This is a genomic window from Roseovarius autotrophicus, assembly GCF_018069895.1.
GTDB classification, from domain to species: Bacteria; Pseudomonadota; Alphaproteobacteria; order Rhodobacterales; family Rhodobacteraceae; genus Roseovarius; species Roseovarius autotrophicus.
The window spans coordinates 53,381-164,880 of record NZ_JAGQDH010000004.1 but is presented as its reverse complement, the minus strand read 5'-3'; the positions used below and the strand labels follow the sequence as shown (position 1 = coordinate 164,880).

Below are 111,500 nucleotides of genomic sequence, written 5' to 3'. Positions count from 1 at the left end.
CGACTTGAGCCACCTTTGTTTCATCCGCCTCATCCTTCTGATCGTTTGCCCCGTGGGCATTGTTTCGCTTGGGGCAACGATGCACCTGGTTTGCGGCCAAGTTTTGACGAAACCGGGAAAATATCGGGCGGGGCAGGGCCTGTTTTCGCCACAATCGACCGGCTCAGGCCGCGAAACCCGCTTCGCGCATCAGCCGGTTCGAGGCGGTCTCCACCTCCGCCTCCAGCCGCGCCAGAAAGCTTGCCTTGTCCATGCCTGGCGCGATCTCGGGCAGGAACTCGATCACCGCCACCCCTGGCTTGCGATAGATGCCCCGGCGTGGCCAGAACACCCCCACATTGGTCGCCACCGGCACGCAGGTCTGGCCCAATTCCTCATAGAGCACCGCCGCGCCCACCTTGTAGGGCCGCACCGCCCCCGGCGCGACACGCGTGCCCTGGGCAAAGATGATGAGCTGGCCCGGCCGCGCAAGTCCGCGCGCGACATCGGTCACCATCTTCCTGATCGCCGCGCCGCGCTTGCCCCGATCCACCGGCACGCAACCGATGCGCAGCCCGTATTGCCCGACCACAGGCGTCCAGATCAATTCGCGCTTCATGATGAACTTGCCTGCAGGCACGCTGCCAAAGATCATCAGGATGTCGAGAAAACTCTGGTGCTTGGCTGCGATCAGCACCTCGCCGGTGGGCGGCGTGCCGCGCACCTCGGTCTTGAGGCCCACCATCCAGCCGGCGGTCCAGCACACCCAGCGGCAATAGCTCTTGCAGGCGGCGCGTGCGCCGCGCGCGCTCAGCACCGCCCAGGGCAGAAAGCCGATGCCGATCACCGCCAGCATCACATACATCTGCACGACGAAAATCAGCGAGCGCAGCCATTGCACCGCATATCTCATGGCATCTCCTCCAATGTGCGGCGCGCGGCGGCCAGTGTCGCGGCAAAGGCCACCAGCCCGGCAAGCGGCGGAATGGTCAGCGGCCAGAGCCAGTGCCAGCCCTGAAATCCGAGGCCGGTGAGAAACCCGCCCTCGATCTGCGCAGAGGGCAGGCCAAGAATGGCAAGGCAGCCCAGAACCGTGCCCGCCGCCGCCCCCGCAAGACCGCGCGATGCGAACCGGCGCACGAAGGCGCGCGCAATATAGCCATCCTGCGCCCCCACCAGCCGCAAGACGGTGATCACCTGCGTATTGGCCGCCAGCGCCGCCTGCGCCGCCAGCGTGATCATGGCCGCCGTGGCCGCCGCGATAAGGCCAAGCGCCACCAGCCCCAGAAGCCGCAAGCGCTCTGCCGCGCGCACAAGCGGCTGCCGCCAGCGGGTGTGATCGTCGAGCACCGCCCCCGGCACCTCGGCGGCCAGGCGCAGACGCAGGCCCTCGGGGTCGAACCCGGCCTCGGTCTCGATCACCTCGATCAGGCGTGGAATCGGCAATTGATCCACCGGCAGGCCGGGGCCGAACCACGGCTCCAGCAGGGCTGCCTGTTCGGCATCCGAGAGCGCGCGGGCGCGCGCCACGCCGGTCGTCGTCTCCAGCACCCGCAGGGCCGCGGCGGTCTGCGCCTCCATCTGCGCCATCGGGGCCGAGATGCGCACCGTTGCCGTGCGCGCAAGCTCATTACCCCAGCGATCCGCCAGCCGCCCCGTCGCCAGCGACAGCGCCAGCGCGAACACCGCCAGAAATGCCATCGCCCCTGCGCTGAACAGCGTCAGCCGCGCGGTGAATCCGGTGGGCGGCACCACTCGGTCGGCCTGCGCGTCCCCCGCAAGCATCGCCCGCGTTGCGTTCAGGTCGAGCTTCACAGATCCGCCCCCGCGAATTGCAGCCGCCGCGCCGCGATCCGCAGCACCCGCGTCTGCACATGTGCCTTGGCGGCGCGGATGAGCGCCAGATCGTGCGTGGCGATGAGGATGGTCTTGCCCATGCGGTTGAGTTCGATCAGAAGCCGCAACAATCGCTGCGACATCTCCCAATCCACGTTGCCCGTGGGTTCGTCCGCCAGCACCACATCGGGCGACATGATCACCGCCCGCGCCAGCGCCGCGCGCTGTCGTTCACCGCCAGACAGTTCCGGCGGCAGGGCATGCGCACGCTCCTTGAGGCCGACCCAACCCATCAATTCGCGCAGGTTCGGTTCTTCTTCCAGCAGGTCACGCCCCGAAACCGACAGCGGCAGGGCAATATTCTCCGTCACGCTCAGATGGTCGAGAAACTGACAGTCCTGATGCACCACCCCGATGCGTCGCCGTGCCATGGCCACGTCGTCGCGCGTCATCGCACGCCGGTCCTGCCCGAACAGCCGCACCAGGCCCGCGCTCGGCACCAGCGCGCCATAGCAGAGCTTCAGAAGCGTGGTCTTGCCCGAACCTGACGGCCCGGTGAGGAAATGGAACGAACCGGGGCTGAGCGAGAGCGATACATCGCCCAGCAACTCCCCTCCGCCATAGGAATAGGCCACAGACTCAAGCTCGATCACCGCACCGCCCCTTGTGCTTACGCCCCCTTCATGCCCCAGAGGCCACACATGTGCAATCGCTGCGCGCGCGATTCGCTTTGGCCTTTTCGATGGGCGGATAAGTGCTTATGCTCGCATCTGATGCGACGGCTCGAACCGAGACGACTTGCGGCAGGGGATGGTATGAGGCTGACTTGTCCGAATTGCGGGGCGCAATACGAGGTGCCCGACGCGGTGATCCCGGCCTCGGGCCGGGATGTGCAATGCTCCAACTGCGGCAACACCTGGTTTCAGCATTATCCTGACAACACGCCGCCAGATGCCGATCTTGCCGCGCCCGAGGCCGCGTATCAGCCAGAGCCAGAGCCCGAAGCCCGGCCCGATCCGGCCCCCGCAACCCAACGTCGTCTTGATCCCGACGTGGCCGAAATCCTGCGTGAAGAGGCCAAGCGCGAGCGCGCCGCCCGCGCCGTCGAGGCGGGGATGCGGCTCGAAACCCAGCCCGATCTAGGGCTCGACGCACCACGCCCCCTCGACGCAAGCCACCCCGACGAGCGCAGACAGCAGGTGCGCACCCGGCTGGAGCGGCTGCGCGGCGGGGCCGCTCATGCCAAAGCCCCCTCCGCCCCGGCCAGAGACTCCACGCCAGAGGACATCGACCCGCCCTCGCGGCGCAACCTCTTTCCCGACATCGACGAAATCAACTCCTCTCTCAGTGCGACCGACGATTTCGACGCCGCGCAACCCCTCCTGCCGGAAGAGGCGCTGCCCCCGCCACGCAAGAGCGGCTTTCGCACGGGTTTTCGCCTTGCGGTGATCACCTGCGTTCTGGCGCTGATCGTCTATCTGATGGCCCCGCAGATCGCCGCTCTTTCCCCCGGACTCGAGGCGCCGCTTGGTCAGTATGTCGCCACGGTCGATGCGCTGCGGGGGCTTCTGTCACACGCGGTCGCGGGGCTGCTCGGGCTGGGATAACTCCGCCCTCGTTGCCCCCGCCCGGAACGGGTCTTCCAGTCAAACGCGACAGGCTAGAACCGGTCCAGCAACCGCTTGAGATATTCCAGTTCCACATCCGGTCGTTCGCCCTCGCCCGAGCGGCGGCGGATCTCGTCCAGAAGGTCCCGCGCGCGGCGGTAGACATCATCGCCCTGTAGCAGATTGTCCTGCGTGCCGGCCTGGCGGCCCTGACCGCTCTCGCGGCCAAGCGGATCGGCCTGCGCCATGCCCGGCTGGCCGCGCTCGCTGCCCGGACCGCCCGGCTGGCCCTCCTGCGCCATCGCCTCGCCCATGTTGCGCATTCCCTCGCGCAGCGCCTCCATGGCGTCGGCCTGCTCGCCGAGCGCCCCCGCCAGATCGTCGTTGCGCAGCGCCTCCGCCGCGCCGTCCATTGCGCGTTCGGCGCGCTCCAGCGCGTCGCGCGCGGCCTGACCTGCCTCACCGCCCAGTTGCGGCAGCCCGCCGCGCTGGCGCTCCAGCTCCTGCCGCAGCGCCTCCTGCCGGTCGGCAAGCGATCCGCCCTCGGCCTGCTCCTGTCCCTGCCCGCCGGGGCGCGCACCGCCCTCGCCGCCGCCCTGACCCTGCTGGCCATCATGGCTTTCGCCACGCCCGTCGCCGCCCGAACGGCCCTCGTTCTGCTGCGACTGGCCGCGCTGCGCATTGGGGTTGAACTGTTCCTGAAGGTCGCGGAACGCCTGATCCGACAGGCCCTGCTGCTCGCGCAGGGTCTCGGCCAGCCCCTCCATCGCCTGCTGGCCCGCCGACTGGCCCTGCCCTTGCGTGACCTGCATGTTCTCCATCATGCGCTGGAATTCCTCCAGCGCCTGCTGCGCCTCGGCGAAACGGCCCTGCTCCATCAATTCCTGGATGCGGTCCATCATGTCCTGCAGATCCTGACTGTTCATCTGCATCATGTTCTCGGCGCTCTGCTGGCTACCGCCCTGCTCGTCCTCGCGCTGTGCCTCGGCCATCTTCTGGCGCAGATAATCCTGCGTCGCGTCGCGCAGATCCTGCATGAGCCGTGCGATCTCCTCGGGGCTGGCCCCGTTGCGCATCGCCTCGCTCAGCCGCTCCTGCGCCGCGCGCATCCGCTCCAGCGCATCGGCGATGTCGCCATCCTCCAGAAGCAGCGCCAGATCCCACAGCGCCTGCGCGATCTCGTTGCGCCCCGTCTCATCCAGACCGGCGGCGGTCCCCGCCTCCAGTTGCCGCAGGATCACCCGCAGCCGCAGATAGGCTTTCTCCGACCGGAAAAGCCCGTCGCGCGGTTTGTAGGACACCGCCCGCAGCACCTGCGCCACGCGGGTGGCATTGTCGCGCGTCCATAGCAGATCGCGCCGCTGCTCGATCACCGCCGCTGCCAGCGGGTTGAAGAACCGCCGCGCCGGAAGGATCATCGCCACCGGCTCCGACAGCCCCTCCTGACCTGCCGCATCGCTTACCCGCATCCGCAGCGTGACCGGCAGATGCGCCCAGGGATGCTCCGAAAGGTTCTCGATCAGCGTCTCGGTGAACGCGGCCCGGTTGCCACTGAGCGGCATCGGCAGATCGAGCGTGATCGCCTCGCGCGGCTCCGGCTCCGCAGTCAGGCCATGACGGCGCAGCACCCGGTTCATATCGAGGGCGAACACCGCCGCGCCCCCGGTCACACCATAATCGTCGCGCGCCTCGAAGGGCTGGCTCATCTGGCCGTCAAAAGTGGTTCTTGCCTCACCTGCCAGGATCTCCACCGCCGGCGGGGCATCCGGAATCGCCGTCACCAGCCAGCCGCGCCCGCCCGGTCCGGTGATGCGCAGCGCGCCATCCTGCGTGATGGTCAGGCTCTGCTCCGGCGCTGTCTGCGGCTCCGAGACCTGTCCCGACACCGTCTCTTCCAGCCTGAGCGCCCCCACCTCGCCGTAAAAGCGCAGCGTCACACGGCTGCCCACCGGCGCGCGGATCCCTTCGCGCTGATCGGCCAGATAAAGGCTCGGCAGCCCGGTATGGGCCGGCGGCTCGATCCAGCCCTCCCAGGCCGGACCCTGCGCCAGCGCCGCGCCATGGCCCGCCCCCGGCACGATCTGCGCCACCGTGCCCACGCGCCAGACAGAGCCAAAGACCAGCCCCGTCACCAGCACCAGCAGCGCCACATAGCGCATCCCGTAAGGGTCCATGCGCGCCAGCCGCAGATCGGGGGCCACGGCGCGCGCGCCCCGCGCGCGCTCGGCCATACGCGCCTGATGCGCCCGCCAGAGCGCGGCAGAGGCGGCATCATCCGCGCCCACCGCCTGCACATCGCCCAACGCCGCCAGCGGCCGTCCCGGCAGCACCGCATCGACGCGCGTCAGCGCCTCGGCGCGCGTGGGCCAGCGAAAGCGCCGCCAGCCGAGCAAGGCAAAACCGATCACGGCCAGCACGACAATCCCCGCCCCGGCCTGCGCCACACCCGGCACCACCATCTCGTGCAGCCCCAGTAAAAGCGCCGCCGCCCCCGCCGCCAGCACGCTCCAGACCGGCCAGAAGGCACGCGCCAGCCGCTCGGCGATCAGCCCGGCCCACGTCAGCCACAACACCCGGCGCAACCGCGCCAGGATCGGGATCAACAGATCATTCGGTCGGGTCATCGCGCCACCGCTCCTCTCCGGCCCGCGACGCACCCGCGTCAGAGCCATTCGGGGATGGTATCGCGATTCAGCATTTCGTCAAAGCTCGGGCGTGCGCGGATCACGGCAAAGTCACGCCCGTTCACCAGAACCTCCGGGATAAGGGGCCTTGTGTTGTATTCGCTCGCCATCACCGCGCCATAGGCCCCGGCGCTGCGAAACGCCACCAGATCGCCCGCCGCCACCGGGGGCATCTGCCGCGCGCGCGCGAAGGTGTCGCCGCTCTCGCAGACCGGGCCCACCACGTCATAGGGGCGCGGCTCGGCCCCCGGCACAGGCTCGATCACCGGCACGATATCGTGATGGGCGTCATACATGGCGGGGCGGATGAGATCGTTCATCGCCGCGTCGAGAATGAGGAAATCGCGCCCCTCGCCCTCTTTGACGTAGATCACCCCGCTCACCAGAACTCCCGCATTGCCGACGATAAGACGGCCCGGCTCGATCTCGATCTCGCAGCCCAGATGCCCCAGCACCTCGCGGATGAGCGTGCCGTAATCCGTGGGCAGGGGCGGTGCCTCGTTCGACCGGGTATAGGGAATCCCCAAGCCCCCGCCCAGATCGAGACGGCGGATGTCATGGCCATCGGCGCGAAGCACCCCGGTCAACTCGGCCACCTTCTCATAGGCGGCGCGAAACGGGGCCAGATCGGTCAGCTGGCTGCCGATATGCACGTCGATCCCCACCACCTCCAGCCCCGGCAGGCGCGCGGCCTCGGCATAGACGGCGCGCGCCTTCGCGATGGGAATCCCGAACTTGTTCTCGCTCTTTCCGGTGGCGATCTTGGCATGGGTCTTCGCGTCCACGTCCGGGTTCACCCGGATGGTGATCGGCGCGACCTTGCCCAGGCTTGCCGCCACCTCGCTCAGCGCGCGCATCTCCGGCTCGCTCTCGACATTGAACTGCCGGATGCCGCCAAGAAGCGCCACGCGCATCTCCTCGCGCGTCTTGCCGACGCCGGAAAACACGATCCGTTCGCCTGGCACGCCCGCCGCGATCGCGCGCGCGTATTCCCCGCCCGAGACCACATCCATCCCCGCGCCAAGCGCCGCGAGCGTCCGCAGGATCGCCTGATTGCTCGCCGCCTTCATGGCGTAGCAGACCAGATGGTCCATCCCCGCCAGCGCCTCGTCGAACAGGCGGTAATGTCGCGTCAACGTCGCGGTGGAGTAGCAGTAGAACGGCGTGCCCACCGCGGCCGCGATCTCGGGGATCGGCACATCCTCGGCATGAAGCACGCCGCCGCGATAAAGAAAATGATCCACGCCTAGCCCCGCTTCATCGTTCCATAAATACTCATGTCCTCACGCCCGCCGCAGCGTGCGCAGGAAAAGGTAGAGCGGCAGACCGCAACTGACCCCGATGCCGAAGGTCGCCGGAATGGCCACAAGGCCCAGCCACGCCCGCTGCCCGATGCTCTCCACCAGAACCCAGACCGTCAGCGTCACGGCGGCGATGGTCAGATCCCAGACCAGCCCGCTCGTCGCCGCGTTGACATGCCATGCATCGACCATGCCCATCAGGTCAAAGCCGTTCTCCGAGAACCACGCCAGAAACCACGCCATCGGATGCACCGTGCCCCAGAGCGCAAGCGCAAGCCACACCCACCTCACAACGCGACCCCCACGCCGACGCTGACATCCTTTCCGGTGGTGCTGGCGCTGACATTGCCCATCTTCACCCCCACCCCGGCCGAGACATTGCCGCCGCTGCCGGCGGTCACCACGGTGCCGACCTTCGGGCGCACCGGATCGCCCTCCACGCCGCAGCCCGCCAGCACGAGCACGGCCATTACCGTCAGAACCCTCATCCCAGACGCTCCTTCCACCGGGCCACCTGCGCGCGCACCTGTTCGGGCGCCGTGCCGCCATAGCTCATCCGCGAGGCGACCGAATTATGCACGCCCAGCACATCATAGACCGACGCGGTGATTTCGCCATGCACCGCCTGCATCTCCTCCAGGCTGAGATCGGGCAGGTCGCAGCCTTTGGCCTCGGCCTTCGCCACCAGCGCGCCGGTCACATGATGCGCCTCGCGAAACGGCATGCCCGCCACCCGCACCAGCCAATCCGCCAGATCGGTCGCAGTGGAAAAGCCCGAGGCGGCAGCGGCCTCCAGATTGGCGCGCTCCGCCTGCATGTCGCGCACCATGCCTTCCATCGCGGCCAGCGCCAGCATCAGGTTGTCGGCAGCGTCGAAAACCTGCTCCTTGTCCTCCTGCATGTCCTTGGAATAGGCCAGCGGCAGCCCCTTCATCACCATCATCAGCGCCACGTTCGCCCCGAAAATCCGCCCCACCTTGGCCCGGATCAACTCGGCGGCGTCGGGATTCTTCTTTTGCGGCATGATGCTCGATCCGGTCGAGAACCGGTCCGACAGCGCCACGAACCGGAACTGCGCCGAAGACCAGATCACCAACTCCTCCGCGAACCGGCTCAGATGCATCGCGCAGATGCTCGCCACGCCGAGAAACTCCAGCGCGAAATCCCGGTCGCTCACCGCGTCGAGGCTGTTCGCGCAAGGCCGGTCAAACCCGAGATCCCTCGCCGTCATTTCCCGGTCGATCGGAAACGAGGTGCCCGCCAGCGCCGCCGCGCCCAAGGGGCATTCGTTCATCCGCGCCCGTGCGTCGCGCACGCGGCTCAGGTCGCGTCCGAACATCTCGACATAGGCCATCATGTGATGCCCCCATGTCACCGGCTGCGCGGTCTGCAAATGGGTGAACCCCGGCATCACCCAATCCGCACCCGCCTCCGCCTGCGCCAGCAGCGCCCGCATCAACGCCACCAGCGCCTGATCCACCGCGTCAAGCTGATCCCGCACCCAGAGCCGGAAATCCGTGGCCACCTGATCGTTGCGGCTCCGTCCCGTATGCAGCCGCCCGGCCGGTGTGCCGATCACCTCCTTGAGACGTGCCTCGACATTCATGTGAATGTCCTCCAGCGCGGTCGAAAAGGTGAAATCTCCGGCCTCGATCTCTGACAAGACCGTGAGCAGCCCTTCCCGGATCGCCTCGGCATCGCTATCACTAAGGATACCCGTGGCCGCCAACATGGCGGCATGGGCGCGTGATCCGGCGATATCCTGCGCCGCCAGCCGCTTGTCGAACGAGATCGAGGCATTGATGGCCTCCATGATCGCATCCGGCCCGGCGGCAAAGCGGCCGCCCCACATCTGGTTCGAGGTCGTGTCAGTCATCTGCTGCGGCCCTTTGGAGGGAAAATGAAACGTCTTCTCGGGTTCGTCCTTTATATGGCCCTCGCGCTTGGTGCAAACCCCGGCCTTGCCGACACCGCCGCGCTCGAGGCGCTGCGCGCGGGCGACATGCGCAAGCTCATGTTCCACGCCGCGCCCAAACCCGCGCCGCTCACCGAATACGAGCGCGCAGACGGCACGCCCGGCACGCTCGCCGATTATCGCGGGCAGCATGTGGTGCTGAACTTCTGGGCCACATGGTGCGCGCCCTGCCGCGCCGAGATGCCGACGCTTGCCAATCTGCAAACCGAGTTGGGCAATGAGGCGTTTTCCGTTGTCACCGTCGCCACCGGCCGCAACCCGCCCCCCGCGATGAGGAAATTCTTCGACGAGATCGGCGTAACCAACCTGCCGCTGCACCGCGATCCCCGCAGCGCGCTCGCCCGCGAGATGGGCGTGTTTGGCCTGCCGGTCACGATGATCCTCGATCCCGATGGCAATGAGCTTGCCCGCCTCACCGGCGACGCGGATTGGGACTCCGAGAGTGCCAAGGCCATCGTGCGCGCCCTGATCGAAGGGGGCGCGGGCGGCTGAGCGGGCGCAGGAACCGCGCCCCTGCCGCCGGACACGTCAGCAGATTGACGCAGGTGGGAAAATCATCTGGACATGTCGCAAACCACACCCTAAATGCCGCTTATCCGCCGCGAAAGAATGTTTCGCGGCCATCGCACAAGGGGGCGGGACATGCCGGGTTACAATTCAAGGTTCGAGTTGTCGGTCGAGGATATGGACCTGATCGAAAACGCGCTGCTGCGCAGCAAGACCGAGCTTTCGGCGCGCGCCATCGCGACCGGTGCCGCCGCCAACGATGACGCGGCCCCCGCCGAGACGCTGCGCAAGATCCACGATCTTCTGGGCCGCCTGCACAATCAGAAGGTGTTTTACCGTCCGCGTCGCGGGCGCTATATCGGGGGCTGAACCGCCCCTGAATGGCTCGTGTCCGGCCCGAAGCGCCGCCTTGCCGCGTCGGACACGGCAGGGTTCGGCCGTGAACGGACGATCCTTGCAGAACGGCATCCCGGCGGGTTGCCGGCGCTGACGCTGCGTCCCGCGACCCGGGCGCGCTGAAACCGGTTTGCGGGTCCGCGCCACGCGGTGCATGATCGCCCCAAAGCCGGAGGACCCATGGCCGACCCATCCTTTCTTGACACCGACACAGGCCGCCGCCTTGCCTATCACCGCACCGAGGGCGCCGGGCCGGGGGTGGTCTTTCTTGGTGGCTTCAAGTCCGACATGGAGGGCACCAAGGCGCTCTGGCTTCAGGACTGGGCGCGCGCACGGGGCCGCGCCTTTCTTCGCTTCGACTATTCCGGCCATGGTCAATCCTCGGGGGTCTTTACCGAGGGCTGCATCGGCGACTGGGCGGCGGATGCGCGCGCGGTGCTGGAGAGGCTGATGACGGGCCCCCAGATCCTCGTCGGCTCCTCCATGGGCGGCTGGATCGCGCTCTTGCTCGCGCGCGCCATGCCGGGCCGCATCGCGGGGCTTGTGACCATCGCCGCCGCGCCGGATTTCACAGAAGATTCCATGTGGGCCGGGTTCGACGCGGCGCAGCGCGACGAATTGATGACCAAGGGACAGATTGCGCTGCCCTCGGACTATGGCGCCCCCTATGTCATCACCCGCCGCCTGATCGAGGAGGGGCGCGCGAACCTCGTCCTGCGCGCGCCGCTCGACCTGGCGTTTCCGGTGCGGTTCCTGCAAGGCACCGCCGACAAGGATGTGGACATGGCCGTGGCGCTGCGCCTTCTCGACCATGCCGAAGGCCCGGATATCCGCCTTGCTCTGGTCAAGGGGGCCGATCACCGCTTCTCCGATCCCGACTGCCTCGCGCTTGTCGGCGCGGCGGTGGCGGAGGTGAGCGCACGGGCCGTGATCCCATGATGCGCTGGCTTCTGGTCCTTGTGGCCGTCGTCGCAGGGCCGCTCCTGCTTGCCCCGCGCGAGCCGGTCGAAATGCCGCCCCTCTTCGAGTCGCGCCGCCTTGACGAGGGCGTCGGCATCTATCTCGACGCGATGGAATCGCGCCATGACGACATCCGCCCCGACAGCCAGAAGCGTGTGATCTGGGCGGGCGAACCCGAGACGCGCGCGCCCCTGTCGCTTGTCTATTTCCACGGCTTTTCCGCCTCATCCCAGGAAATCCGCCCTGTGCCGGACCTGCTGGCGCAGGCCTTTGGCGCAAACCTTGTCTATACGCGGTTTCGCGGCCACGGGCGCGACGGCGATGCCATGGCCGAGGCGCGGGCCTCGGACTGGCTTGCCGACGCCGCCGAGGCGCTGGCGGTGGCCCGCGCCACGGGCGATCGGGTGGTGATCCTCGCCACCTCCACGGGCGCGACCGTGGCGGCGGTGGCCCTTCAGGATCCGGCCTTGCGCGACCGGGTGGCGGGCGTCATTTTCGTGTCGCCCAATTTCGGGGTCAACAACCGGCTTGCCCCGCTGCTGACATGGCCCGGCGCGCGCCACTGGCTGCCGCTTTTGGCAGGGAAGCGCCGCAGCTTCGAGCCGCGCAGCCCGGAACAGGCCGCCGAGTGGACAACCGACTACCCCAGCACGGCCGTCCTTCCCATGGCGGCGCTGGTGGCCCATGCCCGCAGGCTCGATTACAGCGCCATGACGCTGCCCGCGCTCTTCTACTATTCCGACGCAGACCGGGTCGTTCGTCCTGATCTCACCGACAGGGTGCTGGCGCGATGGGGGGGGGCGGTCACGCGGATCGCGCCGGACCTCGGGGCGCAGGACGATCCTTTTGCCCATGTGATCGCGGGCGATATCCTGTCGCCGGGCAATACGCGCGCTGCGGTTGACAACATGACCGCATGGCTGGCCGGGGTGCTTGCGCGATAGGACTTGCCCCGAGGCGGGGCACGATGCCATGCTGCGGGCAAGGGGGGCGCAGACCCTCGCAGCAAAGGCCACGACAATGAGCAGCGATCCGGTTGTGTTTCTGCCCGGCATGATGTGCGACGCGCGTATCTTCGCGCCGCAGATCGCCAACCTGAGCCGCGACATGGCGGTGACCGTGGCGCCCGTCACGCGCGGCGAGCGGATCGAGGAGATCGCCTCGAACCTGCTTGACCTGCTGCCGATGCGCTTTGCGCTGGCGGGGCTTTCGATGGGCGGGATCGTCGCCATGGAACTGCTGCGCCGCGCGCCCGACCGGGTGACGCGGCTGGCGCTCATGGATACCAACCCGCTTGCGGAAACGCCGCAATCGGCCACCGGATACGAGCCGCTCGTGGCCAAGCTGCGTGCCGGCATGATCGCCGAGGCGGTGCAGATGATGCTTGGCGGGGATGTCCTCGCACCGGGGCCGGAACGGGCCGAGGTGCTGGCGCTGGTGGTGGAGATGGCGCAGGGGCTGGGCGCCGAAACGGTCATCCGGCAGGTGCGCGCGTTGCAGCGGCGGCGTGATTATCAGGCGGTGCTGCGGCGCTGCAAGGTGCCCGCACTGGTCCTGTGCGGGGCCGAGGACAGGCTGACCCCGCCGCGCCGTCACAGTTTCATGGCAGATCTCATTCCCAACGCCACCCTATGCCTCGTGGATGGCGCCGGGCACCTGCCCGTGCTGGAACAGCCCGACACGGTGACGCGGGCGCTGCGGGACTGGCTGGCGCAACCCTATGTCCTACAGAGACGCGTGGACGCCTGAAGGGTCAGGCGCTGGCGGCGTTGCGGTTGGCTGGTTTCGGCGCCAGCGCCTTGGCCGTGTTCGAATCGATGAAATCAAGCACCAGCGGGCGGATGTTGTTCCGCCATGACCGGCCCGCGAAGATCCCGTAATGGCCGGCCTCTGGCTCGATATAGTTGGCCTTCATGTGATCGGGCACGCCGGTGCACAGATCAAGCGCGGCAACGCATTGGCCGGGGGCGGAAATGTCGTCCTTGCCGCCTTCGACGGTCTTGATGGCGACGCGGGTGATCTTGCCCATATCGACCCGGTGACCATTCACGACAAAGCGGTTCTGCGCGATCTCCAGCCCCTTGAAAACGCGCTCGACCGTTGAAAGATAGAATTCGGCGGTCATGTCCATCACCGCGAGATATTCGTCGTAAAAGCGGTTATGCGCGTCGTTGTCACTGGCCTCGCCCCGTCCGACGCGGATGATCTGGTCGGTAAAGGCCTTGGTGTGCCGCTCCGCGTTCATCGACATGAACGAGGCAAGTTGCAACAGACCCGGATAGACCTTGCGCCCGACGCCCTTGTAGGTAAAGCCGACGCGCTGAATCATCATCTCTTCAAGCTGGCCCATGGTTACACGGCGGCCGAAGTCGGTCACGTCGGTGGCGGCCGCATCGGGATTGACCGGGCCGCCGATGAGGGTGAGCGTGCGTGGCTGCGCGTCGGAGTCAAGTTCGGCCAGATAGGCGGTGGCGGCCAGCGTCAGCGGCGCGGGCTGACAGATCGCGATCACGTTGATATCAGGGCCGAGCGCCTTCATGAAATCGACAAGGTAGAGCGTATAGTCCTCGATATCGAACTTGCCCTCGGATACCGGGATATCGCGCGCATTATGCCAGTCGGTGACATAGACCTCGCAGTTCACGATCAGCGATTTGACGGTCGAACGCAGCAGCGTGGCGTAATGGCCCGACATGGGGGCGACCAGCAGGATCTTGCGCGGCTGTTCCTTGCGGCCGGAGACGTTGAAGTGGATCAGATCGCCAAACGGGCGCGAAACGATCGTGTCGATGTTCACCAGGTGGTCGCAGCCGTCCTCGTGGGTAAAGGTGCGGATGCCCCAGTCGGGCTTGGTCACCATGCGCTGAAAGGCGCGTTCCGTCACCTGACCCCAGGCCGACATCCACTGAAAAGCAGGATTTGGCACCATGCTGAAAAGTGGATAGGATGCAAAGGAAAGGGCGGAGGCACCCAACCATTGATTGGCGTTGCGGAAAGATTCCATCAGGTCATAAGTTGCCATCTGGCGCATGATCGTCTCCTTTTGCGGGAGTGGGCGGAAAATTCACCGCGGTCGAGTCTCCGGCAGGAGAACGGTATGCTGCATGGCAGAATTTGTTAAGGGGAAATGTAAAAAATGACAACTCAAGACGATGTCGCAGGTAAAAATGTCGATAAGCTCAATGAGAACCTCGCAAAAGTCGAAGATTTGTCGCAGCGACTCATTCAGGCGCTGGCTTCGCGCAAGCCTGCCAACCCCACGCTGAATGCGCCCTCTCAGGATATTTTTGTCAAGGCGGCGCACTCCTACTGGTCGGAAATGCTCGAGAATCCGGGCCGGATTTACGAAAAGCAACTGGAATACTGGGGCAAGTCGGTTCGCCATTTTCTTGATGCGCAACAGGCGCTGATGCGCGGAACCGCGCCCGAGAGCGAAGAGCCCGATCCGCTCGGGGGCGACAAACGTTTTGCCAACCCGCTGTGGAACAGCCACCCCTATTTCCGCTACATCAAGCAGCAATACGCGCTCAATTCGCAGGCCATCGAGCGCGCGCTCGACGAGATCGACGAGGATCTGCCGCCCAAGGATCGCAAGCGGCTCGACTATTTCGTGCGCCAGATCATCGACATGATGTCGCCCACCAATTTCCTCGGCACGAATCCCGACGCACTCGAACGCGCCGTCGAGACCGAGGGCGAAAGCCTCGTGAAGGGGCTTGAGAACCTGATCGCCGATCTCGAGGCCAACAATGGCGAGTTGGTCGTGCGGCTGGCCGATGACCGCGCCTTCGTGCTGGGCGAGAACATCGCCAGCACGCCCGGAGAAGTCGTGTATCGCAACCACATGATGGAACTGATCCAGTATGCCCCCACGACCGACGAGGTTCACGCCACGCCGATCGTGATCTTTCCGCCCTGGATCAACAAGTTCTACATTCTCGATCTCAAGCCCGAGAACAGCCTGATCAAGTGGATCACCGATCAGGGTTACACGCTTTTCGTGGTCAGCTGGATCAACGCCGATACCAGCCACGCCGATATCGGCATGGAGGATTACATCGAGGACGGGTTTCTCACCGCCATCCGCGAGGTCAAGGCGATCACCGGCCAGAAACAGGTCAATGCCGTGGGCTATTGCATCGCGGGCACCACGCTGCACCTGACGCTGGCGCTTATGGCCAAGCGCGGCGACAAGTCCGTGAAATCGGCCACCTTCTTTACCGCGCTCACCGATTTCTCCGAGCAGGGCGAGTTCACCCCCTTCCTTCAGGACGATTTCATCGACGGGATCGAGGCCGAGGTGGCGGCCCAGGGCGTGCTGCGCTCATTCATCATGGGGCGCACCATGTCTTTCCTGCGCTCGCGCGACCTGATCTATCAGCCCGCCGTGCGCCACTACATGATGGGCGAGGCCCCGCCCGCCTTTGACCTGCTCTACTGGAACGGCGACGGCTCCAACCTGCCGGGCAGGATGACGGTGCAATACCTGCGGGGCCTGTGCCAGCGCAACGAGTTCGTCACCAGCGGTTTCGAGATATGCGGCGAGCGGCTGCACATTTCCGATGTCACGGTGCCGATCATGGCCGTCACCTGCGAGACCGACCATATTGCTGCGTGGAAGGACTGCTATCGCGGTTTTCAGCAGACCGGCGCCAAGGACCGCACCTTCATTGTCTCGGAGTCCGGGCATATCGCCGGAATCGTCAACCCGCCCACCAAGAAGAAATACGGCCATTTCACCAATGACGACCTGAGCGGCGATGCTGATGCCTGGATTGCGGGCGCGACCCGTCACGAGGGCTCGTGGTGGCCCCGCTGGGAGGCGTGGCTTGCCAAGCGCTCGGGCAAGATGGTGCCGGCGCGCGCGCCGGGCGATTCGGATCACAAACCGCTCGCCCCGGCCCCCGGAACCTATGTTCGCAGGAAGGCAACCATCTGAATACAAGGCTTGAATTCCGCCTTCATGACAGTTTTGCTGCAGCGCAGAAAAAACCCTTGAAATGCTGCGGTGCAGCAAGTATATTCCTCTCAGTTGCAAAACACAGCGGATGCCCCCGCTTCAACTGAAAGGACGAAGATCATGACCAAGACCCAGGACTTTACCGCCGTGTTCAAGGATTTCCTCGGCGCGTTCCCGGTTGACACCAAGGCGATGGAAGACGCCTTCAAGAACCAGGCCGCCCTGAACGAGAAGCTGTCGGGCGTTGCCCTCTCGGCCGCCGAGCAATCGGCTGAAATCTCGAACAAGTGGGCCAAGGAAACCCTCTCCAGGCTGAGCGATATCTCCAAGGCCAAGACCGAGCCGGCCGACTATGCCAAGGCGATGACCGATTTCGCGTCGGCAAATGCCGAAGTGGCCGCCGAGAACCTCGCCGCCTTCGCCGAAGTCGCGAAGAAAGTGCAGATGGAAACCGTCGAGCTGCTCCTCGCCGCCGGCAAGACCATTCAGGAAGACGCCGCCAACGTCGTCAAGAAGGCCACTGATGACGTGACGGCCGCGACCAAGAAAGCGACCACCGCCGCCAAGTGATCGGCCACGGTCGGATTTGCCAGGCTGTCCCTTTCCCCTCCCAAGCGGGACAGGCCCTGCGCAGGGCGAGCCTTTACGGCTCGCCCTTTCTTTTTGCTGCGCGCGCGTCTAAGCTGCGGCGCAGCACTGCATACCCTGGGAGGGTTCGCCTTGGCCGATACGAAAAAACCGCTGCTGATCAAACGCTACGCCAGCCGCCGCCTCTACAATACCGAGACATCGGATTACGTCACGCTTGAGGATATCGCCACCTTCATCCGTGAGGGGCGCGAGGTGCAGATCATCGACCTCAAGTCAGGCGATGACCTCACCCGCCAATACCTGCTCCAGATCATCGCCGAACACGAGAGCCGCGGCGAAAGCGTGCTGCCGATCAACGTGCTCAACGATCTGGTGCGCAGCTACACCACGCAGGCCACCAGTATCGTGCCCGAATTCCTCGCCGCCAGTTTCGAGATGCTGCGCGACGGGCAATCGAAACTGCTCGAGAACATGACCAAGGCCAATCCGTTGGCCGCGATGCCCGGAATGGAGGCGATGCGCGCCCAGCAGGAGGCGTTCATGAAGGCGATGACCGGCGGGTTCAGCGGGCTTGCGGGCACTGCACCCCGGAAAGAGTCCGGCGAGGAGGCTGAGGATCTCGACGAGATCCGCAAACAGCTTGCCGAGTTGCAGGCCAAGCTCTCCAGGCTCGGCAAGTAGGCCGCCATGGGCGAGAGCAGGGGGCGGATAACCCTCTGGGGGATCGAGGTGTTCATGGCCGCTGCCGATGAACGCTCGATCTCGGCTGCCGCCCGCCGCCTTGGCGCCAGCCCCTCGGCGGTCAGCCAGCAACTCACCAACCTCGAAGGCGCGGTCGGCGCGACGCTTCTGCAACGCAACGCGCGCCCCATCCGCCTCACGCCCGCGGGCGAGATCATGCACCGCCGCGCCCAGGCGATCCTCGACGAGGCGGCACAGGCGCGGGCCGAACTCGCGATGTCGCATCTCTCGACGCTCACCCGTTTCCGCCTTGGCACGATCGAGGATCTGGAGGCCGATGTGACGCCGCATCTGCTCACCCACATGGCGGACGACCTCAAGGGCTGCCAGTTCCTTCTGGAAACCGGGGCAAGCCATGACCTCTACGACCAGCTTGATGCGCGCACGCTCGACATCATCGTGGCGTCAGAGCTTGGCGAAGGCGATGACTGGACAGAGGTGCACCCCGTCTTGCGCGAATGTTTCGTGGTGGTCGCCCCAAAAGGCGCGATCCGCCCCGAGCGCGAACTTCTGCGCGAGCTGAAGCGCCTGCCACTCATCCAGTATACCCAGCGTCATTACATGGGTCGGCTCATCTCGGCCCATCTGGCGCGCGAAGGTCTCAGCCTGCCCTACCGGTTCGAACTTGACAGCTACCACTCCATTCTCGCGCTGGTCGGGCAGGGCACCGGCTGGTCGATCCTGACGCCGCTCGCGCTCATGCGTGCGCGCCGCTTCGCCGATCAGATCGACGTCATGGAACTGCCGCTTGCGCCGCTCACCCGCACGATCAGCGTGACCGCGCGCAAGGGCATCCTGCAGGACATGCCGGCCAGGATCGCCGCGCGGCTGAAGCCGGTGCTGCAAGAGGCCGTCGTCGCGCCTGCCATTGCGCGCCACCCGTTCCTTGCCTCGGGGCTGACGCTGCTATAACCCGCGCCGCTCGGCAAAGAACCCGCGCAACAGCACCTCGGCCTCACGCGCGGCGATCCCGTCATAGACCTCCGGCACATGGTGGCATTGCGGATGGACAAACACCCGCGCCCCCTGTGCCACCCCGCCCGACTTGGGATCGGCCGCCCCGTAGTAAAGCCGCGCAATCCGCGCCACAGAGATCGCCGCCGCGCACATGGCACAGGGCTCCAGCGTCACATAAAGGTCATGACCGGGCAGCCGCTCCGACCCCGCCGCCGCACAGGCCAGCCGCAGCGCGAGAATTTCCGCATGGGCCGTCGGATCGCTCAACTCCCGCGTCCGGTTGCCCGCCCGCGCCACGATCCGTCCCGTGGGCGCAACCACGACCGCGCCCACGGGCACCTCGCCGCGCCGGGCGGCGGCCTGCGCCTCATCAAGCGCGGCCTGCATGTGGCTGCGAAACCCCATGATCCGCTTGTCGCCCGCGCATCGCCCTTTCGCAAGCCCCGGCTTTGCGCTATGCGCGCCCCCATGAACAGCACATCCCCAGAGGGCGAGCGCATCGCCAAGGTCATCGCCCGCGCCGGACTTGCCAGCCGCCGCGATGCCGAGCGCCTGATTGCCGAGGGCCGCGTCACCGTGAACGGCCAGAAGATCACCTCGCCTGCGCTCAACGTCACCGCCGCCGATCGAATCGTGGTGGATGGCCGCGCGCTCGACGCCCCCGAACCTGCCCGTCTCTGGCTTTATCACAAGCCCAAGGGCCTTGTGACCACCAGCCGCGATGAAAAGGGCCGCCCCACCATCTATGACGACCTGCCCGAGGACATGCCCCGCGTGATGAGCGTGGGCCGACTCGACCTCAACTCCGAGGGGCTCTTGCTGCTCACCAATGATGGCGCGCTCAAAAGGCGGCTGGAACTGCCCTCGACCGGCTGGCTGCGCCGCTACCGCGTGCGCGTGAACGGCACGCCGTCGGACACCACATTCGAGCCGCTGCGCAAGGGGCTGACCGTGGACGGCGAGCGCTTCCAGCCGATGACCGTCACGCTCGACCGGCAAAAGGGGGCCAATGCCTGGATCACGGTGGCGATCCGCGAAGGCAAGAACCGCGAGATCCGCCGCGCGATGGAGGCGATAGGTCTCGTGGTCAACCGCCTCATCCGCCTGTCCTATGGTCCCTTCCAGCTTGGCAAGCTCGTCCCCGGCGCGGTCGAGGAAATCCGCGCCCGCGTGCTGCGCGACCAGCTTGGCCTCACTGCCCCCGATGCCCCCGCGCCGCTCAAGCCCAAGGCCAAACCGCAACGCAGCCGCCGCCCGCGCCCCTGATTTCTTCTGGCTGAAAATATCCCGGGGGTGTGGGGGCTGGCCCCCACTTGAACCTGCGTGTGGGGGCCGTGCCCCCGCTCGGGCCTCAAATCTCGATCGCCGCCATCACCTCCGGCTCGATCACCTTCACCCCCGGCAGCGCCTTGATAAGCGGTGCCGCCGACTGCTCCAGCAGTGGGAAGGTGCGGTAATGACACGGGATCACCACCTTGAAATCAAAGAAGGTTTTCGCCGCATAGGCGGCGCGCGCCATGTCCATTGTGAAATGCCCGCCCGCGCAGAGAATGCCGATATCGGGGTGGTGCAGGTCGTTGAACACGCCCATGTCGGCCATCACATCCGTGTCGCCCGAGACATAGATCACCCGGCCCTCGCCCGCGATCATGTAGCCGCATTCGCTGCCCACCACCTGCGGCCCCTCGGGCGTGGCGATCGAGGTGGAATGGGTGGCGTGTACCATCGTCACCCGGACGCCGCCCAGATCGACCGTGCCACCCTTGTTGAAGCCCGTGGTCTCGATCCCTTCGGCCTCGGCCCAATGGGACATGAGATCGTATTGCCCCACCACCGGCACGCCCAGCTGCTTCGCCAGCGGCAGCACATCGGCCACATGGTCGAAATGCGCGTGCGTCAGCAGGATATGCGTGGCCCCTTCGGTCGCCGCCGCGTGGCTTTCTTCCGCCAGCATCGGGTTGCCGTTGAGCCAGGGGTCGATCAGCAGGACCTGCCTGCCGATCTCGATCCGGAACGAACTGTGGCCAAGCCAGGTGATGCGCATGAGGGGCTCCTTCCCGTGTTTCGCGCTCAGCCTAGCAGACCCGCCGCCGCTGAAAACCCCCGCCCGCTTGCCTCTGCCGCGTCGCGCGGGTAAACGCATCCCGACCCGATCAAGGAGGGCTGCATGTCGATCGATCTCGAGACCGCCGCCAAGGTGGCCAAACTCGCCCGCATCCGCGTGGAAGAGGCCGCGCTGCCTGCGCTTGCGCAGGAATTCAACACCATTCTCGGCTTCATCGAGCAGTTGAATGCGGTCGATGTCGAGGGCGTCGAGCCGATGACCAGTGTCACGCCCATGCGCCTCAAGCGCCGCGCCGATGTGGTGACCGACGGCAACCGGCAGGCCGAAATCCTGTCGAACGCACCCGATGCGCGCGAAGGCTTCTTTGCCGTGCCGAAAGTGGTGGAGTGAACATGACCGACCTCAACACACTGACCATCGCCGAGGCGCGCGACGCGCTGCGCCGGGGCGAGGTGACAAGCCTCGATCTGACCGACGCCTGCCTTGCCGCCATCGAGGGGGCGGGGGCGCTCAATGCCTTTGTCCATCACACTCCCGATCAGGCGCGCGATCAGGCGCAGGCGGCGGATGCGCGGATAGCCAAGGGCGACGCGCCCGCGATGTGCGGGATTCCCCTGGGCATCAAGGATCTGTTCTGCACCAAGGGCGTGCCCTCTCAGGCCGCAAGCCGCATCCTGCAAGGGTTCAAGCCGGAATACGAATCGACCGTGACACAGAACCTGTTTGACGCAGGCGCGGTCATGCTGGGCAAGCTCAACATGGACGAGTTCGCCATGGGGTCGAGCAACGAAACCTCCTGCTATGGCAATGTGATCAACCCGTGGCGACGTGGCAACGACGCCACGCCGCTGACCCCGGGCGGATCTTCCGGCGGTTCCGCGGCGGCGGTGGCTGCCGATCTCTGCCTTGCCGCGACGGGGACGGACACCGGCGGCTCGATCCGCCAGCCCGCCGCCTTCGCCGGCATCACCGGCATCAAGCCCACCTATGGCCGCTGTTCGCGCTGGGGGATCGTGGCCTTTGCCTCGTCGCTCGATCAGGCGGGGCCGATGACAAAGACAGTGCGTGACGCGGCGATCATGTTGGGGGCCATGTGCGGCCATGACCCCAGGGACAGCACCTGCGCCGACCTGCCCGTGCCGGATTTCGAGGCGATGCTGTCGGGCGACATTCGCGGCAAGGTGATCGGGATTCCGCGCGAATACCGCATGGACGGTATGCCCGCCGAGATCGAGAAGCTTTGGGTAGACGGGGCCGCGATGCTGCGCGACGCCGGTGCCGAGATCCGCGACATCAGTCTGCCCCACACCAGATACGCGCTGCCCGCCTATTACGTCATCGCCCCTGCCGAGGCGTCTTCGAACCTCGCGCGCTATGACGGGGTGCGCTATGGCCACCGGGCGAAACTCGCGCAGGGCGACGGCATCACGGAAATGTATGAGAAAACCCGCGCCGAGGGCTTCGGACCAGAGGTGCAGCGCCGCGTGATGGTGGGCACCTATGTTCTGTCTGCAGGGTTCTACGACGCCTATTACAACCGCGCGCGCAAGGTCCGCACCCTCATAAAGCGCGATTTCGAAGAGGTCTTCGCCGCCGGTGTCGATGCGATCCTGACACCCGCCACGCCCTCGGCGGCCTTCGGCCTTGGCGAGATGACCGATGCCGACCCGGTGCAGATGTATCTCAACGATGTGTTCACCGTGACGGTGAACCTTGCGGGCCTGCCGGGAATCGCGCTGCCTGCCGGCCTCGACCGGCAAGGGCTTCCCTTGGGGCTGCAACTCATCGGGCGGCCCTGGGAAGAGGGCGATCTGCTCAATACCGCCTATGCGCTCGAACGCGCGACGGGGTTTGTGGCCAGGCCCGCGAAATGGTGGTAACACTGGCCCGTTAGGCTGGTCTTCAGGATGTACCAAATGCGCGTTACTTCTGTACTTGTTGTCCTCGCGGCACTGACGGCCTGCGCACCGGGGATCCCCGATAGCGGGGCGGGTGTGGGCTTTGGCGACTATAACGAATACCTGCGCCAGAAGGCCGCGCGAGAGGCGGCGCTGACCGGCAATGCGTTGCCGCCACCCAATTCCGTGTCGTCCGAGCCGCTGAGCGCCGGAGCCGCCCCCGCCTCCGAGGCCGAACAGCTTGCCGCCGATACGCGCGCGGCTCTCGGGGTCGATCCCGCCACGGGCCGCGAAGCGGTGCAGGCCAGCCCATCGAACCCGCCCCCGGCGGTGGTAAACGCAGCTGGAATCTCGCGCGAGAACTATTTCGAGGCGGTCGATGCCGAACGCTCGATCGAAGAGGATGCCGCCCGCATCGCGCAGAACCGCGCACAATATCAGGTCATCCAGCCAGAGGCGATCGGTCCCCGACCCGGCGATGTCGGCCCCAATATTGTGGCCTATGCGCTGGGCACCAGCCATACGCGCGGCACACAGATATATCGCCGCATGGGCGTCAACCTGCCGGCCAAGGCTGAACGCGCCTGCCGTGCCTATCCGTCTGCCGACCAGGCGCAACTCGATTTCCTGCGCCGGGGCGGGCCGGAGCGCGACCGCCTCGGGCTTGACCCGGATGGCGACGGCTATGCCTGCGACTGGGATCCAGAGCCCTTCCGCCGGGCGGTGCGGAACCGAGGGTGACGGGGACGGTCCTTTCCTGTCCCTCTCCCAACCATGGTCCGCGCCGAGACGGCGCGCGCCCCGACCTGATCGTGCTGCATCACACTGCCATGACCAGTGCCGAGGCGGCGCTGGAGCGGCTATGCGATCCGGCGGCAGAGGTCTCGGCCCATTACCTTGTCTCGGAACGAGGCGTGATCTGGGGGATGATGCCCGAGGAGTTGCGCGCCTGGCATGCCGGGACCGGGCGTTGGGGCAGGGTAAGCGATGTCAATTCGCACTCCATCGGAATCGAGTTGGCCAATACCGGCGTGCATCCCTATCCCGCGCCGCAGATAGCGGCGCTGCGGTCGCTCATGGCCGGGATCATGGCGCGCTGGTCCATCCCACCCGCCCGGGTTATCGCCCATTCCGACATGGCGCCCGCGCGCAAATCCGATCCGGGGCCGCGCTTTGACTGGCGCGGGCTGGCGCGTGACGGGCTGTCGGTCTGGTCCGACGCGGCAGGGGAGGGGGTGAACTGGGGCGCGTTCCTGCGCGATGCCGGGCGGTTCGGCTACGCCATTGGCGACAATGCGCCCGAGACTGTGCTTGGTGCCTTTCGCCTGCGCTTTCGCCCGCATGCCAGCGGCCCGCTCGACGGCACCGACTGCGCGCGCATGGCCGATCTTGCCGCGCGCTTTCCCGTTGACCGGATGCCACCGAGCGCCTAAGTCGGGCAATGCGCGGAGGGCCGGATGGCCGCGGCATCCCCTCAAGGGGTGACGAGGAAAGTCCGGACTCCACAAGACAACGGTGCCGGGTAACGCCCGGCCGGGGCAACCCGAGGGAAAGCGCCACAGAGAACAGACCGCCCAGCCGGCTCGGCCCTGCCGACGCGGCTGGGCAAGGGTGAAACGGTGGGGTAAGAGCCCACCGCGGGACGGGCAACCGGACCGGCACGGCAAGCCCCACCGGGAGCAATGCCGAATAGGGATCGCGCGCGGGGACCGGTCCCGGACCATGGTCCGGGATACCGCCCGCAGGCCATGTCTTGGCCTGGCGATCCGGGTAGGCAGCCAGAGGCGCGCGGGCAACCGCGTGCCGAGACGAATGGCCATCCAAGGGGGCCTGCCCCCTGGACAAAATCCGGCTTACAGGCCCTCCGCGCGCTCTTTTCATTTCCCGCAGTCAGGCTAGAACTGTCGCCATGCCGTATCACTGGAGCGCTCCGCCACAGGGGGCAGAGAACGAGATCACGCTTACGCTCTGGCCGCACCGCTCCTTGCCGCGCCGGGGCTTTGCCGCTTTTGTTCTGGCAACCTTCGCGCTGATCTGTATTCCGCTCTTGCCGCTTCTGGGCACGGTGGTGCTGTGGGGGATGCTGCCGTTCCTGCTTTTGGCGGTGGGCGGTATCTGGTGGGCGCTCGAAACCACCTATCGCAGCGCGCGCATGAGCGAGGTGCTTACGCTCGGCCCCCAGGAGGTGCACCTGCGGCGGATCGAGGCGAAGGGGGGCGAACGCGACTGGCATTGCAACCGTTATTGGGTACGCGTGCATATGCACGCGACCGGTGGGCCGGTTACGCATTACGTCACGCTCGCGGGCAATGCCCGCGAGGTCGAAATCGGGGCCTTTCTGTCCGAGGACGAGCGAAAGGGGCTTTATGACGATCTGTCGCGCGTCCTGACAGCGGCGCCGCGTGCCGGTTGATGCTCGGACACCGTCCCGTCAGACGTCCCGCGCGGGGGGGGCGGCTGCGGCCCGCGGCCCGGTTTCTTCAAGCTGCGACAGAAGCATGGTCTGCAATTCCGCCTCCAGATCGCGCGCCCGTTTGATATAGGCGGCGTTCTCGAGCGTCGGTATGTTCGGATCCCAGAGCGAGGCCAACTCGCGCACCGATTCGCGGTCATGGCGATAGAAGGTCCGTTCTGCCTCGGCCGCCTCGTATTCGGTCAGTCCCACGTTCTCGAGTACATAGCGCCCCGCACGCAGGGAACTGTCAAAGACCTCGCGCACGATGTCATTGGCCCCGGCCTGATAGAGCCGGAACACATGAGTGCGGTCGCGCGCGCGCGCCACGATATGCAGATCGGGTCGTTCGCGGCGGGCGAAACTGACCAGCCGCACGCAGGCATCCGGATTGTCGAGCGCGGCGACGAGGACGCGCGCCTGTTCAAGACCGGCGGCATGGAGCAGGTCGGGTCGCGTCGGATCGCCGAAAAAGCCCTTGACCCCAAAGCGCCGCATCCGCTGGATCGCACCCAGATCGTGATCAAGCACCACGGTGTCGAACCCGCTTGAGCGCACGAGCCGGTTGACCACCTGCCCGAACCGCCCGATTCCGGCGATGATCACCGGGCCGGTACTGTCGATTTCGTCGGCTTCGGGCGTATCGCCCCCCTCCTGCATGCGTCGCGACAGCCAGTCATAGACGAGAAACAGCAGGGGCGTGATCAGCATGGTCAGTGCGATCACCAGAAGCAGAACCTCGCCCATGCCGCGCGGCAGCACGTTCTGCTGATCGGAAAACGCCACAAGAACAAAGCCGAATTCGCCCGCCTGCGCCAGCGACAGGGTGAACAGCCAAAGGTCGCGCCCGCGCAGCGTAAAAGCCCGACCAAGAATATAGAGGATGACCCCCTTGGCCAGGATTACCGCCCCGGCGATGCCAAGGATCGTGAAAGGCGCGCTTGTGAGCACGGCAAAGTTGATCCCCGCGCCCACGGTGATGAAGAAAAGCCCAAGCAACAGGCCTTTGAAGGGTGCCAGGTCGCTTTCCAGTTCGTGCCGGAATTCGCTGTTGGCCAGAACCACCCCGGCAAGGAACGCGCCAAGCGCGGGCGAAAGCCCCACCAGCATCATCAGAAATGAAATCCCCACCACGATCAGAAGGGCAAGTGCGGTATACATCTCGCGCATCCGCGCGGCATGGATGAAGCGGAATACGGGCCGCGTCAGGTAGATGCCGGCAAGGATGATCGCCGCCACCGCGCCCACGGTGACCAGCGTCGCCCCCCAGCCGGGCAGACCCGCGATAAAGTTCTGTGCCGCCTCGTGGGCGGCGCCGCCCGTCGGGGGCGCGCTTCCCGCACGATCCCGCGTTGCGCTGAACACCTGCTCGACGGTGCGTGGAAGTGTCAGCAGCGGCAAGAGCGCCAGCATCGGGATGACCGCGATATCCTGCGTCAGCAGCACCGAAAAGGCCGAGCGCCCGCCGCCTGTCTGCATCAGCCCCTTCTCGTTCAGCGTCTGGAGCACGATCGCGGTGGACGAGAGCGCAAAGATCATGCCCACGGCAAGCGCCACGGTCCAGACCTGCCCCAACCACATCGCTGTGACCATCACCGCCACCGTGGTCAACCCGATCTGGAGCCCGCCCAGCCCCAGAAGCCGGTGGCGCATGTTCCAAAGCGCGCGCGGCTCAAGCTCCAATCCGATCAGGAACAGCATCATCACCACGCCGAATTCGGCCATGTGCTGCAACTCGGCGGTCTCGTGCCCGCCCACAAGCCCCAAAACCGGGCCGATGACGATGCCCGCTGCGAGATAGCCGAGCACCGAGCCAAAGCCCAGCCGCGCGGCGATCGGCACGGCGATGACCATGGCCATCAGAAACACTGTCGCCTGAAACAGGAACACGTCCATGGGTCGACCTATCCTTGTGCGGGAGAGGACACCGCGCCTCAGCCCTTGGGCATGCGCAGGACAACGTCGCGGCTGCCCTTGCGATAGCGCAATTCATCATTGCCGATTGCCGAGACGCGCCCGCCGTCGATTCTGTCGCCCACCTGCACCTTCTGATAGCGGCCATTGGCAAGGCGCACCAGCGCGCGGCGGTTGGTGGGCGTGCCATAGACCCCGATCAGGTTGACCTGCCGCAGATTGACCGCATTGCGGGAGGTGGCCTGTTGCGCGATCGAGGCCGAGGTGGGGATGCGCGGTGCGGCGGCGGCGGTGCGGGTCAGCTCGGGTTCGCCATCCTCGATATCGGCCTCGGGGGTGGTCTGGCGCGTCGGAGCCGGGGCAGCTGAGGTCCGGGCTGCGACACGCAATTGCTCGGGGCGCAGGCGCGGCTTGAGCGAACTGGCGACGGCCTGTTCCGCGGCCTCGGCAATCGCCGCGTCGATCGCCTCGGTATCCGGGCGCAGCGCGGTGGCCAGCGTGGTGGGCCGCTGCCGCGGGCGCAACACTGCAAGTTCGGTTCGGCTGCGCCCGCCAAGCGCACCGCGTTCCTGCTGTTCGATCAGGTTCTCGGGGCGCGGACGCGGGCGAATGCCCGAAAGCCGCTCGCGCGCGGCAAGCGCCTCGGGCGTCGGCGTCAGGTCCGGGATCGGCACGGCGCGCACCGGCATGGAGGCGGGGCGCAGCGGCGGCGGTCCTGTGCGCACCAGCACGCCGCTTGGGGTCAGTGCCCCCTCGGGCGTCGCAGTGACAAGGCCGCGCGCGTCCAGCGCGAAGCTCTGGCCCGGCAGGGGCGCACGCGCGGGCGCTGGTGGAGGGGCATCGGCGACAAGCTCTCTCGCAGTCGGCAGCGCGACTGCATCGCCAAAGCGCAGCCCCTCGTCGATAGATGTCTGATAGAACGTGTCTAGGGTATCGCTCGGCGGCTCGGCCGGGGGCGCTGGCGCACGGGGCCAGATACCGGTGGCGGCATAGCGCGCAAGGGCCTCCTCGGGCGTGCGCGGCTCGGACCATTGTGGGGCGCGGGGCTGCGGCGCAGGCGCGGGTTGTTGCTCTGGCTCAGCGTCGGGCAGCGTGGCAACCTCCGGAGCGGGCGCGTCGCGCGTTGGCTCGGGGGCGGGTTCTTGCCCCGCCGTGGCGACAAGGGGCGCGGGCGTGGTGGGTTGCGGAAGGGACCGGGCCAGTTCCGGGATATCCGGTGTCACCGCGATCTGCGGTTCGGACCCGCGCAGAAGTCGCCCGAGGCTGCTTTCAGGATATATAGAGGCGAGGGCCGCGACGCCGATCATCAGAAGCACGAGCGCGGCAGTCAGAGCCAGCGCCAGCGAGCGCGATTTACGGGGCGACGGCTGCTTCTGGCTGCGTGCTCCGAAAATGGTCAGGCGCTCGGCCTCGTTCTCGGGAAGCGGAAGGGCGAGCGAGACCACAGGGACCGGGGCGGCTTGGGGCGCAGTTTGCGGTTCAGGGATACGCGGCGCCAGGCTGGCCATGGCAGCGCCGGACAGCGCGCGCACCTCGGCCTCGGGGAGCGGCGGCGCCGGGGTGAAGCGCGCCACGCCGCCCAGCCTTGGCGCGGCGGCGACAGGCGCGCCGCATTCGGCGCGAACGCTGGCGAAGACAAGCGCCCCGTCGTTTGGGTGGTCGGCTTCCGCGAGGGCGGGTGGTGCCATCTCGCGGGCCTCGGCGCTTTCGGCGGGGCCAAAGAACGGCTCACCATCGAACAGACCCGGGTCGGGTCTGGCGACAAAGCCGGTCGGGTTGAACCCGTGTTCAAGCGCAAAAGCCTCGGCCTCCTCAAGGGTTTCGCGTGCGACGGCGGCCACCTGAAGGCGCGTGCCCGATACGTTCCAGTCGAAGGCGAGATCGGCCAGCGCATAGGGCGTGGCCCCATCGAGCGCATCCGCCGCGGCCGCATCATAATCGCCGTGCGGCGCAGAGGCGGCGGGCAGGTCAAGATAGCGGATCTGTTCTTCGGGGATGATCAGCTTGGTCGCCATGCCCGACGGGTCAAGCGCCATAGCCTGCGCGCGCAGCGCCGCAAGATTATCCGACAGGTCTGCGCTGTTCAGCGCCACCTCACCCACTTGTGTCCAGTCCGCATCCCCCGCCCGATGCAGGAGCGCGATGCCGTCAAACGAAAGGCTGAGGGCAAAATTCGGTTTCATCACTGCTTTCTTCGCGCGCACCACTACCAGAGTCGACACTTACGCCGTTCAGTCTAGAGCATGTCGCATTGAATTGGAAATACCTGTGCCGGCCTTGAGCCTGGGCGGGAACAACCCGAAACAGATGCGACACGCTGCAAGGCCAAACATCACGGCCGCGCGTGGTTGCACGCGCGGCGCGGTTCGCGCTCAACCGCCGGCGCGGGCCAGCGCCTGATCGAGGTCGGCGATGATGTCGGCTGCATCCTCGATCCCGATCGAGATGCGCACTACATTGGGCGCGGCGCCGGCGGCTTTCTGCTGCTCGGGCGTGAGTTGTCGATGCGTCGTCGAGGCGGAGTGGATGACTAGACTGCGCGTGTCGCCAAGGTTGGCGACGTGGCTGAAGAGTTCCAGCGAATCGACAAACCGCACGCAGGCGTCATAACCACCCTTGAGCGCCACGGTGAAAAGCCCGCCCGCGCCCTTGGGGCAGATCCGCGCCACCCGGTCATGCCAGGGCGACGACTTGAGCCCGGCATAGGTGACACTCTCGACCGCCGGATGTTGCTCGAGCCAGCCGGCCACGCGTTCGGCATTCTCCACATGGCGCTGCATTCTGAGCGAAAGCGTCTCGATCCCCATCAGCGTGTAGTGCGCCGCCTGCGGGTTGAGCGTCATGCCCAGATCCCGCAGCCCCACCGCGATGCCGTGAAAGGTGAAGGCAAGCGGCCCGAAGGTCTCGTGGAACTTGAGCCCGTGATAGGCTGGTTCAGGTTCCGACAGCGAGGGGAACTTGTCCGAGGCGGACCAGTCGAACTGGCCTGAATCCACCACGCAGCCGCCCGTCACCGTGCCGTTGCCGGTCAGGTATTTGGTCATCGAATGCACGACCAGCGTCGCACCATGCTCGATCGGGCGGCACAGGTAAGGCGTGGCCGAGGTGTTGTCCACGATGAGCGGTAGCCCGGCGCGATCCGCCAGGCCCGCCACCGCGTCGAGATCGGTGATGTAGCCGCCGGGATTGGCGATGGATTCGCAGAACACGGCGCGCGTGTTCTCGTCAATCGCGCCCGAGATGGCGTCAAGATCGTCGAAATCGACGAATTTCGCAGCCCAGCCGAAGCGCCGGATGGTCTGGCTGAACTGCGTCACCGACCCGCCGTAAAGGCGGGTGGACACGACCACGTTGCAGCCCGGCCCCATCAGCGGGAAAAGCGCCATGATCTGCGCCGCGTGCCCCGACGAGCAGCAGACCGCCCCGGCACCGCCTTCGAGCGTGGCCATGCGCTCTTGCAGCACGGATACGGTGGGGTTGGTCAGGCGCGAATAGATATAGCCCACCTCTTGCAGGTTGAAGAGCGCCGCCGCGTGTTCGGCATCGCGAAAGACATAGGCCGTGGTCTGGTAGATCGGGGTTTGCCGTGCGCCGGTCGCTGGATCGGGCCGCGCGCCCGCATGTATCTGCAATGTATCGAAACCATAGGCCATGAGGCGCTCCTCCTTGCGAAATGCTTGTGTTCCGGGTTACGGCATCCGGGCGGACCACGCAACGGTCCGGGGGGGAAGAGACATGCCGAATCCGTTCCATCTGGCGATCAACGTGACTGATCTGGACGCCGCGCGCGCCTTTTATGGTGGGGTGCTGGGGGCGGTCGAGGGGCGTTCGACCGAAACCTGGGTGGATTTCGATTTCTTCGGCCATCAGCTCTCGCTGCATCTGGGCACGCCTTTCGCCACCGAGGCCACCGGCAAGGTGGGCAATCACTTGGTGCCGATGCCGCATTTCGGCGTGGTGCTGCCGCTGCCGCTCTGGCGCGATCTGGCGGCGCGGCTCGAACTGGCGGGTGTGGATTTCGTGATCCCGCCCTCGGTACGCTTCGAGGGAGAGCCGGGCGAGCAATGGACCATGTTCTTTCGTGATCCTTGCGGCAACCCGGTCGAGGTCAAGGGCTTTGCCGATATGGGCGCGGTGTTCGCGGGGTGAGGCGGGCGCAGGCATCACCCGCTTGGCGCCCGTCATCCCCGCGAAGGCGGGGATCTCGCTGCACCAGTAGATCCTCGGGTCAAGCCCGAGGATGACGGGCGCGGGATGTCAGGAGATCCTCCGGTCGAGCCGGAGGATGATATGCATCGACATCGCCCCTCAGCGCATCCAGAACCCGTTGCGTTTGATCGCGTTGCGTATGACCTGTTCGCGCGGCGGCAGGTTGTCGCGATCGAAGAGCGCGCGCACCTTGATCCCCCGCCCCTGATAGATCATTCGCTTGATCGGATCGTAGTCCTTGAGAACCTTCTTGATCCGATGGGGCGCGGTCACGTCCTCCAGCACCTTGACCACATGATCGCTCTCGCGCGCATAAAGCAGCGGCAACGTGCGGTAATGGCAGGTCACGTCGCCATCCAGACGCCCCTTGGGCAGCGTGTCGCGCCCGCCGCCGAGGCCATGGATGACCAGAGGCAGTGCCACCTGGTCGAGCCAGGGATCGAGCGACTGACAGACAAGTTCCGGTGGCGGATCGTCCCGGATCGCCACCGCATAATCCAGAAAGCGCTGCCCGAACACGCGCGGGCAGCGGTAAAAGAAGAAGCCCGCGTTGAAGTAGAGATACCGCTTCCAGTATTCGTCGGGTTGGCTCAGGTCCAGCGAGCTTTCATAATCGAGACCGAACCTGTCATAGAGCGATTTCCAGATCGCGCCGTAGCCGGGGCCGTAAAGCTCGATCTGCGGCCATGTCCCCTCGCGCCGCAGCGACGCGGTGGGGCGCGCGAAATCGAACGGCACCTGCGCAAGATCCCCTGTCACCAGCGTGTCGGTGTCGAAGAACACGAAGGGCGCGCCCTCGGGCAGGGACAAGAGCGCCTCGATCTTGTTGCCATAGGGGTAGGCATGGCCGAAGTGGCGGCTGTCGAAGGGCACGATCTCGGCCCCGAAGCCGTCGAGCAGAGCGCGCGTCCCGTCATCCTTTATGCGCGGATCGTTGGGCCAGAGCGGGCCGGGCTGTGGCTCTGCGACAAGAAGGCGGCCCGCGAACCCTGGTGACATGGCCCGCAGCGAGGCGGCAAAGATCACCGCCTCATATTGCAGCCGCCCGCCCTGCGCGACGATCACGATGTTGAACGCGCCCGGTTTGGCCGGTGTCGCCATGCCTCTGCCCCCGCCTTTTGCGCTGCACTATAGGCGCGGGGGTGGATTGTCAGAAAGGGGGAAAGTGGTGGGCGACCTAGGAATCGAACCTAGCGTGCGTCTCCGCGAGGGAGTTACAGTCCCCTGCCACACCTTGCGGCCTGTCGCCCACGTAACGGGCGTCATAAAATCGGCGCGTCGGGGCGTCAACCGGAAAATCGCTTGCATGACAGGGCGCGCGCGTGTCATTGCCCGCGCCGGACAGGAAAGGGCGCGCGATGAAGAAACCCCGCTGGGTGATCGACAAGGAACAGGCGAAAAAGACCGCCGCCGCCGAGACGGTCTGGCTTTTCGGCCTGCACGCGGTGCGCGACGCGCTGGAAAACCCGCGGCGCGAACGGCTGCGCCTCATCGTCACGCGCAACGCCGCCGACAAGCTGGCAGAGGCCATCGCGGCAAGCGGGATGGCCCCCGAGATCGCCGACCCGCGCCGCTTTTCCGCGCCGCTCGATCCGGCGTCGGTGCATCAGGGCGCGGCGCTAGAGGTCAAGCCGCTCGACTGGGGCAGTCTGGCCGATGTGGCGTTGCGCGACGGCCCCGGCGCGCCGCGTCTGGTGCTGCTCGATCGCGTGACCGACCCGCATAACGTGGGCGCGATCCTGCGCTCGGCCGAGGTGTTCGGCGCACGCGCAGTCATTGCGCCGCGCCACCATTCCACGCCCGAGACCGGGGCGCTCGCCAAGACGGCAAGCGGCGCGCTGGAGCGGCAACCCTATCTGCGGGTGCGCAACCTCGCCGATGCCATCACGGAATTGCAGGGCATGGGCTATCTCGTGCTCGGGCTTGCGGGCGAGGCCGAAACCGATATTGAAACCGCGCTTGAGGGCCGCCGCGACCGGCCTGTGGCTCTGGTTCTTGGCGCCGAGGGGCCGGGGCTGCGCGAGCGGACCCGCGAGAGCGTCGATATGCTGGTGCGGATCGACTTTCCCGGCGCGTTCGGGTCGCTCAACGTCTCGAACGCTGCCGCGGTGGCGCTTTATGCCGTGCGCGGCTGAGGGGCGGTGCGCGCGGGGCGAAGGGACGAAATTGCGGTCACAGCTTCTTTACAGCCCCTTTTTATAGCTGAGATCGGACCTATATCTGTCTTAGAAGCGCCGTAGACGGAACCTCGGTGCTTCGTATCACTGTCCCTCGTTCCGCGACTGGCGCCCAAGCATTGACTTGGGCGCTTTTTTCTTCTCCGGTATCGTGATTGACTGCGCCCCATGAGCGAGACCTACAGCGATTCCTTTCTGCGTGATATCCTCACCCGCACGCGGCGCGTGGCGGTTGTGGGGGTGTCCATGAACCCGGTGCGCCCGTCCTACTATGTGGCGCGTTACCTGTCCCTGAAGAAATTCGACGTGGTGCCGGTCAATCCCGGCCATGCGGGCGAAATGCTCTTCGGGCAAAAGGTGGTGGCGCGGCTGAGCGACATAGAGGGAGGCGTGGACATGATCGACATCTTCCGCCGCTCCGAGCACGTGCCGCCCATCGTCGACGAGGCGCTCGACCGCTTTCCCACGCTGCGCACGGTCTGGATGCAGATCGGGGTGGAACATGAGGCCGCCGCCGAGATGGCGCGGGCGCGCGGCGTCGATGTGGTGATGAACCGCTGCCCCAAGATCGAGTATCAGCGGCTTTTTGGTGAGTTGCGGATGGGGGGCTTCAACACCGGTGTGATCTCGTCGAAGCTCTGAACGGGACATGAGTATTTTTGGAACGATGAAGCCGGGGCTTTTCCAGATTCCCGGCCATAAGAGTTGAAAAGCATGAGCCATATATCCGCCACGCCCGAGTTTCTGGCCGCCCTGCCTCTGCCGCCCGCGGCCCTGCGCGAGGCCGCGCCGTGCTATTTCGAGGAGCCGCGCGGGCGCTGGAAGGGTCAGGGCCTTGTGGTGGCCCCCCAAAGCACCGAGGAGGTGGCGTCGGTGGTGCGTGCCTGTGCGGCCGCGCGCGTGCCGGTGGTGCCCTATGGTGGCGGCACCGGGCTGGTCGGAGGGCAGATTTCGCCGGGCGGCGCGGTGCCCGTGATCCTGAGCCTTGAGCGGATGCGCGCGGTGCGGGGTCTCTGGCCAGAGGAGAACGTGATCGTGGTCGAGGCGGGCGCGATCCTTGAAGAGGTGCACGGCGTGGCGCGCGAGGCCGGGCGGCTGTTTCCGCTGTCCATCGCCGCCAAGGGATCGGCGCGGATCGGCGGGCTGTTGGCCACCAATGCGGGTGGGGTCAACGTGCTGCGCTACGGCAATGCGCGCGATCTGTGCCTTGGGCTGGAGGTGGTGATGCCCGACGGGCAGGTGTGGCATGGGCTGAAGCGGCTGCGCAAGGACAATACCGGCTATGACCTGCGCAACCTGATGATCGGGTCCGAGGGCACGCTGGGGGTGATCACCGCCGCGGCGCTGAGGCTCTCGCCGTTGCCTGCGGGTGAGGGCACGGCGTTTTTCGTGGTCGAGAGCCCGCGCGCGGCGCTCGATCTGCTGAGCCTTGCCCGTGACCACCTTGGCGAGGGGGTGAGCGCCTTCGAGTTGATGCATCGGCAGGGGCTGGAATTTCTTGCCGAGACGCTGCCCGGGATCCGTCAGCCCTTTGCCGAGCGGCCGGAATGGTTCGTGCTGGTCGATGTGGGGCTGGCGCGCGGGCTTGATCCGGCGGCCGCGCTGGAGTCCTTGTTCGAGGCAGGGATGGCGGCGGGTCTGGTCAGCGACGGGCTGATTGCGCAGTCCGAGGCGCAGCGGCGCGAATTCTGGGAGGTGCGCGAGCAGACCCCCGAGGCCAACCGGCGCATCGGTTCGGTCAGCTCGCATGACATCTCGCTGCCGCTTTCGGCGGTCCCGGATTTCATCGCGCGCGGGCGGGCGGTGATCGCCGGAATCGGTGCGTTCCGCATCAACTGTTTCGGGCATCTGGGCGATGGCAACCTGCATTACAACGTCTTTCCCATGCCGGGGCAGAGCCGCGCCGACCACATGGCCGAGCGCGACACCATAAAGCGGATGCTGCACGATCTGGTGCATGAGATGGGTGGATCGGTCAGCGCCGAGCACGGGATCGGGCGGCTCAAGGTGGATGATCTCGAACGTTACAGCGATCCGGTGAAGCTTTCGGCCATGCGTGCGATCAAGGCGGCGCTCGATCCGTCAGGCATCATGAATCCCGGTGCCGTCCTGCGGTCGGAGGATTAGATCTCCACCTCGCCTTCGGGCAGATCGTCCTTCAGCTCCTGCGGGGTCTTGCGGCGGATGATGATGTCGCCATTGGGCAGCACCTCGGGCGGGTGATAGGCGCTCAGATCGCCGATCTTGTCCATCATCTCGCCAAGCGCCGGCCCCATCCGTTCGACAAAATCGCGGATTGCCGGCTCGATCTCGTCCGCGCGTTCGCGCAAGGAGTCGAGGGCGGGGCCCATCTCGCGGCGGATACCTTCCCAGAACAGCCGCGCGCCCTCTTCCATCAGCGAGCGGCCCTCGCCCTCCTGCGCGGGCGCGGGCGCGGCGGGGAGCGTGAGCGCGAGGATGAGGGCAAGCCGTTTCATGGGGGTAAGATAGGGCAGGTGCCGGGCGGTTTTAAGAGGCGCGCGCGGCGCTGATCTCTTCCCAGGCGCGGTTGATATCCTTCAGGCGCTTTTCCGCCAGCAGCACCGCCTCTTTGGGCACGCCGCGCGCCTGCATCCGGTCGGGGTGGCAATCGCGCACCATCTGCCGCCATACGGCGCGGATCTCCTTCATCGGCATATCCGCCGTCACGCCAAGAACCGACCATGGGTCGGGCAAGGCCTCGGGGACGAAACGCGCGCGCAGCGCGCGGAAATGCCGTTGGGGCAGGCCGAAAATCTCGGCCACCCGTTCCAGAAAGGCATCCTCGTTGGGGTGATAGATCCCGTCGGCCATTGCGATGTGGAAAAGACCTTCCATGAGATCGCACAGCGTCTCGGGGGCACCGTCGAACATGCGCGCGATTCGCGCGGCGTAATCCTCGAACCCGGCCACGTCCTGCCGTGCGAGGTTGAAGACGCGGGCGGCGTTTGGTTCTTCCTCGGGTGGAATCTGGAACACCTCGCGAAAGGCGGTCACCTCGTCGCGGGTCACAAGCCCGTCGGCCTTGGCCATCTTGGCCGAGAGCGCGATCACCGCGATGGTGAAGGCGACGCTGCGTTCGGGCGGGGTGCGCAGAAGGTCAAAGACATGGGCAAGGCTCTCGCCATTGGCGAGCGCCTGAAGCGCCTCTGTGATACGGGTCCAGATCGACATGGGCGCAGACTATCGCGGAACGCGGGCGGTGTCAGCGCAAACCGTCAGAAGGTTTTCTGCAAAAGCACGAGATCGAGCCATTGCCCGAATTTTCGCCCGACCTGCGGCAAATGGCCCACGCGGTCAAAGCCGATCGCCCTGTGAAAGGCGATGGCCCCCGGATTGGCCCCGCTCACGGCACCGACAAGGGCGTGAATGCCCTGCCCGCGCGCCGCCTCTTCAAGCCGCGTCATAAGCGCGCGCCCGATGCCCTGCCCGCGTGCCGGCCCGGACAGGATCACCGTGTGCTCGGCGGTATGGGCATAGCCGGGGCCGCCGCGAAACGGGCCGTAGCTGGCAAAGCCAAGGAGCGTGCCGATGCTCTCAGCCACCAGAAAGGCCGGGCCGCGCGCGGCGATGTCGGCGGCGAGTGTTTCGGGCGTCTTCTCGATGGTGGTGAAGGTGATCGACGTGTCCCGGATCAGCGGGTTCCAGATGGCGAGGATCGCCGGGATGTCCGCAGGCGTGGCAGGACGCAGGATCATTCGAGCACACGGCTCCCGTGCGGCGTGGTGATCTCGGCCCGGAGTGCGGGCGTGCCGGGTTCGATCACGACGCGCGGGTCGGCAAGGTCCGATAGAACGTCCCGCAGGGCCACCGCGTCGGGATGGGCGATGACAAGGCGCGTCAGCCGCGCGCCCGAGGGCGCAAGGCGCTGCGCCGGATGCGCCGTGCCCTGCCATTCGATCAGCGCCGGAAAGAGGTTGTCGAAGGGCAGGATGCCGCTTGCGGGCACGGCCATGCGCCAGCGCAGATCGCCGCGTTCAAGCGCAAGCGGCGTTCCGGCATCCGGGTGGCGGGTGAGCGCGGCGTCGAGGTCATCGACGCGGGCGATCCATGTGCGCAGATGCGGAGGGCCTTGCAGCCGGTCCAGATCGAACCAGCGCGCACGATCCGGCGCGGGTGCAGCGGGGTCGATGGCAATGGCCTCCAGATAAAGCCCGTCCTCAAGCCCCAGAAGCCGGTTATGGGTGCCGAAGCGCGCGTGTGCCCCGCCCGCCTGCAAGGGCAGGCCAAGGGCGGCCTCAAGATGGGTCGCCGCCGCCTCAAGGCTCTCGCCCGCGACCGCGAGGTGATCGAGTTGCATGACTGCTCTCCCGCGCCAGTGACGCGGGGATGTTTGCCACGCGCCTCGCGCCCTGTCACGCCCCGTTGCGGATCACCTTGGCGAACTTGTCGAAAATCTTCTCGTTGGCGGCGATCACCTCGCCATCGTCCAGGATATTGCCGCCCGGCGTCAGCGGCTCCACCAGCGCGCCCGCCTCGCGCGCGATGATGACACCGGCGGCCAGATCCCAGGCGTTGAGCCGCCGTTCCCAGAAGCCGTCATAGCGCCCGGCGGCCACATAGGCCATGTCGAGCGCGGCCGAGCCCCAGCGGCGCACACCGGCGCAGGCGGGCAGGAGACGCGCGAGATCCTGAAGCGTCTCGGGCAGGTCGGATCGCCCGCCAAAGGGCAGGCCGGTGGCAAAGATCGCCTCGATCATCTTGTTGCGCCCCGAGACGCGCAGACGCGTCTCGTTCAGCCAGGCCCCCGTGCCCTTTTCGGCAAAGAACGCCTCGTCCTTGACCGGGTCATAGATCACGCCGGCCACCACCTCGCCCTTGTGTTCGAGCGCGATGGAAACGGACCAGTGCGGCAGGCCGTGCAGGAAATTCGTGGTCCCGTCCAGCGGATCGACGATCCAGCGGCGGGTGGGATCGGTGCCCGGCTCCTCGCCACCCTCCTCGGCGGCCCAGCCGTAATTGGGGCGGGCGGAGGTCAGTTCGGATTTTATGATCTTCTCGGCGGCGATGTCGGCGCGGCTCACGAAATCGCCCGCGCCCTTCATCGACACCTGAAGGTTCTCGACCTCGCCGAAATCCTTGACAAGCGAGCGTCCGGCCTTGCGCGCGGCCTTGAGCATCACGTTGAGATTGGCGCTGCCTTGCATGTCGGGCTCCTTTGCGGTCAGGGCGGGGCTATACGCCGGGGCGCGGTCGCGGGCAAGGGGCCAACAGGATTGCATGGCCAGCGGCCCCGCCGGCGTCTGTCCGTGCGTGCGGTCCGGTTCCTGTTGGCATTACCCGCATAAGTGGTCTAAACACCCCATCACACATCCCGGAGAAACTACCCCCTGGCAAAGCAGCGGACGCGACGTGACCAGTTCTTCAAGTGCCCAGACGGTGGACAAGCTTTATCCCCCTCGCCTTGTTGCCGACGATCAGGGGGGCGCGACGCAGACTCCGGCCGATAATGACGAGATCGACCTGGTCGAGTTCGCCGCAACCATATGGCGCGGCAAATGGCTTGTCGCGCTCAGTGCCGCCGTGACGGTATTGATTGGGGCCGTCTATGCCTTTGTCCTGGTGGTGCCGCTCTATACCGCGACCACAACCGTGATCTACGAGGACAATCAGCGCAGCGTTGCCGGTCTCGACAGCTTGATCGGCGGCGGTCAGGTCAGCACGGCGACGATCACGACCGAGATCGAGGTTCTGCGTGCCCGGAGCCTGATGGGCAAGGTCGTTGACCGGCTCGACCTGGCGGCCGATCCGGAGTTCAATCCGGACCTGCGCGCGCCCGGCCCCGTCGCCCGCATCCGGGCGTGGTTTTCCGATGCGGCCTCGCCGGCAACCGAGGCGGCGCAGCTTGTTGACAACCGCGAGCGGAATCAGGCGATCACCGGCCTTCTTGAAAGGGTCAAGATCAGCAGCGTCCGCAACAGCCTTGTCTTCGACATCAACGTGATCACCGAGGATCCCCGCAAATCCGCTAGGATCGCGGATGCCATCGCGGATATCTACATTCGCAACCAGATCGAAGTGAAGTTCGACAAGATGGAGCAAGCGACCGAGTGGCTCAGCGAGCGCGTGATCGAGCTGGAACGCGAGGTCGAGGCCGCCGAGGAGGCCGTATCGCAGTTCAACACGCAGACCGATCTTGTCTCGGTCGAGGTGCTTCGCGGGTTGGAACGTCAGCTCAAGGACACGCGCGAGCGAATCGCTTCGCTTCGGGAGGCGCGCAATGCCTCCCGGCAGAGGCTTGCCGCGCTCGAGGGGGAATCGGGGCGCGCCGAACGCGCCGAGATTGCGGGCGATACGGAGCTGACACGCCTGCTGGCACAGATGGACCAGGGGCGCGCCGATGCCGATCTGCTGTTTGACCGCCAGTTCCAGCGTGTGCTGGAGCGGGCGCGCGTGGATGATCAGCGCAACGCCCAGCAGCTTGCCCTCGTGGAACAGGCCGAACAGGCGTTGTCGCGGCAGATCGAGGCGCAAGGCCGGGATCTGATCCAGTTGCAGCAACTTACCCGCGTGGCCGACGCGACGCGCCTGCTCTACGAGCATTTCCTGACACGCCTCAAGGAGACCTCGGCACAGCAAGGCATCCAGCAAGCCGACAGCCGCGTCCTGTCCGCCGCAGTCGTGCCGGTCTTCCCCTCCTATCCCCGCAAATCCCTGGTTCTGGCGCTGGCTGGTGTCTTGGGCGTCATCTTCGGTGTCGCGCTCGTGCTCCTGCGCGAATTGCGCAGCAACGGATTTCGCACGTCTGGCGAACTCGAACGTCATACCGGGCTGAACGTCATGGGGCAGGTGCCGCGGATCCCTGGCGCGAAACGTCTCGATATCCTTGCCTACATGCGCGACAAACCGACCTCGGCCGCCATGGAGGCGGTGCGCGACCTGCGCACCTCGCTTCTGCTTTCGAGCATCGACAATCCGCCACAGGTCATCGTGTCGACTTCATCCATTCCGGGCGAGGGCAAGACGACAAACGCGCTGGCGCTGGCCGACAATTTTGTCGGTCTCGGCAAGAAGGTGCTGCTGATCGAGGGCGACATCCGTCGCCGCACCCTGAACGAATATTTCAGCGACGCGCCGAAACATGGCATCGTTTCGGTGCTTGCCGGCGATCGCTCCCTTGACGAGGTGGTGTTTCGCCCTGCGGGTTTTGGCGCCGATGTCATTCTCGGCGACAAGAGCGTCGTCAACGCGGCCGACCTGTTCTCCTCCGAGAGGTTCCGGCACTTTCTCGCGGCATTGCGCGAGAGGTATGACGTGATCATCATCGATACGCCGCCAGTTCTTGTCGTGCCCGATGCGCGCATCATCGCAAAGACCGCCGATGCATTGCTCTTCTCGGTCCGCTGGGACAGCACGAGCCGTGCGCAGGTCAGCGAATCCCTGCGCCAGTTGCATGCGTCGCGGATCCAGCCGACCGGTCTCATCCTCAGTCAGATCAACACTGCCGGGATGAAGCGGTATGGCTATGGCGGGCGCTACGGTGCCTATGGTGGATACGGTTCGAAATACTACACGAACTGATGGCGTCCGGCTGCGCGCCGGCTGGCCCGCCCTGGATTGGCCCGCTCAGATCGCCGCCTTGCGGCTTTCCTCAAGGTAGATTTCGCGTAGGCGGGTGGCCACAGGTCCGGGACTGCCCTGTCCAAGCGTCACGCCGTCGATCTCGACCACCGGCATGACAAAGGCGCTGGCAGAGGTCAGGAATGCCTCGTCCGCCACCTTGGCCTCGTCGATGGTGAAGGGGCGTTCCTCAACCTGCATCTGCGCCTCGCGGGCAAAGCGCAGCACGGCGGCGCGGGTGATACCATGCAGGATGTCGTTGGACAGCTGCCGGGTGATGATCCGGTCGCCCTTGACGATATAGGCATTGTTCGAGGTGCCCTCGGTCACATGCCCGTCCTCGATCATCCATGCGTCATCGGCACCGGCCTTCTTCGCCATCATCTTTCCCATGGACGGATAGAGCAGCTGCACGGTCTTGATGTCGCGCCGGCCCCAGCGGATATCCTCGATGCCGATGACCTTGATGCCTCGTTTTGCCGCCGGATTGTCGGCAAGGCCCGGCTTCGACTGGGTGAAAAGCACCACCGTGGGCTCGGTCGTCTCGGGATCGGGAAAGGCGAAATCGCGGTCACCATCGCTGCCGCGCGTGACCTGAAGATAGATCAGCCCGTCGGTGATGTCGTTAAGGCGCACCAACTCGCGGTGGATTTCCAGCAGATCGTCAAAAACCGCCGGTTTCTTCATGTCGAGTTCCGACAGCGACCGTTCCAGGCGCGCGACATGGCCGGGAAAATCAATCAGCTTGCCGCCCAGAACGCTCGTCACCTCATAGACGCCATCGGCCATCAGAAAGCCCCGGTCGAAGATCGACACGGTGGCCTCGGTCTCGGGCAGGTAGGTTCCGTTCACATAGACAGTGCGCATGGCGTCATCCCCACAGGGCCGCCTCGGGCGGATGAACCCCGGCGGCGTCATATCTCAAAGCGTGCGCCCGGTCTTCGGCCAGAAGCAGCGGCCCGTCAAGGTCCGTCACCATCGCACCCTGTGCGACCAATGTCGCAGGGGCCATGGCGAGCGAGCTTCCGATCATGCAGCCCACCATGATGCCGTAACCTTGGTCGCGCGCCGCCTCGCGCACGCTGAGCGCCTCGGTCAGCCCACCGGTCTTGTCGAGCTTGATGTTGACCACATCATATTTGCCGCGCAGCCCCGGCAGGCTGGCGCGGTCATGACACGATTCGTCGGCGCAGAGCGGCACCGGGCGCTCCATCCCAATCAGGGCCTCATCCTCGCCCGCAGGCAGCGGCTGTTCCACCAACGCCACGCCAAGGCGCAGCAGATGCGGTGCGAGATCGGCATAGATCTCCGCGCTCCAGCCCTCATTGGCATCGACGACGATCCGGGCGTCCGGCGCGCCGCGCCGCACCGCTTCGAGCCGGGCCATGTCGTCGGGCGTGCCCAGCTTGATCTTCAGCAGCGGTCGATGCGCATGGCGTGCCGCCTGCGCCTCCATCGCCTCCGCGCTGTCGAGCGAGAGCGTGTAGGCGGTGATCTCCGGCCCCGGCGCGGGTAGCCCCGCCAGTTCCCAGACCCGCCGCCCCGCGCGCTTGGCCGCGAGATCCCACAGCGCGCAATCCACCGCGTTGCGTGCCGCGCCGGGTGGTAGCAGGTCTTGCAAGTCGGCGCGGTCAAACCCTTCGGGCAAGCCCTCGATCTGCGCCGCCACTCTGTCCAGCGTCTCGCCATAGCGGGCATAGGGCACGCATTCGCCACGCCCGGCCGCGCCACCCTCCGAGACCGTCACCGTCAGCACCTGCGCCTCGGTCCGCGAGCCGCGGCTGATGGTAAAGACCTGCGCCAGCCGAAAGCTCTCGCGCGTTACCGTGATCTGCACGCCGCCCCCCGTTTTCACTGTTCCACAAATACTCACTCTCAGATCGCCGCCAGTGCTGCCACCAGTTTTCCCGCACCAAAGCGGAAAGGGTCGGTGGCAGGCAGGCCCAGATCGGCACCGCAGCCCGCCAGGCGCAACTGACCGACCGCGTTCTCGGGCCGCCAGTCGCGGATGCCGATGGCAACCTTGGCGGCGAGCATATCGGGGTCGTCGCCGAGGAAAACGAGATAGGGCGTTTCGATCATTGGGGTGTCTTTCCTGTCCTGCACTTGGGGAAAAGATGACTCATGTGACGCACTATTTCGTTTCTGCTTCAGCGGTCGGGCAGAAATTCACGCAAGATTCTTCAGAATAACGCCGGTTTGCACCACTATTACGCGCTCCGGTCGCGTCCCGTTGCCGCGTTGCGGCAGATGCGGCTTGCGAAACGGAGTGCGATTGCATACCAGAGCCGCGATTCCCGTGCCCCAACCCGGAGGAGATCCCCAGATGAGCTTTCGCATCCAGCCGACCGCGCCCGCCCGCCCCAACCGCTGCCAGCTTTTCGGCCCCGGCTCGAACACGAAACTCTTCGAGAAGATGGCGGCAAGCGATGCCGACGTGATCAATATCGATCTCGAGGATTCGGTTGCCCCCACCGACAAGGATGCGGCGCGCGCCAACACCATTGCCGCCATCAACGAGGTGGATTGGGGCAACAAGTATCTCTCGGTGCGGATCAACGGGCTTGATTCGCCGTTCTGGTATCGTGATGTGGTGGACCTGCTGGAGCAGGCGGGCGAGCGGCTGGATCAGATCATGATCCCCAAGGCAGGCTGTGCGGCCGATATCTACGCGGTCGATGCGTTGGTGACGTCCATCGAGACCGCCAAGGGCCGCAAGAAGCGGATCAGCTTCGAGGCCATCATCGAATCCGCCGCCGGCATCGCCCATGTCGAGGAAATCGCCGCCGCCAGCCCGCGGATGCAGGCGCTCAGCCTCGGCGCGGCCGATTTCGCCGCGTCCATGGGGATGCAGACCACCGGCATCGGCGGCACGCAGGAGAATTACTACATGCTGCGCGAGGGCGCGAAATACTGGTCGGACCCCTGGCACTGGGCGCAGACCGCTATCGTCGCCGCCTGCCGCACGCATGGCCTTTTGCCCGTGGACGGTCCCTTTGGCGATTTCTCGGATGACGAGGGCTTCCGTGCGCAGGCGCGCCGCTCGGCCACACTGGGCATGGTCGGTAAATGGGCGATCCATCCCAAGCAGGTGGCGCTCGCCAACGAGGTCTTCACCCCTTCTGACGAGGCGGTTCAGGAGGCTCGCGAGATCCTGAAGGCGATGGAAGAGGCCAAGGCGCGCGGCGAGGGCGCGACCACCTACAAGGGCCGTCTGGTGGATATCGCCTCGATCAAGCAGGCCGAAGTGATCGTCAAACAGGCCGAGATGATCGCGGCGCAGTAAGCACGACAGGGGCGGTTCAATGGACCGCCCTACTCTGCCGCGACGCGGATCACCGGCTCCATCCGCGCCAGCGCCGCCTCGGACAAGTGGCATTTGACCTGATGCCCCGGTGCGATCTCGCGAACGGGGGGCACCTCGCGCTCGCACAGATCCCCCGGCACCTCCGGCTTCCAGCGGCAGCGGGTCTGGAACGGGCAACCGGGTGGCGGGTTCATGGCCGAGGGCACATCGCCCTCGAGCACGATATGGGTCTTTTCCACCCGCGTGTCCGCGATCGGCACCGCCGACAAGAGCGCCTCGGTATAGGGGTGATAGGGCGGCGCGAACACCTGATCGGTGCTGCCCAGTTCCACCACATGCCCCAGATACATCACCATTACCCGGTCGCTGAGATAGCGCACGATGCCGAGGTCATGGGAAATAAACAGCAAGGTCGTCTTCTGCTTGCGCTGAATCTCCATGAGCAGATCCGTCACAGCCGCCTGCACGCTCACGTCGAGCGCCGAAACCGGCTCGTCCGCCACCACGATCCGGGCACCGCCGGAAAAGGCGCGGGCGATGCCCACCCGCTGTTTCTGCCCGCCTGACAACTGTCGCGGCATCCGTTCGGCAAATTCGCGCGGTAGCTTGACAATATCCAGCAGGCGCAGCATCTCCTCGCGCCTCTCGGCATCGCTTGCCCCGTGGCCAAACACCTCCAGCGCGCGGATGATCTGGCGGCCCACCGTCATTGACGGGTTGAGCGTGTCGAACGGGTTCTGGAACACCATCTGCACATCGGCGATGGTCTGCGTATCGCGCTTTTCGATCGGGGTCTGCTCGATATTGCGGTTATCCAGCAGGATCGCGCCCTCGGTCGCGGTCTCCAGCCCCATCAACACCTTGGCAAAGGTGGATTTGCCACAACCCGACTCGCCGACGATGGCCAGCGTCTCGCTCTCGCGGGCCTCGAAACTCAGGGTCTCGTTGGCCTTGACCACCTTTTTGCCGCGGCTCCCGCCAAACAGCGCGTTGGCCGACACCTCGTAGTATTTCTTGAGGTTCTCTATCTTGAGCACGACCTTGCCGGGAGCGGTCGCTTCATGCTGCGCCATGGCCTCGACCGGCGCGGTCCAGTCGATCTCGGCAAATCGCAGGCAGCGGGTAAAATGCCGGTCATCGCCGGTGATCCCCGCCATGGGAATATCGCCCGTATCGCACAGCCCCGCCTGAAAATAATCGCAGCGCGGCCCGAAATTGCACCCCTCGGGGCGCTCATGCGGCAGCGGGAAATTGCCCGGAATGGCCTTCAAGGGCCGCGTGTTCTTGTCCGCGCCGGGCAGGGGGATAGAGCGAAAGAGAGCCTGCGTATAGGGATGCTGCATCTTGTCGAACACATCCTTGATGCTGCCGGTCTCGACCGCCTCGCCGGAATACATCACGCAAATCCGGTCGCAGGTTTCCAGCACCAGCCCCAGATTGTGACTGATGAACAGCATCGAGGTGCCGTATTTCTTGCCCAGATCCTTGACCAGTTCCACCACCGCCGCCTCGACCGTCACGTCAAGCGCGGTGGTCGGCTCGTCAAGGATCAAGAGCGACGGCTTGGACATCAGCGCCATGGCAATCACGATCCGCTGCTGCTGTCCCCCCGAAAGCTGATGGGGATAGCTTTTCAGGATGCGTTCAGGATCAGGCAGTTTCACATCGCGCACCACCTCCAGCGCCCGCGCCCGCGCCTCGGCCTCGGAAATACCCTCGTGGATCATCGGCACTTCCATAAGCTGTCGGCCCACCCGCATCGCCGGGTTGAGGCTTGCCATCGGCTCCTGATAGATCATCGCGATCTCGCGCCCGCGAATGTCGCGCAATTCGGCGGCGCTTATCTCGCCCAGATCGCGGCCCTTGAACCGCACCGTGCCGCCGACAATGCGCCCGTTCACCCCAAGATCGCGCATCACGCCAAGCGCCACGGTGGATTTGCCGCAACCTGATTCGCCCACCAGCCCCACCGCCTCGCCGGGTTGCACCGTGACGGAGAAATCCATCACCGCCGGGATCTCGCGCAGGCGGGTGAAGAAGGAAATCGACAGGTTCTCGATCTCGAGGATCGGTCCGTCATGTTCTGCCATGTCGCGCTCCTTCACTGTTCCCCAAATACTCAATCCCGCAGGCTCTCCTCGCGCAGACCGTCGGCCAGCAGGTTGAGCCCCAGAACGAGGCTCAGCAGCGCGACAGCGGGCGGCAGGGCGGGATGCAGATACATCGACAGAAGCTTGCGCCCCTCGTTGATCGTGCTGCCCCAATCCGGGCTCTCGGGGCTGAGGCCCAGACCGAAGAAGCCGAGCGTGCCCAGAAGGATCGTGGTATACCCGATGCGCAGGCAGAAATCGACGATCAGCGGGCCGCGCACATTGGGCAGGATCTCCCACAGCATGATATACCACGTCCCCTCGCCCCGCGTCTGCGCGGCGGCCACATAGTCGCGCGTCTTGATGTCCATGGTCAGCCCCCGCACGATGCGGAACACCGTGGGTGCGTTGACAAAGACCACGGCGACGAAAACCACCAGCAGGTTGGGCGGAAAGCTCACCAGCCCCAGCGGGTCGGCATCCCAGGCGATACCCGCATAAAGCCATGCCCCCACCACCAGCGTCACACCGACATAAAGGTTGCGTGCCGCTGGCTGGGTGTGAAAGCGCGAATTCCACAGCAATATGAGAAAGATGATCGGAAAGACGAACAGCACCGCCGCCATGTAGACCGGAATCCCGGTCTGGATGATCTCGGGTGTGACCAGCAGATAGAACAGCAGGATCACCGGAAAGGCGAGGATGAGGTTCGCCAGAAACGACAGGACCGTATCGAGCCGCCCGCCATGATACCCCGCCGGCAGGCCAAGCGTGATCCCCACCATGAAGGCGAACAGGCTGGCGAAGGGCGCGATCTTGATCACCTCCCAAGCCCCCACGACCATGCGGCTGAACACGTCGCGACCCAGATTGTCGCCACCCAGCAGGTAATAGGGATAGGCATTCGGGTCGGGTGTGCCCATCATCTGGCTATAGGGTGTGCCCGGCCCCTTGTTCTTCATCGCGGCGGATTGGTCGAGCACGTCATGGGTGAGGATCAGGTCGAACGCCCCCGCGAAAATCCCGGTATAGGTCCAGAACATGACAAGGCCGAAACCGGCCATGCCGATCGGGCTGTCAAACAGCTTGCCATAGAGGCCAAGTCGCCGCCTGAACGCGACCGACAGCGCGAAGGTCGCCACAAGGGCGATCCAGACGGGGGTAAGTTGCGCGGCGATGCGCAGGAAAATCTCTGTCCAGCTCAGCGGGTCCATGGCAACCTCCCTTGTGGTCCGGCCTGCCGGACCACCCTTTCCACCGTCATGCCCCGGCTCGACCGGGGCATCGCCGGGTCAATCCCGAGAGATTGTCCGGTCAAGCCGGACAATGACGCGGTTCTTGGCGCGAAACGGGCGCTCATGTCACGCTGATCCGGGGGTTCAGGTAGACATAGCCGATATCGGAAATGAGCTGCGTCACCAGCACCACGACCACCGACACGACCGAGACCGCCAGAAGCAACTCGATGTCGTTGTTGCTTGCCGCCTGCACCAGCGTCCAGCCGAAGCCCTTGTAGTTGAAGAGCGTCTCGACGATCACCACCCCGTTCAGAAGCCAGGGAAATTGCAGCATGATCACCGTGAAGGGTGCAATCAGCGCGTTGCGCAGCGCGTGTTTCAGCACGATATTGGGGAAACTCACCCCCTTGAGCCGCGCGGTGCGGATATATTGCGCGGTCATCACCTCGGCCATGGAGGCGCGCGTCATCCGCGCGATGTAGCCCATGCCGTAAAGTGCGATGGTCAGCACCGGCAGAAAGAAGTTCTCGAAATTTGGATTCGTCATCGCGCCCGTGGCCGTGCCCTTGAACCATTGCAGCCCCACGGCGGAGCTTGCGAATATGGCGATGAACAGCACCCCCGAGACATATTCCGGCGTGGCCGTCGTGGTGATGGCAAAGGTCGAGAGCGTGCGATCGGTGCGCGATCCCTCGCGCATCCCCGCCAGCACGCCCAGGATCAGCGCCGAGGGCACCATCAGGAGCATCACCCAGAGCATGAGCCAGCCGGTGAGCGCCAGTTTTTCGGCGATGATCTCATCCACATCCTTGCGGAACACGGTGGAATGTCCCCAATCGCCCTGAAGGATGCCGCAAAAGCGCGGGGCCTCTTCGGGGGGCTGCCCCGGCGCGATGCAGCGCCCGCGCGTGACGCTATCTTCCTCGATCACCCAACCGGGCCAGACTCCCATCCACTGCCCGTATTTCGACAGCATCGGATCGAGATAGCCGTTGCGCGACAGGTAGCTTTCGACCTCCGCATCGGTCATGCGGAAATTGCCTTGCGTCTTGGCCAGTTTTTCGAGGTTGGGATAAAGGTTGGTGAGGAAGAAAACGATGAAGGTCAGGCAAAGCGCCGTCAGAACCATGACGCCGACACGGCGCAGGATGAACGTGACCATTTCTCGCCCCCTGTTGGCGTTTTCCAGCCACGCTAGGCGAGAGGGGCGGCCCGGTCCAGCAAGTTTTGCGACATGACCGGCCCGAAAACGACCCCCGGCCCTGTGAGAGGCCGGGGGGCGTGCTCAGATGAGCGATTTGGGATCGACGGTCTCGATGCCCAGAGCCTCGCCCACAGCGGCATAGGTAAGTTGGCCCGCGTGGACGTTGAGACCGTTCAGCAGGTGCGGATCATCGGCGCAGGCCCGTTTCCAGCCCTTGTTGGCCAGCGCCAGCATGAACGGCATGGTGGCATTGCCCAAGGCCAGCGTCGAGGTGCGCGCCACGGCACCGGGCATGTTGGCCACGCAGTAATGCATGATCCCGTCCACCTCATAGATCGGGTCCTGGTGCGTCGTGGCGCGCGAGGTCTCGAAACAACCGCCCTGATCAATCGCCACATCCACCAGCACCGAACCCGGCTTCATCGTGCCGAACTGATCGCGGCGCACCAGTTTGGGCGCAGCGGCACCGGGGATAAGCACCGCGCCGATCACCATGTCGGCCAGCGGCAGAAGTTCCGCGAGCAAGCCGGCCGAGGAATAGCCGGTCTTGAACGTGCCGCCGAACACATCGTCGAGATAGCGCAGACGCGGCAGCGAGCGATCAAGCACGGTCACATCCGCGCCCATCCCGGCGGCGATCCTGGCCGCGTGGGTGCCGACCACCCCGCCGCCGATCACGATGACGCGCGCAGGCCCCACACCGGGCACGCCACCCATCAGCACGCCGCGCCCGCCGTTGGCCTTCTGCAGCGTCCATGCGCCCACTTGCGGCGCAAGACGCCCCGCCACCTCCGACATCGGCGCCAGCAATGGCAGGCCGCCCGCGCGGTCCGTTACCGTCTCATAGGCAATCGCCGTGCAGCCAGAGGCCAGCAGATCACGGGTCTGCGCCTCGTCCGGCGCGAGGTGCAGATAGGTAAAGAGCACTTGCCCCTCGCGCAGCATCTTGCGCTCGACGGCTTGCGGCTCCTTGACCTTGACGATCATGTCAGCCTCGGCGAACACCTCTTGCGCGGTGGCGATGATGCGCGCACCCGCCGCCTCATAGGCGGCATCGTCGAACCCCGCGCCAAGCCCCGCGCCGGTCTCGACGATGATCTCGTGACCCGCGCTCACCGCCTCCTGCGCGGCAATGGGCGTGATGCCCACGCGAAATTCCTGCGGCTTGATCTCTTTCGGGCAACCGATCTTCATCTGGGTCTCCTCCCCTGTCCATTGTTGACAGAATGCCGCAGATTGCGCGCAAGGCGATTGATATTTCCCTCGCCTGGCACTGGATATTATGAATAAAATCGCGCTTGATCGATGTTTATTCGAAAGGTCTTGCGCGCATGTCCCTGGATCCCACCGACCGCCGTATCCTCCAGGTGCTTCAGCGGCGCGGGCGCATTTCCAATGCCGATCTGGCCGAGGAGGTCAATCTCTCGGCCTCGGCCTGTCACCGCCGCGTGCAAAGGCTCGAGGTGGAGGGGTATATCAAGGGTTATGTGGCGCTGCTTGATGCGCGCAAGCTGCGCGTTCCGGCGGTGATCTTTGTCGAGATCACCCTGACTACCCAGGCCGATGAGGTGCTCGACGCCTTCGAGAGGGCAGTGGCGCGGGTGCCTGACGTGCTCGAATGTCACCTGACGGCTGGGGCGGCGGATTATGTGCTCAAGGTCGTGGCCGAGGATACCGAGGATTTCGCCCGCATCCACCGACAGCACCTCGCCCGCCTGCCCGGTGTCGCCAAGATGCAGTCCAGCTTCGCCCTGCGTACGGTGTTCTCCACCACGGCGCTGCCGATCGACATGTAAAGCGCCCCGCTCCGAATGACGGCGCGGGGCAAGTGGTTAAAGCCGTGAGTGGTGTGTTTGCCTGATTATGAAGCGCCCTGCGCTGAAAGGCCACCTATCCGGGCGCATAGGCCAGTGCGATCACATGCGTTGTGCAGGCATGCGGATGTCGGCGCGCGCGCCAAGCGCCGAACAGAGCGCTGCAAAGCGCGTCTGTGCCACCTCGCCGAAAAGCGGCGCCGTCTCGGGCGAGAGACGCAGTTCCAGCACCTTGCGCTTTGGGTACCAGCGCAGTTCCCCCATATGCGCGTCGTCCTTGAGCCAGAGCATCGCCGCAAAGCGCAGCGCCTTGCCCAGAACCTCGGCCTCGAACCGCTCGCGCTCGGAAATCAGCCCGGCCAGCGCCTCGAACCGCGTGCCCTCGCGCTTGTTGGAATAGCGATAGAGCAGGGCCAGCCCCAGCCAGACCCTCTCGGAATGATTCAGCCCGCCGAGATTGGCGCGGGTGGCGTTGTCGAAACAGTCCTCGGCGCGGTAATCGGGGTGGGCGCGCCAACTGACGTCATGCAGCAGACAGGCCGCCTTGACGATGCGCAGTCGCTCCTCGCCCACGGATTTGAAGATCGGCAGGATGAAATTGTAGAGCACCCGGCCAAAGCCCGGCAGGCGCGCATCCTTGGCCTCGGCAAAGCGGCAGGCCTCGATCAGGGGATCACGGTCGCGCAAGGGCTGTGGCATCTGCTCGTAAAGCAGGCCCTCGCGGATACCGTAGCTGGAAATGGCGATGTCATGGGGGCGGAAAGTGCGCACCACCTCGCGCAGCACCTCCGCCGCATAGGGCACCAGCGCAATCCGCGCCAACGAGACGCCTGATTGTGCGCGCAGCGCATCGGTACCATGCTTTTCGATATGTTTGATCGTGGCGCGAACGTCCGCTGCGCTCATCCGGTATTCGTGCAGCACATGCAGCGGATAGCCGCGCCGCGCCATGTCGATCCGGGCGAAGGCCCGCCACGATCCGCCGACAAGGAAAAGCCGGTTCTTCTGCTCGCCCAGATCGGCGCGCAACTGGTCGAGCGTGGCACGGATATGGGCACGGCGCGCTTTCTTGCCGCCCTTGATATCGCGCAGCTTGAGCGGCCCGAGAGGCGAGGTGACGCGGCGTCCGACGCGGCCGCCATTGATTTCGGCCAGTTCCATCGACCCGCCGCCCATGTCGCAGACCAGACCATAGGCCCCCGGCCAGCCCAGAAGCACGCCCTGCGCCGATAGCCGCGCCTCTTCCGGCCCGTCGATCACGAAAAGCCGTATGCCGGTCTCGCGCAGAACCTCGGCGCGAAACGCCTCGCCATCTTCGGCCTCGCGCACCGCCGCTGTGGCCACGGCAGTCAGCGGGCCGGTGCCCATCCCCTCTGCCAGCAGAGAGAAACGGCGCAGCGCGTCAAGCGCGCGCTTGCGCCCCTCGGGGTTGAGCCGACCCGTAACCGCCAGCCCCGCACCAAGCCCGCACATGATCTTTTCGTTGAAGAAATAGGCCGGGCTGCGCGCCGCGCCGTCGAACACCACAAGCCGCACCGAGTTCGATCCGACATCGACCACCCCGACGCGAGACAGCGCGCGCGCCTCGGGGCTATCGAAGAGCGGACGGCCAAAGGGGCCGTCAGTATGCTCTGCGGGATCGTTCACGCCGTCCATCGCCTGCCTTGCCGGTTTGCACCCCGTCTATGCGTCAGGCATGCCGCTGGGTCAATCGTCGGTATGGGTGAGTTTGGGCACATCCGCCGCCCCCGCCGAGCCCCGGCCCGAAAGCGAGGGGTTTTCCATGAAGAACCGGTGGCAGTTGAAGGCAAACGCGCCCTCAGGAACCGGATCCCGGCGAAAGCTGCCGTCGGGGGCCATGACCCAGCTTTGCGCCACATCTGCCATGTTCGCGGCCATGACCTGAGAGACGATCTGCGCCTTGACGGTGGGGTTGGTGGTCTCGATCAGCGTTTCCACCCGCCTGTTGAGGTTGCGCCCCATCCAGTCGGCCGAAGAGATGAACACCCGCGCCTTTTTCGACGGCAACCCCGCCCCATTGCCGAAACAGACGATGCGCGAATGTTCGAGAAACCGCCCGATGATGGATTTGACCCGGATGTTGGACGACAGCCCCTTGATGCCGGGGCGCAACCCGCAGATGCCGCGCACCACGAGGTCGATCTTCACCCCCGCCTCTGAGGCGGCATAAAGCGCATCGATCACATCCGGCTCGACCAGCGAATTCATCTTGGCCCAGATCGCGGCAGGCTTGCCGGCGCGGGCAAGATCGGCCTCGCGGGCGATCAGCTCGAGCAGGCGCGGCTTGAGCGATTTGGGCGAGATGGAGAGGTTTTCCAGCCCCTCCGGCTCGGCATAGCCCGAGAGATAGTTGAACACCTTGGTGGCGTCCCGGCCAAGGGCGGCATCGCAGGTGAAAAAGCTCAGGTCGGTATAGATGCGCGCGGTGATGGGATGGTAGTTGCCTGTGCCGTAATGGGTATAGGTCACCAGACTGTCACCCTCGCGGCGCACCACGGTTGAAATCTTGGCATGGGTCTTGAGGTCGATAAAGCCGTAGACCACATGCGCGCCCGCGCGCTCTAGCCGCCGCGACTGCCGGATATTGGCGGCCTCGTCGAACCGCGCCTTCAACTCCACCAGCGCGGTGACGGATTTGCCGTCCTCGGCGGCTTCGCACAGCGCCTCGACGATGGGGGAATTGCGCGAGGTGCGATAGAGCGTCTGCTTGATCGCCAGCACATTCGGATCACGCGCCGCCTGTTGCAGGAACCGCACCACCATGTCGAAGGTCTCATACGGGTGGTGCAGCAGCATGTCCTTTTGCTGGATCGCGGCGAACATGTCGCCGCCATGATCCTGCACCCGCTCGGGCACGCGCGGGGTGAAGGGTGGCCACAGAAGATCGGGACGCGCGTCAAGCACCAGTTCCTTGAGATCGGCCAGCCCGATCATGCCTTCCACTTCCACCACCTCGTCGGGGCGGACATGGAGTTCCTCCGTGATCACCTCGCGCAGCGCCTCGGGGGCATTGGCGGTGATCTTCATGCGCACCACCTCGCCCCTGCGGCGACGCTTCAAGGCGACCTCGAATTCGCGCACGAGGTCTTCGGCCTCTTCCTCGACTTCCAGATCGCTGTCGCGCAACACGCGAAAGGCACAGTGGCCGACATAGCGATAGCCGGGAAAGATGCTGTTCAGGTGCAAAAGCAGCAATTCCTCCAGCGGAAGCGCGCGATGCGCGCCCTCGGTGGCGGGCAGGCCAACGAAACGGTCGATCTGCTGGGGAATCGGCAACAGCGCCTGAAGCGCGCGGTGGTCGGCCTTGCGCTCCAGTTGCAGGGCAAGGACAAATCCGAGGTTGGGAATGAAGGGGAACGGGTGCGCCGGATCGATCGCCAGAGGCGACAGCACCGGAAACACCTTGTGAAGGAACACCTTGGCAAGATGGGCGCGGTCGGCCTCGTCGAGCGCCTCATGGGTCAGGATCGAGATCCGCTCGTCCTCCATCTCGGCGCGCAGGGTCTCGAAGGTCGCCTGCTGTGATTCCAGCAGCTTGCGGGCGTTCTCGTTGATCAGCACAAGCTGTTCGGCAGGGCTGAGCCCGTCGGCGGCGGGGGTGGTGTTGCCCGCCTTGGCCAACTCGCGCAGACCAGCCACCCGCACATTGTAGAATTCGTCGAGATTGGTGGCCGATATCGACAGGAAGCGAAGCCGCTCCAGCAGCGGCACGCGGGGGTTCTGCGCCTCTTCCAGCACCCGCCAGTTGAAACCGAGCCAACTGAGTTCGCGGTTGAAGAACCGGCCCGGACCAGTGATGTCAAGATCGGTCAGCTCGACGGGTTCCGGGGCAGGGTGCTTGAGGAAATCGGCTAGGGTCATGACGGCCTTATGGCGACGGCGTGTAACGGTTGCATGACGCCAAAAGTGACCTCAAAGCGCGGGGTTGTCCAGCACCTCGGCCGCGAAGGCACGGGTGATCGCGCGCCCTTCGGCCAGCGCGCGCGCGTCAAGCTCCGCCACCACGCGATGTGCCGCGTCAAAGGCGCGCTCGATCCGCCGCGCCAGATAGGGCACAGTGTCGGGCGAGGGCGAAATCTGCCGATCTGCAAAGAGCTTTGAAAGAACCGCCGCCAGTAGCGCATCATCGGGCGGGCCGAGCCGGGCCATGAGCGTGCCCGCCATCCGGCTTGCCAGATCGGGCAGGCCAAGGCCCCAGAGGGCAGGGGCCTCGCGCGCGGTGATCAAAAGCGAGTAGCCTTCGGCCAGCACGAGGTTGTGGAGGTGGAAAAGCGCCTCCTCGGCGGGGCGGTCGCGGGCGATTGCGTGGGCATCCTCGACCACCACCGGGCCAGCGGCGAGTGCCGGAATATCCGCCTGCACCAGCGCCTCTGCCATCACGATACGCGCGTCCGAAAGCCCGGCCCAGACATGTGCCAGATGGGTCTTGCCCGCACCGCCCGGCCCCGCCAGCATCAGCTTTCGCGCGGGCCAGTCGCGCCAGCCCTCGATCAGCGCCACCGCCTGCGCGTTGACGGGCGAGACGAAGAAATCCTCGCGCCCCAGCGCTGTGCGCACGGGCAGATCAAAGCTCAGTTGTCGTGCGCTCATCGCTTGTCCCGTTCCCCGTCCAGCCCGCGATAGAGGCGGCTCTGCTTGTATTCGGCGATGCCGAACCGCGCGATCACGCCGATGGCCGCGGCCATCGGCACCGCCACCAGAAAGCCCACAAGGCCAAAGAGCGCGCCAAAGACCGACAGGGCGAACAGCACCCAGACCGGATGCAGCCCGACCGACCTTCCGACAAGGCGGGGCGTCATGAAATTGCTCTCGAACATCTGGCCAGCGCCAAAGACGGCGGCAACCAGCCCGACGCTGAGCCAGTCACCCCAGAACTGAAAGAGCGCAAGGCCGATTGCCACGATCCCGCCCAGGATCGCACCCAGATAGGGGATAAAGGTGATCAGCCCCGCGAACACCCCGACCGCCAACCCGAATTGCAACCCCACCGCCATCAGCCCCAGCCCGTAATAGGTGGCCATGATCAGGCAGACCGTGCCCATGCCCCGGATAAAGCCCGCCAGCGTCGCGTCGATCTCACGCGCAAGGCGGCGAATGACGGGGGCATGATCTCGTGGCAACAGATCGTCGATACTGGCCAGCATCCGGTCCCAGTCATAGAGCAGGTAGAACGCGACGACCGGGGCCACGATCAGCAGCACCACGATATTGAGCAGCGACGCCGCCGAGGTAAGCAGCGTCTGGATAAGCTGCGCGCCGCGCTCGCGGATCGTCTCTCCCACACCGGCCAGCGACTGGCGCAGCGCCGAATCCGCCTGATCCAGTTGCGGGAAGTGCTCGAACAGAAAGCCTTGCAGCCGTGCGACAAGCTGGGGCGCGGTGTTGAAGAGGGCGGCCGCCTGCTGCACCAGCATCGGCACCACCAGAAGCGCCAGCACCGTCATCGCCATCAGGCCAAGCACCACGATCACCACCACCGCCCAGAGCCGCCCCAGCCCCATCCGCTCCAGCCGGTCGGCGATGGGATCGAGGAAATAGGCCACCGCCGCGCCGAGCACGAAGGGCAGGATCACATCGCCCAGAACCCACAGCATGGCCAGACCAGCCGCTGCCGTGAGGCTCCAGTACTTCACCTGATCCCGGACCGGCAGGGCCATGCGCACGCTCCTTTTCGCCTTGGCCTATCTCGCCTCTGACGGCGTGGCTTTCAAGGGGAAACGCGTTGTGCGCCCTTGCCGGCAAGCGATGTCGCGCCGCCTTGCCCCGCCTTGCGTTCCCGTCTAGAACCTGCGCGATATTCAGCCCCACGCGAAAGGCCCACCCATGCGTCTGAGCCGCTATTTCCTGCCTGTTCTCAAGGAAACCCCCGCCGAGGCGCAGATCGCGTCGCATCGCCTGATGCTGCGCGCAGGGCTCATCAAGCAGGCGAGCGCCGGGATCTATTCGTGGTTGCCTATGGGCTTCAAGGTGCTTCGCAAGCTGGAAAACATCGTGCACGAGGAGCAGGTGCGCGCGGGCCATATCCCGATGCTCATGCCGACGCTGCAATCGGCCGATCTGTGGCGCGAGAGCGGCCGCTATGACGATTACGGCGCGGAAATGCTGCGGATCAGGGACCGCCACGACCGCGACATGCTTTATGGTCCGACCAATGAGGAACTGATCACCGACATCTTCCGCTCCCATGTCGGCAGCTACCGCGACCTGCCGCTGACGCTCTACCATATCCAGTGGAAGTTCCGCGACGAGGTGCGCCCGCGCTTTGGCGTCATGCGGGGGCGCGAATTCCTGATGAAGGACGGCTACAATTTCGACCTGACCAAGGAGGACGCGCTGCACAGCTACAACCGCCACCTTGTCAGCTACCTGCGCACCTACGAACGGATGGGCCTTCAGGCGATCCCGATGCGCGCGGATTCCGGTCCCATAGGCGGCGATGACACCCATGAATTCCTCGTTCTGGCCGAGACCGGCGAATCTGAGGTGTTTTATGACAGTGCCATCACCGATCTGCGCTTTGGTGACCGCGCCATCGACTATGACGACCCGGTGCAATGCCGGGCGGTGCTGGAAGAGTTCACCTCGCGCTATGCCCGCACCGACGAGACCCATGACGAGGCGCTGTTCAACGCGATCCCCGAAGAGCGCCGGCGCGTCGCGCGCGGCATCGAGGTGGGGCAGATCTTTTATTTTGGCACCAAGTATTCCGAACCGATGGGCGCGACCGTGCAGGGCCCAGACGGCAAGCCGGTGCCCGTCCACATGGGCAGCCACGGCATCGGGGTGAGCCGCCTTGTCGGCGCGATCATCGAGGCCAGCCATGACGAGCGCGGCATCATCTGGCCCGAGGGCGTGACACCTTTTCATGCGGGCATCGTCAATCTCAAGCAGGGCGATGCGCAGGCCGACGCCGCCTGCGAGTCTGTTTACGCGTCGCTTCAGGCGCTTGGGATGGAACCGCTCTACGATGACCGCGACGAACGCGCGGGGGGCAAGTTTGCCACCATGGACCTCATCGGCCTGCCATGGCGGATCACCGTCGGACCGCGCGGCCTGAAGAACGGGGTGGTGGAACTGACCTCGCGGCGGACGGGCGAAAGCGAGGAGATGCCACCCGAACAGGCGGTGGAGCGGCTGGCGCGCGCCTATGCGGGGCATGTGCTGCGCCCCGCGCTCTGAGCGGCGCGGCCATCGCCTCAGCCCGCGCGCAGCGCGAAGCCCAGGATCGCAAGCGCCAGAACCGCGAGGATGAGCGCGACGGCCAGCCGGATACGGTGCCGGGTGGGCAGGGATGAAAACCGGTCAATCATAGACGAACTGCTCCGAGAGGATGCGCCGGGACGGGATGCTGAGCGCGAGCAGCGCGTCCTCGACCGCGCGCATCATCGGCGGTGGACCACACAGGACATACAGCCAGTCGTGCCGCGACGGATCCGCGAACCTTGCCCGCAGCAGATCGGCATCGATCAGTCCGGTTGCCCCGGTCCAGTCCTCGGGCGGTTCGGACAGGACATGGACGATCTCGGTGCCCGCGCGGGCACCGATCCGGTCAAGCTCGTCCCGGGCGACGATCTGGGCCTCGGTCCGGTTGCCGTAAAGCAGCACGCAGGGCCGCGTGTCGCTTGTTGCCTCCATCTCGCGCAGGATACCGATCAGCGGGGCAATGCCCACGCCGCCGGCGATCAGCGCGATTCCGGGGGCGTCGGGGTGGTCCGAATGGGTGAGATGGCCATGCGGCGCCTCGAGCCAGGCGCGTGTGCCGGGGCGGATCTGACCGATGGTGCCCGTGAAATCACCCAGTTCCTTGATGATGAATTCCACCTCCTGCCCTGAGGCGGGGGCAGAACTGACCGAAAACGGGTTCTCGTCGAGCGAGAATACCCCGCGCCCGATATTGACCCAGGCAAACTGTCCGGCCCGGTAATCCAGCCCGCCGTCAAACGCGGGGTCGAGCGTCACCGTCCAAGTGCGCGTGGCGGCGGGGCGGATTGCCGCGACACGCCAGGGCCTGCGCCAGCGGCGCAGCGGCGCCAGCACATAGACCCAGGCCAGTGCCGCCAGCGCCAGCGTGAGCAGCGCCAGCCAGACCCAGCCGAGCACGGGATCGGCGCTGTAGCGTCCGGCGCGTAGCGCGTGGAGAACGCCGAACCCCGCCACCAGCACCGCGCCCAGCCCGTGCAAAAGCCGCCAGACCTCGTATCGCAGGCCGCAGATGTCACGCCCGATGGCCATGGCGACCAGCCCGCCCAAAAGCAGAAGCGCCGCGATTCCGGGCCACAACCCCGTCCAGCCATAGTTGAGCGCGCCTTGCGCGGTCACGTCCCAGACCGGCGGCGGTACCATGGGCGAAACGTAGAGCACCGGGTGCAGCACCACCAGCACCAGGGCCGCCCGTGCCAGAAGTTGATGCGCACGCATCACCACATCCGATCCCGCCCTCCGGGTGATGCTGCGGAACCGGCCCAGCAGGAAGAATTCGGCGAGGATCATCGCCATGGCCACCAGCCCCGCGCCGCTGGCCAGTTCGTCCATCAGATGGCGCGGCGGCAGCCCCTGTGCCCAGGCCAGCCCCAAGGGCAGCAAGGCGAGGAAAAGATAAAGCGGGATCAACAGTGCGGCAGGCATGGCAGCAGACCTCCTTGGGGTCTGTCTAGCAGATTGCGGCGGGGGTCAACAGGCTGTGGAATGCGCCGGTGAATGGCGGTTGAGCTTCCCTCTTGACCTTGCCGCGCAAATTGCGCAAATCAAACGCCATCGGGGCCGTAGCTCAGCTGGGAGAGCGCGTCGTTCGCAATGACGAGGTCAGGGGTTCGATCCCCCTCGGCTCCACCAAATCAACAATCTGGTTGTTGCTGTTAAGACGATTTTTCGGCTCCTGTCGTTTTGTCCCACCGTTTTTCCCACACTCGATTCCAGTGCTGAAACAGGTTGCAGATCGTCACATCCGCTTCGGGCGCGGCTTACTCGATTGCGGGGAAAGGGTCTTATCCTGGACGAGTCGGGACAGCTGGGCGGTGTGTCAGCGGGTTGTGTTCCCTGCCGGGCAAAGCGCCCACAAGGCCTGACAGCGACGAAAAATGGTCGAAGGCAAAACTGTGTGGCAGGTCCTCGACCGGCGTGCTGCGATAGCCGCCGGTATGCAGACCAAAGGGCAGGTCGATGGCGTGGGCGGTCTCGGCATCCACCTCGCTGTCGCCGACATAGAGAAGCGGGGTGGCATCGAGCGCCGCAAAGGCGGCACGGAGCGGGGCGGGGTCGGGCTTTTTCTGCGGCAGGCAGTCGCCGCCGATCACCACCTCGAAGAAGGCCGAGAGGCCGAGCGCGTCAAGCACCTGCACCGAAAGGCCGCGATACTTGTTGGTGCAAACCCCCATGACATGGCCCGTGTCGCGCAGCGCCTCAAGCGCCGCGAACACGCCGGGATAGGGCCGGGTGAGGTCGGCGGGGCGCTCGGTGTAATGCGCGAGCATCCGCGTGGTCATCGCCTTGTGTTGCGCGGGATCGAGCGTCAGGTGCTCGATCACCCGGCCCACGAGGCGAGGAATACCATGGCCGATGAAGGATGTGAGCAGAGGCACCGGAAGGGGCGCGTGATCCATCTCCGAAAGCACGCGATTGGCGGCGGCGGCGATGTCGGGCGCGCTGTCCACCAGCGTGCCGTCGAGATCAAAGACGATGGCGCGGCGCATGGGCTACTCCGTGAAATGAGTGAGATCGGGCAGGATACGAGCCGCCCCTGTGAAATCCTCGCCCGCCGTATAGGCCGAGGGCGTGACGATCACGCCAAGTCCCGCGCCCAAGGCAGACAAAAGCCCGTTGCGGCTGTCCTCGAATGCGATGCAGGCGCCGGGCGCAAGGCCCAGCCGGTCAAGCGCCAGATGGTAGACATCGGGGGCGGGTTTCTTCGCCGCCACCTCGTCACCGGCGGCGATCACGTCGAATACTTGCGCTGCAGGGCGGGCGAAACAGGCAAGGCTTAGCGCCTCGACATTGGGGCGGCTGGTGGTGGTGGCGATGGCAAGGCGCTGGCCCCTGTCGCGCGCGCGCTCGACAAGGGTCGCGACGCCGGGGCGCAGGCGCATTGCGCCTTCGGACATCAATGTGGTGTAACGCACCGTCTTGGCGGCGTGGAGCGCGGGGATATCGACCCCCTCAACACCGATCTCGGCCATGAAGGCGGCAATGCGCTCCTTGCCGCCGGTGGTTCTGAGAAGCCGCGCGTAATCGTCGCGGCTCCAGTGCCAGTCGAGACCCTGCTCGGCAAAGGTCTCGTTGAAGGCGCGGCGGTGCAGTTCCTCGGTCTCGGCCAGCGTGCCGTCCACGTCGAATATCAGCGCTTCAACCACGGGTCGCCGCCTCTGCCGCCGCACGGATGGCGCGGATATTATCGCCATAGGGGCCGGGGTTGGCTACGCTGCCGCCCTTGAACACCGCCGAACCGGCGACCAGCACATCGGCCCCGGCCGCGACGACCAGAGGCGCGGTCGCTGGGGTCACGCCGCCGTCGATCTCGATATGGATGGGGCGGTCGCCGATCATGGCGCGCAAGGCGCGCACCTTGGTGGTCATGTCGATGAAGCTCTGTCCGCCAAAGCCGGGATTGACCGTCATCACGCAAACAAGGTCCACCATGTCGAGAAGATGCGCGATCGCTTCGGCGGGCGTCGCCGGGTTGAGCGCCACCCCCGCCTTCATCCCCGCGCCGCGAATGGCCTGCAAGGTGCGGTGGATATGCGGCCCGGCCTCGACATGGGCGGTAAGAATATCGGCCCCGGCCTGTGCATAGGCGTCGATATAGGGATCGACCGGCGCGATCATCAGGTGCACATCCATCACGGTCGTCACATGGCGGCGAAAAGCGGCGACGGCAGGCGGGCCAAAGGTGAGGTTGGGCACAAAATGTCCGTCCATCACATCGACATGGACCCAATCGGCCCCCTGGGCCTCGATCGCCTGAATCTCGCGCCCGAAATCGGCGAAATCGGCCGACAGGATCGAGGGCGCGATCTTGATGGAACGGTCAGGCATGAGCAGCCTCCATGGCGTGGATGAGGGGGATGAACGTCTCGGATGCGAGCGAGGCGCCGCCGACCAGTGCACCGTCCACGCCCCGCAATGCGAGGATCGCGGCCGCGTTGGCCGGGCCGACCGAACCGCCATAGAGGATCGACAGCGCCGGGTCGGGCAGGCGCGCGCGGATAAAGGCATGCGCGCGCGTGATCTCGTCGGAAGAGGGTGTCAGGCCGGTGCCGATGGCCCAGACCGGCTCATAGGCGATCATAGTGTTGGCGGGCGTGGCCCCTTCGGGCAGCGATCCGGCGATCTGCGCCGCCAGCACGCCGAGCGTCTCGCCCGCGCGATACTGCGCTTCGGTTTCGCCGATGCACAGGATCACGGTCAACCCTGCCTCCCACGCGGCCAGCACCTTGGCGGCAACCTGTGCGTCGATCTCGGCGTGATCCCGGCGGCGCTCGGAATGGCCCAATATCACCCAGCCTGCGCCCGCGTTGCGCAGCATCGGCGCGGAAATGTCACCCGTGTGCGCGCCCTCGGCGCGCGCGTGACAGTCCTGCCCGCCGATCTCCATACCGACAAGGTTGCGTGCCGAACGAATGAGCGTCGCGGGCAGGCAGAGCACCACCTCGCAGGCGGCGGTTTTCGCGGCGGTCGAGATTTCCGCGACTGTGGCCAGATCGGCCACCGTCCCGTTCATCTTCCAGTTTCCCGCCACGATCCTGCGCCGCATCAGAGCGCCCCGTCGGCGTAGCGGCGCGCCATGTCGTCGAGCGGAATGACCTTGATCCTGCTGGCCTGACCGGCGGTGCCGAACCGCTCGAACCGGTCCAGACACAGCGCCTGCATCTCCTCCATCGCGGGAATGGTGAACTTGCGCGGATCGAACTCGGTGGGGTTGGTCATCGCCACCTTGCGGAATTGCCCGGTGATGGCCATGCGGTTGTCGGTGTCGATATTGACCTTCCGCACGCCCGAGCGGATGCCGCGCTCGATCTCCTCTACCGGCACACCATAGGTCTGGGGCATCTCGCCGCCATGCGCGTTGATCAGATCCTGAAGGTATTGCGGCACGGAACTTGATCCGTGCATGACCAGATGCACATGCGGGATCTTGGCGTGGATTGCCTCGATCCGCGAAATGGCCAAGGTCTCGCCGGTGGGTTTCTGGCTGAACTTGTAGGCCCCGTGGCTGGTGCCGCAGGCGATGGCGAGCGCATCCACCTTGGTCAGCCGCACGAACTCCGCCGCCTCGTCTGGATCGGTCAGAAGCTGATCGTGGCTGAGCGTGCCCGCCGCGCCCGATCCGTCCTCTTCCGCCGCCTTGCCGGTCTCCAGACTGCCCAGAACACCCAATTCCCCCTCGACCGATGCGCCCACCCAATGCGCCATGCGCGCCACGCGCTCGGTGATGGCGACGTTGTAGTCCCAGGAGGCCGGGGTTTTCATGTCCTCTTCCAGAGAGCCGTCCATCATCACGGAGGTAAAGCCGTGTCGGATGGCCGAAAGGCAGGTCGCCTCGTTGTTGCCGTGGTCCTGATGCATGCAGATCGGGATGGCGGGATACATCTCGACAAGCGCCGCGATCATGTGGCGCAGCATGATGTCACCCGCATAGGCGCGCGCGCCACGGCTGGCCTGAAGAATCACCGGCGCGTCGCATTTCGCCGCCGCGCGCAGGATGGCAAGGCCCTGTTCCATGTTGTTGATGTTGAAGGCGGGCACGCCATAGCCCTGTTCGGCGGCGTGATCGAGAAGCTGGCGAAGGGTGATGAGTGCCATGGGTCAAACCTTTTCGTCTTGCAGGAGGGCGGCCACGCCCGGCAGGGTGCGGCCTTCGAGCCATTCGAGAAACGCGCCACCGGCGCTGGAAACATAGGTGAAGCGGTCGGCCACTCCGGCCGCGTTGAGCGCGGCCACGGTATCGCCCCCGCCCGCGACACTGACCACAGTGCCGCCGCGCGTCAGCTCTGCGGCGACACGCGCGAGCGCAACGGTGGCGGCGTCAAAGGGCGCAATCTCGAACGCGCCAAGCGGGCCGTTCCACAGGATCGTCCGCGCGCCTTCCAGAACGCGGGTGAAATCGGCCACCGCGTCCGGCCCCGCGTCGAGGATCATCGCATCCTCGGGGCAGGCATTGGCGGGCAGGGTCTGCGCCTCGGCCCCGGCGCGGAACGCGCGCGCTACCACGACATCGACGGGCAGGTGGATGGCGCAGCCTGCCTTTTCGGCCAACGCAATGATCTCGGCCACGGTGCGGATCTGATCCGCCTCATGCAGCGATTTTCCCATGGGTGCGCCCTGCGCGAACAGAAACGTGTTGGCCATGCCGCCGCCGACGATGACGTGATCGAGCTTTTGCACGAGGTTCTTCAGAACGGCGATCTTGGTCGAGACCTTGGCGCCTCCGACGATCGCCACCGAGGGTCGCGTCGGGGCCTCAAGCGCGGTTTGCAGCGCGGTCAGTTCCTCCATCATCAGCGGCCCGGCGGCGGCGGGCAGGAGCCGCGCCAGCGCCTCGGTCGAGGCGTGCGCCCGGTGCGCGCAGGAAAACGCGTCGTTCACATAGAGATCGCCCAACTCGGCAAGGTGACGCGCAAACCCCTCGTCATTGGTTTCCTCGCCCGGATCAAAGCGCAGGTTCTCGACCAGCAGCACCTGACCGGGACCAAGATTGCGCGCCTCGTCGGCGGCGGCCTCGTGTTCGGCAAAGCGCACCGGGCATTGCAGGGCGCAGCTCAGGGCATCGCGGATATGGCGCAGCGAGGCCCCGGCCACCACCCGCCCCTTGGGCCGCCCGAAATGCGACAGCACCACCAGCGCGGCCCCCTTCGCCAGCAGGGGGCGCATCCCTTCGGCAAAACGGGTGATGCGGGTGGCGTCCGACACCCGGCCATCGGCCATCGGCACGTTGAGATCGGCACGCACCACAAGACGCTTGCCCGCGACCTCCATATCACAGACGGCGCGGATCATATCAGCCGCCCCATCGCCACGGCAGTATCCGCCATGCGGTTGGAAAACCCCCATTCGTTGTCATACCAGCTCAGAATGCGGCACATGCGCCCCTCCATTACCTTGGTCTGGTCCATGTGAAAGACCGAAGAGCGGCTGTCATGGTTGAAATCGGACGAGACATTGGGCCGGTCGGTATAGCCCAGAACCCCGTTCATCGCCCCTTGGGCGGCGGCGCGGATCGTCTCGTTGATCTCTTCGGCGTCGGTGTCGCGCGCGGCCTCGAATGTCAGATCGACCACCGAGACATTGGGCGTCGGCACCCGGATCGCAAACCCGTCCAGACGACCCGCAAGCTCAGGCAGAACCAGACCGACGGCCTTGGCCGCGCCGGTCGAGGTCGGGATCATCGAGAGGCCCGCGGCCCGCGCGCGGTAAAGGTCCTTGTGCATGGTGTCGAGCGTCGGTTGATCGCCGGTGTAGCTGTGGATCGTGGTCATGAAGCCGCGCGTGATGCCGATGGCGTCGTTGAGCGCCTTGGCCACGGGGCTAAGGCAATTGGTGGTGCAGGACGCGTTCGAGACGATAAGATCGCCCGCCGTCAGCGCGCCCTCGTTGACGCCAAAAACGATGGTTTTGTCCGCGCCCTCGGCGGGGGCCGAGACCAGCACGCGCTTGGAGCCGTTTTTCAGGTGCAGCGCCGCCTTGTCGCGGGCGGTGAAGATGCCGGTGCATTCCATGGCGATATCCACGTCGCGCCAGGGCAGATCCTCGGGGTTGCGGATGGCGGTGACGCGGATCCGGCCCCGGCCCACGTCGATCCAGTCCTCACCGGTGGTCACTTCACCGGGAAAGCGACCGTGGATGGAATCGTATCGCATCAGGTGGGCGTTGGTCTCGACCGGGCCGAGATCGTTGATCGCCACGACCTCGATATCGGTGCGACCCGATTCCACGATGGCGCGCAGCACGTTGCGGCCGATTCGGCCAAATCCGTTGATGGCTACCTTGGTTGTCATGTGTCCGTCCTCAGATCAGGGTTTTCGCCTTGGCGGCCACCGCCGATGCGGTGATGCCGAAATGGTCATAAAGGGCAGGGGCGGGGGCAGAGGCGCCAAAGCCGGTCATGCCCACAAAACCGTCGTCGTGCCGCAGCACTGCGTCCCAGCCCTGTCGGATCGCCGCCTCGATGCCGACGCGCGGCGCGGTGCCCAGCGTGGCGCGGCGGTAAGCCTCGGGCTGTGCCGTGAAAAGCTCGAAGGACGGGGCCGAGACCACCGCCGCCGCGATGCCGTCAGCGGCCAGCAGATCGGCGGCGTCCATGGCGATCTCCACCTCCGAGCCGGTGGCAATGAGCGTCACCTGCCGGTCATTTCCACCATGCAGCAGATAGCCCCCCCGCGCGGTCAGGTTCTCGTCCGCGCCGTCGCGCAGCACCGGCAGGTTCTGGCGCGAGAGCGCCAGCAGCACCGGACGGTTCGTCGTGGTCATGGCAATCTCCCACGCCTCCGCCGTTTCCACCGCGTCGCAGGGGCGCAGCACGGTGAGGTTCGGGATGGCGCGCAGGCTGGCAAGGATTTCGACCGGCTGATGGGTTGGCCCGTCCTCGCCCAGACCGATGCTGTCATGGGTCATCACGAACATGCTCGGCACACCCATGAGCGCCGCCAGCCGGATCGCCGGGCGGCAATAATCGGCAAAGGCGAGGAAGGTGCCACCATAGGGCCGGAAGAGGCCCGACAGCGCGATGCCGTTCATCGCCGCCGCCATGCCATGCTCGCGGATGCCGTAATGGATGTAGGCGCCGGTGAAATCGCCCGGTTTCACCGAAGCCTGCCCCTTGGAGCGGGTGAGATTAGAGCCAGTGAGATCGGCCGAGCCGCCGACGGTGAAGGGCAGCGCCGCATTGACCACGTTCAGCGCCATCTCGCTGGCCTTGCGGGTGGCGATCTTGGGCCGGTCGGCCAGAAGCTGCGCCTTGTGCGCGGCCATCGCCGCGCCAAGCGGGGCCATGTCCTGCGCCAGATGCGCCTCGAAGGCGGTGCGCACGGGGGCTGCATCGAGGCGCGCCTGCCATGCGGCGCGCGCCTGCGCGCCGCGCGCGGCCACGCGGTGCCACGCGGCATAGACCCCCTCGGGGATCTCGAAGGGCGCATGATCCCAGCCCAGATGGGCGCGCGCGGCGGCGATTTCCTCGACACCGAGCGGCGCGCCGTGCACGTCATGCCCGCCCTGCTTGTTGGGCGCGCCGCAGCCGATCACGGTGCGGCACGCGATCATCGAGGGGCGTGGATTGCGCGCCGCCTCGGCAATCGCATCGGCGATCTCAACCGGGTTATGGCCGTCGCAGGCCAGCACATGCCAACCCGCCGCGCGAAAGCGTGCAAGCTGATCGGTGGACGTGGACAGGTCCGTGTCGCCGTCGATGGTGATGCGGTTGTCGTCCCAGAGCACGATGAGCCGCCCGAGTCCGAGATGCCCGGCGAGGTCGATCGCCTCGTGGCTGATCCCTTCCATCAGGCAGCCGTCGCCGGCGATCACCCAGGTGAAATGCTCGATCAGGTCAGGAAAGCGCGCGTTCCCCAGCCGCTCCGAGAGGGCCATGCCGACAGCGGTGGCGATGCCCTGTCCAAGCGGGCCGGTGGTAACCTCGATGCCCTTGGCATGGCCATATTCCGGGTGCCCCGCCGTGCGCGCGCCCAACTGGCGAAAGGCCCGGATCTGTTCCATGCCCATGTCATCATAGCCCAGCAGGTGATTGATCGCGTAAAGCAGCATCGAGCCATGCCCCGCCGAGAGCACGAAGCGGTCGCGGTTGGGCCACCTGTCATCGGCGGGATCGAGCGTGATGAAGCGGTTGAAGAGCACGGCCGCCACATCGGCCATGCCCATTGGCATACCGGGATGGCCGGAATTGGCGGCCTGCACCGCATCCATGGCCAGCGCGCGAATGGCATTGGCCATCTGGCGCTCGTCGGCGGGTTTGACGGCGGCGTTCATAGGAAAACCTCCTCTCAGCGCAGCTTGCGCGCGGTAGAGACCAGCCGCTCGATGAGCGGGGTCAGGATGAGTTGCATCGCCAGGTCCTGCTTGTTGCCGGGAATGACGATGGAATTGGCGCGCGTCATCCACGAGCCCTGGATCATCGAGGTGAGATAGGGAAAGTCGATGCCGCGCGGGTTCTTGAAGCGGATAACGACAAGGCTTTCGTCGGGGGTGGGGATCCAGCGGGCGATGAACGGGTTCGAGGTGTCGACCACCGGCACGCGCTGAAAGTTGATGTCGGTTTCGGTGAACTGCGGGCAGATGCAGGTCACATAGGCGTGCATCCGGCGCAGGATCGTATCGGTGACGGCCTCGGTGGAATAGCCGCGCGCCTCGCGGTCGCGGTGGATCTTCTGGATCCATTCGAGGTTGATCACCGGCACCACCCCGATCTTGAGATCGGCCAGTGCCGGAAGATTCACCGTGTCATTGACCACACAGCCGTGCAGCCCCTCGTAGAACAGCAGGTCCGCGCCGTCCTCAAAGGGCGTCCAGGCGGTGAATTCGCCCGGCGGCACACCGTGGCGTTCGGCCTCTTCCGCGTCGTGGATGTAGTGGCGCGTGCGGCCTTTGCCGGTTTCGCCGAACTCGCGAAAGACCCGCTCCAGCTCGCCCAACTCGTTGGCTTCATAAGAGAAATGCGAAAACGTCTGATCCCCTTCGGCATAGCGGCGCAGCAATTCCGCCTTCATGTCGGCGCGGTTGTAGCGATGAAAGGCGTCGCCCTCGATCGAGACGGCGCTGACGCCCTCGCGGCGGAAAATATGCTCGAATGTGCTCTTGACGGTCGATGTCCCCGCCCCCGAGGAGCCGACGACGGAAATGATCGGGTAGATATTACTCATGTCGCTCTCTCCAGGGCTTAGCTGCGAAACAGGCCACGGCTGCCAAAAAGCGCCGAGACCTCGGATTCGGGCAGGTCGTGATAGGTGGCTACGCGCGCGACCTTGTTCGCGCTGCCAAAGACGAAGGGCGTGCGCGCGTGCAGGCTCCGGGGCTGGCGGTCGCGGATGGGCAGGGTGCCGTCGCTTGCGCGCCCGCCTGCGCCTTCGATCAGGTGGCCGATGGGGCCGCATTCATAAACCAACCGCAACCGCCCCTGCGCATAGCCTTTTCGGCTGTCGCCAGGGTAGAGAAAGATGCCGCCCCGCGTCAGGACGCGATGTGCTTCGGCCACCAGAGAGGCGATCCAGCGCATGTTGAAATCGTGGCCCAGCGGGCCTTCGGTTCCGGCCACGCGGTCGTCGATATAGGCTCGGATCGGGGCTGGCCAGTGGCGGTAGTTCGAGGCGTTGATCGCGTATTCCGAGGATTCGGTCGGAATGGCGGCGATCTCGCCCAGAGAGCGGAACCGCCCGGTTTCAGGATCGAGGACATATTTCAGGACGCCGCCCTCGCCCACCCGAAGTATCAGGCAGCATTGCGGACCGTAGATCACATAGCCGGCGGCAAGCAACTCGCGCGATGGCCGCAGCACGCTGGCCTCTGGCGTATCGGCGGCGGGGTAGACGCCAAAGATCGTGCCCACCGACACGTTGGTTTCGATGTTGGACGACCCGTCCAGCGGGTCGATCACCAGCGCGAGCGTGCCCGCGCCGAGCGTCACCACCTCTTCCTGTTCCTCCGAGGCCAGATAGCGCACCGCCCCGCCATCGAGTGCGGCGCGCGCCATGTCGTCGGCGATCACGTCGAGTGCTTTTTGCGTGTCGCCATCGGCATTGCTGCCCTGCGCCGTGTCGAGCGCCTCATCAAGCCCGCCGCGCGCGATGCGCCGGGCGAGCGCTACACCGAACCCCGCGAGCCGGTCGAGCGTATCGGCGAGATCGGCAGCGGTGCCCTCGGGCAGGTGGTCGAGAAATTCCGGCATGATGTCTCCTCCCATCATGCCGCCAGAGGTTGCACGAGAGAGGATTTCATGAAATTTAAAGTATATATTAACAAATTAAGAAAAATCTAAAACATGCTGTCTGCCGCCATCACCCTCAAGCAGTTGCGCACGCTTCTAAGCGTGGCCGAACACCGCTCGCTCACGGCTGCCGCCGAGGCGCTCCACCAGACAACCCCCGCGATTCACAGTCAAATTCGCAAGCTGGAGGATCTGGCTGGGCGTCCGCTCCTGATGCGCGAGCGCGACGGGGCGGGCTATGTGCTCACTGCGTCCGGCGAGGCAATCGCGCGCGCCGCACGGCGGATTGACGCCAATTTGTCGCATGCCGCTGACGATCTGCGCGCGATCTCAAGCGGGTTTCAGGGCCATGTGCGACTCAGCACCGTCTCGACCGCGCAGTATTTCGCCCCTCTTCTTGTGCGAATGTTGCGCGACGCGCTGCCCGAGATTGATGTGGGTCTGCATGTGGGCAATCGCCGCGAGGTGATCGCCGAGCTTGATCAGGGGCGCGCGGATCTCGCGGTGATGGGTCGCCCGCCACGCGCGCCGCTGGTGCGCTCCGAGCCTCTGGGCGCGCATCCTCACGGCATCCTTTTGCCGCCGGGCCACGGCCTTGCCGGAAAGGACGGCTTCGACGCGGTTGAGCTTCTGCAGGAAACTTTTCTTGTGCGCGAGGAGGGGTCAGGCACTCGCGCGCTGATGATGCGCTATCTCGACCGGCTGAGCGAGGGGGCGAGCCCGCCAATGATCGAACTCAGCAGCAACGAATCGATCAAGCAGGCGGTGATCGCGGGGCTGGGCATCGCATTCCTGTCGTTGCACACGGCACGCGACGATCTGGTCTCGGGGCGTCTGGTGCTGCTCAGGGGGATGGGCCTGCCGGTGATGCGGCAATGGTATCTGGTGCGCCCCGCAGAGACGATACCCACGGCGGCCTGCGACCAGGTTGCGCGTGCGATCACGGGTTTTGCAGGGGCCTACTTTCCGGCGCTCTCCGGCCTCACCGGGTGAGGGCGGCGTAAAGCGCGGGCAGCCGCTCGGGCAGGCGCTCGACCTTATCCACCACCTGCACGTTCCGCGTGCCGAAGATGCGCTGCGCATAGGCATCCGCGCCGGGATCGAGCGTGAGGCAGAAGAGAGTGATTCCGCGACGCATCGCCTCTTCCACCGCGCGGCGGGCATCGGCGCGCAGATAATGCGGGTCACGCACGTCGATATCGGCTGGCGCGCCATCGGTGATCACCAGCATGAGCCGCCGCGTGGCGCGCACCTGTCCCAGAAGATGCGCGCCATGGCGGATTGCCGCGCCCATCCGGGTCGAGAGCCGCCCCTCGGCCCCCATGATCCGCGCCTTGGCCAGCCCGCCCCAGGGGTCGGAGAAATCCTTGAACCGTTGATAAAAGACCTGCGCGCGCCCGTCCGAGCAGAACCCGTGCACGGCAAAGCTGTCACCCACGCGCGCCACCGCCTCGCCCAGAAGGAGTGTGGCGCTGCGTGTGAGGTCAAGCACGGTCTGCCCGCTCGCCGTGGGATCGTTGGTGGATTCCGACAGGTCGAGCAGCACCAGAACGGCGGTGTCCCGCTGATTGAGCACGCGGCGCATCATGATGCGCTGGTCGGGCTGCTGCCTCAGCCGCGTGTCGATCGCCGCCGCGACGGCCGCGTTGAGGTCGAGATCGTCGCCATCCTCGAGCTTGCGCACCCGCGTCACCCCTTGCGGGCGCATCGCCTCAAGCCGGTGGCGCAGCCGCTCCATCACCGCGCGATGCTCGGTCAGGATCGCCTCGGCGCGCCCCGGATCACCCGCCCGCGCGCGCCGCTCCAGCACCGTGGCCCAGGCGGGGCGCATCATCTGGATGGTGTGGTCGAACTCGTCGTAGAAAACCGGCGGCGCGAGCGGCTCTTTTCCCTCGCGCTCGTTGAAGCTGATGCCGTCATCGTCGAACAACTCATGCGCCTGCACCCAGATTTCCTGCGCGTCCTCGCCTGCGGTCTCAACCTCGACCTCGTTCACCATCTCCATGACCGAGACGTATTTGCGCACCTGCGCGGGCGCGGCGGCGATGGAGTCGAACGCCATCTCCTCATACTCCCACAGCACGCGATTGTCGCAGCGATAGGGACAGGACGGGCGGTCGCGATACACGGAAAACGGCTGCGCGTGCAGCCGGTCGGCCAGCGCAAGGCCCAGCCGGTGCGCGGCGGCCATGTCCGCCGGATCAATGGCGGCAAAGCCGCGCACCGCCCAGCCGGACAATTCGTCCTCGGGTGTGCCGGTCAGCAATGCGCGCGCGATCCTGTCGAAGATCCCGGCGATGCCCGATCCCGTCACGGCGTGAAACGGCGCCCACAACTCGCGCAGGCGCGGCAGGCGGGCGATCGCCAGTGCCTCGGCGCGGGCGTCCTCGATCAGCCCCACGCAGGCCATTTGCAGCGCATTGAGTCCCTCACCCTGATGCGCGCGATCAAGCGCCGCCAGATGCGCCGCAAGATGCGCCAGTTGCGCGCGGTAGAGATCAAGTGCGGCCATCCCCTGCCAGTCGTCGAGCGCGTCGGGCAGATAGAGCGTGTAGCCCTCGATATGGGGTTGCAGCCCGGCGCGGTTGTCGAAATCGCCCGCCGTCGGGGCCATGACGAAATCGCGCCCCCAGAGCGCGCGCAGATACATGCCAAGGCGGCGCTGGACATCGACCAGAAGCGTGCCCTTGCGCTCGCGCTTGAGCACGGCACGCGACTCCTCGGTGGCCAAGGCGAAAAAGCGTTCAAGCTCTGGGTAATCGGTGCGGTGCGCCTCGGCCCCCCAATCGGCCCAGCGTCGCAGGCCGCCAAGCGTGAGCACGTCGAGCAAGGCACCCAGATTGTCGAGCATCGGCCGCATCCCACGCGGCGCGCGGGACAAGAGGTGCTCCAGAAAGCGGAGGTAGCTGCGGAAGAGCGTGACATCGCCCAGGCGGCGCGCGGCGATGGGGGCGGTGGCGATGATGCGGGTGATCACCGCGCCCGAGGTGCGTGAGGCGAACCCGGCGCAATGCCCGGCGAAATCGGCCAGGATATCCTCGCCCAGATCGCGCGCCACCTGCGGCGCGGCCTCGATCCAGGCGAGTGTCACGCTCTCGCCGCGCCCCAGACGGTGCAGCCCGTCCACGCCCCGCAGCCAGGTGTCGAGGCCGCGCGGGCTGAGCCTGCGGCGCGCATCGGGCAGGGCGGCGGCCAGCGCGGGATGGAGTGCAGCGGGCAATTCACCCGCCAGGCCCGTGTGATCGGGCGGCAGGAGTGCTGCGAGGTCAGAACCAGGTGGCGACGGCGGCATCGAGGGCATCGCGCATGTCCGGGTCATCGGTGATGGGACGGCTCAGCGCCATGGCGCAGGCCGCGCGCGGCGACACGCCGCGCACGATCAGCCGTCCGGCATGGATGAGCATCCGTGTGGACAGCCCCTCGTCCAGCCCGTGCCCCTTGAGATTGCGCGCCCGCGCACCGATTTCGACAAGTTTTCCGGCAATTTCGGCCGCAACGCCCGATTCATGCGCAACGATCTCGGTTTCGGTCTCGGCCCCCGGCCAGGTGAAATCGAGCGCGCCAAAGCGTTGCTTGGTCGATTGCTTGAGGTCCTTCATCAGGGACTGGTAGCCAGGGTTATAGCTGATGACGAGCAGGAAATCGGGATGCGCGCGCAACAGTTCGCCCTTCTTTTCCAGGGGCAGAACGCGGCGGTCATCGGTCAAAGGGTGAATCACCACTGTGGTGTCCTGTCGCGCCTCCACCACCTCATCGAGATAGCAGATGCAGCCATGCCGCGCGGCGAAGGTGAGCGGACCGTCCTGCCAGCGCGTGCCGTCGGCGTCGAGCAGGAAGCGGCCCACGAGATCCGAGGCGGTCATGTCCTCGTTGCAGGCCACAGTGACAAGCGGGCGGCCCAGCCGCCAGGCCATGTGCTCGACAAAGCGGGTCTTGCCGCAGCCGGTGGGACCCTTGAGCATCACCGGCATCCGTGCCTCCCACGCGGCGTGGAAGAGCGCCACCTCCTCGCCCACGGGGCGATACCACGGCTCGGTGCCGATGCGGTGCTCGGCGGTCGGGTCGGGCCTGTCCATGTGCTCTGCTCCTCTCGTCTGTCGGCCCGCCCCCATGGGGACGGGCCGTTGCGTATCAGACCGGCGTGCCGCGATAGACGACCATGTTGGCGCCCTGGCTCTGGGTGAAATTATCATATCCCAGCAGGCGCACATGGTTGTCGGGGTTGGCCTCGTGGCAGGCCTTGAGCTCCGCCAGGATGACATCGACATCGGTCTCGCCGAACATCGGCAATTTCCACATATACCAGTAGTTCGAACCCGCGAATTCCGGCTCGGTATGCTCGATGGCCGGGTTCCAGCCGTGTTGCACGATCCAGTCCACCTGCTTGCGGATTTCGTCATCGGTCATCGGCGGCAGGTAGGAGAACGTGCCCATCTTGCGGCTGGCCGGATCGGATAGGCGGGAGGTGTAGTCTTGAACGCTCATGGGATGGCTCCTTGTGATGGCTTGCGGGCCATTGAGTATTTATTGGAACGATGAAGGCTCAGCGGTGCTGCACGTCGAGCTTGTCCACGGTGTCGAACTCGAACTTGATTTCTTTCCACGTCTCCATGGCGATCCTGAGTTCGGGGCTGTGGCTGGCGGCCTTGAGCAGGATCTCCTTGCCCTCCTTCTCAAGCTCGCGGCCCTCGTTGCGGGCCTGAACGCAGGCCTCGAGCGCGACGCGGTTGGCGGCGGCGCCGGCGGCGTTGCCCCAGGGATGCCCCAGCGTGCCGCCGCCGAATTGCAGAACCGAATCGTTGCCGAAGATCGCCACCAGAGCGGGCATGTGCCACACGTGGATGCCGCCTGACGCGACCGGAAACACGCCGGGCATGGAACCCCAGTCCTGATCGAAGAAGATGCCGCGATCGCGGTCCTCGGCGACGAAGCGGTCGCGCATCAGGTCGATCCAGCCGAGCGTGGCGGCGCGGTCGCCCTCGAGCTTGCCCACCACCGTGCCGGAATGCAGGTGATCGCCGCCCAGAAGCCGCAGCATCTTGGCCAGCACACGGAAATTGATGCCGTGATTGGGGTTGCGGTCGATCACCGCGTGCATGGCGCGGTGCACATGCAGCAAGAGGCCGTTGTCGCGGCACCATTTCGACAGCGAGTTATGCGCCGCCCAGCCCAGCGTGAGGTAATCCGACATGATGATCGGCGTGCCCAGTTCGCGGGCGAATTCGGCCCGCTGATAGACCTCTTCCATGGTCGGCGCGGTCACGTTCATGTAGTGGCCCTTGCGCTCGCCGGTCTCGGCCTCGGACTTGTCGATCGCTTCCTGGCAGAACAGGAAGCGGTCGCGCCAGCGCATGAAGGGCTGGGAGTTCACGTTCTCGTCGTCCTTGGTGAAATCGAGCCCGCCGCGCAGGCATTCATAAACGGCGCGGCCGTAGTTCTTGGCCGAAAGCCCCAGCTTGGGCTTGATCGTGCAACCCAGCAGCGGGCGGCCATACTTGTCCATCTTGTCGCGCTCGACATGGATGCCGTGCGGCGGGCCGAAGCAGGTCTTCACGAACCAGATCGGAAAGCGCACATCCTCAAGGCGCAGCGAGCGCACCGCCTTGAAGCCGAAGACATTGCCGACAAGCGAGGTGAAGACGTTGACGACCGAGCCTTCCTCGAAGAGATCCGCCGGGTAGGCGACGAAGGCATAGAATGCGTCATCGTGGCCCGGCACGTCCTCGATCCGATAGGCGCGGCCCTTGTAGAAATCGAGATCGGTCAGAAGGTCGGTCCAAACCGTCGTCCAGGTGCCGGTGGAACTTTCGGCGGCGACGGCGGCGGCGGCCTCCTCGCGCGGCACGCCGGCTTGCGGGATCACCTTGAAACAGGCGAGGATATCGGTCTCTTTCACCGCGTAATCGGGTTCCCAATAGGTGGCGCGGTAGTCCTTGACACCCGCATCATAGGTCTTGCGTGTTTCCTTGTTCATCTCGCGCCCTCCTCCGGCGTGCTGGATGGGCAGAGAATGCGGTATCGTCGGGGTAATCGGAAATCGTTTGTTTTTATTCCGGGAATAGACGATCATCTATTCATGAGGGTTACGCTGCGCCAGCTCCAGGTGTTTTCGGCGGTGGCCGAGCGGCTGTCCTACACAGCGGCCGCAGAGGCGCTGCATCTCACGCAACCGGCGGTCTTTGCGCAGGTGCGCCAGCTTGAGGCGCAGGTCGGCGAGCCGCTTATCGCGCGGGCGGGGCGACGGCTGATGGTGACGGAGGCGGGCGCGCTGGTGCTGCGCAGCGCGGCGGCGATCCTGGCCGAGGCAGACCGGCTAGAGGCCGGCATCGCGGCGCTGCGCGGGCTCTCGGCGGGACGGCTCGACCTGGCGGTGGTCTCGACGGCGAAATACACGCTTCCCTGGCTCATAGGCCCGTTCAGCCGCGCCCATCCTGGCATCGACATCCGCCTGACGGTGGGTAACCGGCGCGAATTGCTGGAGCGCTTCGCCGATCACCGAGACGACCTATACGTTCTGGGCGCGCTGCCCGATGATCTCGACGCCGATCATGTGCCGCTGGCGGAAAACCCCATTGTTGTCGTCGCTGCGCCCGATCATCCGCTGGCAGGCCGGGTGGGGGTCGCGCTGGCCGATCTTGCCGCCTTTCCGCTGGTGATGCGCGAGACCGGATCGGGCACGCGCCGTGCCGCCGAGGCGCAGTTCGCCGAGGCCGGGCTTGTGCCGCGGATCCACTATGAACTGGGCGCGAACGAGGCCGTGAAGCAGGCGGTCATCGCCGGGCTTGGCCCCGCAATCCTCTCGCGCGGCACGGTCGAGTTGGAACTGGCCCACGGCTATCTGGTAGAGCTTGATGTGGCGGGCTTTCCGCTGCGCCGCTCCTGGTCGATGGCCTGGAGCCGGGCACGCCCGCTCTCGCGCGCCGCCGAGGCGCTGCGCGCCGCGCTCGTCGCCGGGATCGAACCCGGCAAAGGCACCAGTTATTTCGGCAATGCCTGAGCGTCAGGCACGGCTGTGACCAATGGACCGCATGTCGGACCGATCCCGCCCTCATTTCCAGCTCTCGCGCCTATCGCGGTGGCATGCACGAGGGTGCCCTGATCTGTGTTGGCCGGCGGGTTTGCCGCCAACGCGTTCCGGGGTGGTTCAAGTGACCAACACAGATTGGCATGTGACGCACCTACACAGGGTGGCCTGCCTATGTCGGTCGCGCATCGACACGATTTCTCTGCCACTGGCTTCTGTGTGGGCGCTTTACCGTTGTCACGATCTCCGCCAAAGCCCGTTGGATCGCCCCAACAGCAACACATGCCCGCGCGTCTCAGCCACCGACCCGGATAGCGGCAATATCGCCAAGCAGCCCGAAGCCGCGTAACAGCCACAGGATCACGAGGATCACGACAACCACGTTGAGGATCGACTTGATCTTGTGATCCATCGGCAGGTAGGTGTTGATTGCCCAAAGGGCGATGCCAACGACGACAAGTGTGACGACAAGATTGACTAATGACATCAATGGTTTCCTTTTATTTCGCCCAGAACTGAATGGCGGCGAACCGACTGTGCGACGGCAATAAGCTGTGCACCGCGCCCGGTGCGTCGCCTACTGCATCAGGAGCGAAGCAAGCCCCGCATGAGCAGTGCCCCACCCGCAACGACGCCGATCAGACCGGTGATCATGAACCACATCGTGTTTCCCGAAAAGCGACCGGTCATCGCCTCGGTCATCTGGTCGACCGGGGCGTTGCTTCCCCTCCACGCGAAGAAAAGCAGAAAGGCACCAACGACAAGCGCGACAAGACCGAAGATGTTTGACTGTGTCATTATGTAATCTCCCGGGGCGGGTATATCCCGGCGCGGCGCATGGGCCGCTGTGGGGACAGACCTTGACCTTTGCCCCCGCGAGGTGCGGCGGTGAGTGGGCAATATGGCGGGTTTCCACACCAACGCACTTACCTGGATCAGCCTTGGAAAGACTTGTCCCTTCCACGGGCATACTTTACTTTTCTAGGGTACTTTCCCCGATATATGATCCATGTTGTGTCACACATCGGGTTGGCTGCTAATGTCGCACATAGGGATCCCAATCTTGGTGATCCCGAAGGGAAAAGCACCCCCGATGAACCAGATCATCTACTTCACAGGACTGTTCGTGGTCATCGTGTTTGTCCTGGGCTTTCTGGGACTACGCTGAACGAAAGCGCCCTTCGCCGCGCCCAGTAACAAGACCCGCCAGCGTCAGCCCATCGAGACTGGCCCGCACCAAAGTGGGCCATGGCATAACCCGCGGCATCCGATCCGAAGTCTGTAGATTTTCCCATGAACAAATCCGCCCCCCTGAACACAAGTGCAACCCCGACCGAGCATGACATTGGCCAGCAGATCGAGTCCCCGCGCGGTCACCGGTTCTGCGTATCCCGATTCGCCCCGATCAACCCGCCGACCCCGGCTCCGACCGCACCGCCGATGACCGTCGCACCGGTTCCTCCCCCGGCGATCTGCCCGGCGGCCACGCCGGTCAGGCCACCGATGATGGCGCCAGTGCCGGAGTTGTTCGCTGTCCCATCCCGGTTCGTGCAACCTGCAAGAACCGTGGCCGCCATCAAGACGGTTACAATCGTAAGTCCATGATAGTTCATCGCGCGTGTCCCTTCACAGGTGCGGCCTGCACAGGAAGCTGCGAGGCGGTCACACCAGACCGTGGTGACAGTGCCATGGATCGACATTCATCCGGCTGATCTGGGTTAGGGGCAATCGCCGTTCGAGGCCATTTCAACGCCCGTTAATCGGTGAGACTTGAAAAGGCGCGGCGTCAGGACGACGGCGTCTGTTGGTGCACGAGCCGCAGCCATGTGCCGGTGTCGTTGAGATAGGACGATGTGCAAAGCGCCTCATAGATCGGCGTGTCGTCGCGCTCGGCGGAGACGTGATAGGCGAGGATGGCAACATCCTTTTCCCGGGCAAAGCACCGCTCCGAGAGAACGACCGAACGCCATCGCTGTGCGACCTGGCTTTCCCGCCAGAGTTGATTGCCCTGAAGAATCCCCACCGGATATGGAAAGACAAAGACGGCCCCCTTGGCCGTCATAGTCCTGGCGCTGTCGGAACCTTCGGTCCAGAACCGCTGTTCCATGGCCCACAGTGCGTCTTCATCTGTCATGGTTCAATCCCTCATCATGAATTTCATCGTTCTCTGCGTGATGCCGCTTTCCGTCCGGATCAGCGAACGACGTCCCTGGCAGGCTTGTCCAGAAAGAAGCGCACCATTTGCGCCGAGGCATCGGGGCCCTTGGTGTCGGTATAAGAGCCCGCCGCCCGTCCCCCGGACCAGGCATGGCCAAAGCCCTCGATCATCCAGAGTTCGACCCGGACCGAGCCCTTGGTGTCCGTGAAGAAACTGCGGGAATAGTCACGCCCTTGCACAGACCGCTTGCCCACCCTGGTGGGCGCGACATGCCCGCCCATCGCTGCCGCGACGATAAATCCGGCGTTGAGCGGATTGACCGTGCGATCGTCTGTGCCCTGGAAAATAATCCGGCGCACCGGACCTGCCCGCTTGGGGATACTGGCGACAATCCCGTTCGGCGCACCACCGTCATGCATCGCCGACATCGCCGACATCGCGTCCCATGCCGCCCCCCGCGCGAGGCCCGAATGCACCCCGGCGGCGGCGAAAACATCCGGATAGACGTCGGCAAGGATCGCCGCCATTGCGCCGCCTGCGGACAGCCCAGCCACAAAGACGTCATCGCGACATAGGCCGAATTCCCGCATGAGCTTGCGCGTCAGTGCTGCGAGAATGGCAGGTTCTCCGGTGCCGCGCATCTGGTTGCGCGGCTTGAACCAGTTCCAGCAGCCACCCCTGTTTTGCCATCTGGTCTGCGCCGGATAGGCAAGCGCAAGGCCATGTTTTTCGGCAAGAGCATTCATGTGGGTGCCGAGGGCAAAATCATCCGGGCTTTGATTGCAGCCATGCAGCATCAGGATGAGTCCTCTGGGCCGGCCGGGCCGGCTGGCCGGCAGATAGAGTCGGTAGCCACGCGACCCTGCCGCACTGCGATGCCTGCGGGTCAGATACTGCGCCTGTGCCGGAATGCGGGGCAACGTCTGATCACCGCCTGCGCGGATGGCGGAGCCGGTCGCAATCGGTGACGTGCTTTCCCTGCGACGGATAAGCGCCCCAACCGTGCGCCCCGCTTTCCGCGCGGCGGATATTCCGAGATTTGCCGATGTCTCATAGCTGCGGGTTTTGAAGAGCAGCAATGCCGCCTGGACAACGAAACCGCTCAGCGCCGCCTGGAACGAAACGGACGAGCGGGCCAGGCGTCCTGGCCATTGCACCACCTGTGTCGCTGGCTTCATAGTATCTGTCATTCGGGGCTCCTCCAATAGGGTGATATCCGGCCGCGGACATCGGGTGACTGCCCAGCGCGCCGGTTCTGGCCTTTCGGAAACCTGTCCCGAATCGAAAAAACGCCGGTCCAACAGCTGTCGAACCGGCGTCTTATGTCGGTGATTATTCCCCGATGCGCTCAACGATACTCGTGGCGTAGGCATCGATCAGGGCATTGTAGAAATCGTCCTGCGACGGGGCTATTGTGACCCAGTCTTCGGGCACCTGCGGCTCTCCGCTGACGGCCTGCATGCGAAGGGCATAGCTGCCGATCAGAGCATCCCGGCTTGATCCCTTGGCAACCGCAGCAGGGCTGTTGCTGCCTTCATGTGTGGTTATGGTGCCTTCAAGTTGGTTGAACTCACCCGAGTCCGTCAGCACCGGGTTGCCGTTGATCGCCACGTTGTTGATCTCGACCGAGATCCGCGGCGCGTCAGCCTTGTCGTCGATGGTCAGTTTCGAGGCGATCGCGGTGGCGAGGTCCTCGTTCAGCGTCGGCCAGAACTTGAGGACGTTGTTTTCCTCATAGGCGCTCAGGGTGGATGTGACTTCCAAACCGGAGAGGGTCTTTTCGAGAGCGGTCAGCGGGCCGGCTGCGGCGAGGATGAACGCACTGCAAATTGCTGTGGTCTTGAGAAGGTTCATTGGGACTTTCCTTGATTCTATCATCATCGCCAGAGGTCTGTGGACTGCCGTGACAGGCAGGTCGCACGAGTCCTGTCCAGAGGTGAACTGTGAACGTCTACGGGTGTCATACAGATTTTCCCGCTCGGTCGTTGCTTGTCGCAGAGACTATGGCCTCCCGCACTTACCTGCATCAGCCTGAAGACGACTCGTTTCATCTAGATTTCAAACAGATGAAACCATCAGGCCGCGAGTATGCCTTCACGAGATGCGAGGTGCCGCGCTTGCAGGGCCGCTGTTGATGCGCGGGATTGATATCCGCAATGTGCATCCTGGCCCTCTTTTGAGAGGAAACCGACGTGACGAATTATTCCCTGAAATCGACCACGGCAATTCTCGCCGCCATGTCTTTGCTGCAACCAGCACCCGCGCTCGCACAATCCAACGCAAACGCAAACGAGAACGCTGCCGGTGCCAGTGCACAGGTCGAGATCGTGACTGAGACCGAAGCTCAGGCTGCGGCTGAGGCCGAGGTGGTGGCCGCAGAAGTAGCCGCGGCTCAGGCCGCAGAGGCCGCAGAGGCAGCCGAGGCCGCAGAGGCTCAGGCCGCAGAGTCAGCCGAAGCTCAGGCCGCAGAGGCAACCGAGGCGGAGGCCGCAGAGGCAGCGGAGGTCGCGAAAGAACAACAGACCGGATCAGCCATACCCGACACGAGCGTGATCGAAACCCTGACAGGTGCCCGGCTCGACGCGCTCGCGGCGGACGCGGATGCTGAAACCGCAACCGATGTGACGACCGAGACGGTCACCGAGCAGACAAGCCGCTCGAGCAATGAAGAGTTCAAAGAATGGATCGCTGAAGAACAGGACGCCGTCACCACCCAACAAAGTGCTGCACCACAAGCAAAGTCCAAGAAGGGGATGAGCGATCTGCAAAAGGCAGGTCTGCTCGCGCTTGGTGCGGCGGTGGTTGGCGCGGTGTTGTTGAATGGCCAGCGCGTCGAGGCGAATACCGGAGACCGGGTCATCGTGGTCGATGAAGACAATGACTACCGGATCCTCAAAGACGACGATGCGTTGCTGCGCCAGCCGGGTTCGGATGTGCGCACCCAGCGGTTCAGCGACGGCTCTACGCGCACCAATGTCATGCGCAGCGATGGCACTGAGATCGTCACCATCCGCGATTCGGACGGGCGCGTCCTGAGGCGCGTTCTGATCGAGAGGGACGGGCGAGAATATATGCTGTTCGACGACACCCAGAGCTTTGCGCCGGTGGTGGTGCATGATCTGCCCAGCCCATCCGTTGACCCGTTCGACTACCAGGCGGCCAGCGACCGCGAGAGCCTGCGCGCGGCCCTGCTTGCCGCCGACCGTCGCGACATCGGACGCCGCTTCAGCTTGCAACAGGTGCGCGACATCCACGAAGTGCGACAGTTGAGCCCCGAGATCAATCTTCAGAACGTCACTTTCGCCACCGCCTCATCCGCGATCCAGCCCTCACAGGCCGAGCAATTGCGGCAGATGGGCATGCTGATGCGCGACATGATTGCCGAGGATCCGACCGAGCTGTTTCTGATCGAGGGCTACACGGATGCGATCGGCGAGCCGGGCTACAACCTGCTGCTGTCTGACCGGCGCGCCGAGTCCGTCGCGCTCGCCTTCAATGAGTATTTCGATGTGCCGACCGAGAACATGATCGTGCAGGGTTATGGAGAGCGATTCCTGAAAATCCCAACGCAAAAGGCCGAACGCGCCAACCGGCGTGTCGCCGTACGCCGGATCACAACACTCATGCGGGAAAGCGGGCGGTGACCGACAAGACCCGGCTATCCCTGTCCGCTGCCCAGTATCACCTGGCCGACGCGCTCGGGCTGAGTGTGGTGCATGTGAACCGCGTGCTGCGTCATCTTCGCGATGACGGCCCTGTCACGTTCCGGAAGGGGCATGTGATCTTCAACGATATTGACCGCCTTCGGGAGATGATGGCCGGGTTTGACACGGCCTACCTTGACCAGGACGGGCCGCTCCTGCGCTGACGCGCCGCCCCGGCAGGTCTTGCCGGAGCGGCGCGTTTCAGTCTCGCCGAAGCTTATGCCAGCGCGTGCGTGGCCGCGTCGAGTTCGCGGTTGCAGTCGCTGTCATTCTTCGCGGTGTGCGCCTTTTCAGCCGCGTGGAAGTGCTTCATCGCCGAGTCCTTCTTGGGACCGGCGGCGGCCTTGTCGCAGGCCGCCTTGACGGTCTTCATCTTCTCGGCGGTGTTGGGTGCAGGTGTTTTCGAGTCCATCGAATGGATCCTTTCAAGTGTCTGATGCAACTTGACAAAGTTCCCTGTCGGGCCGGGCTGGAGACCGGATACCCCCGACAGGAAACCTTGCCGATACTCGTACCAAACGTCCGACGACTGAATATCATGCCGTCACCAAGAAACCTACCCGGTTCTCTTTGCTGCGGGACTGATCCAGGTTGGTGTCGAGGTGTCTTTCGGCGGCTCCTTTGCCCCCGACATGAAAGGAACGGCTCTTTGCACGATGTCTCGGAACGACGCCTTACCGGTTATTCACCGACCTGCGCCTTGATCATGGCCGCAGCCTGTTGCGTGAAACCGATCCGAGCGTGACCGAGGTCGCGCTCGCGTCGGGCTTCCTGTCGGCGATGGCGTTCTCGAAGGGATTTCGCGAACGCTTTGGCTTTTCCCCCCGCAAGGGCACGCGCCCATGGTTCAGGCGCATTTGCTGTGCCCGCAACTTGCGCAGGTCATGCAGCCTTCGATCATGCGCATGTCATAGCTGCCGCAGGCCGGGCAGGCGGGGCCGCGGGGTGGGTCGAGGCCCACCACCTGCGCCTGCGGGTCTTCCTTGAGGCCCATGCCCTCGCCCGCGAGAAACCCGATCGAGATCATGTGCCGTTCCAGCACTCCGCCGATGGCCGCGAGGATCGAGGGTATATACTTGCCCCCCATCCACGCCCCCCCCCGCGGGTCGAACACGGCCTTCAACTCCTCCACCACGAAGGACACATCGCCGCCGCGCCGGAACACCGCCGAGATCATCCGCGTGAGTGCCACCGTCCAGGCGTAATGCTCCATGTTCTTGGAGTTGATGAACACCTCGAAGGGCCTGCGGTGCCCGTTGAGCACGATGTCGTTCACCGTCACATAGATCGCATGGTTGCTGTCGGGCCATTTGAGCTTGTAGGTCGCGCCTTCGAGTTCGGTCGGCCGGTCAAGCGGATCGGCCATGTAGACCACTTCGCCGCCTTTAGCAGGGAAATCGCCCCGGATCTGATCCGGGGCCTCTCCGGGCACTTTCTCGGCTGTTTCCGACACGCTCAACACGGACCCGGTCACATCGTTCGGTCGATAGGTCGTGCACCCCTTGCAGCCGGTCTCGTAGGCTTGCAGATACACATCCTTGAAGGCGTCGAAACTTATATCGGCGGGGCAGTTGATGGTTTTGGAAATGCTCGAATCCACCCATTTCTGTGCCGCCGCCTGCATCCGCACATGGTCCTGCGGGGCAAGATCCTGCGCGGTGACGAACCACTCGGGCAGGGGCGCATCGCCCATCGTCTCGCGCCACATGGCCACGGCGTAATCAACCACCTCCTCCTCGGTGCGGCTTCCGTCCTTTTGCAGCACCTTGCGGGTATAGGCATGGGCAAAGACCGGCTCGATGCCGCTGCTGACATTGCCCGCATAGAGGCTGATCGTTCCCGTCGGCGCGACACTTGTCAAAAGCGCGTTGCGGATGCCATGCCGCGCGACAGCCTCGCGCACCGTTTCGTCCATGCCCTGCATCGTGCCCGAAGCGAGGAACTTGTCGGCGTCGAACAACGGAAACGCCCCCTTTTCCCGCGCCAGATCGACCGAGGCGAGATAGGCCGCCACGGCGATCTTGTGCATCCAGATCTCGGTCTGCCGCACCGCCTTGTCGTCCCCATAGCGCTGCCCCACCATCGCCAGCGCATCGGCGAGGCCCGTGACCCCAAGCCCGATCCGCCGCTTCGCCCGCGCTTCCTCGGCCTGCTGCGGCAGTGGAAAGCGGCTCACGTCCACCACGTTATCCATCATTCGCACCGCCATGCGCACCAGATCCTTGAGCGCCGCCACATCGAGGCGCGCACGGGGCCCGAACGGGTCGATGACCAGCTTTGCAAGGTTGATCGAGCCCAGCAGACAGGCGCCGTAGGGCGGCAGCGGCTGTTCGCCGCAATTGTGAACGTAGAGCCCGTTGGCGTCGAAGGCATTCACACCCGGCACCGAGACGTCAAAGACATCGGCCTCGCCATCCGGAGCGATCCGCTCCACCACGGCGGTAAAGCGCTCGCGATTGAGCGCACGGCGATAGCCGCCGAGCGTTGCCTCGAGCCGGCGGGCCTTTTCCATGTCGGCAAAGCCGATCCTGTCGGCATATACTGGCAAGTTGTCGCCCGAGATGACCAGTTCGTGCTGCGCGCGGACACCATAGGCGCGTTGTCCGCCCTTGCCGTCCGGCAGGGTGCTCTCGTCTGCCGCTCGGCGATCTCGGTAGAGCGATGATTGCACCCCCAGCCGAGCCAACATCCGCTGCGCCGCCTCTAGAAGACCCGCGTCGCTCTGCGCGAGGCGAACCGAGACGCCCTTGGTCTGGGTGCCTTGCACCGACCCGTCGGCATCGAACAGCCCGCGCAGTACGGCAGCACAAAAGCCGGGGGGTGCGGCCTCGATCTCGGGGGTCAGGGTCTTGTGCCCTTGGCACAGCCCGTAGTCGCGTGCGAACGTGGCCAGCGCGGCGGTACCGATGCGATGCTCGCCCCGGCCCTGCACCTCCTGCCAGCCTGCGAAATCGGCGCGATGCGGAAGGTCGCGCAGCAGCGTCTCGACGTGCTCCATGACCGCGTTCGGCGGGGGGGTGCCGTTGCCGCAGGCCGCACGGGGCCAGACTGAGATGAGGGTCTTGTCGGCCCTGATCACGCCATCGCCGATCAACAGGCCCAGCAGATAGCCGCGTTCATCTCCGGTTTGTACCGTCACCCCAGCGGGACGGTGATCGTGAAGCATCACCTCATCCCCGGGGTGCAGATCGCCCACCGGCACCCAATCGCTCTCCAGCCGCCAGCGGGACTTGTCCACGACCTTGCGCACGAGGTGATCGGCGGTCAGTCGCAGGCTGCGTCCGCAGGTCGTGGAGAGCCGCACCACCGGCTTTACCCCCGTGGCAAAGAAACCGTCCGGCCCGGTGTCATACGCCTTGCCATCGACGAGGGCGCGGAACGGGTGGCCGATCAGGTCGCGCACCTGTCGCGTGCCCGCGTCGGTCGCAACCCATGTCTCGGCGGTGACGCAAGGGTTGGTCGCCGCGATCGTCTCGCAATAACCCAGATTGTTCGCCTGATTGATCCGGTCGATGAAGATCACTCCCGGTTCGGCATAGTCATAGGTGGCCTGCATGATCCGGTTCCACAGGTCGCGCGCCTGAACCGTGTGATAAACCTTGCCGTCGAAATGCAGGTCCCACGAGCCGTCCGCCTTCACGGCCTCCATGAAGGGATCCGTCACCAGCACCGAGAGGTTGAACATCCGCAGGCGCGTCGAGTCGGATTTGGCGGCGATGAAAGCCTCGATATCCGGATGATCGCAACGCATCGTGGCCATCATCGCGCCCCGGCGGCTGCCGGCGCTCATGATCGTGCGGCACATCGCGTCCCAGACATCCATGAACGACAGTGGCCCGCTCGCATCCGCCGATACGCCCCGCACCGCCGCGCCCTTGGGCCGGATGGTCGAGAAATCATAGCCGATCCCGCCACCCTGCTGCATGGTCAGCGCCGCCTCGCGCAGGTGATCGAAGATACCGCCCATGTCGTCGGGGATCGCGCCCATGACAAAACAGTTGAACAGCGTGACCGTGCGCGTCGTGCCCGCCCCCGCCGTGATCCGACCCGCGGGCAGGAACTTGAAATCCTCAAGGGCTTCGTAGAACCGCTCTTCCCAGAGGTCCGGCTCCGCCTCCACCTCGGCCAACGCCCGCGCGATCCGCCGCCAGGTATCCTCGACGCTGGCATCCACGGGCGTGCCGTCCGCCTCTTTGAGGCGGTATTTCATGTTCCAGATCTGTTCGGCGATCGGGGCGGCGAAACGGGTCATCGGCGGTTCCTCGGGCGGGGTGTCAGGCCAGACACCCACAATAGCTTGAAGCCCCCGCCATTTCCACTACCCTATCTGCCAATCGGGGGAATCGCATCTTGGCCTTGCATCTCATCAAACTCAGCGTCGGCACCACCTCTGTGGAGGACCTCGACGCCTGGCAGCGCGATCCGCGCACGCATGGCCCGGACGGGCTGCCGCGCCACGTCACGCGGATGTGGCCCAAGCGCGCGGCGGACATCCTCGATGGCGGCTCCGTCTACTGGGTGATCCAGGGTCTCGTGCAATGCCGCCAGAGCATTCTCCGACTTGACGAGGTGACAGGCGGCGACGGCATCCGCCGCTGTGCCATCGTGCTGGAGCCAGGGCTGATCCGCACCGCCACGGCGCAAAAACGCCCGTTTCAGGGCTGGCGCTATCTGGAGGCGCGCGATGCCCCGCCCGATCTTGGCCGCGCGCGTCGCAACGAAGAGAGCCTGCCCCCCGCCCTCTCTGCCGCGCTGGCCGAGATCGGCGTGATCTGAGGTGGCACACGGAGCCTTCACCACGGCTTGATGCGCCGCGACTGCTTCGTTCATTGCGACAATCCGCCCCGGGCTCCATCCTTGCCCCATGCAGAATGGAAAGGACAGACCCATGCGTCTCTTGCTCCCGGCCCTTGCCGCCTCTCTCGCCCTCGCCTCTCCCGCCCTTGCCCAGAACGCCTCGGACACGGCGCGCGCCCCCGCCTTTCCGCAGGCGACCGGCTATCCCGTCTCGACCGACCTGAGCTTTGACGGCCAGTCCGAGGTCTCGCGCAGCACCAATTCGGTCTTCTCGACTCGCGGGCGTGCCATCGGCGGCGACGTCAATTGGACCGGCTTCTATGTCGGCGGCCAGTTGGGCGTGGCCTTCGGGGACGCCGATTTCGAGAGCAGCGACGAAAGCGTGATCGGTGGCGTCACCCTCGGCTATGACCACGATTTCGGCCAATGGGTTCTCGGCGGTGCGCTCGATTACGATTTTACCGATATCGACATCGCGCCTAATGCCTCGCTCGAAGAGATTTTCCGCGTCAAGCTGCGCGCCGGTCCCAAGATCGGGCGCGGATTGCTCTACGGCACCGGCGGCTATGCCTATGCCGACAGTGACAACATGGGCAGTGAGAATGGCTGGTTCATCGGTGGCGGCTACGAATACATGGTCAACGACCGGTTCTCGGTCGGCGGCGAACTGCTCTACCACGAGTTCGACGGGTTTGACGGCACCGGCAACGATGTCGATGTGACCACCGTGCAGGTCCGCGCCACCTTCCGCTTCTGACCGGAAGGCCGCGCAGCGGCGAAGGCGGGTCCGTCCTCCAGCGGGCCCGCCTTTTCGTTCAAGGGGTTCCGCCTCGGGAAATGCCAATCCGTTGCATCTTGGCAACGCAACGCGCGGGAATCCCCCGCTTTCGTTCATAAAATCAGCGATCTCCTGCCATTTACAGGCTCGTGAGCCGCGTTTGCGGGCCGCGCCCTTGCCCGATTGCCCGTGTGAACCGATATGAACTCCAACGGTGAAAGCCGTGTTTTCGGGCCAACACCTCCTCTCTTGGCCCGCATGAACAGGACTATGAAAGGAAGAACCATGTTGAAGACGACAACGGCACTTGCGACAGTGGCCACCCTTCTGGCGGTTCCCGCGTTTGCGGGCAACATCACGCCGCCTGCACCAGAGCCGGTAATCACGGCCCCCGTCCCGGTGGCCCCCGTCACCCCGAACTGGACCGGTTTCTACGCCGGTGGCCAGCTTGGCTATGCCTGGGTCGATACGGATATCGGTGGCGTTGATGGCGACGATATCATCGGCGGTATCGTCGTGGGTTATGACTATGATTTCGGCAACTGGGTTCTGGGTGCTGGGCTTGATTACGACTTCGCCGATATCGGTCTTTCGGGTGCCAATGCCAGCGTCGAGGAAGTGTTTCGCGTCAAGCTGCGCGCTGGCCCCAAGATCGGACGCGGTCTGCTCTACGGCACCGGCGGCTATGCCTGGGCCGATACCGACAACCTCGGCAGCGATGACGGTTGGTTCATCGGTGGCGGCTATGAGCACCGGATCACCGATCAGTTCTCGCTCGGCGGCGAGTTGCTCTATCACGAGTTCGACGATTTTGGCAACGCCAACACGGACGTGGATGCCACCACGCTTCAGGCGCGCGCTACCTTCCGGTTCTGAGCCCGAGCGGCCAGGCCGATTTCCGGCGGGCGGTCCTTCGGGGCCGCCCGTTTCGTTCGCTCAGTCGATGGAAAGCTGCGCCTTGAGGGTGGCCAGCGTTGCCCGCATCTCATCCGTCATCGCCGCCGCGCGCGCCCGGTAGAGCGTCGCCTGTGATCTCAGGATGAGACCATCGTCGAGGATCTTCAGATGGTTGGCGCGCAGCGTGTCGCCGGTCGAAGTGATATCGGCGATGGCCTCGGCGGTTTCGTTCTTGATCGTGCCCTCGGTCGCGCCCTGGCTGTCCACAAGCTGATAATCCGCCACCCCGTTCTCGCGCAGGAAATCGCGCACAAGCCGGTGGTATTTCGTGGCGATCCGAAGGCGAAACCCGTGCCGTCGCCGAAACGCGGCGGCCACGGCGTCCAGATCGTCAAGGCAAGAGACATCTACCCAGGCCTGAGGCACGGCCAGAACCAGATCGGCCTGGCCAAAGCCGAGTTCGGCCAGTTCCTCTACCTGCTGCTCCCATTGGCCGAGCTTCTCTCTCACGAGGTCGGTGCCGGTCACGCCCAGATGGATGCGCCCCGCCGCCAGTTCGCGCGGGATTTCACCGGCGGACAGAAGGATCAGTTCCACCCCCTCTATCCCTCTGACATAGCCCGCATATTCCCGATCCGAGCCGGACCGGCCAAGGGCGATCCCGTGCCGCGCGAACCACTCCACGGTCTTGTCCATCAGCCGTCCCTTGGACGGCACGCCCAGTTTGAGGCTCATGCCGCACCTCCCAAGCTTAGCACCAGACCGGGGCGGATGACGCCGCCCACGGCGGGAATCTCACGTCCCTGCCCAAGCTGCCGGGTCAGCGCGTCATAGCGCCCGCCGGTCGCCACCGGTGGCAGGTCAGGGCGGTTCTCGGCGTAAAATCCGAACACGAAACCGTCGTAATATTCCATCTGCGTGCGCCCGTAGCTCGCTTCGAAATCAAGCCGCGTGATATCAAGCCCGCGCGCGGAAAGCGCGTCGAGCCGCCGCGCCAACCGTTCGACGGCGGGCAGGATCGCGGGCAGGTCCACGGCGATATCGCGCAGATGCTCGAGCGCGTTGTCCGAGGTCTCGCGCACCGCCAGAAGCGCGTCGAGCAACGCCACCTCCGCCCCAGAGAGCGGCCCCGCTGCTGCATCCTCGCGCAGGGCGGTGATGCGGGCGGCAACCTCGTCGGCTCCGCGCAGCCCGATCAGCGGCCCCGCCCCGGCCAGTGGGTCGTGCGTTGCGAGCAGAGCCGCGCGCGCCTCGGGCACCGGCATGCGGCCCGCATAGCGGTCGATCAGCGCACGAAACCGGCGCGGCCGCCAGATATGGCGCAGGAGCGCAGCCTTGCGTGCCTCGGTCGTGCGCAGCCCCCCGACGGCGGCCATCAGGATGCCGATATCGCCGGTCGCCGCGCGCAGGCCAAGCGGGCGCAAGACATCGCAGATGAGCGCGAACACCTCGGCGTCAGCCGCTTCCGGCATCTCGCGCGCGAAGATCTCGAACCCCACCTGGATATATTCGTTCGCCCGCCGCGCATCCTCTTCCTGACGGCGGAACACCTCGCCGGCATAGGTATAGCGCGCGGGTTCGGCCCCGTGGGTCATGTGCATCTGCACCACCGGCACGGTGAAATCGGGCCGCAGCATCTGCTCGCCCCGCAACGTGTCAGAGGTCACATAGGCGCGCGCGCGGATATCCTCGCCGTAGAGGTCAAGCAGAACCTCGGCGGGTTGCAGGATCGGGGTTTCGACGGGCACGGCCCCCGCCGTCTCGAAGATACCGCGCAGGCGTGTGGCCTCGGCAAGGATCGCGGCACGTTCAATCATCAGACGTGCTCCGACAGGATATTGCGCACCGTGTCCACAAGTGCCTCGCGCGGTGCCTCGGTTTGGCTCGGGCGGTCCTTCCATTCCTCCAGCGTCGCGCTTTCGGCGATTCTAGCGCCAAGGATCAGATCCTTGACCTGCACCACGCGGCGCGCGAATTCGTCCTCGCCCGCGATGATCGCCACCGGGCTGCCGCGCCGGTCTGCATATTTCATCTGGTTGCCGAAATTCTTGGGGTTGCCGAGATAGACCTCGGCCCGGATGCCCGCGCGGCGCAATTCGCCGACCATGGCCTGATACTCGGCCATGCGGGTGCGGTCCATCACGGTGACGACCACCGGGCCTTGCGCCTCGCCACCCATGCGGCCCTTTTCGCGCAAGGCGGCCAGCAGGCGGTCAACGCCGATCGAGACGCCCACGGCGGGCACCTGCTGTCCGGTGAACCGCGCCACAAGATCGTCATAGCGCCCGCCGCCTGCCACGCTGCCGAACTGGCGCGGGCGACCTTTTTCGTCGAGGATTTCAAAGGTCAGTTCCGCCTCAAAGACCGGACCGGTGTAATAGCCAAGGCCGCGCACGACGGAAGGGTCGATGACGATGCGGTCAGGGCCGTAGCCTTGGGCCTCCAGCAGCGAGGCGATTTCCTCCAACTCGTCAACGCCTGCGCGCCCCGTCTCCGATGTGCCGACCGCTGTGCGCAGATTGCCGAGTGTCTCGACAGGATCGGCGCCCCTGGACGTGAGAAAGGCCAGCACCGGCACGGCCTGCTGATCCGACAACCCCACCCCGTCGATATAGGCCCCCGAGGCATCGAGCCGCCCCTTGCCCAGCAACTCGCGCACGCCTGCCTCGCCCACCTTGTCGAACTTGTCGATGGTGCGCAGAACAGCGGCCTGTTGGTCAGGGTCCGAGACGCCGGTTGCCTCCAACACCCCATTGAGAACCTTGCGGTTGTTCACCCGCACCACATAATCACCGCGCGCGATGCCCACCTCTTCCAGCGCATCCGCCAGCATCGCGCATATCTCGGCGTCCGCCGCCATGCTGCTCGTGCCCACCGTATCCGCATCGCATTGATAGAACTGCCGAAACCGGCCCGGTCCCGGCTTTTCGTTGCGCCAGACCGGTCCCATGGCATAGCGTCGGTAAGGCGTCGGTAAATCGTTGCGGTGCTGCGCATAAACGCGGGCCAGGGGCGCGGTCAGGTCATAGCGCAGCGCCAGCCATTTCTCGTCCTCGTCCTGCCAGGCAAAGACGCCCTCGTTGGGCCGGTCCACATCGGGCAGGAACTTGCCCAGGGCCTCCACGGTCTCCACCGCGCTGCTTTCCAGCGCGTCGAACCCGTAGCGATGATAGACCCCGGCGATGCGGCGCAGCATCTCGGCGCGTTCGGTCACGTCCGAGCCGAAATAATCGCGGAATCCCTTCGGGGTCTCGGCCCTCGGGCGGGGGGTCTTGACGGGTTTGGCCATGAGGTCTGGTCTTTCGCGGGGAACTCGCGGCGCGGTCTAGCCCAAGGGGCAGGCGGGGGCAAGGTTGACCGCGCTCGCGCGCCCGCGTAATCCCGTGCCATGACCGAGATTGAGGAAAGACTGGCCCATCTCATCCGCGCCGTCGATGACCTCTCCGAGGTGGTCGCGCGGCAGGACCGCGAGATCGAGCGATTGCGCACGGCGGTGGCCCTGCTCACCCGCCGCGAGGCCGAGCGCGCGCGCGAGGGCGAGGGCGGCATCGTGCTCGGCGACGAGCGCCCGCCGCATTATTGAGCAATCCCGCCACGACCCCAGAAACCGCGTCATCCTCTGGCTTGACCAGAGGATCTTCGGGCGCCGGAACAGAACACTCGCGCGGGGATGACGGCGCGCGGGTGTCTCGCGCCTTCGCGCGCGCAGCTTGCGCTTGCCCCGTCGCCGGGGCGCGGCTAGGCTTTGCCTCACACCGGGCCGGATGAGCCCAGGAAACACGAAGGGAGATCACCATGACCAGACTGACCGGACTGGCGCTTGCCGCGCTGATGGCCTCGACGGCCCTGCCCGTAAGCGCCGAAACCCTGAGATGGGCGAGGGCAGGGGATTCGCTCACGCTCGATCCGCACGCGCAGAACGAGGGGCCGACGCATACGCTGGCGCACCAGATTTACGAGCCGCTCATCATCCGCGACATGACCGGCGCGTTCGAGGCAGCACTTGCGACCGATTGGGCCCCCAAGGCGGATGATCCGAACGTCTGGGTGTTTACCCTGCGGCAGGGCGTCAAATACCATGACGGCGCGGATTTCACCGCCGAGGATGTGGTATTCTCGATCAACCGCGCCAAATCCGACAATTCGCGGATGAAGGAATTGCTGTCCTCGGTCGTCGAGGTGCGCGCGGTGGATGATCACACCGTCGAATTCGTCACCGACGGGCCGAACCCGATCCTGCCTTCCAACCTGACCAACCTGTTCATCATGGACAAGGGCTGGACCGAGGCCAATGGCGCGGTCGAGGTGCAGAACATGGACGCGGGCGAAAGCACCTTTGCCGCCACCAACACCAACGGCACCGGCGCCTACAAGCTTGTGAGCCGCGAGCCGGACGTCAAGACCGTGCTCACCCGCAACGAGGACTATTGGGGCAAGGGCCAGTTCCCGCTTGAGGTGAGCGAGATCGTCTATACGCCGATCCAGAACGCCGCCACGCGCGTGGCCGCTATCCTCTCGGGTGAGGTGGATTTCATCCAGGACGTGCCGGTGCAGGATCTTGCGCGCGTCGCGGCCACCGATGGCCTTGTGGTCAAGACCGCACCGCAGAACCGGGTGATCTTTTTCGGCATGAACCTCGGGCCGGATGACATCGCCAACGACAATGTCGAGGGCAAGAACCCGCTGTCGGATGTGCGCGTGCGCCGGGCTATGAACCTTGCGCTCAACCGTGATGCCATCCGTCAGGTGGTGATGCGCGGCCAGAGCCAGCCCGCGGGCATGATCGCGCCGCCCTTTGTCAACGGCTGGACCGAGGAGATGGACAAGGCCGAGACCGATGTCGCACAGGCCAAGGCGCTGATGGCCGAGGCGGGCTATGGCGATGGGTTCTCGATCCAGCTTGATTGCCCGAATGACCGCTACATCAACGACGAGGCGATCTGTCAGGCCGCCGTCGGCATGTTCGGCCAGATCGGTGTCAAGGTGAACCTCAACGCCCAGTCCAAGGCGCAGCATTTCCCGCTGATCTCCTCTGGCGGGACGGATTTCTACATGCTGGGCTGGGGCGTGCCGACCTATGACAGCGAATATATCTTCAACTTCCTCGCGCATACCCGCACCGACCAGCGCGGAAGCTGGAACGGCACCGGCTACAGCAACCCCGAGCTTGATGCCAAGATCGTGAGCCTGTCGTCGGAAACCGATCTGGACAAGCGCAACGCCACCATCGCCGAGATCTGGCAGGTCGTGCAGGACGAGGTGCTCTATCTGCCGATTCACCATCAGGTGCTGAACTGGGGGATGACGGACAAGATCGGCATCGAGGTCAGCCCCGAGGATGACCCGAAGATCAAATACTTCTCCATGAAGTGACCGAAACCGGGCGGCGGACTCACGCCGCCGCCCATTCACAAGGGGTGCGCGATGCTGGCCTATATCCTACGCCGTGTCGGGCAATCGGTGCTGGTGCTTCTGGTCGTGGGGCTGGTGGCGTTTTCCATGTTCCGTTTCGTCGGCGACCCGGTCGATGCGATGCTGGGGCAGGAACGCACCCAGGCCGATATCGAGCGGCTGACCGCCGAGCTTGGGCTTGATCGGCCCTTCCCGGTGCAATACTGGAAATTTCTCACCCAGGCCGCGCAGGGCAATTTCGGGCTGAGCTATCGGCAGGGGCGGCCCGTCACCGATATATTGATCGAGCGCGCGCCCGCCACGCTGGAACTGGCCTTTGTGTCGGGGATCATGGCGCTGGTGGGGGGCATAGCCCTTGGGGTCTTTACCGCGATCCGGCGGCGGGGTGTCGCGGCCAATGTGATCATGACCGTCTCGCTCATCGGGGTGTCTTTGCCGACCTTCCTCATCGGTATCCTGCTGATCTATATTTTCGCGGTCGAATTGAAATGGCTGCCCAGTTTCGGGCGCGGCGAGGTGGTGCGCCTCGGCGGCTGGACCACCGGGTTTCTGACGGAAAGCGGATTGAAGGCGATCATCCTGCCCGCGATCACGCTGGGGCTGTATCAGATGACGCTGATCATGCGGCTGGTGCGCACCGAGATGCTGGAGGTGCTGCGCATGGATTACATCCGCTTTGCCCGCGCGCGGGGCCTGCGCGAGAAATCGGTCAATTTCCGCCACGCGCTCAAGAACACGATGGTGCCTGTGATCACCGTGACGGGGCTGCAACTGGGGTCGATCATCGCGTTTGCGATCATCACCGAGACGGTGTTTCAATGGCCCGGCGTGGGGCTTCTCTTCATCAACGCGGTGCAGTTCGTCGATATTCCGGTGATGGCGGCCTATCTGATGCTGATTTCGGTGATGTTCGTGGGTATCAACCTGATCGTCGATCTGCTCTATTTCGCCATTGATCCGCGTCTGCGGCTGGATCGTGGCACGGAGGCCAAGGCATGAGCGACGAGGCCCTCAACACCCCCGCCGCCGCGCCCGCGCGCCTGCGCCGCGCATGGGAGAGCGATTTCATCTGGTCCTTCCGTCACGCCCCCGTGGCGATGGCCTCAACCGCTGTGGTGCTGATCCTTGTGCTGGCGGCCGTGCTGGCGCCGCTCATCGCGCCGCACAACCCGTTCGACCCCGCCACGCTCAACCTGATGAACGGGTTTACCGCGCCGATGGCGCCCAATGCCTTTACCGGCGAGGTGTTCCTGCTGGGCACCGACGATCAGGGGCGCGATGTGTTCTCGACCATCCTTTACGGAATGCGGATCTCGCTTTTCGTGGGGTTCTCGGCGGTGATGCTGGCGCTGGTGATCGGCGTGACGCTGGGGCTTGTGGCGGGCTATGTCGGCGGTTGGACCGAGACGATCATCATGCGCGTGGCCGATGTGCAACTGACCTTTCCGGCGATCCTGGTCGCCATGCTGATCTTTGGCATCGCCAAGGGGATCACGCCGCCCGAACATCGTGACCAGATGGCGATCTGGGTGCTGATCCTGGCCATTGGCCTCAGCGACTGGGTGCAGTTCGCGCGCGTCGTGCGCGGCGCAACCATGGTGGAGAAAAGCCGCGAATATGTGCAGGCGGCGCGGCTCATCGGGCGCAAGCCGGTCTCGATCATGCTGCGGCATATCCTGCCCAACGTGCTCAACCCGGTGCTGGTGATCGCCACCATCTCGCTGGCGCTGGCGATCATCGCAGAGGCAACGCTGTCGTTTCTGGGCGTCGGCGCGCCGCCCACGCAACCCTCGCTTGGCACGCTCATCCGCATCGGGCAGGGGTTCCTGTTCTCGGGTGAGTGGTGGATCCTGCTGTTCCCGGCGATTACCTTGCTGGCGCTGGCGCTGTCGGTGAACCTGCTGGGCGACTGGCTGCGCGATGCGCTGAACCCGAGGCTGCGATGAATTGGAAATATCCCCCTGAGAAAGTTTAAGTTTGAAATGGTCAGTGAAGCAATCGAACTTGAGAAAGCGTTTCCGCCCTATGGGGATCTTCAAGCGCAGGACAAGGAAGCGATTCGTGAATTTTCGCTTATATGGACGTGTTTTGAAAGAACGATATCAGAGAAGACAATTATATTGAGTGGTTCTGAATCCCTGAATGCTGGGAAGCTCCGAAAACTTGCCGCGCACCTGAGACATAAAGGTTTTTCTGGTCCAAGATGTGAAGCGGCTTATCAATTTTGGCATGCCAGGTATGACGGGCTTTGCAGCGAAGGTCTCAAGGATGCGTTGCATTGCCAAGCTAGCGATAAATCCGACTTGTTACACATTGATCTTTTTAATCCTGATAATGATAAAGCTGCACTGAACGCAGCATTTGTCATAACCTACAGGCTTCGAAGCAATCTGTTCCATGGAATGAAGTGGCAGGATAGGATGGTCGATCAGAAAGAAAACTTCGATCATGCATCCCAAGTCATGCTTGAGGTGATGCTTCACCTGAACAAAGGTGCGTCAGCATGACCACCCCCGTCCTGTCCGTCCGAAACCTGACCGTGGAAATCCCCACAAGGCGCGGCGTTCTGCGGCCTGTGGACGGGATGAGCTTTGACATCGCGGCGGGCGAGACGCTGGGTGTTGTGGGCGAATCCGGCGCTGGAAAATCCATGACCGGCAATGCCGTGATCGGTCTGCTGGACCGCCCTGCGCGGATCACCGGCGGCGAGGTGCGGCTCAAGGGCGCGCGCATCGACAACCTGCGCCCCGAGGAGATGCGGCGCATTCGCGGCAAGCGGATCGGCATGATCTTTCAGGATCCGCTGACCTCGCTCAACCCGCTCTTGACGGTGGGGGAACAACTCTCGGAGACGATCCGCCTGCATCTGGGCGTGAGCGAGGCCGAGGCGGGGCGGCGCGCCGTGGCCGCGCTTGACGAGGTGGGTATCCCGGCGGCGAAGGCGCGCATCGGCTCTTATCCGTTTGAATTTTCGGGCGGGATGCGGCAGCGCGTGGTGATCGCGCTTGCGCTGTGCGCCGAGCCGGAACTTGTCATCGCCGACGAGCCGACGACCGCGCTTGACGTGAGCGTGCAGGCGCAGATTGTGGCGCTCTTGCGGCGGCTCTGCCGCGAACGCGGGCTGGCGGTGATGCTGGTCACGCATGACATGGGCGTGATTGCCGAGGCCGCTGACCGGGTGGCGGTGGTCTATGCCGGGCGGCTGGCCGAGATCGGGCCGGTGCGCGATGTGATCCAGACCGCATCCCATCCCTATACGGCGGGGCTGATGGCCTCGACCCCGCTGGCGAGTGCCGGGCAAAGACGCCTGCGCCAGATCCCCGGCGCGATGCCGCGCCTCGATGCGCTGCCCGAGGGCTGCGCCTTTCATCCGCGCTGCGAGCGGGCGGATGCGCAATGCCGCCAAGACCCTGCGCCCACGGTCACGGGCTGCGGCGGGCGCGCGGCCTGCTGGTATCCGCTGACGCAATCCGCCGGCGAGGATGTGGCATGAGCGCGCTCATTTCGGTGAAGAACCTCACCCGCGTTTTCGACGTGTCGAAACCCTGGCTCAATCGCGTGATCGAGCGTCTGCCCAAGGCGCATCTCACGGCCGTTTCCGATGTGTCCTTCGAGGTGCCGGAAAGATCCGTCTATGCGCTTGTCGGCGAAAGCGGATCGGGCAAATCCACCATCGGCAAGATGGTGGTGGGCCTGCTGCGCCCCTCGTCGGGGGCGGTCGAGATCGAGGGTGTGGACCTCGCCAATTCCGCCGATGCGGCGGCGGTGGCGCGGGTGCGCGCAGATATCCAGATGATCTTTCAGGATCCTTTCGCCTCGCTCAACCCGCGCTGGCGGGTGCGCAGCATCATCGAAGAGCCGGTGGCGGTGCAGGGCGGCGATACGCAGGGCCTCGCCGAGCGATTGCTGGAACAGGTGGGGCTGGCGGCGGTGGATGCCGACAAATACCCGCACGAGTTTTCCGGCGGCCAGCGACAGCGCATCTGCATCGCCCGTGCATTGGCGTCAGAGCCGCGCGTGATCGTCTGCGACGAGCCGACATCGGCGCTTGACGTGAGCGTGCAGGCGCAGGTTCTCAACCTGATGAGCGATCTGCGCGAGGAATTTGGCCTCACCTATCTGTTCATCAGCCACGATCTGACCGTGGTGCAGCACATGGCCGATGTGATCGGCGTGCTCTATCTGGGGCGGCTGGTCGAGGAGGCGCCGCGCGACGAGCTGTTCGCCACCCCGCGCCACCCCTATACGCAGATGCTCTTTGCCGCAGCCCCCCGGATGGATGGGTTTGGCCGCGAGATCGTGCCGCCCAAGGGCGAGATTCCCGATCCGATCAACCCGCCCTCGGGCTGCGCCTTTCACCCGCGCTGCCCCATCGCCGTCGAGCGGTGCCGCCGCGAGCGCCCCGAGATGCGCGCCGTTGGCGGCGCACGCGTGGCCTGTCATCTGGCGCAATAGGCGGCCTCAGCCCCGCGGGGCAAAGCGGATGACCTGCGCGCCCCGTGGCGTGGTGTTGCGATGGACCACAATGTTCGGCAGCGCGATACCAGACTGCACGTGCCCAAGCGCCGGCATCCAGCGCAGTCCTGTGTCAAGGCAATTCGCGGCGGCGCCCGTGTAATCGCCGCGCGCACTCACCCGCCGCAGCGCACCCGGATCGACCGAAAGCGCGCGCCCGCCAAGCGTAACAACCGCCTCGCGCAGCACCGCGCGCCCAAGCGGTTCGGTCTGCGGCACCTGCCCCGGCAGGTCCGACCACACCCCGCAAAGCGCTGCACGCCCGTTCACCGAAACGATCTCGGCGGCCAGCCGCAAGCCGCCGCCGCTGCTGTAACGCCCCTCCACCACCCGTGCTGCGGGCGAAAGCGGCACCAGGCCGATGTGGCGCCGCACCAGCGGCACAAGATCGAGCGCATCCGCCATCGCCCCCGCCCCGGTCGGGTCGAACCGCACCAGATTGTTGCCGGTGTCACGATTGCCCGGCTGAATCACGCGACGCGGCAGGAACACCTCGGGCACAAGCCCGGCGCGCCAGGGCAGATCGACCAGCCGACACCGCGCGGGCGCGCCTGCGTAATCGAGGCGCGGCGCGATCTTCGGCAAAAAGCCCAGATCCTGTGCGATCCGCCGCCCGCCGACCGATACGCTCGCGTGATCCAGCACCCGCCGCGCCTCGCCTGCGGTATAGGCTGCCTGGCTCTCGCTTTCGGCCCAGACGCCGCAAAGCGCCGTGCCCCCCGTCGACGTGCGCCGCAACTCCGCCGCCACGGTCATGCCGCCGCCGGTGTTGAAACTGCCCTGCGCGAGGGACACCCCCTCGCTCAGTCGCGTCTCGGATGCCGCCGCCGCGCCGCCCAGGGCGATCATCATTCCGAGCGAAACGAGCAGGCGCATGGCAGGACCTCCGAGCCTTGGCCACCCTAGCAGAGCCGCGCGCCGCGCTCAATTCATCCCGCGCGCGCCAGCAACGCCTCTTCCACCATGCGGTCGGCCATCGGCGCGGGGCTCACACCCTCGCCCGCCGCGCGCGCAAGAAGACGCTCCATCGTGACGCGCATCGCGGCAAGCCGCTCCTCAACCCACGGTCCCCGGTCTCCGATCCGCAGGATCTCGGCGGCGACGTTGATGATGCCGCCGCCATTGGCCACGTAATCGGGCAGGTAGAGGATGCCGCGCGCATGGAGCGCATCCGCATCCTCCGGCGTGGCAAGCTGGTTATTGGCCGCGCCGCAGATCATCTTCGCGCGAACTTCGGGGATGGTTGCGGCATTGAGCACCCCGCCGATGGCGCAGGGCGCAAAGACATCCACCGCCACCGCGTGAATCCCGTCGGGCGACACTTCCCGTGCGCCGAAGGCGCGCACCGTCTCGGCTGCCCGCACCGGGTCCATATCGGCCACCACCAGACGCGCCCCCGCCTCGTCAAGCAACCGGCAGAGATGCCAGCCCACATGGCCCAGCCCCTGCACCGCTACGCTGCACCCCGTCAGATCGTCGCTCCCCCAGAGCCGCGAAGCCCCGGCGCGCATCGCCCCCAGCACGCCCCGCGCCGTCACCGGGGAGGGATCGCCGCTTGCATGTGCGCCGGCATCCAGCCCCGCGACGAACCGCGTCGCGCGCGCGATTTCTGCCATGTCCTCGGGGGCCATCCCCATGTCCTCGGCGGTCCAGTAGCGGCCCCCGAGCGCATCAATGGCCCGCCCCATCGCCCGCAAAAGCGCGGGCGTCTTGTCGCGTGCGGGATCGCCCATGATCACCGCCTTGCCGCCCCCCAGCGGCAGACCGGCGGCCGCGTTCTTGTAGCTCATGCCGCGCGCAAGGTTCAGCACATCGGCAAGCGCGGCCTCCTCGCTGTCATAGGCGCGCATCCGCAAGCCGCCCGCAGCCGGGCCAAGCCGGGTGGAATGCAGCGCGATGAACCCGCGCAGGCCGCTGGCGCGATCCTCGACGCGGTAAACCTCTTCATGGGTTGCAGATGCCAGACGTGTCAGCATGGTGGAATCCTCCTCTCGCCCAAGGTAGAAGCAAAGCAGCGCCGAAAAACTGCAAATCTTGCTCAATTCGACGTGAGTATTGGGGATTTGCCCCAAAACGGGCCGGGAGATTGGAAAGAATGGACAGTATCGACCGCCGCATCATCACCGCCCTGCAACGCGACGGGCGCGCGCGTCTCGCCGATCTCTCGGCCGAGGTGGGGCTCTCGCCCACACCGCTTGCGCGCCGCATCGCCCGGCTCGAGGCCACGGGCGTGATCACCGGCTATGGCGCGCGCGTCGATCAGGAGAAACTCGGCCTGCCGCTCAGCATCTTCATCTTCGTGGAACTGGAACAGCACAGTCGCGATGCGATCCGCGCTTTCGAGGACCGCTTGCGCCGCTTCGACGAAGTGATGGAATGCTACCTCATGACCGGCACGCGCGATGTGCTCCTGCGCGTGGTCGCCGCCGACCTGGCCGCCTTCGACCGCTTCCTCGAAGAGGGGCTGATGCAGACGCCGGGCATCCGCGCTCTGCGATCGAGCTTCGCGCTGCGCACCATGATCCGGCGCGACGTGCTGCCCGAGGTCTGAATGCTCAGCCGCGCCGCAGGATCGAGGAATAGAGCATCAGCCCGTAATCGCCCAGTTCCCGCTCGATCCGCGCCCAGAGCGCCCCCATGGCCAGCGGGTCGGTTCCGGTAGCCTGAGCGATCTCGCTCAGGCTGCGCCGCCCGTCCACGGCGGCGATCAGCCGCCCCGCTTCGCGCGGCAGCGAGAGCCGCGCGCGCATTCCGCCAAAGCCCAGTTTCGGGCTTTGCCCCGCCGACACCGCCCGCGCCAGATCACCCGCGCGCACGCCCTTGAGATGCGGCACCAGCGCCCGGTTCGTGCCCTTCGCCGGACTGCGCGCCTCAAGGCCGCGCACCGCATAGCCCACATGGGTCTTGATCGTGCCGCGCAGCTTTTCCGCCACCGCCATGCGCGCCACCGGACTTAGGTGGTCAGGCACTTCCGTGATCCGCCCCGGATCGTACAGTGCGGGCATGGTGAACCCCGAGAGGTGCCAGCCCGTCTCCTCCAGTATCGCCACCAGCGCCGCCACGTCAAAGGCGCGGTCCTGGCTATGCAGCAGAAGGTCGTAAAACCCCGCTTCGCTATCCTTGTGATCGCCCAGATTCGGGTTGCAGGCAAAGGGATGTCCCTCGGGCAGATCCGCCACCAGTTTCTTCGCTGCCCGAAGACGTGCCTCGGGGGGCAGGCCCTCGTAAAGTGCGCCGAATGCCTCCTGCAACGGATAGACGCCTGACCTCCCATAGGGCGCATAGACCATGAAGCCCATGCCGCCCCCCGGCGCCAACGCCGCCAGCAGCGCACGAAACCCCGCCGCCGGATCGGGCAGGTGATGCAGCACCCCGCAACAGTCGATATAGTCGAACTCCCCATGCTCGGTTGCGTCCATCAGGCTGCCGGTGACGAACCGTATCCCGGTCAGCCCGCGCACCCGCGCCCGCTTCTCGGCAATGGCACGCGAGGCGGTCGAGAGGTCGAGATAGACAATTTCCGCCACCCGCCCCGCCTCCGCCATCTGCTGCGCAAGTTGGATGAGCCCGTCACCGGTGCCGCCGCCCGCCACCAGCACACGCAAGGGCCGCGACCAGTCGCGCGCGCCCTGAAAGACGAAATGATCCACCTCCAGCACATGCGAGGGCGAGCCGGTAATCAGCCGCTTGCGCTCCTCCTGCGGGTCGCGCGACGGATAGGGATAGGCCTCGTATTGCGCCCGAACCTCGCTCATACCGGTCCTCGCTTCATCGTTCTGAAAATACTCAAATCCTGCGCCTCAGTCGAAGAGCTTGCGCAGCTTCTTTGTTGCCTTGTCCTCAAGCTTCTTCTGGATCGCATCCTGCGTGCTCTGCCCCTCCTGCGGGGTCACGCCAAGCTGTTTCTGCATCTCGCGTTCGATGCGCTCCTCGGCCTTCTTCTCCAGTTCCTCGCGCTCGGCCTTGAGGTTCAGATCAAGCGCCTTTTCCAGATCGGGCGTAATCTTCGGATTCTCCCATGTCCCCCTGATCCGCACCGGAATGGCAAGGCCCCGGCTGGTCTCGCCTTCCAGCAGCACCGGCGTGAAGAGATAGTCGAGATCGCGCGCGCCAAGGCCCACGCGGCCCTTGCCTTCGGCCCGCGCCAGCGGCAGCCGCATGGCGAGGTCCTGATTGAACAGGTTGCCACCTTCCATGGTGAAACTCGCGCTCATCGAGTCAAAAACCGTGGTTCCGCCCGTGACATCGCCCGAGCGCATCAACCGGTCGAGGTCAAACCCCGAGATCACCCCCCGCCCGGTCGAGACGCGGCCCTTGCCGCTCAGGCTCTTCATGATTGCCTCGACCGAGGCGCCCGAGCCGAGAAAACTCATTTCGCCCGATCCGCTTGCGGCAAAGCGCGTGATCCCCATCGCATCGGTCAGAAACCGCTCCAGGTTGATGCCCTCGGCCCGTGTCGCGCCCCCCACCGACAGGCCCGCGCGGTTGTTGACGACAAACTCGCCCGTCACCAGCCCGTCATAGGCGCGCACCTCGCGCAGATCGAACGCGGCGCGCGACCGGTCCAGCACCATCAGCGCCCGCGTCCTGCCCAGTTTCAGATCGCCCAGATTGACGCTATCGGCGGCAAAGGCCAGTTCGCCATTGGCCAGCGCCAGCCCGCTTGCGTCGATCCTCTCCTTGGACCAGCCCGAGGCTACGCCGCCCCCGGTCGTATCCGCCCCGGCCAGTTTCGACAGGTCAAGCGCGCCCGCATTGATCTGCGCGTTGAAGCGCGGCACCTCGCCCGCAAGGTCGATATCGGCGGCGCCCGTCAGGGAATTGCCCCCAAGCCGCAGGGCCACCTCGCGCAGTGCCACCGCTGTGCCGTTCGTCACCGTCACATCGGCGCGGCCTGTCACGCTGCGCCCCAGACTCTGGGGCAGGTCCACCCCACCGACACCAAGCGACGCCAGAAACGCACCCGTGTCACCGATATCGAGATCGAGCCGCCCCTGCGCCTCTGGCCTCAACCCCGCGCGCCCGGCAAACCCCACCGTGCCGCCGCCCGCCGATAGTGTCGCCGCGACACCGGTTGCCGCTCCGTCGAGAAACGCCCCCACCTCATCAAGATGCCCCGAGACCCGGATCGCCCCGCTGCCCCGCCGGAATGACGCCTCCAGCGTCGCCGTGCCGTCATAGTCGGGCCAGCGCAGGTCAAGATCGAGACCGGTGATCTGGTGCACCTCGCCCGAGCTGTGATCGGTAAGGACAAGCCGCGCGCCGGTGATGAGAGCCCGGTCGAGCGTCAGGCCAAGACGCGCCGATCGCGCGGGCGTGCCCCCCTCCGACTGCCCCGAGGGCGCAACACCTTCGACGCCCAGTTCCCAGTTCACCCGCCCGTCGGTGGCGCGCTCCAGCCGGATCTCGGGATTGATCGCCTCGAGTCCGGTGATGCGGATATCCCCGCCCCAGAGCACCTTGGGATCAACGCCCACCTTGAAGCTGTCGGCGCGCAGCATGGGCCCGGCCTTCGACCAGTCGGCATTGGCGATTTCCACCGCCCCGGTCGAGACGCCGAGTACGGGATAGAGGCTCAGCCGCGTCTCGCCGCTCATGGTAACGGTGCGGCCCGTGGCGCGGGTGATCTGCTCGGCGGCGATCTTCGCGATCCGTTCGCCGGGCAGGAAGAACAGGGCGCCGAGGAAAAAGGCCGCAAGCACGACCACAAGACCGATCAACCGAACCAACCACCGCATGACATGCCTCCCGCAATCACTGTTCCGACTCTAGGGCGCGCGCTTCCCGCGCGGCAACCGTTTTTGCCCTTCCCGCGCGTGGTCGTGATCGCTATATCGCGCCTCATGTCGCAGAACCCAGTTGATCTTCGCCCCGACCTCGCGCCGCGTGCGCGTTTGCCCGAGACGGCCCGCGAGGGCCAGCCGAGGATCGGCATGGTCTCGCTCGGCTGCCCCAAGGCGCTGGTCGACAGCGAGCGCATCCTGACGCGCCTGCGCGCCGAGGGCTATGGTATCTCGCCGGATTACGCCGGGGCCGATGCGGTGATCGTCAACACCTGCGGCTTTCTCGATTCCGCCAAGGCCGAAAGTCTCGAAGCCATCGGCGAGGCGCTCAAGGAAAACGGCCGCGTGATCGTCACCGGCTGCCTCGGGGCCGAGCCCGACTATATCACCGGGGTGCACCCCCGCGTCCTCGCCGTCACCGGCCCGCACCAGTATGAACAGGTGCTTGACGCGGTCCACGCCGCCGTGCCGCCCGCGCCCGATCCGTTCATCGACCTGCTGCCGGCCTCGGGCGTGCGCCTCACCCCGCGCCACTACAGTTATCTCAAGATTTCAGAGGGCTGCAATCACAAGTGCCGCTTCTGCATCATCCCGGACATGCGCGGGCGCCTGCAATCGCGTCCCGCCCATGCAGTGATCCGCGAGGCCGAAAAGCTGGTCGAGAGCGGTGTGAAGGAACTGCTGGTCATCTCTCAGGACACCTCCGCCTATGGCGTTGATCTCAAACATGCCGAGGCGAAGGGCCACCGCGCCCATATCACCGATCTTGCCCGCGATCTGGGATCTCTGGGGGCGTGGGTGCGGCTGCATTACGTCTATCCCTACCCGCATGTGCGCGACCTCATCCCGCTGATGGCAGAGGGGCTGGTGCTGCCCTATCTCGACATTCCGTTCCAGCACGCCCATCCCGACACGCTCAGGCGCATGGCCCGGCCTGCGGCGGCGGCCAGGACGCTGGAAGAAATCGCCGCCTGGCGGCGCGAGTGCCCCGAAATCGCCCTTCGCTCGACCTTCATTGTCGGCTTTCCCGGCGAGACCGAGGAGGAGTTCCAGACGCTGCTCGACTGGCTCGACGAGGCGCAGCTCGACCGGGTGGGCTGTTTCAAATACGAGAATGTCGCCGGCGCGCGCTCCAACGCCTTGCCCGATCATCTTGCCGAAGAGGTGAAACAGGAGCGGTGGGAGCGGTTCATGGAGCGGGCACAGGCCATTTCCGAGGCCAGGCTTGCGGCGAAGGTCGGCCAGCGCCTCGCGGTGATCGTGGACGAGATCGACGCGGATGGCGTGGCCTCCTGCCGCACCATGGCGGATGCCCCCGAGATCGACGGCAATCTCTTCATCGACGAGGGCACAGATGCGATCTCGGTCGGTGATATCGTCACCGTCGAGGTGGACGAGGCCGGCGAATATGACCTCTGGGGCGTGCTGTGCGACGGCCCGCGCTGACCTAGCGCCCCCGCCGTTTGACGTTCCCCCCCCGCTGCCCCGGTCGCCCCGCCGTTGACCGCCCGCGCGACCCGACCGCCGCCTCGGAGGCCCGTTCCACCGCCTGTTGGCGCGCCAGCGGGTCGTCGGCGATGGCGAGTTCCACCGCCTCCAGCCGTTTCACCTCGTCGCGCAGGCGGGCGGCTTCTTCGAATTCCAGATTCTCGGCGGCCTTGCGCATATCCGTGCGCAGCCCGTCGAGCACGGCGGCGAGATTGGCCCCGGCCAGCGGCTTGTCGATCTTGGCTGTCACGCGGTTCATGTCTGCATCGCCCTTGTAGAGGCCTTGCAGGATGTCCTCGACATTCTTGCGGATGGTGGCGGGGGTGATGCCGTGTTCCTCGTTATAGGCGATCTGCTTGGCGCGGCGGCGGTCGGTCTCGTTGAGCGCGCGTTCCATCGAGCCGGTGATGCGGTCGGCATACATGATGACGCGCCCCTCCGCGTTGCGGGCGGCGCGGCCGATCGTCTGGATCAGCGAGGTTTCCGAGCGTAGAAAACCCTCCTTGTCGGCGTCCAGAATGGCGACAAGGCCACATTCGGGAATATCCAGCCCCTCGCGCAAGAGGTTGATGCCGATCAGCACGTCAAAGGCGCCAAGGCGCAGGTCGCGCAGGATCTCGATCCGCTCGATCGTGTCTATGTCGCTGTGCATATAGCGCACGCGGATGCCCTGTTCGTGCAGGTATTCGGTCAGATCCTCGGCCATGCGTTTCGTGAGCGTGGTGACAAGAACCCGGTAGCCATCGGCGGCGACGCGGCGCACTTCGTCCAACAGATCATCGACCTGGGTTTCCACAGGCCGGATTTCGACCTGTGGGTCAAGCAGCCCGGTGGGCCGGATCACCTGTTCGGTAAAGACGCCGCCGGTCTGCTCCATCTCCCACGCGGCGGGGGTGGCGGAGACAAAGACCGATTGCGGACGCATGGCGTCCCATTCCTCGAACTTGAGGGGTCGGTTGTCCATGCACGAGGGCAGGCGAAAGCCATGTTCGGCCAGCGTGAACTTGCGCCGGTAGTCGCCTTTATACATGCCGCCGATCTGGGGCACGGAAACGTGGGACTCATCGGCAAAGACGATGGCGTTGTCGGGGATGAATTCAAAGAGCGTGGGGGGCGGCTCTCCGGGGGCGCGGCCCGTGAGGTAGCGCGAATAATTCTCGATCCCGTTGCAGACGCCGGTGGCCTCGAGCATCTCCAGATCGAAACTGGTGCGCTGCTCCAGCCGCTGCGCCTCAAGCAACTTGCCCTCGTTCACCAACTGATCAAGGCGCTGGCGCAACTCGCGCCTGATGCCCTGAATCGCCTGCTGCATGGTCGGCTTGGGCGTCACATAATGCGAATTGGCGTAGATGCGGATTTTCTCGAACGTGTCGGTTTTTTCGCCGGTGAGGGGGTCGAACTCGGTGATGCTCTCCAACTCCTCGCCAAAGAACGAGAGCCGCCATGCGCGATCCTCGAGGTGGGCGGGCCAGATTTCCAGGCTGTCGCCGCGCACCCGGAACGATCCGCGCTGGAACGCCTGATCATTGCGGCGATATTGTTGCGCCACCAGATCGGCCATGATCGTGCGCTGGTCATAGTCGGTGCCGACGGCCAGATCCTGCGTCATCGCGCCGTAGGTCTCGACCGAGCCGATACCGTAGATGCACGACACCGACGCCACGATGATGACGTCATCGCGTTCCAGAAGGGCGCGAGTGGCCGAGTGGCGCATCCGGTCGATCTGTTCGTTGATCTGGGATTCCTTCTCGATAAAGGTGTCCGAACGCGGCACATAGGCTTCGGGCTGGTAATAGTCATAGTAGCTGACGAAATATTCCACCGCGTTTTCGGGAAAGAAGCCCTTGAATTCCCCGTAAAGCTGCGCCGCCAGGGTCTTGTTGGGCGCAAGGATGATGGCGGGGCGCTGCGTCTTCTCGATCACCTTGGCCATGGTAAAGGTCTTGCCGGTGCCGGTTGCACCAAGCAGGACCTGATCACGCTCGCCGCCCAGTATCCCCGCGCATAATTCGGCAATGGCACCGGGCTGATCGCCCGCGGGCTGAAATTCGGTGTGCAGGACGAATCGCTTGCCGCCTTCGAGCTTTTCACGCGCGCGCACGTCCGGTGCCGGGTTGGCGAGGGCGGGCGCGGTCTTGTCGGAATGGGCGTAGGGCATGGCTGCCTCCTGTGTCGCTGCACAGTTGTGCGATTTTGGCCCAGGTTCAAGGGCGGCGGCGCGGATCGCCGGGCATGGGGTGAGTCGCGCCACGCGGCGACTGTAAATATCTTGACAAGATTTTTGCAGAATCTGTTTCAAATTTTCACAGGAATTGCTCGGCGTAAAAGCAAACTGTTAATTTTTTGCTCCGTTTGAAATAAAGTTTCTTTTGGGAGATGTTCAGGGGCGCGGCGCTGGCCGCACTCACACAAGGGATGGAGGATTTTCGGATATGGCCGATACTGTTGCTGGTGCAGGCGCAAAGGGTTTTCACATCGACGCCGACACCTATGCGCGCATGTATGCCGAATCGATTCGCGACCCCGAGGGGTTCTGGCGCGAGCATGGCAAGCGAATCGACTGGATCAAGCCCTACACCAAGGTGAAGAATACGTCGTTTGCCTATGACAATGTGTCGGTCAAATGGTTCGAGGATGGCACGCTGAACGTTTCGGCCAACTGCATCGACCGGCATCTGGCCACGCGCGGCGACCAGACCGCGATCATCTGGGAACCGGACTCGCCCACCGACGAGGCGCTTCACATCAGCTATCGTGAGTTGCACGCACAGACCTGCAAGATGGCCAATGTGCTCAAGAGCCTTGGCATCGGGCGCGGCGACCGCGTGGTGATCTACATGCCGATGATCCCCGAGGCGGCCTATGCCATGCTGGCCTGCGCGCGGATCGGTGCGATTCACTCGATCGTCTTTGCCGGGTTCTCGCCCGACGCGCTGGGCGCGCGGATCAACGGCTGCGACGCCAAGCTGGTCATCACTGCCGATCACGCCCCCCGCGGCGGCCGCGCGACCAAGCTCAAGGACAACGTCAATCAGGCGCTGCTGCACGACACCACGGATGTCAAATGCCTTGTGGTCAAACGCACCGGCGGGCAGGTGGCCTGGCGCGACGGTCTTGATTTCTGGTGGCACGAGGAGGCCGAAAAGGTCAGCGCCGATTGCCCGCCCGAGGAAATGGGCGCAGAGGATCCGCTGTTCATCCTCTACACCTCCGGTTCAACGGGGATGCCCAAGGGCGTGGTGCACACCACCGGCGGCTATCTTGTCTACGCCTCGATGACGCATGAATACATTTTCGATTACCACGAGGGTGATATCTACTGGTGCACGGCCGATGTGGGCTGGGTCACGGGCCACAGCTACATCGTCTATGGGCCGCTTGCCAATGGTGCCACGACGCTGATGTTCGAGGGCGTGCCGACCTACCCCGATGCGGGCCGCTTCTGGCAGGTCTGCGAAAAGCACAAGGTGACGCAGTTCTACACCGCCCCCACCGCCATTCGCGCGCTGATGGGCAAGGGCACCGGCCCTGTCGAGGGCTCTGACCTTTCCAGCCTGCGCATTCTGGGTTCTGTCGGAGAGCCGATCAACCCCGAGGCGTGGAACTGGTATAACGAGAATGTCGGCAAGGGCCGCTGCCCGATCGTCGATACCTGGTGGCAGACCGAAACCGGCGGCATCCTGATCACGCCGCTGCCCGGCGCGGTGGATACGCCCAAGCCCGGTTCGGCCACCAAGCCCTTCTTTGGCGTGCAGCCCGTCGTGCTTGATGACAAGGGTAACGAGCTGGACGGCGCGGTCGAGGGCGTGCTGGCGCTCAAGGATAGCTGGCCCGGCCAGATGCGCACCATCTGGGGGGATCACAGCCGGTTCGTCTCGACCTATTTCGAGATGTTCAAGGGTTACTACTTCTCCGGCGACGGCTGCCGCCGCGACGAGGACGGCGATTACTGGATCACTGGCCGCGTGGATGACGTGATCAACGTCTCGGGGCACCGGATGGGCACGGCGGAAGTGGAAAGCGCGCTGGTCGCCCATGCCACCGTCAGCGAGGCCGCCGTGGTGGGCTATCCGCATGACATCAAGGGGCAGGGCATCTATTGCTATGTCACGCTGATGGACGGGGTTGAGGCCACAGATGCGTTGCGCACCGAATTGCAGAACTGGGTGCGCCAGGAAATCGGCCCGATTGCCAAGCCCGATGTGATCCAGTGGGCGCCGGGCCTCCCCAAGACCCGCTCGGGCAAGATCATGCGCCGTATCCTGCGAAAGATCGCCGAGAACGATTACGGTTCACTTGGCGACACCTCGACACTGGCCGATCCGTCGGTGGTCGATGATCTCATCGCCAATCGCGCGAACGCCTGAGCGGGGTCATGGACATGGATGGAACCGACACCGCACAGGGATGCGTGAACCTTGTCCTGCTCGGGCCTCCGGGCGCGGGCAAGGGCACCCAGGCGCGGATGCTGGAAGAGAGCTTTGGCCTTGTGCAGCTTTCGACCGGCGATCTGCTGCGCGCGGCCGTGGCCGCAGGCACCGAGGCGGGCCGCGCGGCCAAGGCCGTGATGGAGGCGGGCGATCTGGTCTCGGACGAGATCGTCATCGCCATCCTGCGCGACCGGCTGGCCGATCCCGATTGCGCACGTGGCGTTATTCTCGACGGCTTTCCGCGCACCACGGTGCAGGCCGAGGCGCTCGATGCGCTCATGGCCGAGACCGGGCAGAGCATTGGCGCGGCGATCAGCCTCGAAGTGGACGACGCGGCGATGGTGGCACGCATCGCGGGCCGCTACACCTGCGCCAAGTGCGGTGAGGGGTATCACGACAGCTTCAAGACACCCGCCAAGGCGGGCGTCTGCGACAAATGCGGGGCGACCGAGATGACGCGGCGCGCCGATGACAATGCCGAGACAGTGGAGCAACGCCTGCGCGCCTATCATGCGCAGACCGCGCCGCTGATCGACTATTACGACGCGAAGGGTGTGCTTGCCCGCGTCGATGCGATGGCCGAGATCGGGGCCGTTTCGCAAGCGCTGAACGCGATCGTCCGCAAGACGGTCGTTTAAGGGGAGGTCCGTTCCGGCGTGTGCCGGTGCGGGCAGGAGGAAACCATGAAAAAGGGAGGACAGGCTTTGTCCGATCAAGACTCTGCTAACGCATATTGGAAGGCCAATCTGCGTCTCATCACATGGAGCCTGGTGATCTGGGCTCTGGCATCGTTCGGGTTCGGCATCCTGCTGCGGCCGATGATCTCGGGGATTGCCGTTGGCGGCACCGATCTCGGGTTCTGGTTCGCGCAGCAAGGGTCCATTCTCGTGTTCCTCGTGCTGATCTTCTTCTACGCTTGGCGTATGAACAAGCTTGATGCCGAACACGGCGTGGAAGAGTAAGGGGGGCAAGACATGGATCAAACGACACTCAACATGATCGTCGTCGGACTGAGCTTTGCGCTCTATTTCGGCATCGCGATCTGGGCCCGCGCGGGATCGACCGCGGAATTCTATGCCGCAGGCCGCGGCGTGAACCCGGTCGTCAACGGCATGGCCACGGCGGCTGACTGGA

106 protein-coding genes, 2 tRNA genes, 1 other RNA gene and 3 pseudogenes (2 of these 112 running past the window's edge) are annotated in these 111,500 nt (G+C 65.3%); 47 read left to right on the top strand and 65 right to left on the bottom strand.

Translation table 11 applies throughout. The features are described from left to right. The 4 genes from KAK09_RS06910 to KAK09_RS06895 all read right to left on the bottom strand — a co-directional run. Positions 1 to 24: the 5' end (the start) of a hypothetical protein gene (locus KAK09_RS06910; protein ID WP_210878189.1), read on the bottom strand. Its footprint begins 114 nt before the window's first position; only the first 24 of its 138 coding nucleotides appear in the window; its start codon is at positions 22 to 24; the stop codon falls past the left edge of the window. 139 nt (positions 25 to 163) lie between these two features. Beyond that, a complete protein-coding gene (locus KAK09_RS06905) occupies positions 164 to 892 on the bottom strand; it encodes a lysophospholipid acyltransferase family protein (RefSeq protein WP_210878188.1) in 729 nt (242 codons plus the stop codon). After that, positions 889 to 1,764 carry a cell division protein FtsX gene (locus KAK09_RS06900; RefSeq protein WP_210878296.1) on the bottom strand — a complete coding sequence of 292 codons (876 nt, stop codon included), beginning with the start codon at positions 1,762 to 1,764 and terminating at the stop codon, positions 889 to 891. Before KAK09_RS06900 ends, KAK09_RS06905 begins: the two co-directional genes overlap by 4 nt. A 26-nt stretch (positions 1,765 to 1,790) precedes the next feature. After that, a complete protein-coding gene (locus KAK09_RS06895) occupies positions 1,791 to 2,468 on the bottom strand; it encodes an ATP-binding cassette domain-containing protein (RefSeq protein ID WP_210878187.1) in 678 nt (225 codons plus the stop codon). Between the two features lie 162 nt (positions 2,469 to 2,630). Between KAK09_RS06895 and KAK09_RS06890 the strand changes: the two genes are divergently transcribed. Beyond that, complete coding sequence (locus KAK09_RS06890) at positions 2,631 to 3,422, top strand: zinc-ribbon domain-containing protein (protein WP_210878186.1); 792 nt, start codon at positions 2,631 to 2,633, stop codon at positions 3,420 to 3,422. A gap of 53 nt (positions 3,423 to 3,475) precedes the next feature. Here the strand turns inward: KAK09_RS06890 and KAK09_RS06885 are convergent, their stop codons facing one another. Genes KAK09_RS06885 through argH form a run of 5 tightly spaced genes read right to left on the bottom strand, consistent with a single transcriptional unit; the run spans position 3,476 to position 9,283 of the window. Further along, complete coding sequence (locus KAK09_RS06885) at positions 3,476 to 6,046, bottom strand: TIGR02302 family protein (RefSeq protein WP_210878185.1); 2,571 nt, start codon at positions 6,044 to 6,046, stop codon at positions 3,476 to 3,478. 38 nt (positions 6,047 to 6,084) lie between these two features. Next, positions 6,085 to 7,350: a diaminopimelate decarboxylase gene (gene lysA / locus KAK09_RS06880; protein ID WP_210878184.1), complete on the bottom strand. Its 1,266-nt coding sequence runs from the start codon at positions 7,348 to 7,350 to the stop codon at positions 6,085 to 6,087. A 39-nt stretch (positions 7,351 to 7,389) separates the two neighbouring features. Continuing rightward, on the bottom strand, positions 7,390 to 7,698 hold the full coding sequence (locus KAK09_RS06875; RefSeq protein ID WP_210878183.1) for a DUF2834 domain-containing protein: 309 nt from the start codon (positions 7,696 to 7,698) through the stop codon (positions 7,390 to 7,392). Continuing rightward, on the bottom strand, positions 7,695 to 7,895 hold the full coding sequence (locus tag KAK09_RS06870; RefSeq protein ID WP_210878182.1) for an argininosuccinate lyase: 201 nt from the start codon (positions 7,893 to 7,895) through the stop codon (positions 7,695 to 7,697). Before KAK09_RS06870 ends, KAK09_RS06875 begins: the two co-directional genes overlap by 4 nt. Beyond that, positions 7,892 to 9,283, bottom strand: a complete 1,392-nt coding sequence (argH, locus tag KAK09_RS06865; protein WP_210878181.1) for an argininosuccinate lyase — start codon at positions 9,281 to 9,283, stop codon at positions 7,892 to 7,894. Before argH ends, KAK09_RS06870 begins: the two co-directional genes overlap by 4 nt. Before the next feature lie 24 nt (positions 9,284 to 9,307). Here argH and KAK09_RS06860 point away from each other — a divergent pair, with 24 nt between their 5' ends. From KAK09_RS06860 to KAK09_RS06840, 5 genes are all read left to right on the top strand, one after another. Then, positions 9,308 to 9,874 (top strand): TlpA family protein disulfide reductase, encoded by a 567-nt coding sequence (locus tag KAK09_RS06860; RefSeq protein WP_210878180.1) that lies wholly within the window; start codon positions 9,308 to 9,310, stop codon positions 9,872 to 9,874. Positions 9,875 to 10,024: 150 nt separating this feature from the next. Next, positions 10,025 to 10,258, top strand: coding sequence for a hypothetical protein (locus KAK09_RS06855; protein ID WP_210878179.1), 234 nt, complete (start codon positions 10,025 to 10,027; stop codon positions 10,256 to 10,258). 207 nt (positions 10,259 to 10,465) lie between these two features. Next, on the top strand, positions 10,466 to 11,224 hold the full coding sequence (locus KAK09_RS06850; RefSeq protein ID WP_210878178.1) for an alpha/beta fold hydrolase: 759 nt from the start codon (positions 10,466 to 10,468) through the stop codon (positions 11,222 to 11,224). Then, entirely contained in the window at positions 11,221 to 12,189 is a 969-nt protein-coding gene (locus KAK09_RS06845) for an alpha/beta hydrolase (protein ID WP_210878177.1), read from the top strand. The genes KAK09_RS06850 and KAK09_RS06845 overlap by 4 nt, the downstream gene beginning before the upstream one ends. 76 nt (positions 12,190 to 12,265) lie before the next feature. Beyond that, positions 12,266 to 12,994 (top strand): alpha/beta fold hydrolase, encoded by a 729-nt coding sequence (locus KAK09_RS06840; protein WP_210878176.1) that lies wholly within the window; start codon positions 12,266 to 12,268, stop codon positions 12,992 to 12,994. Between the two features lie 4 nt (positions 12,995 to 12,998). Here the strand turns inward: KAK09_RS06840 and phaZ are convergent, their stop codons facing one another. Further along, a complete protein-coding gene (phaZ, locus tag KAK09_RS06835) occupies positions 12,999 to 14,276 on the bottom strand; it encodes a polyhydroxyalkanoate depolymerase (protein WP_210878175.1) in 1,278 nt (425 codons plus the stop codon). A gap of 105 nt (positions 14,277 to 14,381) precedes the next feature. Between phaZ and KAK09_RS06830 the strand changes: the two genes are divergently transcribed. From KAK09_RS06830 to KAK09_RS06815, 4 genes are all read left to right on the top strand, one after another. Further along, the gene (locus KAK09_RS06830) at positions 14,382 to 16,184 is read left to right on the top strand and encodes a class I poly(R)-hydroxyalkanoic acid synthase (protein WP_210878174.1); all 1,803 of its coding nucleotides are present in this window, start codon (positions 14,382 to 14,384) and stop codon (positions 16,182 to 16,184) included. 141 nt (positions 16,185 to 16,325) lie between these two features. Beyond that, positions 16,326 to 16,775: a phasin, PhaP gene (locus KAK09_RS06825; protein WP_210878173.1), complete on the top strand. Its 450-nt coding sequence runs from the start codon at positions 16,326 to 16,328 to the stop codon at positions 16,773 to 16,775. 150 nt (positions 16,776 to 16,925) lie between these two features. Then, positions 16,926 to 17,477: a polyhydroxyalkanoate synthesis repressor PhaR gene (gene phaR / locus KAK09_RS06820; RefSeq protein WP_210878172.1), complete on the top strand. Its 552-nt coding sequence runs from the start codon at positions 16,926 to 16,928 to the stop codon at positions 17,475 to 17,477. Positions 17,478 to 17,483: 6 nt separating this feature from the next. Then, positions 17,484 to 18,449 carry a LysR family transcriptional regulator gene (locus tag KAK09_RS06815; protein WP_210878171.1) on the top strand — a complete coding sequence of 322 codons (966 nt, stop codon included), beginning with the start codon at positions 17,484 to 17,486 and terminating at the stop codon, positions 18,447 to 18,449. Here KAK09_RS06815 and KAK09_RS06810 read toward each other — a convergent pair. Beyond that, complete coding sequence (locus KAK09_RS06810) at positions 18,444 to 18,899, bottom strand: nucleoside deaminase (RefSeq protein ID WP_210878170.1); 456 nt, start codon at positions 18,897 to 18,899, stop codon at positions 18,444 to 18,446. The genes KAK09_RS06815 and KAK09_RS06810 overlap by 6 nt on opposite strands. A gap of 63 nt (positions 18,900 to 18,962) precedes the next feature. On the opposite strand from KAK09_RS06810, the gene KAK09_RS06805 reads away from it, so the two are divergent. Beyond that, a complete protein-coding gene (locus KAK09_RS06805; protein WP_210878169.1) occupies positions 18,963 to 19,760 on the top strand; it encodes a pseudouridine synthase in 798 nt (265 codons plus the stop codon). Positions 19,761 to 19,845: 85 nt separating this feature from the next. On the opposite strand, the gene KAK09_RS06800 is transcribed toward KAK09_RS06805, so the two are convergent. Next, the gene (locus tag KAK09_RS06800) at positions 19,846 to 20,538 is read right to left on the bottom strand and encodes a metal-dependent hydrolase (RefSeq protein ID WP_210878168.1); all 693 of its coding nucleotides are present in this window, start codon (positions 20,536 to 20,538) and stop codon (positions 19,846 to 19,848) included. A gap of 123 nt (positions 20,539 to 20,661) precedes the next feature. Between KAK09_RS06800 and gatC the strand changes: the two genes are divergently transcribed. From gatC to KAK09_RS06770, 6 genes are all read left to right on the top strand, one after another. Further along, positions 20,662 to 20,949, top strand: coding sequence for an Asp-tRNA(Asn)/Glu-tRNA(Gln) amidotransferase subunit GatC (gene gatC / locus KAK09_RS06795; RefSeq protein WP_210878167.1), 288 nt, complete (start codon positions 20,662 to 20,664; stop codon positions 20,947 to 20,949). A gap of 2 nt (positions 20,950 to 20,951) precedes the next feature. After that, positions 20,952 to 22,439 carry an Asp-tRNA(Asn)/Glu-tRNA(Gln) amidotransferase subunit GatA gene (gatA, locus tag KAK09_RS06790; protein ID WP_210878166.1) on the top strand — a complete coding sequence of 496 codons (1,488 nt, stop codon included), beginning with the start codon at positions 20,952 to 20,954 and terminating at the stop codon, positions 22,437 to 22,439. Positions 22,440 to 22,475: 36 nt separating this feature from the next. Next, on the top strand, positions 22,476 to 23,198 hold the full coding sequence (locus KAK09_RS06785; protein ID WP_210878165.1) for a hypothetical protein: 723 nt from the start codon (positions 22,476 to 22,478) through the stop codon (positions 23,196 to 23,198). Further along, the gene (locus tag KAK09_RS06780; RefSeq protein ID WP_336244432.1) at positions 23,195 to 23,890 is read left to right on the top strand and encodes an N-acetylmuramoyl-L-alanine amidase; all 696 of its coding nucleotides are present in this window, start codon (positions 23,195 to 23,197) and stop codon (positions 23,888 to 23,890) included. Before KAK09_RS06785 ends, KAK09_RS06780 begins: the two co-directional genes overlap by 4 nt. Positions 23,891 to 23,902: 12 nt before the next feature. Continuing rightward, positions 23,903 to 24,329: RNase P RNA component class A (gene rnpB / locus KAK09_RS06775), an RNA gene on the top strand. Between the two features lie 37 nt (positions 24,330 to 24,366). Next, on the top strand, positions 24,367 to 24,870 hold the full coding sequence (locus tag KAK09_RS06770) for a DUF2244 domain-containing protein (protein WP_210878164.1): 504 nt from the start codon (positions 24,367 to 24,369) through the stop codon (positions 24,868 to 24,870). Between the two features lie 18 nt (positions 24,871 to 24,888). Here the strand turns inward: KAK09_RS06770 and KAK09_RS06765 are convergent, their stop codons facing one another. The 3 genes from KAK09_RS06765 to KAK09_RS06755 all read right to left on the bottom strand — a co-directional run bounded on the left by KAK09_RS06765 (position 24,889) and on the right by KAK09_RS06755 (position 30,476). Continuing rightward, a complete protein-coding gene (locus KAK09_RS06765) occupies positions 24,889 to 26,805 on the bottom strand; it encodes a cation:proton antiporter domain-containing protein (RefSeq protein ID WP_210878163.1) in 1,917 nt (638 codons plus the stop codon). A 38-nt stretch (positions 26,806 to 26,843) separates the two neighbouring features. Beyond that, complete coding sequence (locus tag KAK09_RS06760) at positions 26,844 to 29,006, bottom strand: hypothetical protein (protein ID WP_210878162.1); 2,163 nt, start codon at positions 29,004 to 29,006, stop codon at positions 26,844 to 26,846. A 189-nt stretch (positions 29,007 to 29,195) separates the two neighbouring features. After that, complete coding sequence (locus KAK09_RS06755) at positions 29,196 to 30,476, bottom strand: O-acetylhomoserine aminocarboxypropyltransferase/cysteine synthase family protein (RefSeq protein WP_210878161.1); 1,281 nt, start codon at positions 30,474 to 30,476, stop codon at positions 29,196 to 29,198. A gap of 82 nt (positions 30,477 to 30,558) precedes the next feature. Here KAK09_RS06755 and KAK09_RS06750 point away from each other — a divergent pair, with 82 nt between their 5' ends. Beyond that, positions 30,559 to 30,972 (top strand): VOC family protein, encoded by a 414-nt coding sequence (locus KAK09_RS06750; RefSeq protein WP_210878160.1) that lies wholly within the window; start codon positions 30,559 to 30,561, stop codon positions 30,970 to 30,972. Between the two features lie 159 nt (positions 30,973 to 31,131). On the opposite strand, the gene KAK09_RS06745 is transcribed toward KAK09_RS06750, so the two are convergent. Next, on the bottom strand, positions 31,132 to 32,133 hold the full coding sequence (locus tag KAK09_RS06745) for a hypothetical protein (RefSeq protein ID WP_210878159.1): 1,002 nt from the start codon (positions 32,131 to 32,133) through the stop codon (positions 31,132 to 31,134). A gap of 65 nt (positions 32,134 to 32,198) precedes the next feature. Next, a tRNA-Tyr gene (locus KAK09_RS06740) sits at positions 32,199 to 32,282 on the bottom strand. A 108-nt stretch (positions 32,283 to 32,390) separates the two neighbouring features. Between KAK09_RS06740 and rlmB the strand changes: the two genes are divergently transcribed. The 3 genes from rlmB (at position 32,391) to KAK09_RS06725 (ending at position 35,336) form a co-directional block, all read left to right on the top strand. After that, positions 32,391 to 33,167: a 23S rRNA (guanosine(2251)-2'-O)-methyltransferase RlmB gene (rlmB, locus tag KAK09_RS06735; protein WP_210878158.1), complete on the top strand. Its 777-nt coding sequence runs from the start codon at positions 32,391 to 32,393 to the stop codon at positions 33,165 to 33,167. Positions 33,168 to 33,377: 210 nt separating this feature from the next. Further along, positions 33,378 to 33,851 (top strand): CoA-binding protein, encoded by a 474-nt coding sequence (locus KAK09_RS06730; RefSeq protein ID WP_210878157.1) that lies wholly within the window; start codon positions 33,378 to 33,380, stop codon positions 33,849 to 33,851. 72 nt (positions 33,852 to 33,923) lie between these two features. Then, positions 33,924 to 35,336: an FAD-binding oxidoreductase gene (locus KAK09_RS06725; protein WP_210878156.1), complete on the top strand. Its 1,413-nt coding sequence runs from the start codon at positions 33,924 to 33,926 to the stop codon at positions 35,334 to 35,336. On the opposite strand, the gene KAK09_RS06720 is transcribed toward KAK09_RS06725, so the two are convergent. Genes KAK09_RS06720 through KAK09_RS06700 form a run of 5 tightly spaced genes read right to left on the bottom strand, consistent with a single transcriptional unit; the run spans position 35,333 to position 38,374 of the window. Then, positions 35,333 to 35,686 (bottom strand): hypothetical protein, encoded by a 354-nt coding sequence (locus tag KAK09_RS06720; protein ID WP_210878155.1) that lies wholly within the window; start codon positions 35,684 to 35,686, stop codon positions 35,333 to 35,335. The genes KAK09_RS06725 and KAK09_RS06720 overlap by 4 nt on opposite strands. Before the next feature lie 31 nt (positions 35,687 to 35,717). Beyond that, positions 35,718 to 36,401, bottom strand: a complete 684-nt coding sequence (locus KAK09_RS06715; RefSeq protein WP_210878154.1) for a TerB family tellurite resistance protein — start codon at positions 36,399 to 36,401, stop codon at positions 35,718 to 35,720. 44 nt (positions 36,402 to 36,445) lie between these two features. Then, entirely contained in the window at positions 36,446 to 36,925 is a 480-nt protein-coding gene (locus KAK09_RS06710; RefSeq protein ID WP_210878153.1) for a GNAT family N-acetyltransferase, read from the bottom strand. Further along, positions 36,922 to 37,527: a VOC family protein gene (locus KAK09_RS06705; protein ID WP_210878152.1), complete on the bottom strand. Its 606-nt coding sequence runs from the start codon at positions 37,525 to 37,527 to the stop codon at positions 36,922 to 36,924. Before KAK09_RS06705 ends, KAK09_RS06710 begins: the two co-directional genes overlap by 4 nt. 55 nt (positions 37,528 to 37,582) lie before the next feature. After that, positions 37,583 to 38,374 carry an inositol monophosphatase family protein gene (locus KAK09_RS06700; protein ID WP_210878151.1) on the bottom strand — a complete coding sequence of 264 codons (792 nt, stop codon included), beginning with the start codon at positions 38,372 to 38,374 and terminating at the stop codon, positions 37,583 to 37,585. A 205-nt stretch (positions 38,375 to 38,579) separates the two neighbouring features. On the opposite strand from KAK09_RS06700, the gene KAK09_RS06695 reads away from it, so the two are divergent. Further along, positions 38,580 to 40,748, top strand: a complete 2,169-nt coding sequence (locus KAK09_RS06695; RefSeq protein ID WP_336244431.1) for a polysaccharide biosynthesis tyrosine autokinase — start codon at positions 38,580 to 38,582, stop codon at positions 40,746 to 40,748. A gap of 45 nt (positions 40,749 to 40,793) precedes the next feature. Here the strand turns inward: KAK09_RS06695 and KAK09_RS06690 are convergent, their stop codons facing one another. From KAK09_RS06690 to KAK09_RS06680, 3 genes and pseudogenes are all read right to left on the bottom strand, one after another. After that, on the bottom strand, positions 40,794 to 41,654 hold the full coding sequence (locus tag KAK09_RS06690; RefSeq protein ID WP_210878149.1) for a D-amino-acid transaminase: 861 nt from the start codon (positions 41,652 to 41,654) through the stop codon (positions 40,794 to 40,796). 4 nt (positions 41,655 to 41,658) lie between these two features. After that, positions 41,659 to 42,624, bottom strand: coding sequence for an N-acetyl-D-Glu racemase DgcA (gene dgcA / locus KAK09_RS06685; protein WP_210878148.1), 966 nt, complete (start codon positions 42,622 to 42,624; stop codon positions 41,659 to 41,661). A gap of 98 nt (positions 42,625 to 42,722) precedes the next feature. Beyond that, positions 42,723 to 42,869 (bottom strand): annotated as a pseudogene (locus KAK09_RS06680) (DUF1611 domain-containing protein); the annotation flags it as partial. Positions 42,870 to 43,113: 244 nt separating this feature from the next. On the opposite strand from KAK09_RS06680, the gene KAK09_RS06675 reads away from it, so the two are divergent. Then, positions 43,114 to 44,073: an L-malyl-CoA/beta-methylmalyl-CoA lyase gene (locus KAK09_RS06675; RefSeq protein WP_210878147.1), complete on the top strand. Its 960-nt coding sequence runs from the start codon at positions 43,114 to 43,116 to the stop codon at positions 44,071 to 44,073. 29 nt (positions 44,074 to 44,102) lie between these two features. Here the strand turns inward: KAK09_RS06675 and KAK09_RS06670 are convergent, their stop codons facing one another. The 4 genes from KAK09_RS06670 to ald all read right to left on the bottom strand — a co-directional run bounded on the left by KAK09_RS06670 (position 44,103) and on the right by ald (position 49,820). Next, positions 44,103 to 46,184: a dipeptide ABC transporter ATP-binding protein gene (locus KAK09_RS06670; RefSeq protein ID WP_210878146.1), complete on the bottom strand. Its 2,082-nt coding sequence runs from the start codon at positions 46,182 to 46,184 to the stop codon at positions 44,103 to 44,105. Between the two features lie 29 nt (positions 46,185 to 46,213). Further along, positions 46,214 to 47,398 carry an ABC transporter permease gene (locus KAK09_RS06665; protein ID WP_210878145.1) on the bottom strand — a complete coding sequence of 395 codons (1,185 nt, stop codon included), beginning with the start codon at positions 47,396 to 47,398 and terminating at the stop codon, positions 46,214 to 46,216. Between the two features lie 142 nt (positions 47,399 to 47,540). Further along, complete coding sequence (locus KAK09_RS06660) at positions 47,541 to 48,584, bottom strand: ABC transporter permease (RefSeq protein ID WP_210878144.1); 1,044 nt, start codon at positions 48,582 to 48,584, stop codon at positions 47,541 to 47,543. 123 nt (positions 48,585 to 48,707) lie between these two features. Then, positions 48,708 to 49,820: an alanine dehydrogenase gene (gene ald, locus KAK09_RS06655; protein ID WP_210878143.1), complete on the bottom strand. Its 1,113-nt coding sequence runs from the start codon at positions 49,818 to 49,820 to the stop codon at positions 48,708 to 48,710. A 137-nt stretch (positions 49,821 to 49,957) separates the two neighbouring features. Here ald and KAK09_RS06650 point away from each other — a divergent pair, with 137 nt between their 5' ends. After that, a complete protein-coding gene (locus KAK09_RS06650) occupies positions 49,958 to 50,422 on the top strand; it encodes an Lrp/AsnC family transcriptional regulator (RefSeq protein WP_210878142.1) in 465 nt (154 codons plus the stop codon). Positions 50,423 to 50,542: 120 nt separating this feature from the next. Here KAK09_RS06650 and KAK09_RS06645 read toward each other — a convergent pair whose 3' ends face one another. From KAK09_RS06645 to KAK09_RS06630, 4 genes are read right to left on the bottom strand one after another with little or no spacing between them, the layout of a single operon-like run. Further along, positions 50,543 to 52,096: a Ppx/GppA family phosphatase gene (locus KAK09_RS06645; protein ID WP_210878141.1), complete on the bottom strand. Its 1,554-nt coding sequence runs from the start codon at positions 52,094 to 52,096 to the stop codon at positions 50,543 to 50,545. Between the two features lie 51 nt (positions 52,097 to 52,147). Continuing rightward, positions 52,148 to 54,322: an RNA degradosome polyphosphate kinase gene (locus KAK09_RS06640; RefSeq protein ID WP_210878140.1), complete on the bottom strand. Its 2,175-nt coding sequence runs from the start codon at positions 54,320 to 54,322 to the stop codon at positions 52,148 to 52,150. A 51-nt stretch (positions 54,323 to 54,373) separates the two neighbouring features. Next, positions 54,374 to 55,051 (bottom strand): P-loop NTPase family protein, encoded by a 678-nt coding sequence (locus KAK09_RS06635; RefSeq protein WP_210878139.1) that lies wholly within the window; start codon positions 55,049 to 55,051, stop codon positions 54,374 to 54,376. Beyond that, a complete protein-coding gene (locus tag KAK09_RS06630) occupies positions 55,048 to 56,118 on the bottom strand; it encodes an AI-2E family transporter (protein ID WP_210878138.1) in 1,071 nt (356 codons plus the stop codon). The genes KAK09_RS06635 and KAK09_RS06630 overlap by 4 nt, the downstream gene beginning before the upstream one ends. Before the next feature lie 166 nt (positions 56,119 to 56,284). Between KAK09_RS06630 and proS the strand changes: the two genes are divergently transcribed. Continuing rightward, positions 56,285 to 57,640, top strand: coding sequence for a proline--tRNA ligase (gene proS / locus KAK09_RS06625; protein ID WP_210878137.1), 1,356 nt, complete (start codon positions 56,285 to 56,287; stop codon positions 57,638 to 57,640). 123 nt (positions 57,641 to 57,763) lie between these two features. Here proS and KAK09_RS06620 read toward each other — a convergent pair whose 3' ends face one another. After that, positions 57,764 to 59,086: a ferredoxin reductase family protein gene (locus KAK09_RS06620; protein WP_210878136.1), complete on the bottom strand. Its 1,323-nt coding sequence runs from the start codon at positions 59,084 to 59,086 to the stop codon at positions 57,764 to 57,766. A 131-nt stretch (positions 59,087 to 59,217) separates the two neighbouring features. Between KAK09_RS06620 and KAK09_RS06615 the strand changes: the two genes are divergently transcribed. Further along, a tRNA-Ala gene (locus KAK09_RS06615) sits at positions 59,218 to 59,293 on the top strand. A 152-nt stretch (positions 59,294 to 59,445) separates the two neighbouring features. Here the strand turns inward: KAK09_RS06615 and gph are convergent. The 10 genes from gph to KAK09_RS06565 are packed head-to-tail and all read right to left on the bottom strand — an operon-like array spanning position 59,446 to position 69,341. Further along, the gene (gph, locus tag KAK09_RS06610) at positions 59,446 to 60,150 is read right to left on the bottom strand and encodes a phosphoglycolate phosphatase (RefSeq protein ID WP_210878135.1); all 705 of its coding nucleotides are present in this window, start codon (positions 60,148 to 60,150) and stop codon (positions 59,446 to 59,448) included. Between the two features lie 3 nt (positions 60,151 to 60,153). Then, positions 60,154 to 60,807 (bottom strand): HAD family hydrolase, encoded by a 654-nt coding sequence (locus KAK09_RS06605; protein WP_210878134.1) that lies wholly within the window; start codon positions 60,805 to 60,807, stop codon positions 60,154 to 60,156. Next, entirely contained in the window at positions 60,800 to 61,489 is a 690-nt protein-coding gene (rpe, locus tag KAK09_RS06600; RefSeq protein ID WP_210878133.1) for a ribulose-phosphate 3-epimerase, read from the bottom strand. Before rpe ends, KAK09_RS06605 begins: the two co-directional genes overlap by 8 nt. Beyond that, positions 61,482 to 62,207, bottom strand: a complete 726-nt coding sequence (tpiA, locus tag KAK09_RS06595; protein ID WP_210878132.1) for a triose-phosphate isomerase — start codon at positions 62,205 to 62,207, stop codon at positions 61,482 to 61,484. The genes rpe and tpiA overlap by 8 nt, the downstream gene beginning before the upstream one ends. Continuing rightward, the gene (fba, locus tag KAK09_RS06590; RefSeq protein ID WP_210878131.1) at positions 62,207 to 63,256 is read right to left on the bottom strand and encodes a class II fructose-bisphosphate aldolase; all 1,050 of its coding nucleotides are present in this window, start codon (positions 63,254 to 63,256) and stop codon (positions 62,207 to 62,209) included. The genes tpiA and fba overlap by 1 nt, the downstream gene beginning before the upstream one ends. Before the next feature lie 3 nt (positions 63,257 to 63,259). After that, positions 63,260 to 64,450, bottom strand: coding sequence for a phosphoglycerate kinase (locus KAK09_RS06585; protein WP_210878130.1), 1,191 nt, complete (start codon positions 64,448 to 64,450; stop codon positions 63,260 to 63,262). Further along, entirely contained in the window at positions 64,447 to 65,448 is a 1,002-nt protein-coding gene (gap, locus tag KAK09_RS06580) for a type I glyceraldehyde-3-phosphate dehydrogenase (RefSeq protein ID WP_210878129.1), read from the bottom strand. The genes KAK09_RS06585 and gap overlap by 4 nt, the downstream gene beginning before the upstream one ends. 10 nt (positions 65,449 to 65,458) lie before the next feature. Continuing rightward, on the bottom strand, positions 65,459 to 67,429 hold the full coding sequence (tkt, locus tag KAK09_RS06575; RefSeq protein WP_210878128.1) for a transketolase: 1,971 nt from the start codon (positions 67,427 to 67,429) through the stop codon (positions 65,459 to 65,461). A 14-nt stretch (positions 67,430 to 67,443) separates the two neighbouring features. Then, complete coding sequence (locus tag KAK09_RS06570; RefSeq protein ID WP_210878127.1) at positions 67,444 to 68,319, bottom strand: phosphoribulokinase; 876 nt, start codon at positions 68,317 to 68,319, stop codon at positions 67,444 to 67,446. A 17-nt stretch (positions 68,320 to 68,336) separates the two neighbouring features. Further along, entirely contained in the window at positions 68,337 to 69,341 is a 1,005-nt protein-coding gene (locus KAK09_RS06565; protein ID WP_210878126.1) for a class 1 fructose-bisphosphatase, read from the bottom strand. A gap of 93 nt (positions 69,342 to 69,434) precedes the next feature. On the opposite strand from KAK09_RS06565, the gene KAK09_RS06560 reads away from it, so the two are divergent. Continuing rightward, complete coding sequence (locus tag KAK09_RS06560) at positions 69,435 to 70,373, top strand: LysR family transcriptional regulator (protein WP_210878125.1); 939 nt, start codon at positions 69,435 to 69,437, stop codon at positions 70,371 to 70,373. On the opposite strand, the gene KAK09_RS06555 is transcribed toward KAK09_RS06560, so the two are convergent. From KAK09_RS06555 to KAK09_RS06540, 4 genes are read right to left on the bottom strand one after another with little or no spacing between them, the layout of a single operon-like run. Further along, positions 70,363 to 72,681, bottom strand: a complete 2,319-nt coding sequence (locus KAK09_RS06555) for a nitric oxide reductase activation protein NorD (protein WP_247651102.1) — start codon at positions 72,679 to 72,681, stop codon at positions 70,363 to 70,365. The genes KAK09_RS06560 and KAK09_RS06555 overlap by 11 nt on opposite strands. Next, positions 72,647 to 73,456 carry a CbbQ/NirQ/NorQ/GpvN family protein gene (locus KAK09_RS06550; RefSeq protein WP_210878124.1) on the bottom strand — a complete coding sequence of 270 codons (810 nt, stop codon included), beginning with the start codon at positions 73,454 to 73,456 and terminating at the stop codon, positions 72,647 to 72,649. Before KAK09_RS06550 ends, KAK09_RS06555 begins: the two co-directional genes overlap by 35 nt. A 55-nt stretch (positions 73,457 to 73,511) precedes the next feature. Then, entirely contained in the window at positions 73,512 to 73,865 is a 354-nt protein-coding gene (locus KAK09_RS06545; protein WP_210878123.1) for a ribulose bisphosphate carboxylase small subunit, read from the bottom strand. A 58-nt stretch (positions 73,866 to 73,923) separates the two neighbouring features. After that, complete coding sequence (locus KAK09_RS06540) at positions 73,924 to 75,354, bottom strand: form I ribulose bisphosphate carboxylase large subunit (RefSeq protein ID WP_210878122.1); 1,431 nt, start codon at positions 75,352 to 75,354, stop codon at positions 73,924 to 73,926. 102 nt (positions 75,355 to 75,456) lie between these two features. On the opposite strand from KAK09_RS06540, the gene KAK09_RS06535 reads away from it, so the two are divergent. Beyond that, a complete protein-coding gene (locus KAK09_RS06535) occupies positions 75,457 to 76,377 on the top strand; it encodes a LysR family transcriptional regulator (protein WP_210878121.1) in 921 nt (306 codons plus the stop codon). 322 nt (positions 76,378 to 76,699) lie between these two features. On the opposite strand, the gene KAK09_RS06530 is transcribed toward KAK09_RS06535, so the two are convergent. From KAK09_RS06530 to KAK09_RS06505, 6 genes are all read right to left on the bottom strand, one after another. Further along, positions 76,700 to 76,891 carry a Thivi_2564 family membrane protein gene (locus KAK09_RS06530; protein WP_210878120.1) on the bottom strand — a complete coding sequence of 64 codons (192 nt, stop codon included), beginning with the start codon at positions 76,889 to 76,891 and terminating at the stop codon, positions 76,700 to 76,702. Between the two features lie 98 nt (positions 76,892 to 76,989). Beyond that, positions 76,990 to 77,202, bottom strand: coding sequence for a DUF3185 family protein (locus tag KAK09_RS06525; protein ID WP_210878119.1), 213 nt, complete (start codon positions 77,200 to 77,202; stop codon positions 76,990 to 76,992). 575 nt (positions 77,203 to 77,777) lie between these two features. Then, on the bottom strand, positions 77,778 to 78,017 hold the full coding sequence (locus tag KAK09_RS06520) for a glycine zipper domain-containing protein (protein WP_210878118.1): 240 nt from the start codon (positions 78,015 to 78,017) through the stop codon (positions 77,778 to 77,780). A gap of 173 nt (positions 78,018 to 78,190) precedes the next feature. Then, entirely contained in the window at positions 78,191 to 78,538 is a 348-nt protein-coding gene (locus KAK09_RS06515; protein WP_210878117.1) for a hypothetical protein, read from the bottom strand. Between the two features lie 59 nt (positions 78,539 to 78,597). Then, positions 78,598 to 79,752: an extracellular catalytic domain type 1 short-chain-length polyhydroxyalkanoate depolymerase gene (locus KAK09_RS06510; protein WP_210878116.1), complete on the bottom strand. Its 1,155-nt coding sequence runs from the start codon at positions 79,750 to 79,752 to the stop codon at positions 78,598 to 78,600. A gap of 142 nt (positions 79,753 to 79,894) precedes the next feature. Continuing rightward, positions 79,895 to 80,416 (bottom strand): hypothetical protein, encoded by a 522-nt coding sequence (locus KAK09_RS06505; protein WP_210878115.1) that lies wholly within the window; start codon positions 80,414 to 80,416, stop codon positions 79,895 to 79,897. Between the two features lie 338 nt (positions 80,417 to 80,754). On the opposite strand from KAK09_RS06505, the gene KAK09_RS19050 reads away from it, so the two are divergent. Both KAK09_RS19050 and KAK09_RS06495 read left to right on the top strand, forming a co-directional pair. Continuing rightward, entirely contained in the window at positions 80,755 to 82,206 is a 1,452-nt protein-coding gene (locus KAK09_RS19050; RefSeq protein WP_210878114.1) for an OmpA family protein, read from the top strand. Further along, positions 82,203 to 82,430, top strand: a complete 228-nt coding sequence (locus KAK09_RS06495) for a helix-turn-helix domain-containing protein (protein WP_336244430.1) — start codon at positions 82,203 to 82,205, stop codon at positions 82,428 to 82,430. The genes KAK09_RS19050 and KAK09_RS06495 overlap by 4 nt, the downstream gene beginning before the upstream one ends. Before the next feature lie 53 nt (positions 82,431 to 82,483). Here the strand turns inward: KAK09_RS06495 and KAK09_RS06490 are convergent, their stop codons facing one another. Then, positions 82,484 to 82,678 (bottom strand): hypothetical protein, encoded by a 195-nt coding sequence (locus tag KAK09_RS06490; RefSeq protein WP_210878113.1) that lies wholly within the window; start codon positions 82,676 to 82,678, stop codon positions 82,484 to 82,486. Positions 82,679 to 82,920: 242 nt separating this feature from the next. Here KAK09_RS06490 and KAK09_RS18995 point away from each other — a divergent pair. Next, a pseudogene (locus KAK09_RS18995) lies at positions 82,921 to 83,085 on the top strand (helix-turn-helix domain-containing protein); the annotation flags it as partial. Positions 83,086 to 83,113: 28 nt separating this feature from the next. Here the strand turns inward: KAK09_RS18995 and KAK09_RS06480 are convergent. Next, positions 83,114 to 86,233, bottom strand: a complete 3,120-nt coding sequence (locus KAK09_RS06480) for an LAGLIDADG family homing endonuclease (RefSeq protein WP_472908846.1) — start codon at positions 86,231 to 86,233, stop codon at positions 83,114 to 83,116. Between the two features lie 60 nt (positions 86,234 to 86,293). Next, a pseudogene (locus tag KAK09_RS19200) lies at positions 86,294 to 86,518 on the bottom strand (ribonucleotide reductase N-terminal alpha domain-containing protein); the annotation flags it as partial. Positions 86,519 to 86,616: 98 nt separating this feature from the next. Here KAK09_RS19200 and KAK09_RS06475 point away from each other — a divergent pair. The 3 genes from KAK09_RS06475 (at position 86,617) to KAK09_RS06465 (ending at position 88,717) form a co-directional block, all read left to right on the top strand. Beyond that, complete coding sequence (locus KAK09_RS06475; protein WP_210878111.1) at positions 86,617 to 87,042, top strand: DUF1489 family protein; 426 nt, start codon at positions 86,617 to 86,619, stop codon at positions 87,040 to 87,042. 112 nt (positions 87,043 to 87,154) lie between these two features. Next, on the top strand, positions 87,155 to 87,820 hold the full coding sequence (locus KAK09_RS06470) for an outer membrane protein (RefSeq protein ID WP_210878110.1): 666 nt from the start codon (positions 87,155 to 87,157) through the stop codon (positions 87,818 to 87,820). Between the two features lie 306 nt (positions 87,821 to 88,126). Then, positions 88,127 to 88,717: an outer membrane protein gene (locus KAK09_RS06465; protein WP_210878109.1), complete on the top strand. Its 591-nt coding sequence runs from the start codon at positions 88,127 to 88,129 to the stop codon at positions 88,715 to 88,717. A gap of 60 nt (positions 88,718 to 88,777) precedes the next feature. On the opposite strand, the gene hisG is transcribed toward KAK09_RS06465, so the two are convergent. The 3 genes from hisG to hisS are packed head-to-tail and all read right to left on the bottom strand — an operon-like array spanning position 88,778 to position 92,027. Next, the gene (hisG, locus tag KAK09_RS06460) at positions 88,778 to 89,473 is read right to left on the bottom strand and encodes an ATP phosphoribosyltransferase (protein ID WP_210878108.1); all 696 of its coding nucleotides are present in this window, start codon (positions 89,471 to 89,473) and stop codon (positions 88,778 to 88,780) included. Next, entirely contained in the window at positions 89,470 to 90,555 is a 1,086-nt protein-coding gene (locus tag KAK09_RS06455; RefSeq protein ID WP_210878107.1) for an ATP phosphoribosyltransferase regulatory subunit, read from the bottom strand. Before KAK09_RS06455 ends, hisG begins: the two co-directional genes overlap by 4 nt. Then, positions 90,555 to 92,027 (bottom strand): histidine--tRNA ligase, encoded by a 1,473-nt coding sequence (gene hisS, locus KAK09_RS06450; RefSeq protein WP_210878106.1) that lies wholly within the window; start codon positions 92,025 to 92,027, stop codon positions 90,555 to 90,557. The genes KAK09_RS06455 and hisS overlap by 1 nt, the downstream gene beginning before the upstream one ends. A 99-nt stretch (positions 92,028 to 92,126) precedes the next feature. Here hisS and KAK09_RS06445 point away from each other — a divergent pair, with 99 nt between their 5' ends. From KAK09_RS06445 to KAK09_RS06415, 7 genes are all read left to right on the top strand, one after another. Next, a complete protein-coding gene (locus KAK09_RS06445; protein WP_210878105.1) occupies positions 92,127 to 92,321 on the top strand; it encodes a SlyX family protein in 195 nt (64 codons plus the stop codon). Between the two features lie 212 nt (positions 92,322 to 92,533). Next, complete coding sequence (locus KAK09_RS06440) at positions 92,534 to 94,111, top strand: ABC transporter substrate-binding protein (protein WP_210878104.1); 1,578 nt, start codon at positions 92,534 to 92,536, stop codon at positions 94,109 to 94,111. A 51-nt stretch (positions 94,112 to 94,162) separates the two neighbouring features. Then, the gene (locus KAK09_RS06435; protein WP_210878103.1) at positions 94,163 to 95,149 is read left to right on the top strand and encodes an ABC transporter permease; all 987 of its coding nucleotides are present in this window, start codon (positions 94,163 to 94,165) and stop codon (positions 95,147 to 95,149) included. Continuing rightward, positions 95,146 to 96,096: an ABC transporter permease gene (locus KAK09_RS06430; protein WP_210878102.1), complete on the top strand. Its 951-nt coding sequence runs from the start codon at positions 95,146 to 95,148 to the stop codon at positions 96,094 to 96,096. Before KAK09_RS06435 ends, KAK09_RS06430 begins: the two co-directional genes overlap by 4 nt. Before the next feature lie 36 nt (positions 96,097 to 96,132). Then, positions 96,133 to 96,657: a hypothetical protein gene (locus tag KAK09_RS06425; protein WP_210878101.1), complete on the top strand. Its 525-nt coding sequence runs from the start codon at positions 96,133 to 96,135 to the stop codon at positions 96,655 to 96,657. Further along, positions 96,654 to 97,643, top strand: coding sequence for an ABC transporter ATP-binding protein (locus KAK09_RS06420; RefSeq protein WP_210878100.1), 990 nt, complete (start codon positions 96,654 to 96,656; stop codon positions 97,641 to 97,643). The genes KAK09_RS06425 and KAK09_RS06420 overlap by 4 nt, the downstream gene beginning before the upstream one ends. Beyond that, positions 97,640 to 98,605 carry an ABC transporter ATP-binding protein gene (locus tag KAK09_RS06415; RefSeq protein ID WP_210878099.1) on the top strand — a complete coding sequence of 322 codons (966 nt, stop codon included), beginning with the start codon at positions 97,640 to 97,642 and terminating at the stop codon, positions 98,603 to 98,605. The genes KAK09_RS06420 and KAK09_RS06415 overlap by 4 nt, the downstream gene beginning before the upstream one ends. Before the next feature lie 6 nt (positions 98,606 to 98,611). Here the strand turns inward: KAK09_RS06415 and KAK09_RS06410 are convergent, their stop codons facing one another. Together KAK09_RS06410 and KAK09_RS06405 are read right to left on the bottom strand one after the other, a co-directional pair. Further along, positions 98,612 to 99,541, bottom strand: a complete 930-nt coding sequence (locus KAK09_RS06410; protein ID WP_210878098.1) for an orotidine 5-phosphate decarboxylase — start codon at positions 99,539 to 99,541, stop codon at positions 98,612 to 98,614. Positions 99,542 to 99,594: 53 nt separating this feature from the next. After that, positions 99,595 to 100,641, bottom strand: a complete 1,047-nt coding sequence (locus KAK09_RS06405) for a Glu/Leu/Phe/Val family dehydrogenase (RefSeq protein WP_210878097.1) — start codon at positions 100,639 to 100,641, stop codon at positions 99,595 to 99,597. Positions 100,642 to 100,760: 119 nt separating this feature from the next. Here KAK09_RS06405 and KAK09_RS06400 point away from each other — a divergent pair, with 119 nt between their 5' ends. After that, entirely contained in the window at positions 100,761 to 101,216 is a 456-nt protein-coding gene (locus tag KAK09_RS06400; RefSeq protein WP_210878096.1) for an Lrp/AsnC family transcriptional regulator, read from the top strand. 4 nt (positions 101,217 to 101,220) lie between these two features. Here KAK09_RS06400 and KAK09_RS06395 read toward each other — a convergent pair whose 3' ends face one another. Both KAK09_RS06395 and KAK09_RS06390 read right to left on the bottom strand, forming a co-directional pair. Further along, positions 101,221 to 102,420, bottom strand: a complete 1,200-nt coding sequence (locus KAK09_RS06395) for a class I SAM-dependent methyltransferase (RefSeq protein WP_210878095.1) — start codon at positions 102,418 to 102,420, stop codon at positions 101,221 to 101,223. Between the two features lie 45 nt (positions 102,421 to 102,465). Then, positions 102,466 to 104,403, bottom strand: coding sequence for an AsmA family protein (locus KAK09_RS06390; protein WP_210878094.1), 1,938 nt, complete (start codon positions 104,401 to 104,403; stop codon positions 102,466 to 102,468). A gap of 105 nt (positions 104,404 to 104,508) precedes the next feature. Between KAK09_RS06390 and rimO the strand changes: the two genes are divergently transcribed. Then, the gene (gene rimO, locus KAK09_RS06385; RefSeq protein ID WP_210878093.1) at positions 104,509 to 105,894 is read left to right on the top strand and encodes a 30S ribosomal protein S12 methylthiotransferase RimO; all 1,386 of its coding nucleotides are present in this window, start codon (positions 104,509 to 104,511) and stop codon (positions 105,892 to 105,894) included. A 1-nt stretch (position 105,895) separates the two neighbouring features. On the opposite strand, the gene uvrB is transcribed toward rimO, so the two are convergent. Continuing rightward, on the bottom strand, positions 105,896 to 108,094 hold the full coding sequence (gene uvrB / locus KAK09_RS06380; protein ID WP_210878092.1) for an excinuclease ABC subunit UvrB: 2,199 nt from the start codon (positions 108,092 to 108,094) through the stop codon (positions 105,896 to 105,898). 274 nt (positions 108,095 to 108,368) lie between these two features. Between uvrB and acs the strand changes: the two genes are divergently transcribed. The 4 genes in view from acs to KAK09_RS06360 are tightly spaced (at most 45 nt apart) and all read left to right on the top strand, a layout consistent with a single transcriptional unit that may run on beyond the window. After that, complete coding sequence (gene acs / locus KAK09_RS06375) at positions 108,369 to 110,303, top strand: acetate--CoA ligase (RefSeq protein WP_210878091.1); 1,935 nt, start codon at positions 108,369 to 108,371, stop codon at positions 110,301 to 110,303. 14 nt (positions 110,304 to 110,317) lie between these two features. Next, entirely contained in the window at positions 110,318 to 111,004 is a 687-nt protein-coding gene (locus KAK09_RS06370; RefSeq protein WP_210878292.1) for an adenylate kinase, read from the top strand. A 45-nt stretch (positions 111,005 to 111,049) separates the two neighbouring features. After that, complete coding sequence (locus KAK09_RS06365; RefSeq protein ID WP_247651101.1) at positions 111,050 to 111,328, top strand: DUF4212 domain-containing protein; 279 nt, start codon at positions 111,050 to 111,052, stop codon at positions 111,326 to 111,328. Positions 111,329 to 111,340: 12 nt separating this feature from the next. Next, positions 111,341 to 111,500 carry the 5' portion of a sodium:solute symporter family protein gene (locus tag KAK09_RS06360; protein WP_210878090.1) on the top strand. 1,604 nt of this gene lie beyond the right edge of the window, so the window shows 160 of its 1,764 coding nt (coding positions 1-160); the start codon lies at positions 111,341 to 111,343; its stop codon lies beyond the right edge, outside the window.

Bases quoted from the DNA above. Each gene is read 5' to 3' on its own strand.
- KAK09_RS06510 (WP_210878116.1), bottom strand. From the start codon at position 79,752: ATGACAGATACTATGAAGCCAGCGACACAGGTGGTGCAATGGCCAGGA.
- KAK09_RS06410 (WP_210878098.1), bottom strand. From the start codon at position 99,541: ATGCGCCTGCTCGTTTCGCTCGGAATGATGATCGCCCTGGGCGGCGCG.
- KAK09_RS06860 (WP_210878180.1), top strand. From the start codon at position 9,308: ATGAAACGTCTTCTCGGGTTCGTCCTTTATATGGCCCTCGCGCTTGGT.
- fba (WP_210878131.1), bottom strand. From the start codon at position 63,256: ATGGCACTCATCACCCTTCGCCAGCTTCTCGATCACGCCGCCGAACAG.
- KAK09_RS06470 (WP_210878110.1), top strand. From the start codon at position 87,155: ATGCGTCTCTTGCTCCCGGCCCTTGCCGCCTCTCTCGCCCTCGCCTCT.
- KAK09_RS06845 (WP_210878177.1), top strand. From the start codon at position 11,221: ATGATGCGCTGGCTTCTGGTCCTTGTGGCCGTCGTCGCAGGGCCGCTC.
- KAK09_RS06815 (WP_210878171.1), top strand. From the start codon at position 17,484: ATGGGCGAGAGCAGGGGGCGGATAACCCTCTGGGGGATCGAGGTGTTC.
- gatC (WP_210878167.1), top strand. From the start codon at position 20,662: ATGTCGATCGATCTCGAGACCGCCGCCAAGGTGGCCAAACTCGCCCGC.
- KAK09_RS06585 (WP_210878130.1), bottom strand. From the start codon at position 64,450: ATGATCCGCGCCGTCTGTGATATGGAGGTCGCGGGCAAGCGTCTTGTG.
- KAK09_RS06800 (WP_210878168.1), bottom strand. From the start codon at position 20,538: ATGCGCATCACCTGGCTTGGCCACAGTTCGTTCCGGATCGAGATCGGC.
- KAK09_RS06425 (WP_210878101.1), top strand. From the start codon at position 96,133: ATGGTCAGTGAAGCAATCGAACTTGAGAAAGCGTTTCCGCCCTATGGG.
- hisG (WP_210878108.1), bottom strand. From the start codon at position 89,473: ATGAGCCTCAAACTGGGCGTGCCGTCCAAGGGACGGCTGATGGACAAG.
- KAK09_RS06555 (WP_247651102.1), bottom strand. From the start codon at position 72,681: ATGCCCTCGATGCCGCCGTCGCCACCTGGTTCTGACCTCGCAGCACTC.
- gap (WP_210878129.1), bottom strand. From the start codon at position 65,448: ATGACAACCAAGGTAGCCATCAACGGATTTGGCCGAATCGGCCGCAAC.
- KAK09_RS06445 (WP_210878105.1), top strand. From the start codon at position 92,127: ATGACCGAGATTGAGGAAAGACTGGCCCATCTCATCCGCGCCGTCGAT.
- hisS (WP_210878106.1), bottom strand. From the start codon at position 92,027: ATGGCCAAACCCGTCAAGACCCCCCGCCCGAGGGCCGAGACCCCGAAG.
- tkt (WP_210878128.1), bottom strand. From the start codon at position 67,429: ATGAACGCCGCCGTCAAACCCGCCGACGAGCGCCAGATGGCCAATGCC.
- KAK09_RS06885 (WP_210878185.1), bottom strand. From the start codon at position 6,046: ATGACCCGACCGAATGATCTGTTGATCCCGATCCTGGCGCGGTTGCGC.
- KAK09_RS06420 (WP_210878100.1), top strand. From the start codon at position 96,654: ATGACCACCCCCGTCCTGTCCGTCCGAAACCTGACCGTGGAAATCCCC.
- tpiA (WP_210878132.1), bottom strand. From the start codon at position 62,207: ATGCGGCGCAGGATCGTGGCGGGAAACTGGAAGATGAACGGGACGGTG.
- acs (WP_210878091.1), top strand. From the start codon at position 108,369: ATGGCCGATACTGTTGCTGGTGCAGGCGCAAAGGGTTTTCACATCGAC.
- KAK09_RS06750 (WP_210878160.1), top strand. From the start codon at position 30,559: ATGCCGAATCCGTTCCATCTGGCGATCAACGTGACTGATCTGGACGCC.
- KAK09_RS06370 (WP_210878292.1), top strand. From the start codon at position 110,318: ATGGATGGAACCGACACCGCACAGGGATGCGTGAACCTTGTCCTGCTC.
- KAK09_RS06525 (WP_210878119.1), bottom strand. From the start codon at position 77,202: ATGACACAGTCAAACATCTTCGGTCTTGTCGCGCTTGTCGTTGGTGCC.
- KAK09_RS06640 (WP_210878140.1), bottom strand. From the start codon at position 54,322: ATGACCCTAGCCGATTTCCTCAAGCACCCTGCCCCGGAACCCGTCGAG.
- KAK09_RS06700 (WP_210878151.1), bottom strand. From the start codon at position 38,374: ATGCAAGGCAGCGCCAATCTCAACGTGATGCTCAAGGCCGCGCGCAAG.
- KAK09_RS06805 (WP_210878169.1), top strand. From the start codon at position 18,963: ATGAACAGCACATCCCCAGAGGGCGAGCGCATCGCCAAGGTCATCGCC.
- proS (WP_210878137.1), top strand. From the start codon at position 56,285: ATGCGTCTGAGCCGCTATTTCCTGCCTGTTCTCAAGGAAACCCCCGCC.
- KAK09_RS06830 (WP_210878174.1), top strand. From the start codon at position 14,382: ATGACAACTCAAGACGATGTCGCAGGTAAAAATGTCGATAAGCTCAAT.
- KAK09_RS06890 (WP_210878186.1), top strand. From the start codon at position 2,631: ATGAGGCTGACTTGTCCGAATTGCGGGGCGCAATACGAGGTGCCCGAC.
- KAK09_RS06400 (WP_210878096.1), top strand. From the start codon at position 100,761: ATGGACAGTATCGACCGCCGCATCATCACCGCCCTGCAACGCGACGGG.
- KAK09_RS06670 (WP_210878146.1), bottom strand. From the start codon at position 46,184: ATGGCAGAACATGACGGACCGATCCTCGAGATCGAGAACCTGTCGATT.
- KAK09_RS06565 (WP_210878126.1), bottom strand. From the start codon at position 69,341: ATGCCGGAATTTCTCGACCACCTGCCCGAGGGCACCGCTGCCGATCTC.
- KAK09_RS06705 (WP_210878152.1), bottom strand. From the start codon at position 37,527: ATGCAACTCGATCACCTCGCGGTCGCGGGCGAGAGCCTTGAGGCGGCG.
- KAK09_RS06660 (WP_210878144.1), bottom strand. From the start codon at position 48,584: ATGGTCACGTTCATCCTGCGCCGTGTCGGCGTCATGGTTCTGACGGCG.
- KAK09_RS06490 (WP_210878113.1), bottom strand. From the start codon at position 82,678: ATGGACTCGAAAACACCTGCACCCAACACCGCCGAGAAGATGAAGACC.
- KAK09_RS06530 (WP_210878120.1), bottom strand. From the start codon at position 76,891: ATGTCATTAGTCAATCTTGTCGTCACACTTGTCGTCGTTGGCATCGCC.
- KAK09_RS06810 (WP_210878170.1), bottom strand. From the start codon at position 18,899: ATGGGGTTTCGCAGCCACATGCAGGCCGCGCTTGATGAGGCGCAGGCC.
- KAK09_RS06540 (WP_210878122.1), bottom strand. From the start codon at position 75,354: ATGAACAAGGAAACACGCAAGACCTATGATGCGGGTGTCAAGGACTAC.
- argH (WP_210878181.1), bottom strand. From the start codon at position 9,283: ATGACTGACACGACCTCGAACCAGATGTGGGGCGGCCGCTTTGCCGCC.
- KAK09_RS06760 (WP_210878162.1), bottom strand. From the start codon at position 29,006: ATGAAACCGAATTTTGCCCTCAGCCTTTCGTTTGACGGCATCGCGCTC.
- KAK09_RS06900 (WP_210878296.1), bottom strand. From the start codon at position 1,764: ATGCTTGCGGGGGACGCGCAGGCCGACCGAGTGGTGCCGCCCACCGGA.
- KAK09_RS06635 (WP_210878139.1), bottom strand. From the start codon at position 55,051: ATGAGCGCACGACAACTGAGCTTTGATCTGCCCGTGCGCACAGCGCTG.
- KAK09_RS06515 (WP_210878117.1), bottom strand. From the start codon at position 78,538: ATGACAGATGAAGACGCACTGTGGGCCATGGAACAGCGGTTCTGGACC.
- KAK09_RS06520 (WP_210878118.1), bottom strand. From the start codon at position 78,017: ATGAACTATCATGGACTTACGATTGTAACCGTCTTGATGGCGGCCACG.
- KAK09_RS06745 (WP_210878159.1), bottom strand. From the start codon at position 32,133: ATGGCGACACCGGCCAAACCGGGCGCGTTCAACATCGTGATCGTCGCG.
- KAK09_RS06645 (WP_210878141.1), bottom strand. From the start codon at position 52,096: ATGGACGGCGTGAACGATCCCGCAGAGCATACTGACGGCCCCTTTGGC.
- KAK09_RS06465 (WP_210878109.1), top strand. From the start codon at position 88,127: ATGTTGAAGACGACAACGGCACTTGCGACAGTGGCCACCCTTCTGGCG.
- KAK09_RS06430 (WP_210878102.1), top strand. From the start codon at position 95,146: ATGAGCGACGAGGCCCTCAACACCCCCGCCGCCGCGCCCGCGCGCCTG.
- rpe (WP_210878133.1), bottom strand. From the start codon at position 61,489: ATGCCTGACCGTTCCATCAAGATCGCGCCCTCGATCCTGTCGGCCGAT.
- KAK09_RS06770 (WP_210878164.1), top strand. From the start codon at position 24,367: ATGCCGTATCACTGGAGCGCTCCGCCACAGGGGGCAGAGAACGAGATC.
- KAK09_RS06435 (WP_210878103.1), top strand. From the start codon at position 94,163: ATGCTGGCCTATATCCTACGCCGTGTCGGGCAATCGGTGCTGGTGCTT.
- KAK09_RS06710 (WP_210878153.1), bottom strand. From the start codon at position 36,925: ATGATCCTGCGTCCTGCCACGCCTGCGGACATCCCGGCGATCCTCGCC.
- KAK09_RS06630 (WP_210878138.1), bottom strand. From the start codon at position 56,118: ATGGCCCTGCCGGTCCGGGATCAGGTGAAGTACTGGAGCCTCACGGCA.
- KAK09_RS06365 (WP_247651101.1), top strand. From the start codon at position 111,050: ATGAAAAAGGGAGGACAGGCTTTGTCCGATCAAGACTCTGCTAACGCA.
- KAK09_RS06440 (WP_210878104.1), top strand. From the start codon at position 92,534: ATGACCAGACTGACCGGACTGGCGCTTGCCGCGCTGATGGCCTCGACG.
- KAK09_RS06905 (WP_210878188.1), bottom strand. From the start codon at position 892: ATGAGATATGCGGTGCAATGGCTGCGCTCGCTGATTTTCGTCGTGCAG.
- KAK09_RS06650 (WP_210878142.1), top strand. From the start codon at position 49,958: ATGTCCCTGGATCCCACCGACCGCCGTATCCTCCAGGTGCTTCAGCGG.
- KAK09_RS06870 (WP_210878182.1), bottom strand. From the start codon at position 7,895: ATGAGGGTTCTGACGGTAATGGCCGTGCTCGTGCTGGCGGGCTGCGGC.
- uvrB (WP_210878092.1), bottom strand. From the start codon at position 108,094: ATGCCCTACGCCCATTCCGACAAGACCGCGCCCGCCCTCGCCAACCCG.
- KAK09_RS06715 (WP_210878154.1), bottom strand. From the start codon at position 36,401: ATGTCGATCTGGACCCGTATCACAGAGGCGCTTCAGGCGCTCGCCAAT.
- KAK09_RS06455 (WP_210878107.1), bottom strand. From the start codon at position 90,555: ATGATTGAACGTGCCGCGATCCTTGCCGAGGCCACACGCCTGCGCGGT.
- KAK09_RS06765 (WP_210878163.1), bottom strand. From the start codon at position 26,805: ATGGACGTGTTCCTGTTTCAGGCGACAGTGTTTCTGATGGCCATGGTC.
- phaZ (WP_210878175.1), bottom strand. From the start codon at position 14,276: ATGCGCCAGATGGCAACTTATGACCTGATGGAATCTTTCCGCAACGCC.
- KAK09_RS06390 (WP_210878094.1), bottom strand. From the start codon at position 104,403: ATGCGGTGGTTGGTTCGGTTGATCGGTCTTGTGGTCGTGCTTGCGGCC.
- KAK09_RS06480 (WP_472908846.1), bottom strand. From the start codon at position 86,233: ATGGGCGGTATCTTCGATCACCTGCGCGAGGCGGCGCTGACCATGCAG.
- KAK09_RS06755 (WP_210878161.1), bottom strand. From the start codon at position 30,476: ATGGCCTATGGTTTCGATACATTGCAGATACATGCGGGCGCGCGGCCC.
- gatA (WP_210878166.1), top strand. From the start codon at position 20,952: ATGACCGACCTCAACACACTGACCATCGCCGAGGCGCGCGACGCGCTG.
- KAK09_RS06405 (WP_210878097.1), bottom strand. From the start codon at position 100,641: ATGCTGACACGTCTGGCATCTGCAACCCATGAAGAGGTTTACCGCGTC.
- rlmB (WP_210878158.1), top strand. From the start codon at position 32,391: ATGAAGAAACCCCGCTGGGTGATCGACAAGGAACAGGCGAAAAAGACC.
- KAK09_RS06545 (WP_210878123.1), bottom strand. From the start codon at position 73,865: ATGAGCGTTCAAGACTACACCTCCCGCCTATCCGATCCGGCCAGCCGC.
- KAK09_RS06785 (WP_210878165.1), top strand. From the start codon at position 22,476: ATGCGCGTTACTTCTGTACTTGTTGTCCTCGCGGCACTGACGGCCTGC.
- gph (WP_210878135.1), bottom strand. From the start codon at position 60,150: ATGCGCCGCGCCATCGTCTTTGATCTCGACGGCACGCTGGTGGACAGC.
- KAK09_RS06550 (WP_210878124.1), bottom strand. From the start codon at position 73,456: ATGGACAGGCCCGACCCGACCGCCGAGCACCGCATCGGCACCGAGCCG.
- KAK09_RS06560 (WP_210878125.1), top strand. From the start codon at position 69,435: ATGCTGTCTGCCGCCATCACCCTCAAGCAGTTGCGCACGCTTCTAAGC.
- KAK09_RS06730 (WP_210878157.1), top strand. From the start codon at position 33,378: ATGAGCGAGACCTACAGCGATTCCTTTCTGCGTGATATCCTCACCCGC.
- rimO (WP_210878093.1), top strand. From the start codon at position 104,509: ATGTCGCAGAACCCAGTTGATCTTCGCCCCGACCTCGCGCCGCGTGCG.
- KAK09_RS06855 (WP_210878179.1), top strand. From the start codon at position 10,025: ATGCCGGGTTACAATTCAAGGTTCGAGTTGTCGGTCGAGGATATGGAC.
- KAK09_RS06725 (WP_210878156.1), top strand. From the start codon at position 33,924: ATGAGCCATATATCCGCCACGCCCGAGTTTCTGGCCGCCCTGCCTCTG.
- KAK09_RS06675 (WP_210878147.1), top strand. From the start codon at position 43,114: ATGAGCTTTCGCATCCAGCCGACCGCGCCCGCCCGCCCCAACCGCTGC.
- KAK09_RS06620 (WP_210878136.1), bottom strand. From the start codon at position 59,086: ATGCCTGCCGCACTGTTGATCCCGCTTTATCTTTTCCTCGCCTTGCTG.
- KAK09_RS06720 (WP_210878155.1), bottom strand. From the start codon at position 35,686: ATGAAACGGCTTGCCCTCATCCTCGCGCTCACGCTCCCCGCCGCGCCC.
- ald (WP_210878143.1), bottom strand. From the start codon at position 49,820: ATGAAGATCGGTTGCCCGAAAGAGATCAAGCCGCAGGAATTTCGCGTG.
- KAK09_RS06505 (WP_210878115.1), bottom strand. From the start codon at position 80,416: ATGAACCTTCTCAAGACCACAGCAATTTGCAGTGCGTTCATCCTCGCC.
- KAK09_RS06690 (WP_210878149.1), bottom strand. From the start codon at position 41,654: ATGCGCACTGTCTATGTGAACGGAACCTACCTGCCCGAGACCGAGGCC.
- KAK09_RS06665 (WP_210878145.1), bottom strand. From the start codon at position 47,398: ATGGACCCGCTGAGCTGGACAGAGATTTTCCTGCGCATCGCCGCGCAA.
- KAK09_RS06570 (WP_210878127.1), bottom strand. From the start codon at position 68,319: ATGAGTAATATCTACCCGATCATTTCCGTCGTCGGCTCCTCGGGGGCG.
- KAK09_RS06395 (WP_210878095.1), bottom strand. From the start codon at position 102,420: ATGAGCGAGGTTCGGGCGCAATACGAGGCCTATCCCTATCCGTCGCGC.
- KAK09_RS06840 (WP_210878176.1), top strand. From the start codon at position 12,266: ATGAGCAGCGATCCGGTTGTGTTTCTGCCCGGCATGATGTGCGACGCG.
- KAK09_RS06535 (WP_210878121.1), top strand. From the start codon at position 75,457: ATGAGGGTTACGCTGCGCCAGCTCCAGGTGTTTTCGGCGGTGGCCGAG.
- KAK09_RS06850 (WP_210878178.1), top strand. From the start codon at position 10,466: ATGGCCGACCCATCCTTTCTTGACACCGACACAGGCCGCCGCCTTGCC.
- KAK09_RS06825 (WP_210878173.1), top strand. From the start codon at position 16,326: ATGACCAAGACCCAGGACTTTACCGCCGTGTTCAAGGATTTCCTCGGC.
- KAK09_RS06415 (WP_210878099.1), top strand. From the start codon at position 97,640: ATGAGCGCGCTCATTTCGGTGAAGAACCTCACCCGCGTTTTCGACGTG.